Here is a 115,343-nt window from a genome sequence, read left to right as displayed (position 1 = left end):
AGAACGATTTCCGAGATCGACGGCGGTCTGCTCGACATTCTTCGACTCGGCGCCTACCAACTGTTGCGCACGCGTGTCGCGCCGCACGCCGCCGTCGCCACGTCCGTCGACCTGACGCGCGCCGAATTCGGCAGCGGCAAAGCAGGATTCGTGAATGCCGTACTGCGGCGGGTGTCGGAGAAGAGCGCCGAGGAGTGGGTCGCCGAGCTCGCTCCGGACGCGGAGAAGGATCCGGTGGGGCACCTCGCGTTCGAACATGCCCACCCGAGATGGATCGCGCAGGCATTCGCCGACGCACTCGGTGCCGACGCGGGCGAGCTGGCGGCGGTCCTCGAAGCCGACGATGCCCGTCCGGCGGTCCACCTCGTCGCGCGTCCCGGAGAGATCTCGGCCGAGGAACTGGCGTTGATCACCGGGGGAGAAGAGGGAAAGTACTCGCCCTACGCGGTCTACCTCGACGGCGGCGACCCCGGCAAGCTCGACGCGGTCCGCGACGGTCTCGCCGGGGTGCAGGACGAGGGCAGCCAGCTCGTCGCGCGGGCGCTGACGCTGGCACCGCTCGACGGTCCCGACGGCGGTCGTTGGCTCGACCTGTGTGCGGGGCCGGGCGGCAAGGCGGCGCTGCTCGGTGCACTCGCCGAGATCGACGCGGCGCAGGTCGACGCCGTCGAGCCTGCGGCGCACCGTGCCGAACTGGTGCGCAAGACGACCAAGGCGCTGCCCGTCACCGTGCATGCCGTCGACGGACGCGATCCGGGCCTGGATCCGGGGTACGACCGCGTCCTCGTCGACGCGCCCTGCACCGGTCTCGGAGCGTTGCGTCGTCGCCCGGAGGCACGGTGGCGACGCTCGCCGAAGGACGTCGCCGAGCTGGTGACGTTGCAGAAGCAGTTGTTGGCTTCCGCGATCGAACTGGTGCGTCCCGGCGGGGTCGTGCTCTATTCGACCTGCTCACCGCACCTGTCGGAGACCTCGGCCGTCGTCGCCGACGCGGTCCGCAGGCACGGCGTGGAGGAGCTCGACACCCACGCATTGGTGCCCGATGTGCCGGGTGTCGGCGACGGCACGTCGGTGCAGTTGTGGCCGCACCGCCACGGAACGGATGCCATGTTCCTGGCGGCGCTACGCAAGCCGTCGTGATCGATAGTCGCTCGGTGGGACGCCCACGAGTTCGGTGAACTCCCGGGTGAAGTGCGCCTGGTCGAACCAGCCGTAGCGCGCCGCCAGATCGGCGATGGAGCCGGAGAATCCGTCGTCGAGATCGGTGATGGCGTCATGAATGCGGTACCGGTTCAGCACCCATTTGGGGGTCGTGCCCACGTACCGTTCGAACAGTCGCTGCAGACGTCGCGTACCGATGTCACACGCACGCTCGACGTCGGACACGCGCAACAATGCCCGGTCGTTCAACATCGTCGCGACGATGGACAACACCGCGCCGTACGCGGGTTCGACGCGTGCGTCCTGGATCGACAATGCCTCGTCCGCGACGGCCGCGCATCGGTCCGGATCGTCGTCGGGACCGAGCGCTCCGAGTGCGGCGACCGCGTCCGGGGCGAACATCGACGGCGCAGCGACCGGAACATCGCGCAGCGCGCGGGCGGACGTTCCGGTCATGCTCGTGAAACCACCGGGCCTGAACTTGACGCCGAACACCCAGCCGGATTCGGCGATGGTGACGTCGAACCGCCTTGTCAGGACACCGGTCGCCACCACTGGTCCGACGTCGGCGACGCCGGTGCGCACTCGTCCGCGTTCGACGCTCAACGTGCACGACGGGTGAGGAAGCGTCGAGCTCCGGTACGACGCGCCTGCCGGCAGATCCCAGCGCAGCAGCCAGTAGTTCTCGACCCACGCGCTCACTGCGTCCCCACACGCCAGCCGCGTGAGGTTCACGTGTTGCGCCAACCGATCCGGGCTCAGGATGCCCGCGGTCGTCGACGTCCCGGCCGCGACGGCTGCTGTCGCATTTTTCCTATCGGCCACGGGCGAAGTCTAGGAGTCTGGGGCGACACGAGAAATCGAACGAGGGGACATCTCATGAGTGAGAAGCCGGTGGCCGCACTGAAGATGGTGACGTTGGACTGCGCGAATCCTGCCGAGAGCGCCGAGTTCTGGTCCGCGCTGCTGGGCTGGACAGTCGCGCACGCGGAACAGGAGTACGCGATGGTGACGGGAGGGGACACCGCGCTCGGCTTCGGTCGCGTCGAGGACTACGTCTCGCCCGCGTGGCCGAATCCCCACGGCAGCAAGCAGTTCCATTTCGATCTCGCCGTGGACGACCTCGACGACGCCGCGCGCCGGGCCGTCGACCTCGGGGCGGTGCTTCCCGATGATCAGCCCGGCGAGACGTGGCGGGTGCTGCTCGATCCGGCGGGCCATCCGTTCTGTCTGACGAAGGCGCAGAACTGGGGTTGACGGCAGCCGCCTGTGACGGCTGATACAGGGCCGCACTAGGCTGCGCATGTGGCTGCTCCGATGATCGCTCCGTCGATATTGTCCGCCGATTTCGCTCGTCTGGGGGAGGAGGCCGACGCTGTCACCGGTTCGGACTGGTTGCATGTCGACGTCATGGACGCGCACTTCGTTCCGAACCTGACGTTGGGCCTGCCCGTGGTGAAGAGCCTGTTGAAGGCGACGGACATCCCGCTGGACTGCCATCTGATGATCGACGACCCCGGCCGGTGGGCGCCGTCGTACGCCGAGGCAGGTGCGTTCAACGTGACGTTCCACGCCGAGGCAACGGACGATCCGATCGCAGTGGCGAAGGACATTCGGGCGGCAGGCGGGAAGGCGGGCCTGTCGGTCAAGCCGAACACCCCGATCGAGCCCTACCTGGAAATCTTGAAGGAATTCGACACGCTGCTGGTGATGAGCGTCGAGCCCGGCTTCGGCGGGCAGTCGTTCATTCCGGACGTGCTCGGCAAGGCTCGAACCGTGCGGAAACTCGTCGACTCCGGTGAGCTGACGCTCGTCGTCGAGATCGACGGTGGAATCAACGTCGACACCGTCGAGCAGGCGGCCGAGGCAGGCGTCGACTGCTTCGTCGCCGGCTCTGCCGTGTACGGCGCTGCCGATCCCGCCGCTGCGGTCCGTGGACTCCGCGAGCAGGCAGGGCGCGCGTCGGCACATCTGTCCCTCTGATGTCGGATCCCGCCGCGTCCGACTATGTGCCCGACTACGCGGCCGCGATGCGCACGGCGATCGACGCGTCGGAAGCGGCACGGGGACGTACGAGCCCCAATCCGCCCGTCGGCGCAGTGATCCTCGATGCCGCCGGCGCGGTCGTCGGTATCGGGTCCACGCAACCACCCGGTGGTCCTCATGCCGAGATCATGGCGTTGCGCGAGGCCGGTGACCGGGCTCGGGGCGGTACGGCCGTCGTCACGCTCGAGCCGTGCAACCACACCGGTCGGACCGGGCCGTGTGCAGTCGCGCTGATCGATGCCGGTATCGCCCACGTCATCCACGCCGTCGACGACCCCAATCCCGTGGCGATGGGCGGCGCGGACAGGCTGCGCGACGCGGGTGTCGTCGTGGAATCCGGTCTGGAGGCCGACGCCGTCTCGCACGGTCCGTTGCGCGCCTGGCTGCACAAGCAACGAACGGGCAGGCCGTTCGTGACGTTGAAGTACGCGGCAGGTCTCGACGGACGCAGTGCCGCGGCGGACGGAACGAGTCAGTGGATCACCGGTCCCGACGCGCGCGCTCACGTCCACGCCGAACGCGCGAAGCTCGACGCCGTCGTCGTCGGGACCGGAACAGTGCTGGCCGACGACCCGCTGCTGACCGCACGGCTGTCCGACGGGTCGAACGCCGCCCGGCAGCCGCTGCGCGTCGTCGTCGGGCGACGTGAGATACCGGCCGGTGCTCGTGTACGCGGAGACGACGCGCCGACGGCGTTCGTCCGCAGTCACGACCCACTCGACGTCCTCGCCGCTCTGGCCGACCACACCGATGTCCTGGTCGAAGGTGGTCCGACTCTGGCGGGCGCGTTTCTCGCAGCGGGCGTGGTCGACCGAATCGTGGCCTACATCGCGCCCGTCGTGCTGGGGTCGGGCAGAGCCGCGGTGGAGAATGCGGGGGTCGGAACAATTGCCGACGCCCTGCGGTTCTCGATCGAGAGTGTGCAGACGCTGGGGACCGACCTGGTCGTCGTCGCCGTACCGAAAGAAACAGGAGTGACGTAGACAGTGTTCACCGGGATAGTCGAAGAGCTCGGCGAGATCGTCGGCAAGGAAGACCTGGCCGACGCGGCGCGGTTCACCGTCAAGGGGCCTGTCGTGACGTCGGACGCAGGTCACGGAGATTCGATCGCGGTCAACGGTGTGTGCCTGACCGTGGTGGACGTCCTCGACGGGATCTCGTTCACCGCCGACGTCATGCAGGAGACACTGAACCGGTCGAGCCTGCAGCGGCTGGAGGTGGGCAGCCGCGTGAATCTCGAACGCGCTGCGTCGCTCGGCAGCAGGCTCGGCGGACACCTCGTTCAGGGGCATGTGGACGGCACCGGAACGGTCGTCAGCCGCTCGCCCTCCGAGAACTGGACGGTGGTGCGCATCGCGCTGCCGACCTCGGTCGCTCGATACGTCGTCGAGAAGGGATCGATCACCGTCGACGGTGTCTCGTTGACGGTGTCCGGCCTGGGCGAGGATGCGGACGGTCACTGGTTCGAGATCTCGCTGATCCCGACGACACTCGAGCTCACCACCCTCGGCCGGTCGCCGGTCGGTACGCCGGTGAACCTCGAAGTCGACGTCATCGCGAAGTACGTCGAGCGCCTGCAGACCCTCGCCGCAGACTGACCGAACCGGAAAGTACTGTTGAAGGGGTATCTGCGCCGACGTCTGAAGTCGGTGCGGAACGAGACACTTTGGAGCGTACGACGTGACTAGGTTCGACAGTATCGAGCGTGCTGTCGCCGACATCGCCGCAGGCAAAGCCGTGGTGGTGGTCGACGACGAGGATCGCGAGAACGAAGGCGATCTGATCTTCGCAGCCGAGAAGGCCACCCCCGAGCTCGTGGCGTTCATGGTGCGATACACGTCCGGATACCTCTGTGTTCCGCTGTCCGGCGACGACTGCGACCGGCTCGGTCTGCCTCCGATGTACGCGACCAACCAGGACAAACACGGCACCGCGTACACGGTCACCGTCGACGCGCGCGAAGGCATCGGAACCGGTATCTCCGCATCCGATCGTGCCGCGACCATGCGTCTTCTGGCCGACCCGAACAGCGGCGCGGGCGACTTCACTCGTCCGGGCCACGTCGTGCCGCTGCGCGCCAAGGACGGCGGCGTGCTGCGACGCCCCGGCCACACCGAGGCCGCCGTCGACCTGGCACGCATGGCGGATCTTCGTCCCGCCGGTGTGATCTGCGAGATCGTCAGTCAGAAGGACGAGGGCGAGATGGCTCGCACCGACGAGCTGCGTGTCTTCGCCGACGACCACGATCTCGCGCTCATCTCCATCGCCGATCTCATCGCATGGCGTCGCAAGCACGAGAAGCACGTCGTACGCGTCGCCGACGCACGGATCCCGACGTCGCACGGCGTTTTTCGCGCCGTCGGCTACCAGAGCGTGTACGACGACGTCGAGCACGTAGCCCTCGTGCGCGGCGACATCGCAGGCCCCGACGGCGACGGCAGCGACGTGCTCGTGCGCGTCCACTCCGAATGCCTCACCGGCGACGTCTTCGGGTCTTTGCGCTGCGATTGCGGTCCTCAGCTCGACGCCGCACTCGAGATGATCGCGCAGGAAGGCCGTGGTGTCGTGCTGTACATGCGTGGCCACGAAGGCCGCGGCATCGGTCTGCTGCACAAACTGCAGGCCTACCAGCTGCAGGACGCGGGATCGGACACCGTCGACGCGAACCTCCAACTCGGATTGCCCGCCGATTCGCGCGACTACGGCATCGGTGCGCAGATCCTGGTCGACCTCGGCATCTCGTCGATGCGTCTGCTGACCAACAACCCTGCCAAGCGCGTCGGACTCGACGGCTACGGTCTGCACGTCACCGAGCGGGTGCCGATGCCGCTGCGCGCGAACGCCGAGAACCTGACGTATCTCCGGACCAAACGCGACCGCATGGGCCACGACCTCGTCGGCCTGGACGAGTACGAGTTGGGTCACAAGGCCGGCTCCACCCCGGACATCGAGTTGGGAACGAATCCATGAGCGGCGAGGGCGAACCCGTACTCCAGTTGTCCGGCGCTGCCGATCTGAAATTGGCGATCGTGGCGGGCCAGTGGCACAAGACGGTGTCCGAGGCGCTGCTCGACGGTGCCACGCGCAAGGCCGCCGAGGCAGGTGTCACCGACGTGACCGTCGTACGTGTCGCGGGTGCCATCGAGCTTCCCGTCGTCGCGCAGCAGTTGGCGCGCACGCACGACGCAGTGGTCGCGTTGGGCGTCGTCATCCGAGGCGGCACGCCGCACTTCGAGTACGTCTGCGACGCCGTCACGGCCGGTCTGACTCGGGTGTCGCTCGACGAGGGCACTCCTGTCACCAACGGTGTTCTGACGACCAACGACGAGCAGCAGGCGCTCGATCGTGCCGGGCTTCCCGGGTCGAGCGAGGACAAGGGCGCCCAAGCGGTGGCCGCGGCCATCGACACGGCGTTGACGCTGCAGCGACTACGGCAGCCCGGTGTCGACGGGGCTGCGCGATGACCGAGCCCGGTCGCTGGGAACTCGAAGTCAGGTCTCGGAAGTCCGCCCGTTACGCCGTCATCGCGGCGGTCGTACTGGTCACCGCGCACGTGACCGTCGCCGTTCTGCTGCGAGTGTCGCCGACCGGTGTGTACTTCCGTACCGCCGACCAGCTGGCGCTCGCCGGCATCGGCTTTTTGCTCGCCGGCATCGCGTTGCTGCTGACGCGCCCGCGTGTGCGGGTCGGCGCCGAAGGGGTCGCGGTCCGCAACATCCTGTCCGAGCGACTCATCGAATGGGACCTCGTCCGGGGTCTGTCGTTCCCCGACGGCGCCATGTGGGCACGCGTCGACATTCCCGACGACGAGTTCATTCCGGTCATGGCCATCCAGTCGAACGATCGCGACCGAGCCGTCGCAGCCGTACGTACGTTCCGCGCCCTCGAAGCCAAATACGCAGGCGCCGACACGTGATGTTCCGCGTCGGACCCTGCGGCTAGCCTGGATTACGTGTCCGATCCCTCTACGTATCGCCCGGCCACCGGGACCATTCCGGTCGAACCCGGCGTGTACAAATTTCGTGATCCGCACGGACGCGTGATCTACGTCGGCAAGGCCAAAAGCCTGCGCAGCCGACTCAATTCGTACTTCGCGGACGTCGCGTCGTTGCATCCGCGTACCCGCCAGATGGTCACCACCGCAGCGTCCGTCGAATGGACGGTCGTCACCACCGAGGTGGAGGCGCTGCAGCTCGAGTACAACTGGATCAAGGAGTTCGATCCGCGGTTCAACGTTCGGTATCGAGACGACAAGAGCTACCCGATGCTCGCCGTCACGATGAACGAGGAGTATCCGCGGCTGTTCGTCTACCGCGGTCCGAGACGCAAAGGTGTGCGGTACTTCGGGCCCTACGCGCACGCGTGGGCCATCCGGGAGACCCTCGATCTACTGCTGCGAGTGTTCCCGGCGCGTACCTGCTCGGCGGGAGTGTTCAAACGGCACAGCCAGATCGGCAGGCCCTGCCTGCTGGGGTACATCGACAAGTGTTCGGCGCCCTGCGTGGACCGCGTCAGCGCCGAGGAGCACCGCAAGATCGTCGAGGATTTCTGCGATTTTCTTTCCGGCAAGACCGACAAGCTCGTGCGGCAACTCGAGAAGCGCATGCAGGAGGCGTCCGAGGAACTCGATTTCGAGACCGCGGCTCGGCTGCGCGACGACGTCGGCGCACTCCGACGCGCGTTGGAGAAGCAGGCTGTCGTTCTCGGTGACGGCACGGACGCCGACCTCGTCGCCTTCGCCGCCGACGACCTCGAAGCCGCCGTGCAGGTCTTCCACGTGCGCGGCGGGCGGGTGCGCGGCCAGCGGGGCTGGGTTGTGGAGAAGGCAGGAGAAGTGGTCGAGCAGCAAGCCGAGAACCGTGACGATCTGCCTGCTCTCGTCGAGCAGTTCCTGACGCAGTTCTACGGTGAGCAGGCTGCCATGTCGATTCAGTCGCCCGGTGTCGACGACGCAGGCGCCAATGCGGTTCCGCGTGAGGTCCTCGTTCCGGTCATGCCTGCCAACTCCGATCAGGTACAGCAATGGCTCAGCCGTCTGCGCGGGTCCAACGTGCAGCTTCGGGTTCCGCAGCGCGGTGACAAGAAGGCGCTGGCCGAGACCGTCGAACGCAACGCCAAGGAGGCGCTGCAGCAACACAAGCTCAAGCGTGCAGGTGACTTCACGTCCAGATCGGCTGCGCTGCAGGGTATTCAGGAGGCGCTCGATCTCGACTCCGCGCCTCTGCGGATCGAGTGCATCGACATCTCGCACGTGCAGGGCACCGATGTCGTCGCCTCGCTCGTCGTGTTCGAGGACGGTCTCCCGCGCAAGAGCGACTATCGCCATTACTCGATCAAGGAAGCGGCGGGCGACGGACATTCCGACGACGTCGCCAGCATCGCCGAGGTGACGCGTCGCCGATTCCTCCGGCACAGTTCCGACGCCGGTGGCGGTGGTGACCTGTCGCCCGAGGCCGCGTTGGATCCGCAGACCGGACGCCCGAAGCGCTTCGCGTACCCACCGAACTTGTTCGTCGTCGACGGCGGCGCTCCCCAGGTCGCAGCCGCCTCCGAGGTCCTGGACGAGCTGGGCGTGACCGATGTCGCGATCGTCGGTCTGGCCAAGCGTCTCGAAGAGGTGTGGGTGCCGGGCGAGTCGGATCCGGTCATCCTGCCGAGGACCAGTGAGTCCCTGTACCTGCTGCAACGGGTGCGCGACGAGGCACACCGATTCGCCATCAGTTTCCACCGCAGCAAGCGTTCGCGTCGCATGACGGCGTCGGCGCTGGACTCGGTACGCGGGCTCGGCGAGACGCGTCGTAACGCACTCGTGGCGCATTTCGGATCCGTCGCCAAGCTGAAGCAGGCGTCGGTCGAAGAAATCGTCCAGGTACCGGGAATCGGCGAGATGACGGCGAAGTCGGTGCTCGAGGCGCTGGGCGCGGAGTCCGGCCCGGTCATACCGGACACCGTCGGGTCGGACACTTCGGACATCGTCGGTCAAGATGGAGTCACGGGCAGCGACGCTGCCGATCGGGGTCGGGAAGATGCAACTTCGACAGGGTGAGGCGTGACGTGAGCAAACCGGATGTACAGCCGGCGCCGGACGCGACGGCGGCGGACAGCGCGAGCGACAACAACGACGAGGTCGTCCCACCGCACCCAGGCGGTATCGAGGTCGCCCTCGTCACCGGCTTGTCGGGCGCGGGGCTTCGTACTGCCGCCAAGGCGCTCGAGGACATGGGGTGGTACGTCGCGGACAACCTGCCACCCGAGCTGATCTCGAAGATGGTCGATCTGGGCCTGGAGTCGGACCCGCGCATCGAACGGCTCGCCCTCGTGATGGACGTGCGCAGCCGTCTGTTCACGGGCGACCTCGGCTGGGTCGTTCGGGAACTCGATTCCAAGGGCGTCCGCAATCGTGTCCTGTTCCTCGACGCCACCGACGCGGCGCTGATTCGACGGTTCGAGTCCAACCGACGTAGCCACCCACTGCAGAACGACGGGCAGGACGGCACGCTGACCGAGGGCATCGCAGCCGAGCGGCTCCGCCTCGCGCAGGTCAAGGCGGCAGCCGACGTGACGATCGAGACCTCCTCGCTGTCGGTGCACCAGCTACGTCGCAAGATCGAGGCCGCGTTCGGAGGCGCGGATGCCGCGATGATCGGCGTCACCGTGCAGTCCTTCGGCTTCAAGTACGGTCTTCCGATCGACGCGGATCTGGTGTGCGACGTCAGATTTCTGCCCAACCCGCACTGGGTTCCGGAGCTCCGCGAGCACACTGGTCGGGACGAGGCGGTCCGCGACTACGTCCTGGAGCAGGACGGGGCCCAGGACTACTTGAACACCTACCACCATCTGTTGCAGCTGACGGTGGACGGATATCGGCGGGAAGGCAAGCGATACATGACGGTTGCAGTCGGGTGCACCGGTGGAAAACATCGAAGCGTGGCCATGTCGGAAGCACTGGCCGCGATGCTGGAACAACACGACGACCTGTCGGTGCGGGTGCTGCATCGAGACATGGGTCGCGAATGACCGACCTGCAGCCGGACGACACGTCGTCGAAGAAGATCGTCGCGCTGGGTGGAGGTCACGGCCTGTATGCCACGCTGAGCGCGGCGCGCAGACTCGCCTCGGACGTGACGGCCGTCGTGACCGTCGCGGACGACGGGGGATCGTCGGGTCGCCTTCGCGCCGAGCTCGGTGTCCTTCCGCCCGGTGACCTGCGGATGGCATTGGCCGCGCTGGCCGCCGAGAACCCGCGCACCCGCATGTGGGCCGACGTGCTTCAACATCGCTTCCGCGGTACCGGGGCGTTGGCGGGACACTCGGTGGGCAATCTCATACTGGCCGGGCTCACCGAGGTGCTCGGTGACACGGTTCTGGCGCTCGACGAGGTGTCCGATCTGCTGGGAATTCGGGGCAGGGTGCTCCCGATGGCACCCGTTCCGCTCGACATCGAGGCGGACGTCTCGGGGCTGGAGGACGACCCTCGGGTCAGCCGCGTCATACGGGGTCAGGTGGCCGTCGCGACGACACCCGGCAAGGTGCGGCGTGTCCGTCTGATGCCTCCCGACCCGCCGGCGACGCCGGAAGCGGTGGAGGCCATCGGCGCGGCCGACCTCGTCGTGCTGGGTCCCGGCTCGTGGTTCTCCAGTGTCATTCCCCACGTTCTCGTCCCGGACCTACTGGCTGCTCTCGACCGATCGACGGCGCCGAAGGTCCTGGTGTTGAATCTCGCGCCGGAGTTGGGGGAGACCACCGGATTCTCCGCCGAGCGGCATCTGCACGTACTCTCCCAACACGCACCTGACTTCGGAGTCGACTACGTCCTCGTCGACTCGCTCTCCGTGCCTGCCGGGGGAGAGCGAGACCACCTCGCCCGTGCGGCTGCCAGGCTGGGAGCCGAGGTCGTCTACGACGATGTCGCCGAATCAGGTACTCACGCGCATCATTTCGGAAAGTTGGCGGCAGCGCTCGGTAGCATCGTCTCGTCGCGAGACGGGACTGCGCCGACGACGTCGCGCAGAGAGGGGATCACTTCGTGGCCATGACAGCGGAGGTGAAAGACGAGCTCTCGAGGCTCGCGATCACCCAGGTGAGCTGCAGGAGAGCCGAGGTGTCGGCTCTCCTGCGGTTTGCAGGTGGGCTTCACATCGTTGCGGGGCGTGTCGTCGTCGAGGCGGAGGTCGATCTGGGGTCGATAGCGCGGCGCCTGCGGCGGGAGATCTTCGACCTCTACGGCTACTCGTCGGACGTGCACGTTCTCAGTGCAGGCGGTCTGCGCAAGAGCTCTCGCTACGTCGTGCGCGTCGCGAAGGACGGCGAAGCGCTGGCTCGCCAGACGGGACTGCTCGACATGCGCGGTCGGCCCGTGCGTGGTCTCCCGGCACAGGTCGTCGGCGGGACGGTCGGCGATGCCGAAGCGGCATGGCGCGGTGCCTTTCTCGCTCATGGGTCGCTGACCGAGCCGGGTCGCTCGTCGGCGCTCGAGATCAGCTGCCCCGGTCCGGAAGCCGCGCTGGCGCTCGTCGGTGCAGCCAGACGACTGGGTGTGGCAGCCAAAGCGCGCGAAGTACGCGGCACCGATCGCGTCGTCGTCCGCGACGGCGAGGCCATCGGCGCTCTGCTGACCCGCATGGGAGCTCAGGACACTCGCCTCGTCTGGGAGGAACGCCGCATGCGACGCGAGGTGCGTGCGACCGCCAACCGGCTCGCGAACTTCGACGACGCCAACCTACGACGCTCCGCACGTGCTGCAGTCGCGGCGGCGGCACGCGTCGAACGGGCGTTGGAGATCCTCGGCGACGACGTTCCCGACCATCTCGCCGCGGCGGGTTCGTTGCGAGTCCAGCATCGACAGGCGTCCCTGGAGGAGCTCGGCCAGCTGGCCGATCCGCCGATGACGAAGGATGCCGTCGCGGGAAGGATCCGCCGTCTGCTGTCGATGGCGGACCGAAAAGCGAAGGACACCGGCATTCCGGACACCGAGTCGGCCGTCACCGCGGAACTGCTCGACGAGGCGTGAATGCCCTGGTAGCAGACGACCCGCGCGCGAGTCGTGACTGCGCACTAGGGTGGGATCTGCTGCGTGCGGATGTCCACATGCACGAAATCCGACAAACGGTTCAACAACTTAGGAGCGAACAGTGACGATCCGGGTAGGCGTGAACGGCTTCGGCCGCATCGGACGTAACTTCTTCAGGGCAGTCGATGCGCAGAAAGCTCTGGGCACCACCGACATCGAGATCGTGGCTGTCAACGACCTCACGGACAACGCAACCCTGGCGCACCTGCTCAAGTACGACTCCATCCTCGGCCGTCTGCCGCACGACGTGAGCCTCGAGGGCGACGACACCATCGTCGTCGGCGACCAGAAGATCAAGGCGTTGTCGCTGCGCGAGGGCCCGTCCGCACTTCCGTGGGGCGACCTGGGTGTCGACGTCGTCGTGGAGTCCACCGGCATCTTCACCGACGCGGCCAAGGCCAAGGGTCACCTCGACGCAGGCGCCAAGAAGGTCATCATCTCCGCGCCCGCCAAGGGCGAGGACATCACCATCGTGATGGGCGTCAACGACGACAAGTACGACGGCAGCCAGAACATCATCTCGAACGCGTCGTGCACCACCAACTGCCTCGGACCGATCGCCAAGGTTCTCGATGACGAGTTCGGCATCGTCAAGGGCCTCATGACGACCGTCCACGCGTACACGCAGGACCAGAACCTGCAGGACGGCCCGCACAGCGACCTGCGCCGTGCGCGCGCTGCCGCTCTGAACGTGGTTCCGACCGGAACGGGCGCGGCGAAGGCGATCGGCCTGGTTCTCCCGCAGCTTCTCGGCAAGCTCGACGGCTACGCACTGCGTGTGCCGATCCCGACCGGTTCGGTCACCGACCTCACGGCCAACCTGAAGAAGTCGGCCAGCGCCGCGGACATCAACGCTGCGATGAAGTCGGCCTCCGAGGGCGCGTTGAAGGGCATCCTGAAGTACACCGAGGATCCGATCGTCTCGTCGGACATCGTCACCGACCCGCACTCGTCGATCTTCGACGCGGGCCTGACCAAGGTCATCGACGACCAGGTCAAGATCGTCTCCTGGTACGACAACGAGTGGGGCTACTCCAACCGCCTCGCGGACCTCATCGGCCTCGTCGGAAAGTCTCTCTGATCACATGGCAGTCAAAACACTGCAGGATCTGATCGCCGCCGGGGTGTCCGGCCGCGCTGTGTTGGTCCGATCGGACTTCAACGTTCCGATCGAGAACGGTGTCATCACCGATCCGGGCCGGATCGTCGCGTCGCTTCCGACGCTGAACGCTCTGCTCGACGCGGGCGCCAAGCTCATCGTGACGGCCCATCTCGGACGACCGGATGGCAAGCCCGAGTCGAAGTACTCGTTGGCGCCTGTCGCGTCGAAGCTCGGCGAGCTGCTGGGCAGGCACGTGCAGCTGGCCGGCGACGTCGTCGGGCAGGATGCCCAGGCGCGTGCCGAGGGACTGACCGACGGTGACGTCCTCCTGCTCGAGAACATTCGCTTCGATCCACGCGAGACCAGCAAGGACGAGGCGGAGCGTGCTGCGCTCGCCGCCGAGTTGGTGGCGCTGACCGACGGCGAGGGTGCGTTCGTGTCCGACGGCTTCGGTGTGGTCCACCGCAAGCAGGCGTCGGTCTACGACGTCGCGAAGTTGCTCCCGTCGTACGCGGGCAACCTGGTCGGCACCGAGGTCGACGTCCTGAAGACGCTGACCGAGACCCCGCAGCGCCCGTACGCGGTCGTGCTGGGTGGCTCGAAGGTGTCCGACAAGCTCGCGGTCATCGAAGCATTGGCACCGAAGGTCGACACACTCGTCATCGGCGGCGGAATGTGCTTCACGTTCCTCGCGGCTCAGGGACAGTCCGTCGGTTCGTCGCTGCTGCAGGACGACATGATCGACACGTGCAAGGACCTGCTCGAGCGTTTCGGTGACGTCATCCACCTGCCGAAGGACGTCGTCGTCGCCGATTCGTTCTCCGCGGATGCGGAAGCGAAGACGGTGCCGTCGTACGAGATTCCCGACGGCTGGATGGGCCTGGACATCGGCCCGGAGTCCGTCGAGCGTTTCGGTGCGGTTCTGCGCGCGGCCAAGACGGTGTTCTGGAACGGCCCCATGGGTGTGTTCGAGTTCGAGAAGTTCGCGGCAGGCACCAAAGGTCTCGCCGAGGCGATCGTCGCGGCGACCTCGAACGGCGCTTTCAGCGTCGTCGGTGGCGGCGACTCCGCTGCCGCGGTCCGGGCCCTGGGACTTCCGGACGACGGTTTCTCGCACATCTCCACCGGAGGAGGGGCGTCGCTCGAGTACCTCGAGGGCAAGCAGCTCCCCGGTCTCGCAGCCCTGGAGGACTGAACAGATGGCACGTAAGCCGCTCATCGCCGGCAACTGGAAGATGAATCTCAACCACCTCGAGGCCATCTCGTTGGTGCAGAAGATCGCGTTCTCGTTGCCCGCGAAGTACTTCGACAAGGTCGACGTGACGGTCATCCCGCCGTTCACCGACATCCGCAGCGTGCAGACGCTGATCGAGGGCGACAAGCTGCTGCTCACCTTCGGTGCGCAGGACGTGTCGGCTCACGACTCGGGTGCGTACACCGGTGAGATCAGCGGTGGCATGCTCGCCAAGCTGGGATGCACGTTCGTCGTCGTCGGACATTCCGAGCGCCGCACGCTGCACAGCGAGGACGACGCGACGGTCCTGGCCAAGACCAAGGCTGCGCTGAAGCACGGGCTGACGCCGATCGTCTGCATCGGCGAAGGCCTGAACATTCGAGAGGCCGGTGAGCACGTGTCGTACAACGTCGCTCAGCTGCGTGCGTCGCTCGAGGGGCTGTCCGCCGAGGACATCTCCAAGATCGTCATTGCGTACGAGCCCGTGTGGGCCATCGGTACCGGCAAGGTGGCCAGCGCTGCGGATGCGCAGGAAGTGTGCTCGGCCATTCGCGAGGAACTGCAGACGCTGGCGTCCGCCGATGTCGCGGCCGGCGTTCGAATCCTCTACGGCGGATCGGTCAACGCCAAGAACGTCGGCGAGATCGTCGCGCAGAACGACGTCGACGGCGCACTGGTCGGTGGTGCGTCGTTGAAGGCGGACGAGTTCGCCACCCTCTCGGCCATCGCCGCAGGTGGACCCCTGCCCTGATTTTCTGGGCGACACCCGACCGGAGCTGCCGTGCCACTGTCTCGCGAGAGGCGGTGGCACGGCAGTGGGCGTTCGGCAGGTAGGCTGTCAGCGGTCGTGAGCTGAATCGATGTGAGGCGGACATGGAACTGTTTCTGGATATCTTGCTGGTCGTCACCAGCTTGGCGCTGATTCTTCTGGTGCTGTTGCACCGGGGTAAGGGCGGCGGTCTGTCCAGTCTGTTCGGTGGCGGCGTGCAATCGTCTCTGTCGAGTTCGACGGTCGTCGAGAAGAACCTCGACCGCTTGACCATCTTCACCGGCATCGTCTGGCTCATCGCGATTCTCGGCATCGGCCTCGAGATCAAGTTCTCCTGACTGTCGCGGCCTCACCGAGGTCATTTGTAAAGACATGCCGACACGACGTGGTGTGAACTGCGGATGCGGGGGCGTTCGGCGATACTGTACGAATGAGTGAAACCCCTGTGGAGTCGGCTGGATCTCCTGCGTTCGTCACACCGACGACCCAGGGTCGCGAGCTGACCGAGCCGCTGCGCGAGGACATCCGTTATCTCGGTGGGATTCTCGGCGACATCATTCGTGAACACGAGGGTGAGGAGACGTTCGACCTCGTCGAGCGGGCGCGTGTCGAATCGTTCGCCGTCCGCCGTTCGGAGGTCGATCGCGGCACCTCAGTCGGCATGTACGCCGATACCGCTGTAGCCCAAGCGATTCCGCTCATCCGCGCATTCAGTCATTTCTCGCTCCTGGCCAACCTCGCCGAGGATCTGCACCGCGAGCGTCGACGCGCGATTCACCTCGACCGTGAGGATCCGCCGCAGGACAGCAGCCTCGAGGCGACCTGGCTCAAGCTCGACGCCGCGAACCTCACGCGCGACCGGATCGCGTCCGCATTGACCGATGCCCTTGTCTCGCCGGTCATCACGGCGCATCCGACGGAGACGCGTCGGCGCACGGTGTTCGACGTACAGTCCAAGATCACCGAGCTGATGCGTCGTCGAGAGGTCGCGATGGCTGCGGCGCCGAACAAGGCGTCGGCCGCGAAAGAGCTTGCGTCCGTGGATGCCTCGATCAGGCGTCAGGTGCTGACGCTGTGGGAGACGGCGTTGATCCGCTTGTCTCGCTTGCGGATCCAGGACGAGATCGAGGTCGGGCTCCGGTACTTCGAGACATCGCTCTTCGACGTCATCCCGGCGCTGAACGCGGATGTCCGTGCCGCACTGCGCACACGGTACCCCGAGGACGGTCTGCTGCCGCGTCCGATTCTGCGCCCCGGTTCGTGGATCGGCGGCGACCGCGACGGCAACCCGAACGTCACCGGCGACGTCGTGCACACCGCGACACACCAGGCGGGATACGTCGCCTTCGCGCACTACCTGGACCAGTTGGTCGCGCTGGAGAAGGAACTGTCGATGTCCGCGCGGTTGGTCGACATCGCCGACGAATTGACCGCCCTCGCTGCGGAGTCGGGAGATCCCGACGACCGACGGGACGACGAGCCGTATCGCGTCGCAGTCCGTGGAATTCGTGCCCGGCTCACCGCCACCGCGGTTGCAGTGCTCGACTCGCTGCCTGTCTCTGCGCTCGATCTGGGCGCGACGCCGTATGCCGCCCCGCAGGACGTGTTGAACGATCTCGACGTCATCGACCGAGCACTGCGTGCCGACGGCGACGCACTGATCGCCGACGACCGTCTGCTCGCGCTCCGACAAGCCGTCGAGACGTTCGGGTTTCATCTGCAGGCCCTGGACATGCGTCAGAACTCGGAGACGCACGAAGAGGTCGTTGCCGAACTGTTGGCATGGGCCGGTGTGCATCCGGACTACGCGTCGCTGGGGGAGGACGAGCGGGTCGCACTGCTGTCGCGGGAGCTGACGACGCGTCGTCCGCTCGTGGCAGCCGACGCCCAATTGAGCGACCTCGCGACCAAGGAACTCGGCATCGTCCGTGCCGCGAAGACGGCGATCGATCATCTCGGCCCCGACACGATCCAGAACTACATCATCAGCATGTGTCAGTCGGTCAGCGACATGCTCGAAGCGGCCCTTCTGCTCAAGGAAGCAGGCATCTTCGATCCGGGTGCGGACGGGTCGGCCCCGACGTCGACCGTCGGCGTCGTGCCGCTGTTCGAAACCATCGAAGACCTGCAGCAGGGCGCCGAGACGCTCGTCGCGACGCTGAACGTCCCGGTCTACCGAGCTCTCGTCGAGGGCCGCGGCATGAACCAGGAAGTCATGCTCGGGTACTCGGACTCCAACAAGGACGGCGGGTACCTCGCAGCCAACTGGGCGCTGTACCGCGCCGAACTGGATCTGCTGGAGGCGTCGCGCACCACGGGAATTCGACTGCGGCTGTTCCACGGTCGCGGCGGCACCGTGGGACGCGGCGGCGGGCCCAGCTACGACGCGATCCTCGCCCAGCCGCCCGGCGTCGTCCAGGGCTCGCTTCGACTCACCGAGCAGGGCGAGATCATCGCGGCGAAGTACGCCGAACCGTCGATGGCACGGCGCAACCTCGAATCGCTCGTCGCGGGCACGCTGGAATCGACGTTGCTCGACGTCGAGGGTCTGGGCGACGGGGCAGAACCGGCCTACGCCGTGCTCGACGACCTGGCGGCCAGAGCCCGTGCCGCCTACGGCCGTCTGGTGCACGAGGAGCCCGGGTTCGTCGAGTACTTCCGGACGTCGACGCCCGTCGCCGAGGTCGGGGAGTTGAACATCGGTAGCAGGCCGGCATCGCGCAAGCCCACCAACTCGGTCTACGACCTCCGGGCGATCCCGTGGGTCATGTCCTGGAGTCAGTGCCGCGTCATGCTTCCGGGGTGGTACGGAACCGGTTCGGCGTTCGAGGAATGGGTCGACGGCGACGACGAGAAGCTGGCCGTGCTGACCGACCTGTACCGGAAGTGGCCGTTCTTCCAGACGGTGCTGTCCAATCTCGCTCAGGTCATGGCGAAGTCGGATCTCGGCATTGCCGCTCGATACGCCGAGCTGGTGCCGGACACGGCTTTGCGTGATCGCATCTTCGGCATGATCGAGACCGAACACGCGAAGACCATCGAGATGTACCTGAAGATCACCGGTCATTCCCGATTGCTCGAGGACAACCCGGCGCTGGAACGGTCGGTGCACAACCGGTTCCCGTATCTAGAGCCGCTGAACCAGATGCAGGTCGAGATGCTGCGGCGCTTCCGTGCAGGCGACGACGACGAGCGCGTCAAGCGCGGAATTCTGTTGACGATGAACGGTCTCGCGACTGCGTTGCGTAACAGCGGGTAATAGTTGTCGATGGGCCGTCGAGGACCGAAGCCGTCCTCGACGGCCCATACCGTGCGTGGCATGACTTCGTTCACCGCATCACCGTTCCGTGTCGACATTCCTCAGGCCGAACTCGACGACCTTCGACGGCGTCTGACCCGCACCCGCTGGCCGGAGGACCTTCCCGGTGTCGGACGGGAGTACGGCGTCCCTGTCACGTATCTGCGCGAACTCGCCGAGTACTGGGCCACGGCGTTCGACTGGCGTGCCCAGGAGAAGAGACTGAATCGGTACCCGCAGTTCGTCGCGGACATCGACGGCCGAACGCTGCACTACGTCCACGTCGCGTCGCCGGATCCCGACGCGGTTCCGTTGGTTCTCGTTCACGGATGGCCGTTCGAGGATTTCGGCGACGTGATCGGGCCGCTCACGGATCCGCGTGGCCACGGCGACGACACGGCGCAGGCGTTCCACGTCGTGGTGCCCACACTGCCCGGATTCGGCTTCTCGGGCCCGACGACCGGGCGCGGTGACGCGGACACGGTGCGTTCGGCCGAGCTGATCGCGCGGCTCATGGCCGAACTCGGCTACGAGCGCTACGGGGCACAAGGAGGAGACGCCGGTTCGTTCATCGCCCCGCAGCTCGGGCGGATTGCGCCGGACAAGGTCATCGGAGTGCACATGAACGGACCGATCACCATCCCGTCGTGGGACGACGACGGTAGCGGATACAGTGCCGAGGATCGGAAAAAAGTTGCGGCGCTGGCAGATTGGAGTAATTCCGAGGCAGCGTCGTATGCGTCTGTTCATTCGACGCGGCCCGCAACGCTCGCACCGGCACTGACCGATTCGCCGGTCGGGTTGCTGTCCTGGGTGATCGACGTCGTGAACACCTACATCGACCCGGCGAAGACCCTATCCGACGCGATCGACCGCGACGTGCTGCTCACGAATGTCAGCATTCTGTGGTTCACCGAGACCATCGGGTCGTCGATGCGCCTGTACAAGGAGTCGACGCAGTGGGGAGCAGAGCTGACCTCGTCGGGTGTGCCTACCGCTGCCGCAGTGTTCGCGCGTGACAACAGTATTCGTGGAATCGCCGAGAAGCAGAACCACATCGTGCGGTGGACCGAGTTCGACCACGGCGGACATTTCGCAGCGATGGAAACGCCGGGCGAGTTGATCGACGATCTCCGGACCTTCTTCTCGTCGCTGTCGCGGTGAGTCCGCCGGTGGAACCGTTTCCTCGGCGGCCGCGTCAGAAGGGATAGGAAGCCGGGTCGAGGCAAAGGGGGACAAGGCCGTGGCACAGTGCTCGAGCGACGCCCGATCGTGGCGTGACGGGACCGCGTATCGCGCGCACGGACGTCGGTCTCTCGGTGGTCGCGCGCAGATGTCGGCCGGCACGGACGCCACGGATTCGAGCGTTGCGACGCCGCCTGCCGGGGACCTGTCGAGAGACGGCGACGGCGTCGAACCTGCTTGATGGACAAGAAGATTCGACGCCGTCGTGGTTCTCGCCGCTCGTACTACGTGTCCAGCTTCGACGCGGCCGCCGTGTCGACGAACCACACGGTCGACTCTGATCCGACGGCTCCGGCCGATGGCACGTCGTCCGGGGAGGCGCCGCCGACCGCTGCAGCCACGGCCTCGGCCTTCGCTTCGCCGGACACCAGTAGCCAGACATGCTTCGCACGTCGAATCGCGGGCAGTGTCAATGTGATTCGCACGGGTGGCGGCTTGGGGGAGTCCTCGACCGCGACGACGTACTGCGTCGTCTCGCGCACCGCATCGGTATGGGGGAACAGGGAATTGATGTGTCCCTCGCCTCCCATGCCGAGCAGGTGCACGTCGAACTCCGGCGCCCGCTCACCCTCGTCGGCGTGGGCTGCGAGCACCCGGGCGTACGACGCGGCGGCCACCTCGGGGTCGCTCTCGTGCGGACCGTCCGACGCGGCCATGCGGAACACTCGATCTGGGTGCACGTCGACGTGATTCAGCAGGGCGTCCCACGCTTGAACTTCGTTGCGTTCGGGATCGCCCGCCGGCAGGAACCGCTCGTCGCCGAAATAGACGTCGACGCGGCTCCAGTCGATGTTCCCCGAGTCCTTGCGCAGAGCTTCGAGCAGTGCGATGCCGGTTCCACCACCGGTCAGTACGACCGAGGCAGATCCACGCTCGGCCTGCGCCGAGGTGACGACGTCGACGAACCTCGAACGTGCCGCGTCGACGAGCGCGTCCGCGTCGAGGAAATGCAGAACCGATGTCTCACTCATAGGTCACCTTCGACAGTCCGTTCAGGGCCAGTTCGTAGATCTCGTCCGTGTCGAGGCGACGCAGCTCCTCGGCGAGGCATTCACGCGTATCCCGACGCGCCAGCGCGACCTCGGCGTCGGGCTGTCCCGTGCGTCGAAGCGTGGCCGTCTTGCCGGTCTGGGGCCGGGTGATCGAGATGCTGCTGTTCTCGCGATGCAGCTCGACTCTCAGCTCTCCCGTCGTCCGGTGGACCGGCACGTCGAGCTTCGCGGCCAGCCAGCCGGCAAGGATGTCCAACGCGGGTTCCTCGGCCAAACCGGAGACCGACACGGACACGACCTTCTCGTGCGGCGGCTGGTCGAGTGCCGTCGCGAGCAGCCCACGCCAGTACGTGATGCGACTCCACGACAGGTCGGTGTCGCCCTGCCGGTAACTGGTGACGCGGCTCTTGATCGCCGCGGTCGTGTCCGGAGCGTTCGTCGCGTCGGTGATGCGACGAATAGCCAAGCGGCCCAACGGATTCTTCGCAGGAACCGCGGGAGCCTCGTCCGGCCACCACGCCACTATCGGCGTGTCCGGCAGCAGGAACGGGATGACGACGCTGTGTTCGTGATCCGCCAGTTCGCCGTTGAGCCTGAGCACGACGACCTCCGACGCGCCCGCATCGCCCCCGACGCGAATCTGGGCGTCCAGACTCGACTCGGCGGCGCGGTCACCGTGGGTCAGCACGATGACACGACACGGGTGCTCACGACTGGCGTCGTTCGCGGCCTCGATGGCACGTTCTGCCTTCTCGGCGTCCGGGCTGGCCACGATGAGGGTGAGTACGCGCCCGATGGTGACGGCACCACCGGACTCGCGCAGCTCGACCAGCTGTTTGCCGACCTCGGCCGTGGTGGTGCGGGGGATGTCGACGATCACGGCCTTCTCCATTCGCGTCCGGTGCGGTGCATCATCTCGTCACCGGAAGTCGGTCCCCACGTGCCGGCCTCGTACGGCTCGGCGGTGCCGCCGGATGCCCAGTACTCGAGAATCGGGTCGAGGATCTTCCAGGACAGTTCGACCTCGGCGTTGACGGGAAACAGCGACGGCTCGCCGAGCAGAACGTCGAGGATCAGACGTTCGTAGGCCTCGGGGGACGACTCGGTGAACGCCTGCCCGTAGCTGAAGTCCATGCTGACGTCGCGCACCTGCATACTCGAGCCCGGCACCTTCGATCCGAAGCGCATGGTGACGCCCTCGTCGGGCTGGACGCGGATGACGAGCGCGTTCTGGCCGAGTTCCTCGGTCATGGTGGCGTCGAACGGCAGGTGCGGTGCACGCTTGAACACCATGGCGATCTCGGTGACCCTGCGCCCCAACGCTTTTCCGGTGCGCAGGTAGAACGGGACGCCGCCCCATCGCCTGGTGTCGACCTGCAGGGTGATCGCCGCGTAGGTCTCGGTGTTGGACTCGGAGTCGAATCCCTCTTCTTCCTTGAGGCCCTTGACCTTCTGGCTGCCCTGCCACCCCGCGGTGTACTGGCCGCGGGCGGTGGTTTCGCCGAGAGGGAGTGCAGGCTTGGTCGCCGACAGCACCTTGATCTTCTCGGACTGCAGTTCCGACGGGCTGAAACTGACCGGTTCCTCCATCGCGGTGATCGCGAGCAGCTGCAGCAGGTGGTTCTGGATCACGTCACGGGCCGCGCCGATGCCGTCGTAATAGCCTGCGCGGCCGCCCAATCCGATGTCCTCGGCCATCGTGATCTGAACGTGGTCGACATAGTGTGCATTCCAGATCGGATCGAACAGCTGGTTCGCGAAGCGCAGCGCCAGGATGTTCTGAACCGTCTCCTTGCCGAGGTAGTGATCGATCCGAAAGACGGTGTCCTCCGGGAACACTCGGTTCACGACGGCGTTGAGCTCCTGGGCGCTCTGCAGATCGTGGCCGAACGGCTTCTCGATGACGACGCGTCGCCACTGGTCGTCCTTGCCCTGGGACAGCCCGGAGCGAGAGAGCTGTTCGAGGACGACGGGAAACGCGCCGGGTGGGATCGACAGGTAGAACGCATGGTTGCCGCCGGTCCCGCGGGTCTCGTCCAGCTCGGTGAGCGTGCGGGACAGTTCGTCGAATGCAGCGTCGTCGTCGAAGGACCCCTGCACGAACCGGAACCCTTCGGCCAGGGTGTTCCAGACTTCTTCGCTGAAGGGCGTACGCGCGTGATCCCGGACGGCGTCGTGCACGATCGTGGCGAAATCTTCCTTGCCCCACTCACGTCGAGCGAAGCCGACCAGGGCGAAACCGGGGGGCAGAAGCCCCCGGTTCGCCAGGTCGTACACCGCAGGCATGAGCTTCTTACGAGCGAGATCGCCTGTGACGCCGAAGATCACGAGACTGCACGGTCCGGCGATTCGCGGAAGACGCTTGTCACTTCGATCGCGGAGCGGGTTGGTCCACTCCGAGGAACTGTTCTGCGCAGGATCCTTGTGTTCGGTGTCTGCGGTGGTCACGTCTCTAGCTCTTCTGGCCCGCTTGGCGGAGCTGTTCGCCGGTGGCGTCGAGCAACTCGGTCCACGACGCCTCGAACTTGGCGACACCCTCGTTCTCGAGCGTCAGGAACACGTCGGTGACGTCGATGCCGATGGCGGAGAGCTTGTCGAAGACTTCCTGCGACTCCCGACCCTTGCCCGAGATCGTGTCACCGGTGATCTCACCGTGGTCGGCGACAGCATCGAGAGTCTTCTCGGGCATCGTGTTGACGGTGTTCGGCGACACCAGGTCGGTGACGTAGAGCGTGTCCGGGTACGCGGGGTTCTTGACACCGGTCGACGCCCACAGCGGGCGCTGCGGACGTCCGCCGGATCCGGCGAGCTCGTGGAAACGCGGTCCGACCTCGAACGCCTGCTGGTACGCGACGTAGGCCAGGCGAGCGTTCGCCAGAGCGGCCTTGCCCTTGAGTTCCTCGGCCTCGGGGGTGCCGATCTTGTCCAGGCGTGCATCGATCTCGGTGTCGACGCGCGAGACGAAGAACGAGGCGACCGAGTGGATTCTGGACAGATCGTGGCCTGCGGCGCGCGCAGCCTCCAGTCCCTCGAGGTAGGCGCCGATGACCGCCTCGTACCGCTCGACGGAGAAGATCAGCGTGACGTTGACGCTGATGCCTTCTCCGATGACCTTGGCGATCGCGGGAATGCCGGCTTCGGTCGCGGGAATTTTGATGAGCACGTTCGGGCGGTCGACGATCTTCCACAGCTCGACGGCCTGCGCGACGGTCTTCTCGGTGTCGTGTGCCAGGCGGGGATCGACCTCGATGGAGACGCGGCCGTCGACTCCTGCCGTCGACTCGAAGACGGGAGCGAAGATGTCGCACGCGTTGCGCACGTCGTCGGTGGTGACCGTGCGGATGGTGGCGTCGACGTCGGCGCCTCGCTCGGCCAGCTCACGGACCTGCGCGTCGTAGGCGTCGCCCTTGCTCAGCGCGGCCTGGAAGATCGACGGGTTGGTCGTCACGCCGACGACGCTCTTGCTCTCGATCAGCTCCTGCAGGTTGCCGGAGTCGATGCGGTCGCGGGACAGGTCGTCGAGCCAGACGGATACGCCTGCTGCGGACAGATCTGCGAGGTTCTTGTTCTGGGTCATGGGTTATCCCTTCACATTGGTGATCGAGCGCTGTGCGGCAGCGACCACGGCCTCGGCCGTGAATCCGTACTCGCGGAACAGCGTCTTGGCGTCCGCCGACTCGCCGTAGTGCTCGAGCGAGATGATCTCGCCGAAGCCGCCGACGATCCGGTACCACGGCATCGCGATGCCCGCCTCGATGGAGACGCGCGCCTTGACGGTGGGCGGAATGACCTGGTCGCGGTAGTTCTGGTCCTGGCTGAAGAACCACTCGACACACGGCATGGACACGACGCGTGCCGCGATGCCCTGCTCCTCGAGCGTCTTCTGCGCCTCGACGGCGTACTGCAGTTCCGAGCCGGTGCCGATGAGGACGACGTCCGGAGCCGCCTTCGAGGACTCGGAGAGGATGTAGGCGCCCTTCGACACACCCTCGTAGCTCGTGCCCTCGAGAATCGGGATGCCCTGACGCGTCAGCGCCAAACCGACGGGGCCGCTGCTGCTGGAGCGCGCCAGCACGGCCTGCCAGGCGAACGCGGTTTCGTTGGCGTCGCCCGGGCGGACGACGGACAGGTTCGGAATGGCACGCAACGCGGCGAGGTGCTCGACGGGCTGGTGCGTCGGGCCGTCCTCACCGAGGCCGATGGAATCGTGGGTCCACACGTAGATCGGATCGATGTCCATCAACGACGCCAGACGCACTGCCGGACGCATGTAGTCACTGAACTGCATGAACGTACCGCCGTAGGCGCGGGTCGGTCCGTGCATGACGATGCCCGACAGGATCGACCCCATCGCGTGCTCACGGATGCCGAAGTGCAGCGTGCGTCCGTAGGGCTCGGCGTCCCAGTCGTCGGTGGAGATCGACGTGGGGCCGAAGGACTTGGCGCCTTTGATGGTCGTGTTGTTGCTGCCCGCGAGGTCGGCCGATCCACCCCAGAGCTCGGGAAGGACCGGTCCGACGGCGCTCAGCACCTCGCCGGACGCGGCGCGCGTCGCGATGGCCTTGCTTCCGGGCTCCCAGGACGGGAGGACGTCGGTCCAGTTCTCGGGCAGGGTGCCCGCGGTCAGCCGGTCGAGCAGCTGCTTGCGCTCGGGCTCACGTGCGGCCCATGCGTCGAACTGGGTGTTCCACTCGGCGTGGGCCTTGCGTCCGCGTTCCTGCAGCGACCGGGTGTGCGCGATGACCTCGTCGGAGACCTCGAACTTCTTCTCGGGGTCGAAGTCGAGCGCCTGCTTGACCTTCGCGACCTCTTCGTCGCCGAGAGCGGCACCGTGCACGGCACCGGTGTTCATCATCGTCGGAGCAGGGAAGCCGATGATCGTGCGCAGCACGATGATCGACGGCTTGTCGGTGACGGCCTTGGCCTTCTCGATGGCCTCTTCGATCGCCACGACGTTCTCGCCGCCCTCGACGACCTGGACGTGCCAGCCGTATGCCTCGTACCGTGCGGCCGTGTCCTCCGACAGCGCGATGTCGGTGGCGTGCTCGATCGAGATCTTGTTGTCGTCGTAGAACAGGATCAGGTTGCCGAGCTGCTGCGTTCCTGCGAGCGACGACGCCTCGGACGTCACACCTTCTTCGATGTCGCCGTCGGAGGCGATGACGTAGATGAAGTGATCGAAGGGGCTGTCACCGAGCGCGGGCTCGGGGTCGAACAGGCCGCGTTCGCGTCGCGACGCCATGGCCATACCGACAGCGGACGCGAGGCCCTGGCCGAGGGGACCCGTCGTGATCTCGACGCCGTCGGTGTGGCGGAACTCCGGGTGGCCGGGGGTCTTGGACTTGAAGGTACGCAGCGACTCGATGTCGATGAGTTCGAGACCGAACCCGCCCAAGTACAGCTGCAGGTAGAGCGTCAGGCTCGAGTGTCCGCACGAGAGGACGAAACGGTCGCGTCCGATCCAGTGGGTGTCGTTGGGGTCGTGGCGCATCGTGCGCTGGAAGAGCGTGTAGGCGAGCGGGGCCAGGCTCATGGCCGTGCCGGGGTGCCCGTTGCCGACCTTCTGTACCGCATCCGCAGCGAGGACTCTGACGGTATCGACCGCCCTGGTGTCCAGGTCCGTCCAGTCGCTGGGGTGGTGCGCCGTGGTGAGGACGTCAATATCGTCTGTGATCGACACGAGCAGAGATCTCCTGACATTGGTACGAGTAAGGCCAGTTGCGCGCACCGATTTCAGCGCATCGGAAACACGTCGCCCACCAGCCTAGTTCCGCGGCGGTCCGATGTCGTGCCTTCCCCCTCCCGGTCGCGTCGGCGTAACCGGGGAGCGACGCATTGCTCACTTTGGGTGCCCTGAGAATTGGAGTCGGGATGGTCGACGTCTACCATCGCTTGTAGTAGTACGCATCCGCACCGAAGTTCTCGGTGTCGACGTGTGCGTGCAGTAGTTCGAGTGTTCATGTGTTTCGAGCCCGTGCAAGGAGACGTAGTGCGAATGGGGCAGCGGCCGGGCGGCCACGGATTCGCAGGCGGCCCTAGCCACCCCGAGGACGACGCACACGGTGCGGACGCCCCGTCTCAGACCACCGGAGATAAGTCCGCGACCAAGCGGGCGATCGATCTGGTGTTGGCGTACGTCGCGCTGACCAAGCCGCGGGTCATCGAGCTTCTTCTCGTCACGACGATCCCGGCCATGCTGCTCGCCGACCGTGGACACGTGCAGCCGTGGCTGATCCTGACGACGTTGTTCGGTGGAATGATGGCAGCCGCCAGCGCCAACTGCCTCAACATGGTGGCCGACGCGGACATCGACAAGGTCATGGCCAGAACGGCGAAGCGTCCGCTCGCACGCGGCGCGATGCCGGTGTCGCACGCGTTCGTCTTCGGCGTGACACTGGGCATCGTCTCGTTCTTCTGGCTGTGGGCGACGACCAACCTGCTCAGCGGCATCCTCGCCGTCGTCACCATCTGCTTCTACATCTTCGTCTACACGCTCGTCCTCAAGCGGCGGACGTCGCAGAACGTCGTCTGGGGCGGTGCCGCCGGCTGCATGCCCGTGATGATCGGCTGGTCGGCCGTCACCGGGACGATCGGCTGGCAGGCGATCGTCATGTTCCTGGTCATCTTCCTGTGGACGCCGCCGCACACATGGGCGCTGATGCTGCGCTACAAGGAGGACTACCAGGCCGCCAACGTGCCGATGTTGCCTGCGGTCGCGTCGGAGACCAAGGTCACCAAGCACATCGTGATCTACGCCTGGGCCACGGTTCTGGCGACGTTCGCGTTGGCCCCCGGATCCGGCGTCATCTATGCGGTGGTCGCACTGGCGGCGGGCGTGTGGTTCCTCGTCGTCGCGCACCGGTTGTACGCGGGCGTTCGCGGCGGCACACCGGTCAAGCCGCTCAAGCTCTTCATTCTGTCGAACGAGTACCTGGCGCTGGTGTTCTGCGGACTCGCGGTCGACTCGGTCATCGGCTGGGACACGCTCGCACAGCTGTTCTCCTGACGCGCATGTGAGCAGAAATGCGTACCCCGGTACGCATTTCTGCTCACGGGGCGCGCAGCGCCCTCCACGCGTGCACGAGGTTACGAGCGGTATTGTCGTGCAATGGCTACCGATTCTGAGAAGACGCTCGAAGACATTTCGGATCAGGCTGAGGACGCGCCCCAGACGGAGGTGCCCGCGGGCGCACTGAAGGCGGTGCTTGAGTTCGTCGGCGAGCACGGGGGATCCGGACACGTCGTCGTTCAGCCGATCGGCCGCGCAGGCACCCGGGTGACCCTCGTAGGCGCCGACGGCGTGTTGGGGGATCAGGTCGTCGCGAACGACGAGATCGCCCGGGCGCTCGTCGATCAGGTGGACAGTCTCAGCGAGTCGGAATGGGACCGTGACCTCGTCAGTTCGGTCAATCCGGCCCCGGGGCACTACCGCCGGATGGCGGGATGGGTTGCGCGCCAGACCCGCTTCCCGAAGGCGCGTAACGCAGCGCTCGAGAAGTAATCCGAACCCGCGAAATTTTCCCCGAAACCGGGGAACCGAATGTTTCCGGATCGCGTCGAATATGAGTGGAGAGGTAGTCGGTCGTCTGAGGGGGAGACCGGCTGCCTCTCCCCTCGTGAGGTCTGACTTCCAGCTCTAGATCGCTGCGCTGTCCACCAGCTCGTCGGCGGGAGTACGAGCCCGGCATGCCGCCCACACGGCCGCGGTTGCTGCGGTGCAGGCGCCCGCTCCGGCCACGTGCACGGCCACCAGTGCGGCGGGCACGTCCGTGAAGTACTGGACGACACCGACGAGGGCTTGGGCGACGACGGTCGCGATGAGCACCCAGAGGCGCTTCTTGACCGTGTCGGAGGCTCGCACGGCGTACAGCGCGAATCCGAGTCCGACCAGAAGGGCGAGGTAGGCAACGAGCAGCTGCGCATGCAGGTGCACCAGCGTGACGATCTCGATCTCGAGACGCGGAACCGGCTCGTCGATGCTCTTGTCGCCGGCGTGCGGGCCTGCGCCGGTCACCATCGTGCCCGCGACGAGCACGGCTGCGAGCACGATGCCGGACAATCCGGCGAGCATGCGCAGAGGCTCGGGCACGGTTCGCGTGGACACGACGTTCTCGTCGGGTTCGGCGACCTTGAAGTACAACAACGTGGCCAGCCACACCATCGCCATCGAGACCACCAGGTGGATGGCGACGGTCCACCACAGCAGACCGGTGAGAACGGTGAATCCGCCGATGATCGCCTGCACGACGGTTCCGAGCGGCATCAGCCACGCGAAGAGAAGTACGTTGCGACGACGACGCGCCCGCGTCACGGCGAGGACGATCGCTGCAGCGGCGAGCACGACGACGAACGTCAGAAGCCGATTGCCGAACTCGACTGCCTGGTGCAGCACCGGCACTTCCGACACACCGACCGGCGTGAAACTGCCGGGGAAGCATTGCGGCCACGTCGGGCATCCGAGTCCGGACGCCGTGACGCGCACGATCGCGCCGGTCACGGCGATGCCGCCCTGGGTCAAGATGACGATGAACGCCAGGATCTTCTGCACTCGAAGCGAGGGCAGCGGAAGGCGGTCGACGACGCTCAGAAACGCTCGATACAGCACGTGGTGATCGTAGTGGTCGATCAACTACAGGCTGTCGTTGACCCCGGTCAGACGAACTTGAACAGCCGAACGGCCAGCCAGGAACAGACGACCGTCCAGCCGGCGAGCACGGCGACGCCGAACCAGTCCCACGAACCGGACACCGCGTTGCCGAGTGCTTCCGCGAGGGCTCCGGACGGGACGAACCGCGCGATGGTGTGCAGCGCGACCGGCAGGTCGTCGCTCAGCACGACGAGCGAGCCGATTCCGAGCATCACGAACCAGAGGATGTTGGCGAGCGCGAGCACGATCTCCGCGCGCAGAGTTCCGCCGAGCAGCAGACCCATCGTCGCGAACGTGACGGTCCCGAGGGCGATGATCACCGCGCCGAGTACCAGTCCGCCTGCGCCGGGGCGCCACCCCAGCAACGCCCCGATGGCGCCGAGCAGTACCGACTGCAGGACGACGACGAGTACGACGGCTACGGCCTTGCCGCCGATGATGCCCCACTTGGGCAGCGGCGTCGCACCCAGACGTTTCAATGCGCCGTAACGGCGATCGAATCCGACTGCGATGGCCTGTCCGGTGAACGCCGTCGACATGATCGCGACCATCATCACCGCGGGCACGACCTGGTCGACGGGTTCCTTGCCCATCGCACCGAGGGGCAGAAGAGTGAGACCCACGAGCAACGTGATGGGGATGAACATCGTCAGCAGAAGCTGTTCGCCGTTGCGCAGCAACAACTTCAGCTCCAGCATGGACTGCGACGTCAGCATCGTGAGCGGCGAGTTCGGCGACGGGTCGGGTGTGAAGAGTCCCGCGTCGAAACGGTTGTCGCTGCGTGCGTCCTTGCGCACCGTCATCGTCTGAGCTCCCTGCCGGTCAATTCGAGAAACACGTCTTCCAGGCGACGCTGATCCACCTGAAGTTCCGTCGCGAGAACGTTCTGCTGCGCGCACCACGACGTCACCGTCACGAGGATGTCCGGTTCGATGACGCCCTCGATCACGTACGAGCCGGGCGACTCCTCGGACGGTCGATAGCCGACAGGGAGGGCGGCGTCGAGAAGCGAGAGCTCGAGGCCAGGGGGAGCGGTGAAGCGGAGGCGTCCCTCGGCGCCCTGCTTCGTCAGTTCCGATGCCGTGCCCGACGCCACGATACGGCCGTGGTCGACGATGACGAGCTGGTCGGCGAGCTGTTCGGCCTCGTCCATGAGGTGGGTCGTCAGCAGCACGCCGACGCCGTCCCGCCGCAGCGCCTCGACGAGTTCCCAGACCAGCAGACGCGCCTGCGCGTCGAGACCGGCCGTCGGTTCGTCGAGAAAGACCAGTTCGGGCCTACCGACGATGGCGCATGCGAGAGCGAGCCGCTGCTGTTGACCGCCGGACAGCCGTCGATACGGCGTCTTGACCGTGCGGTCCAGGCCGAGACACGTGAGCAGCCAGTCGGGGTCGAGCGGATTCGCGGAGTACGACGCGACCAGGTGCAACATCTCGCCGGCCTTGGCGCCCGGGTAGGCGCCGCCTCCCTGCAACATGACACCGATGCGGGGGCGTAGCTGCGCCGATTGCGTGATCGGGTCGAGGCCGAGTACTCGGACGGTTCCCGAATCAGGGGTGACGAATCCTTCGCACATCTCGACGGTGGTCGTCTTGCCTGCTCCGTTGGGTCCGAGCAGAGCGAGCACCTGACCACGTTCGACGGTGATGTCGAGTCCGTCGACGGCCAGAAGTCCGTTGTACGACTTCCGCACATCGGTCAGTTGTACGGCAGGTTGCGTCGAGGAGTTCGACGAGCGCACGATCACGAGGAACCAGCGTATTCCCCTGCCGATGTCCGGCGTGTCTGCGGTCCGACCTCGGACCGCCACGGCAGCGTCGAGCGGGTCAGGAGATACAGGACGCCGATGGTCAGGATGGTCATGACGGCTGCCTGGACGATCTGGAACGGCAGATACTCGCTGCCGTTCGGCATGAGGATGACGCTGACGATCGTCGAGAAGACGATCGCAGGAACACGGAACGCAGGCCGTGTCGCCCACGCCGCGAGCGGAATGACCGCCCACAGCAGGTACCACGGCTGGACCACCGGGAACAGCAGTACGAGCGCGCCGAGCGAGACGCCGAGCGCGCCGACCGGGTGCAACCGTCCCTTCAGGACCGCGACAAGCATCCTGATCGCGACGAAGCCTGCGACGACCGACGCGATCGGCCGTGTGAGACTCAGCACAGCCGTCGTGTGGTCGCCGAGGCCGAGGAGCACGCCGACGAACCCGGTGCCGACGCCCAGAATGGTCGGGATCGACATCCAGCTGCGCACGACGCTCGCGGTCCCGAGGGTGTGCACCCACCCGAAGCCGAGGCCGCTCGCGAGACTGACCCCGACGTGCACGATCACCGCCACGACACCGAGCAGCGCTGCCGCCGAGACGACGGCTTTGACCGTTCCGCCCCATCGTCGGGCGAGTGCCATTCCGACGAACCCGAGCGCGAGCAGCGACGGGATCTTCACCGTCGACGACAGGGCGATCAGCGCCGCGCCGGACAGCAGAAGAGCCAACGACGTGTTCCTGATGGGCGACGCGGATTCGATGGCGCGCAACGCGAGCTCGGTACCGGCGAGCATCAGTCCGATCATCAGGGCTTCGTTGTGAATGCCTGCCACCAGGTGGAAGAGCAGCAGGGGGTTGGCGGCACCGAGCCACAACGCGCTGACCGCGGCGACACCGCAGCGCCGAGCGAGGCGAGGTAGCGCCCAGACGATCAACGCGACACCGACGAGGGCCAGCAACCGATGGAGGAAGATGCCCGCGACGATGTTCTCGCCCGTCAGCCACGTGATGCCGCGGCCGATCCAGAGGAAGAACGGGCCGTACGGCGCAGGCGTGTCTCGCCAGATGTTGGGAACGGTCCGCGTCAGGACGTTGTCGACGCCGAGCGCCCCTGCAGGCCCGATCTCGTAGGGATCGAGGCCGCGCGCGGTGATCTCGCTCTGGGCGAGGTAGGAGTAGACGTCGCGGGAGAACATCGGCGGTGCGACGCACAGCGGAAGGATCCACAGCAGCAGGGTGCGATCGAGTTGGGAACGCGTCATTCGTCGGGGGACCGATCCGTCGCGCAGACGCCCGACGGCGAAGCGGCCGAGCAACAGCCATGCCAACACGACGATGACGGTTCCGGTCATGGTGATCGTCAGAGCCGAGCTCGCCATGCGCGACGGCAGGCTCAGCACCCGGACGCCGGCGACCGGATTCTGCAGGACCGGTTGCGCTCCTGCGCCGAGCGCGCCGACGGCCATGAGAATCGCGCCTGCCGCGCCGAACCGTCGTATCGCCCGTAGCTGCGACGTTTCCGACGCGTTCAGACCGGGCGCCTCGGGCTCGTCACCGTGCAGCGCAGCCACACTCGCCGACGACGGGTGGCGTGTGTCGAGGCCGACGAGTCGCCGCGCCGAGTGGACTACCGTGCGCGGGAGTTGCCCGAGGCGTCGTCCGGGATGATCGGTCGGGGTGACCGAGGAGTCCGCGAAGTTCTCGTCGTCGGCGGTCTGTGGCACGTGTGAAGCGTAACCGTGCGGGCCACACGCGCGGTCGGTCCGGTCCGAGGGCGCCCGAACAACGGGTGGACGACGGATATTCCCTGGTGCCGACGGTCGGTGAAGAAGGGCACCCTTGGTGGACCGGTGCGGGTAATTCCGTCACACTGGTGTTGTGAAAACATCCGTCAGTCGCACGCGCGCCGCCGAGAACAGCCGTTCTCGTGCCGACGTGTCCGCGTCCGAGCAGGCTGTCGTCACGTCGAGTTCGCCGTCGTCGGTAGCCGCGCCCGTCGGTCACGAGGGGCAGACGCGGAACGCCGTCGTCACATTACTGCTCGAAGAAGGACCGATCACGGCGTCGGACATCGGGTCGCGGCTCGGTCTGAGCGCGGCAGGGGTCAGGCGCCACCTCGACGCACTCATCGAGACCGGTGAAGCGCGCGTCGCATCCTCGGCAGCCGTTCGGCATCGGGGCCGCGGTCGCCCGGCGAAGCACTTCCAGCTGACGGCCGTCGGACGGAACAGGCTGGGCCACACGTACGACGACCTGGCCGGTGCCGCGATGCGTCAGCTGCGCAAGATCGGTGGCGACGCCGCGATCGAGACGTTCGCCCGGCAACGCGTCGACGCCATCGTCGCCGACGTCGAGCCCGCGGCAGGTGAACGTGCAGTCGACGTCACCGAGGCAGCGGACCGGATCGCCGACGCGTTCACCGCCGCCGGTTTCGCCGCGTCCACCCGAAAGGTGGGCAACGGGGTGCAGATCTGCCAGCACCACTGCCCGGTCTCGCACGTGGCATCGGAGTTTCCGGAGCTGTGCGACGCCGAACGTCGTGCATTCTCCGAACTGCTCGGCACGCACGTCCAACGACTCGCGACCATCGCCAACGGCGATTGCGCATGCACCACCCACGTTCCACTGAACACCCCGCACGTTCGTTCCACCCCCTCCAGAACATCCGGCGCACAGCCCAGCGCCGGAGAACGTACAAGCCTCCGGAAGGAGCTCGCATGACCGTCTCACCAGACCAGGTGACCCCAGCTGCGCCCGCAGCCCCGCTGACGCAGGACGAGACCATTGCGTCACTCGGTAACTACGGATACGGATGGGCGGATTCGGACGTCGCCGGGGCAAGCGCTCAGCGCGGACTGTCCGAAGCGGTGGTTCGCGACATCTCGGCCAAGAAGAACGAGCCCGAGTGGATGCTCGAGGCCCGGCTGAAGGCCCTCAAGACCTTCGATCGCAAGCCGATGCCCTCGTGGGGTTCCGACCTCGACGGAATCGACTTCGACAACATCAAGTACTTCGTCCGCTCCAGCGAGAAGCAGGCGGCGACGTGGGACGATCTGCCGTCGGACATCAAGAACACCTACGACAAGCTCGGCATCCCCGAGGCCGAAAAGCAGCGCCTCGTGTCGGGCGTCGCGGCACAGTACGAGTCCGAGGTCGTCTACCACTCCATCCGTGAGGATCTCGAAGCTCAGGGTGTGCTGTTCCTCGACACCGACACCGCTCTGAAGGAGCAGCCGGAGCTGTTCCGCGAGTACTTCGGAACCGTCATTCCCGCCGGTGACAACAAGTTCTCGGCGCTCAACACGGCCGTGTGGTCGGGTGGCTCGTTCATCTACGTGCCGCCGGGCGTCCACGTCGACATCCCGCTGCAGGCGTACTTCCGCATCAACACCGAGAACATGGGTCAGTTCGAGCGCACGCTGATCATCGTCGACGAGGGTGCGTACGTGCACTACGTCGAGGGATGCACCGCGCCGATCTACAAGTCGGACTCGCTGCACTCCGCCGTCGTCGAGATCATCGTCAAGAAGGGTGGTCGCTGCCGCTACACGACCATCCAGAACTGGTCGAACAACGTCTACAACCTCGTCACCAAGCGCGCCAAGGCAGAAGCAGGCGCGACGATGGAGTGGATCGACGGCAACATCGGTTCCAAGGTCACGATGAAGTACCCGGCCGTCTGGATGACGGGCGAGCACGCCAAGGGTGAGGTTCTGTCGGTGGCATTCGCCGGTCCGGACCAGCACCAGGACACCGGGTCGAAGATGCTGCACCTCGCGCCGCACACGTCGTCGAACATCGTCAGCAAGTCCGTCGCACGCGGTGGTGGACGCACGTCCTACCGCGGTCTGATCCAGATCAACAAGGGCGCACACGGCTCGCGTTCGACGGTCAAGTGCGACGCACTGCTCGTCGACACGATCTCCCGCTCGGACACCTACCCGTACGTCGACATCCGTGAGGACGACGTCTCGATGGGACACGAGGCGACGGTCTCGAAGGTCAGCGACGATCAGCTCTTCTACCTGATGAGCCGCGGCCTCACCGAGGACGAGGCGATGGCGATGGTCGTTCGCGGATTCGTCGAGCCGATCGCTCGCGAGCTCCCCATGGAATACGCGCTCGAGCTCAACCGGCTCATCGAGCTTCAGATGGAAGGATCGGTCGGTTAAGTGACCAACCCCGCAACAGGCGCGCAGGGTCCCCTCACGGGAGTACAGGGCGCAGTGGCGTCCGAGAACCCCGGCGCGAAGGAAGACAAGTCGAAGCTGGTCGCCAACAAGGGCGCTCAGTTCACCTCCTACGACGTGAACGCGTTCGAGGTGCCGTCGGGACGTGACGAGCTGTGGCGGTTCACGCCTCTGCGTCGACTCCGTGGCCTGCACGACGGTTCCGCCGTCGCCACCGCCGGCTCCGACATCGCGGTCACCGCGGTGGACGGCGTCACCGTCGAGAAGGTCGGTCGCGACGACGACCGTCTCGGCGTTGCCGGCGTTCCCGCCGATCGTATTGCGGCGCAAGCGTTTTCGTCGTTCGCTGATGCGACTGTCGTGACCGTGGCGCGCGAGCAGGAGATCGCCGAGCCGATCGACGTCACCGTCACCGGCCCCGGTGCCGACGCGATCGCATTCGGTCACCTGCAGATTCGGCTCGAACCGTTCGCGAAGGCAACCGTCGTCGTCGACCAGGTCGGCAGCGGCACGTATGCCGAGAACATCGAGTTCGTCGTCGGCGACAGCGCGCAGCTCACCGTGGTGCTGCTGCAGAGTTGGCAGCAGGACGCCGTCCACGTCGCGGCACATCACGCTCGGCTCGGGCGCGATGCGGTGTTGCGGCACTTCAACGTCAGCCTGGGTGGCGATCTGGTTCGCGTCAGCCCGACGGTGCACTACGACGCACCCGGTGGCGACGCCGAACTGCTCGGCCTCTACTTCGCCGACGCCGGCCAGCACCTCGAGCAGCGACTGCTGGTCGACCACACGGCGCCGAAGTGCAAGTCCAACGTTCTCTACAAGGGTGCGCTGCAGGGCGAGACCGGTCCGGGCAAGCAGGACGCGCACACTGTCTGGATCGGCGACGTGCTCATTCGCGCCGAGGCCGAGGACACCAGCACCTTCGAGTTCAACCGGAACCTCGTTCTGACGGACGGTGCGCGCGCCGATTCGGTGCCGAACCTCGAGATCGAGACCGGCGAGATCCTCGGTGCAGGACACGCCAGTGCAACGGGACGATTCGACGACGAGCAGCTGTTCTATCTGCGCGCTCGCGGTATCTCCGAGGACGCAGCCCGACGTCTGATCGTCCGCGGCTTCTTCCACGAGATCATCGAACGCATTCCGGTGCCCGCCGTGCGCGAGCGTCTCGACGCCGCCATCGAGATCGAACTCGCCGTCACCGGCGCCTGAGCCCACCTCTCACACTTCGAAGGAACTACAGATGTCCACGCTCGAAATCCGCGACCTGCACGTCAGCGTCGCACAGTCGGACCCGACCGCCCCGTCCATCGACATCCTCAAGGGCGTCGATCTGACCGTGAAGTCCGGCGAGACCCACGCGATCATGGGTCCGAACGGATCCGGCAAGTCGACGCTGTCGTACGCGATCGCCGGCCACCCCAAGTACACCGTGACGTCGGGCAGCATCACCCTCGACGGTGAAGACGTGCTCGAGATGTCCGTCGACGAGCGGGCCCGCGCAGGACTCTTCCTGGCGATGCAGTACCCGGTCGAGGTGCCCGGCGTCTCGATGTCGAACTTCCTGCGCACCGCAGCAACCGCGGTCCGCGGCGAGGCGCCGAAGCTGCGTCACTGGGTCAAGGAAGTCAAGGCCGCCATGGGCGAACTCGAGATCAAGGAAGAGTTCGCCGAGCGAAGCGTCAACGAAGGCTTCTCCGGTGGCGAGAAGAAGCGCCACGAGATCCTGCAGCTCGGTCTGCTCAAGCCGAAGATCGCGATCCTCGACGAGACCGACTCCGGCCTGGACGTCGACGCGCTGCGCGTCGTGTCCGAGGGCGTCAACACCTACCGGGAGCGCGAGGACGGCGGCGTTCTGCTGATCACGCACTACACGCGAATCCTGCGCTACATCAAGCCCGATTTCGTGCATGTGTTCGTGGGCGGCAAGGTCGTCCAGTCGGGCGGCGCCGAGCTGGCCGACGAGCTCGAGACGAACGGATACGCAGGATTCACGCAGACCGCGACATTGTGAGGACGGAGGCACCGGTGGCTTCGAAGGACGATGCGTTCGACGTCGACACGATTCGCGCCGACTTTCCGATCCTCGGGCGAACCGTCCGCGACGACAAGCCGTTGGTGTACCTCGATTCCGGCGCGACATCGCAGCGTCCGGTACAGGTGCTCGACGCCGAACGTGACTTCCTGGTGACGTGCAACGCCGCGGTTCACCGCGGCGCGCATCAGCTGGCCGAAGAGGCGACCGACGCGTACGAAGGTGCCCGCGCGGCCATCGCGTCGTTCGTCGGCGCCGACGTGAACGAGTTGGTGTTCACCAAGAACGCCACCGAGTCGTTGAATCTCGTCACGCATGTGTTCGGAGACGATCGGTTCGAGCACCGGGTCGGTCCCGGTGACGAGATCGTGATCACCGAACTCGAGCACCACGCCAACCTCGTTCCGTGGCAGGAACTCGCACGTCGAACGGGTGCCACATTGCGCTGGTACGGCGTTACCGACGACGGACGCATCGATCTCGATTCGCTCGAGCTGACCGACGCCGTCAAGGTCGTCGCGTTCACTCACCAGTCGAACGTGACCGGTGCCGTCGCACCGGTGGCCGAACTGGTTCGCCGTGCTCGAGCCGTCGGCGCGCTCGTCGTGCTCGACGCGTGCCAGTCGGTTCCGCACATGACCGTCGACTTCCATGCACTCGACGTCGACTACGCGGCGTTCTCCGGGCACAAGATGCTCGGCCCGTCCGGCGTCGGCGTCCTGTACGGCAAGGCAGCCCTGCTCGACGCGATGCCGCCGTTCATCACCGGCGGGTCGATGATCGAGACCGTGACGATGGAGAAGACCACGTACGCGCCGCCGCCGCAGCGTTTCGAGGCCGGCGTGCCGATGACGTCGCAGGTCGTCGGTCTCGGTGCCGCGGTCGACTACCTCGGCAAGATCGGTATGTCACGCATCGCCGGTCACGAGCACAGCCTGGTCGGCGCGACCTTGGAGCGGTTCGCCGCACTCGACGGGGTACGGGTCGTCGGCCCGACGGACAACGTCGATCGGGGTTCGGCCATCTCGTTCGTCGTCGACGGAATCCACGCGCACGACCTCGGTCAGATTCTCGACGACGAGGGCGTCGCCATCCGCGTCGGACATCACTGCGCGTGGCCACTGCATCGTCGATACGGGGTCGCGGCCACCGCCAGGGCGTCGTTCGCGCTGTACAACACGCTCGACGAAGTCGATGCCCTGGTCGCCGCCATCGAGCGAGCGCAGAGGTTCTTCGGAACCGGTGAGGTGGCCTGAGATGCGAATGGAACAGATGTACCAGGACGTGATCCTGGACCACTACAAACACCCGCACGGCCGCGGCCTACGTGAGCCGTTCGGTGCCGAGGTGCATCACGTCAACCCGACGTGCGGTGACGAGGTCACTCTCCGCGTGCACATCGACGACGCGGGCACCGTCGCGGACGTGTCCTACGACGGTCAGGGCTGTTCCATCAGCCAGGCAGCGACGTCCGTCCTCACCGATCAGGTCGTCGGATTGGCGGTCCCCGAGGCTCTGCGCATCGTCGACGCGTTCGGCGAGATGGTCGGAAGCCGGGGTAGCGTCGAGGGTGACGAGGACGTCCTGGGCGACGGAATCGCCTTCGCCGGAGTGTCGAAGTACCCCGCACGCGTCAAGTGCGCGCTGCTCGGGTGGATGGCTTTCAAGGACGCGGTTGTTCGAATAGTAGAAGAAGCTCCCGCTCGATCCGGAGGACAGGCATGACCGAACCACAAGCACCCGAGACAGCAGCAGAGGACACGACCGCCGCTGCTCCGCTCACCCCCGAAGAGATCAAGGTTCTCGAGGACCTCGAAGAAGCCATGCGCGACGTCGTCGACCCCGAGCTCGGTATCAACGTCGTCGACCTGGGCCTCGTCTACGACATCAAGGTCGACGACGAAGAGATCGTCACGATCGACATGACGCTGACGTCGGCTGCGTGCCCGCTGACGGACGTCATCGAGGACCAGGCCCGCGGTGCTCTCGTGCGCAGCGGCCTGTGCGCGGATCTGAAGATCAACTGGGTCTGGATGCCGCCGTGGGGCCCGGACAAGATCACCGAGGACGGACGCGAGCAGCTCCGCGCACTCGGCTTCACCGTTTAGCGATCGAAACGCTTCACCTCAGCACGAGAAACGCTCCGCGTCGGAAACATGACGCGGAGCGTTCTTCGTTCTGCCACTACGTTCTGCTCAGGCGCCCTTGCGCGTCTCGCTCGTGCCACCGGACGACTTCTTGGCGGCAGTTTTCTTCGCTGCCGTCTTCTTGGCGGGGGCCTTCTTCGCGGGTGTCTTCTTCGCCGCTGCCTTCTTGGCGGGTGGCTTCTTCGCGGCGGACTTCCCGGACGATTCCGTGGACGAACTCTTGGCGTTCCGGCCCGCGGCCTCGACACTGCGCTGCAGTGCCGCGACCAGGTCGACCACCTCGGCGTCCTCGCCGTCGTCGGACGTCTCTTCCTCGGTGTGGATGACCTTTTCACCACCGTTCGCGATGGTGTCGTCGAGCAGCTTGCGCAGTTCGATCTGGTAATCGTCGGTGAACTCGGTCGGATCGAAGTCCGACGACATGCTCTCCACCAGCGACGTCGCCATCTTCACTTCCTGCGGACGTGCCTCCGGTGCGTCGTCGAGCGACGGGAACTCCGCTGCACGCACCTCGTCGGGCCACAGAAGAGTTTGAATGACCAGCGTCTCGTCGCGGACGCGCAGCGCGGCGAGCCTGGTCTTCTGGCGCAGCGTGAAGTGCACGAGCGCGGTCCGTTCGGTTTCGAGAAGGGTCTGCCTCAGCAGCACGTAGGCCTTCGGCGACGTCGAATCGGGCTCGAGAAAGTAGCTCTTGTCGTAGAGAATCGGATCGATCTGATCGGTCGGAACGAATTCGAGCACCGGTATCTCGTGCTTCTCCGCTGCCGGCAGTTTGTCGAAGTCCTCGTCGGTCAGGACGACCCGATCACCGTCGGGGGAGTCGTACGCCTTGTCGATGTCGGCGAACTGCACCGACTTTCCGCATTCGGAGCACACCCGGTCGTACTTGATGCGGCCGCCGTCCTTCGCGTGCACCTGGTGGAACCTGATGTCGTGGGTCTCCGTCGCCGAATAGACCTTCACCGGCACGTTGACGAGTCCGAAGGCGATCGATCCTTTCCAGATGCTACGCATGGGGTTCATGATTCCCGAGAAACGACAGCCGTGTCGAGCGAAGGGGCCGATTCATCTGCCGGCGACCGTTCTCGCGATCGCCAATCGCGCACTCGGGGGCAGCGTCGGAAACATGCGCATCATGGCGCCCAGCGTGCCGCGCAGGTCGTTTCCGCCCGACAGATAGGCCGTCTGAAGGGGTACCGACAACTCGAAGAAACTCGCGAAGAAATCCGGAATCTGACGAGCCTCCAGATTCAGCGCCGTCCGCAGGCCCAGGTTGCGCAGACGTTGAACGGCCCAGATGGACGGCGAATGTTTAGAGCGGCCGCTCGTCACCGTGGCGAGGAATGCATCCGTCGTCGCGAGCGATGCGGCGACGCTGTATCCGGTGGCCGGGTGCATCGACGACGAGCGTGCTCCGAACCGCCGCACCCCGCGATCCGCCCGGTCGCGTGGAGGGGGCTGGACCGCGAATTTCACGCGTTCGACGGCTTCGTCGCCGGTCAGGTCGAGTCCGCGTGTGCTCAGGCGCTGGACAAGCCTGTCGCGCAACACATCCGACGTGAGCGCAGGCGCTCCGACGAGGCACGTCTCCTCGAGCAGGATTCGGTGTTCGTCGAGCGCGACGGCGTAGAGGAAGCTCGGTGTGTCGGCGGGGTCGGATCCGTTGTCGGACCGCCAGTCCATGAACCAGGCGCCCTCACCTTCGAGCAGTTTCTCGCCCACATGCCGCTCGACGACGACGCCGTATGCCGTTTGTTCCGCGAGGCCGGCCATTCCGACCGAACCCCGCGCGTCGACGACGGTTCGCCCGTGGATGACTCGTCCGTCTGCGAGCGTCACCTGATGGCAGCGCACGTCGGTCGCGGTGGCTGCGACGACCCTGGCGGGATCCACGACGAGAGCACGCTGCAGCGCCGGCGTGTCCAGGACGCAGTAGGTGCGCTCGATCGCCTGCCTGCGCGTCGTCCATGCCGCCGGCCGCGTGGTGGACGACGCCGCAACGGACAGAGGAAGCCAACTCGGTAGCTCGTCCGCCCACGCGGAATAGGTGGGAGTCCACGTTCGATTCGGATGCGCGTCGATGCCCAGGACGTCGATGCCGGACGCCTCGGCGCGGTGCATCAGAGACCGGCCTGCCGGCCCCATGCCGACGACGACGAGGTCGGCCGATCGCCGGTGCGGTGCGGGCTCGTTCACAGCCCGCCGGTTGCCAGCAGGCCGCCGTCGACGCGAATCGTCTCGCCGGTGATCCACGACGACGCGTCGGACACGAGGAACCCGACCAGCGACGCGACATCCTCGGGAGTCCCGAGCCTCTTCATCGGATACATCGCCGCGGCCTTCTCCTCGCCCGCCGCGACCAGCGCCTCCGCGAACTTGGTCTTCACGACGCCGGGTGCGACGGCGTTGACGCGAATCGACGGGCCGAGCTGCCAGGCGAGTTCTTCGGTCAACCGGATCAGCGCAGCTTTCGACGCACCGTAGGCGGCGATCACACCGGTGGACCGAAGACCTGCCACGCTGGCCAGATTGACGACCGCGCCGCCGTGCTCACCCATCCACTGGCGATAGGCCTCCTGCACGAATCCGAGGGTGGCGACGACGTTGGTGTCGAAGATCTTCTTGACGCCGTCGAGGTCGGCGTCCATCAGCGAGCCGTACACGGGGTTGATGCCGGTGTTGTTGACGAGAATGTCGATCGAGCCGAACTGCTCGATCGTCTGCGTCACCGCGTCACGTCGTGAATCCGCGTCGCCCGCGTTCCCCGGTACGGCGTGCACCCTCGCGGCGTCGCCGGCCTCGGCGCCGAGGTCGCGGGCCGCGTCGGCCAGCGGTTCCGGCTTTCGCGCGGTGATCGTGACCGAGGCGCCGCGGGCGAGCAACTCGGCCGCTATCGCCTTTCCGATGCCTCGACTCGCCCCTGTGACCAGAGCAACTCGTCCGGCAAGGTCCTTCTCGTCTGCTGTGTTCGCGGTGGTCATGCGCCAGACGTTACCGGGGTCACGGACCACAGTGGCGGGAGCACACTCCGGGAGCGGCTAAAATGAGTGGTTGCTCGGGTCACCGTCCGGGCACCATTCGTAGCAAAGCCGATCGCGTCGACGTTCGGACCTGCCCGCTATCGCTAGGAGCTCATGCGTGATCACCGCCACCGACTTGGAAGTTCGTGCCGGTGTCCGCACGTTGCTCTCTGCCCCGGGACCTGCACTGCGCGTCCAGGCAGGGGACAGGATCGGTCTCGTCGGCCGTAACGGTGCAGGCAAGACCACCACGCTCCGGATTCTGGCGGGCGAGGGCGAACCGTACGCAGGCCAGGTCGTGCGTACGGGCGAGCTGGGTTACCTGCCGCAGGATCCGAAAGAGGGAGATCTCGACGTCCTGGCCAAGGACCGGGTGCTCTCCGCTCGCGGCCTGGACATGCTGCTACGCCAGATGGAGAAGCAGCAAGCTCTGATGGCCGAGCTCGTCGACGACAACCGCCTCGACAAGGCCGTGCGCAAGTACAGCTCCCTCGAAGAGCGGTTCGCGTCGCTGGGCGGGTACGAGGCGGAGAGCGAGGCCGCACGCATCTCGAACAGTCTCGGTCTGCCCGACCGCATCCTGGCTCAGCCGTTGCGCACATTGTCGGGTGGTCAGCGTCGTCGCGTGGAATTGGCGCGCATCCTGTTCGCGGCGTCCGACGGTAGCGGCGGTCGATCCACCACCACGTTGCTGCTCGACGAGCCGACGAACCACCTCGACGCCGACTCGATCAACTGGCTTCGTAGCTTCCTGCAGAACCACGAGGGCGGTCTGATCGTGATCAGCCACGACGTCGAACTGCTGGGGGACGTCGTCAACCGCGTTTGGTTCCTCGACGCCGTCCGCGGCGAGGCCGACATCTACAACATGAACTGGAAGAAGTACATCGACGCCCGGGCGACCGACGAGCAGCGTCGACGCCGCGAGCGCGCCAACGCCGAGAAGAAGGCGGGCGCGCTGCGCGCCCAGGCGGCCAAGATGGGCGCCAAGGCGACGAAAGCCGTTGCAGCACAGAACATGGCGAAGCGGGCCGACAAGTTGCTGGCCAACCTCGATGCCGAGCGCGTCTCGGACAAGGTCGCCCACATCCGCTTCCCCGAACCGGCACCGTGCGGCAAGACCCCGCTGATGGCCTCGAACCTGACGAAGATGTACGGATCGCTCGAGATCTTCGCCGGTGTCGACCTCGCCATCGACCGCGGCAGCCGCGTCGTCGTGCTCGGACTGAACGGTGCGGGCAAGACGACGCTCCTGCGCATCCTGGCCGGGTCGGAGAAATCCGATTCCGGTCAGCTCGAACCCGGCCACGGTCTACGCGTCGGGTACTTCGCGCAGGAGCACGACACCCTCGACGACAACGCGTCGGTGTGGGAGAACATCCGACACGCGGCGCCGGACACGGGGGAGCAGGAGCTCAGGTCGCTGATGGGTGCGTTCATGTTCACCGGCCCGCAGTTGGAGCAGCCCGCAGGCACGCTGTCCGGTGGTGAGAAGACTCGCCTCGCCCTGGCGGGTCTGGTGTCGTCGGCCGCCAACGTGCTGCTGCTCGACGAGCCCACCAACAACCTCGATCCGATCTCGCGAGAGCAGGTTCTCGACGCGCTGCGCAGCTACAAGGGTGCCGTCGTCCTCGTCACGCACGACCCGGGTGCAGCCGAGGCGCTTTCGCCCGAGCGTGTGATTCTGCTGCCCGACGGTACCGAGGATCACTGGTCTCAGGACTACCTGGAGCTCATTCAGCTGGCCTGACCGGTCGCCGCGGACGATTCGGCTGTTCTCCGATGGCGTCCGGTGACCTCCTCTACCCTGAAGTCACGGGGGGTTTTCGGTGAGTGAGGTTCGCTGACTGGAGGACGCCATGGGCCGCGCACAACCACGAGGGACCATCCCGAACGGTGATCCACGTGCGGGAGCTGTGTCCGCGGTCGGTGCCGAGTACGCGAAAGGCACTCGTATCACCGGAGATTCGCGTGATCGGCTGCGGGCGATGCTCGTGGACCGGTACGCGTCGGGTGCGAGCATACGATCACTCGCCGAGCAGACCGGTCGCTCCTACGGATTCGTGCACAAGGTGTTGGCCGAGTCGGACACACCGCTGCGTACGCGCGGTGGTCCGAACCGACGCAAGTCCGCGCGGCCAAACTAATTGTTCGTGTCCGACTTCCGCACGGACTCCTCGACGAGATCGAGAACTGCGGACAGGTTGCTGCCGTTCTGTCCCGACGCGATGCGCGCGACGAGGCCGTCCAGCACCAGATCCAGATATTCGAGCACCACATCCTTCGGGACGTCGTCGCGTAGACGGCCCGCGGTCTTCTGCCGCTCGAGGCGGGCGAGAGTCGCATCGGTGAGTTCGGCCGACTGTTCCGACCAGCTCTCCCGGAACTCGCGGTCGGTCCTCAGTCGGCGCGCGATCTCCAACCTGGTTCCGAGCCACTCGAACCGATCGGGCTCGGCGAGCATGTCTCTCATGACCTGGACGAGACCCTGGTTCGCCGCGACCTCGGCCATGCGTCGGGCATCCTCCTGCGCAAGCGCGAGGAACAGGCCGTCCTTGTCCTTGAAATGGTGGAAGATCGCCCCTCGCGACAGCCCGGTGGCCTCTTCCAAGCGCCGTACCGTCGCGCCTTCGTAGCCGAACTCGCCGAAGCATCGTCGGGCGCCGTCGAGTATCTCGCTTCGTCTGGCGGCCAACTGATCTTCACTGACCTTGGGCACTTTGTCGTTCCTACTCTCGATGAAATCTCCGCCGAACGGCGATGGACCCGGAAGAAGCCACTTCCGGGTCCATCGCCGTGACGGAGCAGATCACTACTGCGGTCGAGGAACCGATCAGCCGCGAATCATGTTGCGCAGCACGTACTGCAGGATGCCACCGTTGCGGTAGTAGTCCGCCTCACCGGGGGTATCGATGCGCACGACGGCGTCGAACTCGATCTTGGTGCCGTCTTCCTTCGTGGCGGTCACGGCCATCGTCTTCGGCGTGACGCCCTCGTTCAGCTTCTCGATGCCGACGATGTCGAACGTCTCGGTGCCGTCGAGCTTCAGCGACGCGGCGCTCTCACCGGCCGGGAACTGAAGCGGGACGACGCCCATGCCGATGAGGTTCGAGCGGTGGATGCGCTCGAACGACTCGGTGATGACGGCCTTGACGCCGAGCAGACGGGTGCCCTTGGCGGCCCAGTCACGCGACGATCCCGAGCCGTACTCCTTGCCACCCAGCACGACGAGCGGGATGCCCGCTGCCTGGTAGTTCTGCGACGCGTCGTAGATGAACGCCTGCGGGCCGCCGTCCTGCGTGAAGTCGCGGGTGTAACCGCCCGAGACGTCGTCGAGGAGCTGGTTGCGCAGACGGATGTTCGCGAACGTTCCGCGAATCATCACCTCGTGGTTACCGCGACGCGAGCCGAGGGAGTTGTAGTCCTTGCGCTCGACGCCGTGCGCGTCGAGGTACTGCGCGGCCGGGGTACCGGACTTGATCGGGCCTGCCGGGCTGATGTGGTCGGTGGTGACCGAGTCGCCGAGCAGTGCCAGAACGCGTGCACCCTTGATGTCCTCGACGGGGGCCGGGTCCATCGTCATGCCGTCGAAGTACGGAGCCTTGCGGACGTACGTCGAGTTCTCGTCCCACGCGAAGGTGTCGCCCTCGGGCGTCTCGAGGTTCTGCCAACGGCTGTCGCCGGCGAAGATCGTCTCGTAGGACTTGCTGAACATGTCCCGACTGATCGCGGACTGGATGGTCTCCTCGATCTCCTGCGAGGACGGCCAGATGTCCTTCAGGTAGACGGGGTTGCCGTCCTGATCCGTTCCGAGCGAGTCGCTCTCGAAGTCGAAGTCCATGGTTCCGGCGAGACCGTACGCGATGACCAACGGCGGCGAAGCCAGGTAGTTCATCTTGACGTCGGGGGAGATGCGACCCTCGAAGTTACGGTTTCCGGAGAGAACCGCGGTGACGGACAGGTCGTTGTCGTTGATCGCCTTGGAGATCGGCTCGAGCAGCGGTCCGGTGTTGCCGATGCACGTGGTGCATCCGTAGCCGCCGAGGTAGTAGCCGAGCTTCTCGAGGTACGGCCACAGGCCGGCCTTCTCGTAGTAGTCGGTGACGACCTGCGAACCCGGAGCCATGTTGGTCTTGACCCACGGCTTGGTCGACAGACCCTTCTCGACGGCGTTGCGTGCGAGCAGCGCAGCTCCGAGCATGACCGACGGGTTGGAGGTGTTGGTGCACGAGGTGATACCCGCGACGACCACGGCGCCGTGATCGAGAACGAACTCTCCGGCCTCGTCGGTGACGACCTTGACCGGCTTGGTCGGGCGACCCTCGGAGCCGTTGGCGGCCGACTGAACGTCGACGGCGCCGTCGTCGGCGAAGGACAACACTGCCGGATCGCTCGCCGGGAACGACTCTTCGACTGCCTCGTCGAGCTGGGTGTGCTCGGCCGGGTAGTTCTCCTCCACGTAGTTGTGGATGTCCTTGCGGAACGCGACCTTGGAGTCCGACAGCAGGATTCGGTCCTGCGGACGCTTCGGGCCTGCGATCGAGGGGACGACAGTGCTGAGGTCGAGCTCGATGTACTCGGAGTACTCGGCTTCGTTGTCCGGGTCGTGCCAGAGGCCCTGCTCCTTGGCGTACGCCTCGACGAGAGCGATCTGCTCGTCGCTGCGGCCGGTGAGGCGCAGGTAGTTGATGGTCTCGTCGTCGATCGGGAAGATCGCTGCGGTGGATCCGAATTCGGGGCTCATGTTGCCCAGCGTCGCGCGGTTGGCCAGAGGAACCTCGGCCACGCCCTTGCCGTAGAACTCGACGAACTTGCCGACCACGCCGTGCTTGCGCAGCATGTCGGTAGCGGTCAGCACGACGTCGGTCGCGGTGACGCCCGGCTGGATCTCACCGGAGAGCTTGAACCCGACGACGCGGGGGATGAGCATCGAGACGGGCTGGCCCAGCATGGCTGCCTCGGCCTCGATACCGCCGACGCCCCAGCCCAGCACGCCGAGGCCGTTGACCATCGTGGTGTGCGAGTCGGTGCCGACGCAGGTGTCGGGGTAGGCCTGGCCCTTGCGGGTCATGACCGTCGGTGCCAGGTACTCGATGTTGACCTGGTGGACGATGCCCATGCCGGGGGGGACGACCTTGAAGTCGTCGAACGCGCCCTGGCCCCAACGCAGGAACTGGTAACGCTCGCCGTTGCGCTCGTACTCGAGATCGACGTTGCGCTCGAGGGCATCGGCCTTGCCGAAGACGTCGAGGATGACCGAGTGGTCGATGACCATGTCGGCGGGCGACAGCGGGTTGACCTTGTTCGGGTCGCCGCCGAGAGTCGTCACAGCTTCGCGCATGGTGGCGAGGTCGACGACACAGGGAACGCCGGTGAAGTCCTGCATGATGACACGTGCAGGGGTGAACTGGATTTCGATGCTGGGGTCCGCGGACGGGTCCCACGACGCGATCGAACGAATGTGGTCGGCGGTGATGTTGGCACCGTCCTCGGTGCGAAGGAGGTTCTCCGCGAGGACCTTCAGCGCGTAGGGCAACTTCTCGGCGCCGGGCAGGGCCGACAGACGGAAGATCTCGTACGAGTTCTCTCCGACTTCGAGGGTGCCCTTTGCACCGAATGAATCATTACTGGCGGTCACTTCAGCTCCACTCGTCTATGAGGCACACCGCCGACGGGGCTGTGTCGACGGTTGAAGCGAGGCGTACGTCGCGGGCCGGTTGGCGCGGGTGAACGTCTCGTTCTCGAGTCTAACAGTACGCTTGTCCGGTTGAAACGAAGGGCAGCCTACATGTTCGTACGGTTGCCGTTCGGGGTCGATTTTCGTGTAGTTGCTGTGGGTTCGCAATGCAGGGCAGCCTCAGTCTCTCCGGCGTGGACCGGCGGGCCGACGACTCGAGGACGCCCCGTGACGCTATGGTCTGTGCGGTGCGGTCGCTTCCGCCCCCGACATTCCTTTCCTAGATCCGACTGGACGAGAGATGCCTGAACCGATCCACGCCATTGCTCCGCTCGCGGCCTTCGTTCCCCTTGCCGCGGACATCCCGCCGGGTGTCGACGTGGATTCGATCGTGGCTGCGGTCGAGGCAACCGGAGTGAGCGCACCTGCTTCCGTCGAAGACGGTTTGCTCGATGCGGTCCAGCGCGCGGAGGACAACGGCATCGATCTGAGCATCGTCGTCGTCGAACAGAACGCGTCGCACGATTCGCAACTCCGAGATCTGGCGACGGCCGTGGGCGCGCAGGACGGCGGCACGGTCCTCGTGCTGAGTCCGGGGCAGGTCGGATCGTTCAGCGATTCCGTCTCGCGCGTCGTGCTGGAAGCCGGACAGGACCGCACGTACACCGGTGACCCCGTCGTGGCGGCGGACAACTTCGTCGACACCCTGACCGGGGACCAGACTCCGTGGGCGCTCATGACCGGCGCCATCGTGGTCGTCGTCGCCGGTGCAGCCGCGGCCACCGCGGTCGCCAAGGTTCGTCGGCACACGTCGGTCGAGCATCGGCCGACCGCCGACCGGTAGCAGCCGTTCACAACAGCGCCCCGACCACGCGGTCGGGGCGTTCGTCGTATCGGGGTCACGATCCGCGGAAAAAGACCGAAGAACTGTTTTCGGCATAACCCGAGTTCAGCGCGTTTTCGCTGGTCGAATTACAAATGTGTTCTTTGTGACTGGAGTTTCATTAGTGGGCGAAGTGTCGTACGGTGCCATTGGCACTGCTGGGGAAGGAGTGTCGCAGAGGGCAGAGGTCTATCCGTGGGGAAACGGTCGACCGATGCTTCGGGTGTGACCGACGTGGTCTGCACCTGTCGTGTTGCTGCGTGCTTTCTTCCTGCTCGGCGAGTGAGCAGACGCATCCGACGTGGATGCGACGGGCCGCTCGACCAACGACGACGTTCATCGAACGCCGCGAGTGCCGGGACCGAGGGAGACATTTGTGAGGCGACGGGCATTCCGCAGTACTCGCCGTAGGACGTTCTCGGGTTCTGCTCGACTACTGGTCGGGGCCGGCCTGGTCGTCGCGCTGATGAGCGCAGTGTCCGGTACCGCGGCCGCAGTTCCACCGCCACCTCCCAACCCGTCCGATTCGGACCTCGCCGCAGCCGGCTCGCGCGTCGACTCGTCGCTCGGCGCGGTCGGCGACCTGATCAACCAGGTTGCGGCTGCGAACCAGCAGTTGGCGCAGCTCGACAACGACGTCGCCATCAAGCGCGAGGACGTCAACAGAGCGCTCGTCGACCTCCAGAACGCCCGCGACGCGGCGGATCTGGCGGCGCAGGTCGTGGCGACGGCGCAACAGGCTCTCGCCGACGCCGGTGGCCAGATTCAAGCCGCGCAGCAGAAGTTCGACGAATTCGCTCGGTCCAGCTACACGCAGGGCTCGGGAGTCGCGTCGGTCGCGTCGTTCCTCGGTTCGACGGGCCCGGACGACATCCTCGACCGCGCGCAGGTGTTGCGGGTGTTGTCGAACAGCCAGAATGCGGTGCTCGACGGTCTGCAGCGTGCTCGTGCCGAGGAGGCCAACAAGGAGTCGACGGCACGCGAATCCAAGCAGCAGGCCGACGCCGCGTCCGCCGAGGCCGAGAACAAGAAGGCCGAAGCGGAAGAAGCGATCGCCGTCGCCCGAGCCGCGTTGCAGGCCCAGGCCGATCAGAAGGCCGCGATCGAGAGCCAGCGTGACGCTGCCCAGGTGCAGCTCGACGCGGCTCGGTCCGACGTCGCCGGTCTGCAAGGTCAGCGTGCGGCGTACTCGGCGTGGGAGCAGCAGAAGGCCGCAGAAGACGCCGCCATCGCCGCCGCGGCCGCCGCAGCGAAAGAAGCTGCTGTTCAGGCCGCCGCCAGGGTCGCAGCGAACCAGGCGGCGGCAGCAGCTGCCGCGGCTGCCGCCGCCGGCCAGCGAGCCCACACCGACATCGACGACGAATCCAGCAGCATCGGTGACAGCGACAGCGACAGCAGTTCGGGAACCGCCGCGACGCCGACGCCGAAGAAGCCGCGCAGTTCGGGCCAGTCGAACCCGTCACTCACCGGAAGCGCCGCCATCGAGCTCGCGATCGACCGCGGTATGTCGCAGCTCGGCGTTCCGTACTCGTGGGGCGGCGGCGACGAGAACGGCCCGACCAAGGGCATCCGCGACGGTGGCGTCGCCGACAGCTACGGCGACTACAACAAGGTCGGATTCGACTGCTCCGGCCTCATGATCTACGCGTTCGCAGGTCTCGGGATCTCGCTCCCGCATTACACCGGCTACCAGTACACGGCAGGCCAGCAGGTGCCGTCCTCGGACATGAAGAGGGGCGACATGCTCTTCTACGGTCCCAATGCGAGCCAGCACGTCGCGCTGTATCTCGGCGACGGCAAGATGCTCGAGGCGCCCCAATCGGGCGACGTCGTCAAGGTTTCACCCGTCCGATACGACGGCATGACGCCGTACGCCGTGCGTATGGTGTCCTGAGCGGGTGTAGTTCGCCGGTGGCCTCGGCCTTCCGGCACGCGAGAGAATCACCTGGAATAGTTGGCGGGGGACACCGACGTGCCCGAGAGACGATGCGAATGAAAGCGGTGAATTCTTGGTGACATCACGTGACGGCAGCGAACCGAACGGCAGTGTGCCGAGCGGGGGCGGTTCGAGCCGGACGGACACCTCGGCTCTCGCCCAGGATGTTCAGACGCTCGAGAAGGCCGTGTACGAGGTCAAGCGTGTGATCGTCGGCCAGGATCGGCTGGTCGAGCGCATTCTGGTCGGCCTGTTGGCCCGTGGCCACGTTCTCCTCGAAGGCGTTCCCGGCGTGGCGAAGACGCTCGCGGTCGAGACCTTCGCCAAGGTGGTCGGCGGGTCGTTCTCTCGTGTTCAGTTCACGCCCGACCTCGTACCGACCGACCTGATCGGTACGCGCATCTACCGGCAGGGCCGCGAGGAGTTCGACACCGAACTCGGCCCCGTGGTCGCGAACTTCGTTCTCGCCGACGAGATCAACCGCGCACCCGCGAAGGTGCAGTCGGCGCTGCTCGAAGTCATGGCCGAGCGGCACGTGTCCATCGGCGGCAAGACGTTCCCGATGCCCGATCCGTTCCTCGTGATGGCGACGCAGAACCCGATCGAGAACGAGGGCGTGTACCCGCTTCCCGAGGCGCAGCGCGACCGCTTCCTGTTCAAGATCGTCGTCGACTACCCGTCGGTCGAGGAAGAGCGTGAGATCGTCTACCGCATGGGAACGGCAGTGCCGACACCCAAGCAGATCCTCGACCCCGTCGAGCTGGTCCGGCTGCAGAATGTCGCGAGCCAGGTGTTCGTGCATCATGCGCTCGTCGACTACGTCGTCCGAGTCATCGCCGCCACCAGGACCCCGGAACAGCTGGGCCTCGACGACGTCGCCAGTTGGATCGCGTACGGCGCGTCACCACGTGCCACGCTGGGCATCATCTCGGCGTCCCGCGCGCTCGCGCTGCTCCGTGGACGCGACTACGTCGTCCCGCAGGACGTCCTCGAAGTGATCCCCGACGTGCTGCGTCACCGTCTCGTGCTGTCGTACGACGCGCTCGCCGACGAGGTCACACCCGAGGACGTCATCACGCGCGTGCTGCAGACGGTGGGTCTGCCTCAGGTGTCACCGCAGGCCGTTCCCGTTCCGCAGCAACAGGTTTCGCAGCAAGCGGCTACGCAGCAGCAGGGGCCGCATCAGGCGCCTGGCCACCCGCACGCCCCGCAGCAGCCGCACGCACAGCAGCCCGGACCGCACCAGCAGGGACCGCAACAGCAGCACGGACTGCAACAGCCGGGCCAGGCGCCGTTCCCCGGTAACGGGCAGCAGGGTGCACCGGCGCCGAACCTGGACAAGTCCGCAGGCAATTCTCCGGCCGTGGGTAGCCAGAAGCAGTGAGTGGGGCAGCAGCCGGCGCTGCCGCTCGGTCGTCCGACGCGCGTCCGCCCTCGTTTCGCAGCGGTGAGCTTCGGGACCCGACGCTGACGGCGGCGCTCCGCACTCTCGAGCTGACGGTGCGTCGTCGACTCGACGGTGTGCTGCACGGAGACCACCTCGGGTTGATTCCCGGGCCGGGCTCCGAGCCCGGTGACGCACGCGAGTACCAGCCGGGCGACGACGTACGCCAGATGGACTGGTCCGTCACCGCTCGCACGACGCATCCACACGTCCGGCAGTCGGTCGCGGACCGGGAGCTCGAGACATGGATGGTCGTCGACCTGTCGGCGAGCCTGGACTTCGGCACCACGGGATGCGAGAAGCGCGATCTCGCGGTGGCCGCGGCGGCGGCGATCACGCATCTGACGAGCGGTGGAGGTAACCGGATCGGCGCGGTGGTCGCGACGGGAGAGAACACGACGCGTATTCCGGCGCGCGGTGGCCGAGTGCACCTTCAGTCGATGCTTCGAACCATCGCGACGACGCCGAGCGCGGCGGACGGTGTTCGCGGAGATCTGCGGGGTGCGATCGAGTCGTTGCGTCGGCCGCAGCGGCGGCGCGGTATGGCTGTCGTCATCAGTGACTTCCTCGGTGAGATCGACTGGGAGCGTTCGCTCCGTGCCATCGCGGCTCGGCACGATGTGCTCGCCATCGAAGTTCTGGACCCGCGGGATCTCGAACTACCCGATATCGGAGATGTGGTGTTGCACGATCCCGAATCCGGTCGCACGCGCGAGTTCAGCGTGACTCCGCGTCTCCGTGAGGACTTCGCGGAGGCTGCAGCGAATCATCGGTCCGAGGTCGAACGAGCGTTGCGTCGCTGCGGAGCACCGCGGATGACGCTCCGCACCGACGGCGACTGGATCGCCGACGTCGTCCGCTTCGTCTCGTCGCGGCGTCACACGCTCGGTGCGGGTGCCGTCACCAACGCTCGGGTGGGTCGCCGGTGAGTCTGTCGGATTTCACGTCACCGTGGTGGCTGCTGTTCCTGCTCGTGGTGATCGGCCTCGTCGTCGGTTACGTTCTCGTGCAACGCACGCGGCACAGGCACACGTTGCGCTTCTCCAACATGGACCTGCTGGAGAAGGTCGCGCCGACGCGTCCGGGCTATTGGCGGCATGTGCCGACTGCGCTCGTCCTCGTCGGCTTGCTGCTGTTGACGGTTGCGCTCGCCGGTCCCACGTCGGATCAGAAGGTTCCGCGGAACCGGGCGACCGTCATGCTCGTCATCGACGTGTCGCTGTCGATGGAGGCCACCGACGTCGAACCGTCGCGCCTGGCCGCCGCTCAGGAGGCAGGCAAGTCGTTCGCCGACGGGTTGACGCCCGGCATCAACCTCGGTCTCGTGGCGTTCGCGGGCACCGCGTCGGTGCTGGTCTCGCCGACGGCGAATCGCGAAGCGACCAAGACCGCCATCGACAAGCTGCAGCTGAGCGAACGTACCGCGACGGGTGAGGCGATCTTCACGTCGCTGCAGTCCATCGACACACTCGGTGCCGTCCTGGGCGGCGGTGACGCGGCACCGCCCGCACGCATCGTGCTGTTGTCCGACGGCAAACAGACCGTTCCCGAGAGTCCGGACGATCCCCGCGGCGGCTACACGGCCGCACGTGCGGCCAAGGACAAGAACGTTCCGATCTCGACCATCTCGTTCGGTACGAGCTACGGCACCGTCGACATCGAGGACGATTCCGGTGTCGAACGTGTCCCTGTTCCCGTGGACGACCCGTCGCTCCGAGAGATCGCGAACCTGTCGGGCGGGAGTTTTTTCACGGCGTCGTCGCTGGAGGAACTGCGTGCGGTGTACGACACTCTCGAAGAGCAGATCGGGTTCGAGATCACGCGGGGCGACGCGAGTCGCCCGTGGCTGATTCTCGGAGTCCTTTTCACCGCAACAGGATTGGGCACGGCTTTGGTCCTGCGGCAAAGATTGCCGTGATTCCCTGTTACTACTCACCAGTAGCTCTGCTTTGCCATTTCCGCACGAACAGATAGGTTGCAGACATGTCAACACCCGACTTCACCGCTCGATCGGTACTCGTCACCGGAGGTAACCGGGGCATCGGCCTCGCCATCGCACAACGGCTCGCCGCCGACGGTCACAAGGTCGCCGTCACGCACCGCGGATCCGGAGCGCCCGAGGGTCTACTCGGCGTGAAGTGCGACGTCACCGATTCCGAGTCGGTCGACGCTGCGTTCAAGGAGGTCGAGGAGAAGCAGGGCCCCGTCGAGGTGCTCGTCGCCAACGCCGGAATCACCGACGACACGCTGCTGATGCGTATGACCGAGGAGCAGTTCGAGCGGGTGCTCGACGCGAACCTGACGGGTGCGTTCCGAGTTGCCAAGCGTGCCAACCGCGCAATGCTGCGTGCGCGCTGGGGCCGCATGGTGTTCCTGAGTTCCGTCGTCGCGCTCGGCGGTGGCCCGGGCCAGATCAACTACGCGGCGTCCAAGGCCGGTGTCATCGGTATGGCTCGTTCCATCACACGTGAACTCGGTTCGCGATCGATCACGGCGAACGTCGTCTCGCCGGGATTCATCGAGACCGACATGACCGCCGATCTGCCCGACGACTTGCGCGGCAGGGCAAAGGAATTCATCCCGCTGCAGCGTCTCGGCCAGCCCGAGGACGTGGCGGCCGTCGTCAGCTTCCTCGCGGGCCCCGACTCGGCGTACGTGTCCGGTGCGGTCATCCCCGTCGACGGCGGCATGGGCATGGGCCACTGAGCCCTCGTCGGTCATCCGGCTTTTCATTTCTCGATTCGTTTCCGATTTCGACAAGGAAGACACATGGGCGGACTGCTCGAAGGTAAGACAATTCTCGTCACCGGCATCATCACCGATGCCTCGATCGCGTTCCACGCTGCCGCCATGGCGCAGAACCAGGGCGCCAAGGTCATCATCACCGGGTTCGATCGGCTGCGTCTGATCGACCGCATCGCGCAGCGACTGCCGCAGCCCGTTCCGCCGGCCATCGAGCTCGATGCGACCAACGAGGAACACCTTGCGGCGCTGGCCGATCGCGTCCGTGAGGTCGCACCCGAGGGCCTCGACGGCGTTCTGCACTCCATCGCGTTCGCTCCGCGCACGCTGATGGGTCCGGACGCCAAGCCGTTCCTCGACGGCCCAGGCCCCGACGCCGCCAAGGCATTCGAGATCTCGGCGTGGAGCTACGCGTCGCTGGCTCGCGCAGCACTGCCCGTCATGAACGAGGGCGGTTCGATCGTCGGCATGAACTTCGATCCGCGCACCGCGATGCCGTACTACAACTGGATGGGCGTCGCGAAGGCCGCTCTCGAGTCGGTCAACCGCTATGTCGCTCGCGAGGTCGGCGAGGCGAAGAAGATTCGTTCGAATCTCGTTGCGGCAGGCCCTATTCGCACGCTCGCCGCGAAGGCCATCGCAGGCACCGCAACCGGTGACGCGAAGAAGATGAACCAGCTCAACGAGTACTGGGATGCCGCCTCGCCCATCGGCTGGAACTACGACGACCCGACGGTCGTCGCCAAGTCGGTCGTCGCGTTGCTGTCCGATTGGCTCCCCGGTACGACCGGTTCCATCGTCTACGTCGACGGCGGTGCCAGCCACAACACCTACCTGCCGGAAGGCATGTAGCACTCGTCGACTACCGGAAATGCGCGCTGCGGCGCGCATTTCCCGTATTCGGGGTCGGTGCGTGTTCGGTCACACGAGGGCCAGGCGCACAATGGAGCCCATGACGACGACGTCCCCCGGTTACGACGCTCTTCTCGTTCTCTCGTTCGGCGGCCCCGAAGAGCCAGCCCATGTCCGACCGTTTCTGGAGAACGTCACGCGCGGGCGCGGAGTGCCCCCCGAGCGCCTCGACGCGGTCGTCGAGCACTACATGCATTTCGGGGGAGTGTCTCCCATCAATGCTCTGAATCGCGACATCATCGCGGCGATCGAGACCGAGTTGGCCGCGGCCGGAATCGAATTGCCGATCTACTTCGGGAATCGGAACTGGCATCCGATGGTGGAGGACACCGTCGCGCAGATGGCATCCGACGGCGTCGAGCGTGCTCTCGTCTTCCCGACGTCGGCGTGGGGCGGTTACTCGGGCTGCAGGCAGTATCACGAGGACGTCGCGCGCGCCCGTGACGCCGCCGGTGACGGCGCCCCGGACCTGGTGAAGATTCGGCAGTACTACGACCATCCGGCGATGATCGCAGCGTTCGCCGATGCCATCTCAGCGGCACGGGAATCCCTTCCCGAAGAGCATCGGCAGACCGCCCGGGTCGTGTTCACCGCGCACTCCATTCCGAGCGCCGCCGACGCGAACGCAGGTCCGCCGGAAGACGGTGGCCATCTGTACAGCAGGCAGGTCGCCGAGGCGTCGCGACTCGTGGCGGCCGCGTCGAGCATCGACGACTTCGATCTCGTGTGGCAGTCCCGTTCGGGTCCACCGCAGGTGCCGTGGCTCGAACCGGATATCTGCGATCATCTGGAATCGTTGTCGCGTGACAGCGTCGACGCCGTCGTCGTCTGCCCGATCGGGTTCGTCTCCGACCACCTCGAAGTGGTGTGGGATCTCGACACCGAGGCGAAGGACAAAGCGCGCGAGCTGAACATGGCGTTCGCGCGGGCGGCGACGCCGGGTACCGATGCACGGTTCGCGCAGATGGTCGTCGAGCTGGTTCGTGAGCACATCGCAGGTGCCGACGAACGTGGCCGGGGCACGGTTCCGCGCTACGGATCGACGCTCAACGGGTCGCGCTGCGCGTTCCGGTGCTGCGAACAACCGGCACGTCCCACTCGTGCCGGGGCCGCGACCTGAGGGCAGCGGCGGCACCGCCCGCAGGCGTCAGCGTCGGGGAACGCTCGACGCGATACTCGCGGAGATCGCGCCGAGTCGTGCGGAGCGAACCGCGTTCCACAACGGTCTGATCAGGTCCTCGCGCGCAGCCGCCGAGTGCGCGGTGGGTTCCTCGGTGGGCGACGAATGGCGAGCCACCGACAGGATCGCTGCGACACGGTCGGCGGACTCGAGAACGCGGAGCGCGCGTTCGGGCGTCTCGTCGGGGTAGCGGTGCCGAGAGAGTTCGGCGAGCTCGGCCGCGATGCGGGCACGCGGGTCACCGAGCTCGGATCGCGTGGGCAGTGACTGCATCGTTCCGAGCGCATCGGCTGCGCCGCGAACGGCCTCACGCATGGCGTACTCGGCTTCACCCAACGTGAAATCGGTGCCTGCGTGCAGTGGGACATCGATGACGAACACCGTCCAACGCAGGACGTCGGGGCCCTCGACCGTGGGGACGATGCCGAGACCGCGGGCTCCGGGATCACCGACGACGACCGCCTGCTCCGCTCCGATGGCGCTGCGCGCGAACGGCGTTCCCGGCGGCAGATGAGTGGTCGTGGCACCGGGCCCCGGCAGCAACAGCTCGATGCCGGGTTCGGTGCGCTCGGCGGGCAGGTGGCGTCGAATCACGGTGAGCAGTCCCGCGATGCCGTCGGCGCGCGGACTGGGCCACGACAAGCCGGTGGAGTCGGCGGACGGGCCGTCGCCTGCGACGAGTAGATGCATCGGCGCCCATTCGGTCAGGGCGTCGATCACGTCGTCGGGCGCGCCGATTCCGGCCAGCCACGAACTGGCCCACACGGCGAGGCTTGCACTGGGAGAACTCACGACTCACGAGCATAGGACGGCGTGGCGACAGGCGCACAGAGGTGGCCTTCGATACCGTGATCCGCCGTGGACATGTACGGCGGAGACATTCTTGCGGGGCACAGCCGGATGCGAAAGGTGCCCGCACCTCGCGTGCCGGCCGAGCGCGGACTGGTCGTGGAGGACGCAGCCAGCGGGTTCTGCGGCGCGGTCGTCGGGTTCGAGCGCACCTACGACGGCGATTTCGTCCGACTGGAAGATGCAGCACGCACGACGCGGTTGTTCGCGCTCCGTGAGGCGGCGTTCATGATCGACGGCAAACGCGTCACGCTCGAGCGCGCGGTGGCACCGAAGAAGCAGGAATCGACGCGATCGGCGTCCGGTTCGACGAAGGTGGAGAATCTGCGGGCTCGTACCGCGCGAGCCAGCCGAATCTGGGTCGAGGGAGTGCACGACGCGGCCCTCGTGGAACGTGTGTGGGGCCACGATCTTCGGGTCGAGGGTGTGGTCGTCGAACATCTGGAGGGACTCGACAATCTGGGGGAGCGGCTCGCCGAATTCCAGCCGGGGCCGGGTCGTCGTGTCGGTGTGCTGGTCGACCACCTCGTCGAGGGCTCGAAGGAGTCTCGGCTGACGACCTCGCTCGGGGAGCACGTTCTCGTCACCGGCCATCCGTACATCGACGTGTGGGAAGCGGTGCGCCCGAAGGCGGTCGGGATCGCCGCGTGGCCGAAGATCCCTCGCGGTGAGGACTGGAAGACCGGTATCTGCCGCGAACTCGGATGGGGGACACCCAAGGACGGTTGGCGACACGTGTACGGGTCGGTGTCGACGTTCCGCGATCTCGAGGCGCCGCTGATCGGCGCGGTGGAGCGTCTCGTCGATTTCGTCACCGAGGTGTGATCGGCGTTCGTTTCCGAACACCGCCGTACGCAGCGACGCTGCCGCCGGATGTCCGGTTTGTGGTTGTATGGTCGGTGTGGCGGCGATCATCTGGCTCATCGCAGGAGTGGTACTCGCGGCTGCCGAAGCACTGACGGGCGATTTCTTCCTGCTCATGCTCGCCGGTGGCGCACTGGCCACCGCCGGGGTCTCGGCCGTGACGGACTTTCCGGTGTGGGCCGACGCGCTCGTGTTCGGCGTCGTGTCGCTGGCCCTCGTTCTCGGCGTCAGGCCGATTCTGCTCCGCAAGTTCGCGAAGCCGCCGCTTCTCCCGACCAACGCTGCCGCGTTGACCGGCAAGAGTGCCCTTGTGCTGGAACAGGTTTCGGCGCACGAAGGACAGATCAAGCTCGCCGGCGAAGTGTGGACGGCTCGTCCGCTCGACGAGACCGAGGTGTATGCGCCGGGCACCACCGTGACCGTGATGGAAATAGACGGCTCTACCGCCGTCGTGTGGAGGGGACCGTAGCTACATGGCAGCACTGATAGTTCTCGGCGTGATCGTTCTGCTCGTCGTCGTTCTGGTCGCGAAATCCGTTGCGCTCGTTCCGCAAGCGGACGCCGCGGTCATCGAGCGGCTCGGGCGCTATTCGAAGACGGTGTCCGGTCAGTTGACGTTCCTCGTGCCGTTCGTCGATCGCATCAGGGCCAAGGTCGATCTGCGTGAGCGCGTCGTGTCGTTCCCTCCGCAGCCGGTCATCACGAAGGACAACCTGACGGTGTCGATCGACACCGTCGTGTACTTCCAGGTCACCAATCCCCAGGCTGCGGTCTACGAGATCAACAACTACATCGTGGGTGTCGAGCAGCTCACGACGACCACGTTGCGCAACGTCGTCGGTGGTATGACGCTGGAAGAGACGCTGACGTCGCGCGATTCGATCAACGGCCAGCTGCGCGGCGTGCTCGACGAAGCGACGGGTCGGTGGGGCCTGCGGGTCGCCCGCGTCGAACTGAAGAGCATCGATCCACCGCCGTCGATCCAGGAGTCGATGGAGAAGCAGATGAAGGCCGACCGCGAGAAGCGGGCGACCATTCTGACGGCCGAAGGCCACCGAGAGTCGGCCATCAAGACCGCCGAGGGCGACAAGCAGAGCCGCATCCTCGCAGCCGAGGGTGCCAAGCAGGCCGCCATTCTGACGGCCGAGGGCGAACGCCAGTCGCGCATCCTTCGCGCTCAGGGTGACCGTGCCGCGAAATACCTTCAGGCGCAGGGCCAGGCGAAGGCCATCGAGAAGGTTTTCGCCGCGATCAAGGCAGGCAAGCCGACTCCCGAGCTGCTCGCGTACCAGTACATGCAGACGCTTCCCCAGATGGCGCAGGGCGATGCGAACAAGGTCTGGATGATCCCCAGCGATTTCGGGGATGCGTTGAAGGGGTTCGCGAAGAACCTCGGCGCGCAGGGCGAGGACGGAGTCTTCCGTTTCGAGCCCAGCGCCGACGGCGGTGTGGCGCCCAAGCCGGAGGACGATTCGGCGGAGGTCGCCGACTGGTTCGAGGCCAAGACCGACCCGGCCGTGGCGGAAGCCGTCAAGGCAGCCGAGGCCGTCGCCCGGACACCGGTCGACACGTCTCTCGCGCCCGATCCGAGTCTGACGAAGGGTCTCGATCTGGGCGAACTGTCCGCGCGTCAGCCGGAGACCGGACCGCTCACGCCGTCGATGGATCCCGAACAGCAGCAGTGACGCCGACGTCGGGCCGCTGGTGTCACGTCACCAGCGCCTGACCGACGCCGCACACCGCTACGGCCCACATGACGCTCGTGAACGTGCCGATGATGAACTGCTCCGAGGCTGCCGACGCCTGAGCCCCGCGTAGCTCGGGATAGCGTGCAAGACCCTTGACCGCCAGCACGATGGCGATGCCCTCGGGCCATCCGGCCAGGATCGACGCCGCGACCGCGCTGCGTTCCAGGATTCCGATCGTGCGGCCACCGTGCAGAGGCTGATCCGCGGCGTCGGGAGCCGGACCGTTCGTCCGACGTGCCAGTCGGAAGACCGCCGTGACGACGGGGGAGCCACCGGTCAGCGCTGCCACGACGGTGAGCACGTACGTGGCGGCCAGTGCGAATCCTGTCGCCGGGTGTGTGTTCGCGCCGGTGACGGCCGCTGCTGCGAGCAGGATCGTCGCTGCGGCCGCCGAAAACCAGTGCGGGACGGGCCGACGCGGCGGTACGACGGCTGCAGCAGCCGCGGCTCCGAGCAGAACCAACGTCACGACCGTCATGCATCCCCCTGTGTTGTGTGACCCTGTGCCGTGTCCAGTTCGGCGAGCAGACGTTCGGCCATGACCCGTCCGCCCGCCTCGATGTTCCACCGAGCCACCGACAGTCGTTGCGACATGGCCTGCTTGCTGATCCCCAGTACTTCGGCGGCGCTTTTCTGGGTATGACCGTCGGCCATCAGATCGACCGCGGCGTGACCCTGGTCGGTGCGGTCGGTGACGAGCAGGGCCACCAGCGTGAGGGCCGTTTCGGCGTCTCGGCTGCGGCCTTCCGACGCGGCGTCGGCTGCGGTGATCGCGATCGACGCGGGCGCGTTCTTGGCCCGGGTCACGGCGTCGCGCGCCGCCTCGAACGCCGGGCCCCGACCTGCGCGCGTACTCTCCGGCAGCGGCTGTTCGACGGAACCGACGCCGATGCCCACGCTCCACCACCCCTGCCTGACCAACGACAGCGCGATGTCGACCACCGTGCGGGCGTCGGCTGCGACCGCTTGTACCTCGTCGCCCGCTGTTCGTTCGAACGGCCGGACCAGCCGGGAGTCCTGCATGCTGTCGAGCAGCCGGCCGACGCGGTCGACGTCCCGGCGGCTACCGCGTTGGTCGACCGTCAATACGTACATTGCGACAAGGCTAGAGACTGGATTTCGCCAAGTCAATGCATTTAGCTTGACTGATGAGAATCAAGCATCCAAGCTTGACGGTGACGTAACGGCCGAACGCCTGTCCGACTTCACCGACAACCTCCAGTCGACGACGAGGCCCACCACGCCCACCGCGATGCACACGCCCGACAGCGCCAACAGCAGTGGATCGGTGTGGCCGCCCAACGCGTCCCCGAGTACGACGATGCCGATCGTGCCGGGTACGACGCCGACCGCCGTCGCGAGCGCGAACGGAAGCACTCGAATCGACGACACCCCACAGCAGTAGTTGACGACGGAGAACGGGACAGGGGCGATCAACCTGAGGGAGCCCACGGCCAACCAGCCGCGACGAATCAGGCTGTCGTCGATCGCCTTCACCGCCGGGTGGGTCAAACGCGTCGCGAACCATTCGCGGCCGACCGCGCGCACCAACAGCAGTGCCAGGACCGCGCTGACGGTGGTGGCGCCGACGGTGACGGTCAGTCCGATCGCCGGGCCGAACAGCACACCGGCGGACAGCGTGAACAGAGTTCGCGGAACCGGTGCGATGGTGACGATGGTGTGGACCGCGAAGAACACGACAGGGAACAGGGGGCCGATCGACTGCGCCCATGCGCGGACCTGCGCGATGGACGGGTGCGGCACGATCAGGGCCGCGGCGGTCAGAACGACGACGAGAACGACGAGTCCGATGAACCTCGGATCACGCAGTCGCTTCGCCACGTTCACCGAGACTACCGGCGCGAACGATGCTGTCGATCGCTGGAAAGGGCTACCGACGCGAACGTGAGGTGTTCCTCACGATAATGTCGGATCGATCGCGGTTAACATCACACAAAATGCCTACTGTCGATCGGCTCTCGCCGATCAATCGAGGAGCAGATCGTGCCCAGTGCTACACAGGAGGACGCTGCGCGCAGCGCGTACGAGGCGTGGCAGAAGGCCGTCGCGACGGTGCTGGCCAAGTCGCGGCGCGTCGACGTCGCCGACCTGCCTCCCGAGCCCGAGCGTCTGTTGGAGACCCACACCTACGACGGTGTGACGGTGTCGCCGTTGTACGGGTCGCAGGACGAACTCGTGGACCGTCCGTTGCCGGGTGTGTTCCCGTTCGTTCGCGGTCGTGACTCCGGTCGTGACGTCAACGCAGGCTGGAAGGTCAGCGCGCGGTACGGCATCGGACAGACCGATGCAGGGGCGGTGAACGAGTCGATCCTCGACGGTTTGAACAACGGCGTCAGTGCGCTGTGGCTGCGGCTCGGGGGAGCCGATCTGGCCGTCGAGGCGTTGCCGGTGGCCCTGAACGGCGTGCTGTGGGATCTGGCCCCGGTCGTCCTGGACGCGAAGGCGGCAACGAGCGACGCCGCCGACGTCGTCTTCGGGATCCTCGACGGAGTCACCGTCCAGGATCGAGGCGCCATCGACGTACGCCTGGGCGCGGCGTCGTTGACGTCCCGCTTCGCCGGGACCGAGTCCGTGGATCTGGACGAGACGGTACGACTGGCTTCTCGTGCGGCGCAGCGGGCGGAGACCGTGCGCGCGATCACGATCGACGGCACTGTCTTTCACAACGCCGGAGCGAGTGACGCCCAAGAGGTCGGGGCTGCGGTCGCGGCGGGTCTCGACTACCTTCGCGCGCTGACCGATGGGGGCATGTCGGTCGGAGATGCGTTGCGGCAGATCGAGTTTCGCTTTGCAGCGACCGACGATCAGTTCCAGACGATCGCGAAGTTCCGTGCGGCGCGGTCGGTCTGGGCGCGCGTCGCGCAGGTGTGCGGCGCACCGGCCGACGGTGGCGCGCCGCAGCACGCGGTGACGTCGGAAGCGATGATGGCACAACGTGATCCGTGGGTGAACATGCTGCGTACGACGTTGGCCGCGTTCGGCGCGGGTGTCGGCGGTGCCGATGCGGTGACGGTCCTGCCCTTCGACGCCGCGATCGACGGTGGCGCCGCGGGTGTGTCGAAAACGTTCGCGGCCAGGATCGCCCGCAACACCCAGCTGTTGCTGCTCGAGGAATCGCACCTGGGCCGTGTCCTGGATCCAGGTGCCGGCTCGTGGTACATCGAGCAGCTGACCGACGACGTCGCAGCCAAGGCGTGGGAATTCACCCAGGCGATCGAATCGAACGGTGGCTACGTGAGTGCGCTGGATTCGGGCTTCGTCTCGGGCGAGATCGACCGGGTCCGAGCGCTGCGCGATTCCGACATCGCGCACCGACGTACCCCGGTCACGGGCGTCAACGAGTTCCCGAACCTCGCCGAGGAGCCGTTGCCGCCGCAGTCGACCGACACGGGTGTCGCTCGGTACGGCGCGGCATTCGAGGCGCTGCGGGACCGATCCGATGCATACCTGAAGGCGCACGGTTCGCGGCCCGAGATACTGCTCGCTCCGTTGGGGCCGATCGCCGAGCACAACGTGCGTACGACGTTCGCGGCGAATCTTCTTGCTTCGGGCGGCATTCATACCGAGAACCCGGGTCCGCTGACGGCCGACGCCGTCGCGGCCGCTGTCGCTGCGTCGGGAGCGACGACCGCGGTGTTGTGCGGTACCGACAAGCGTTACGCGGACGAAGCACGCGGCGCGGTGCGGGCGCTGCGGAAGGCGGGCATCGAGCGGGTCCTGCTCGCCGGCCCGGACAAGATCTTCGCCGATGTCACCGGGGACGAGCGTCCCGACGGCTTCCTGACCATGAAGGTCGACGCCGTCGCTGTCCTGTCCGACCTCCTCGACACGCTGGGAGCGTAGAGCCATGACCAGTCAGGATGAGCGCATCTCGCACACGATCGGCAGTTTCGCCGATGTGCCGCTGAAGGATCCGTCCGAGCCGGCACCGGCCGCGCCGACGCCGGACGAGGCATCGGCGCACATCGCCGCAGGCGCGCAAGTGAACAACTACACGGCCGAGCAGGTGGTCTGGTCGACTCCCGAGGGAATCGACGTCAAGCCCGTCTACACGAAGGCCGATCGCGACGAAGCCAAAGCGCAGGGGTATCCGGTCGACAGCTACCCGGGTGCACCGCCGTTCGTTCGCGGCCCGTACCCGACGATGTACGTCAATCAGCCGTGGACGATTCGTCAGTACGCAGGCTTCTCGACGGCGGCGGAGTCGAATGCGTTCTACCGCCGCAACCTCGCCGCCGGACAGAAGGGTCTGTCGGTCGCGTTCGATCTCGCGACGCACCGCGGCTACGACTCCGATCACCCGCGCGTGCAGGGTGACGTCGGAATGGCCGGTGTCGCAATCGATTCCATCTACGACATGCGTCAGTTGTTCGACGGCATCGACCTGGGCAGCGTCTCGGTGTCGATGACCATGAACGGCGCTGTGCTGCCGATTCTCGCGCTGTACGTGGCGGCCGCCGAGGAGCAGGGTGTGCCGCCGGAGAAGCTGGCCGGGACCATCCAGAACGACATCCTCAAGGAGTTCATGGTCCGCAACACCTACATCTACCCGCCGAAGCCGTCGATGCGGATCATCTCCGACATCTTCGCCTACACCAGCGAGAAGATGCCGAAGTACAACTCGATCTCGATCTCCGGCTATCACATCCAAGAGGCCGGTGCGACTGCCGATCTGGAGCTCGCATACACGCTCGCCGACGGTGTGGAGTACATCCGCGCGGGACTGGATGCGGGCATGGACATCGACACGTTCGCGCCGCGTCTGTCGTTCTTCTGGGCGATCGGCATGAACTTCTTCATGGAGGTCGCCAAGCTGCGGGCCGGGCGTCTGTTGTGGTCGGAGCTGGTACAGAAGTTCGAGCCGAAGAGCGCGAAATCACGGTCGCTGCGGACACATTCGCAGACGTCCGGATGGTCGCTGACGGCGCAGGACGTGTTCAACAACGTCGCTCGTACGTGTGTCGAGGCGATGGCCGCGACGCAGGGACACACTCAGTCGCTGCACACCAACGCCCTCGACGAGGCTCTGGCGTTGCCGACGGACTTCTCCGCACGTATCGCGCGCAACACGCAGTTGTTGATCCAGCAGGAGTCGAACACCGTTCGGCCGATCGACCCGTGGGGCGGCTCGCACTACGTCGAGTGGCTGACCCACCAGCTCGCGAACCGGGCGCGTGCACACATCGCCGAGGTCGAGGCTGCAGGCGGTATGGCGCAAGCCATCAACGAGGGCATTCCGAAGCTGCGCATCGAGGAAGCCGCGGCCCGCACCCAGGCTCGCATCGACTCCGGTCGTCAGCCCCTGGTCGGCGTGAACAAGTACGTCCCGGACGAGCCGGACACCATCGAAGTGCTCAAGGTCGAGAACTCGAAGGTACGACGCGAGCAGATCGAGAAGCTCGAGCGTCTGCGCGGCGAGCGTGACACCGCCGCCGTCGAGGAAGCGCTGGCGAACCTGACCCGAGCTGCCGCGTCGAACGAATCGGGGTTGGAGAACAACCTGCTGCACCTCGCGATCGACGCGGCACGCAAGATGGCCACCGTCGGCGAGATCTCCGACGCGCTCGAGAAGGTCTACGGGCGTCATCAGGCGGAAATCCGGACAATCAGTGGTGTGTACCGCGACGAAGCAGGCAAATCCCAGAACATCGCCACGGCGACCGAACTGGCCAGGAAGTTCGCCGAGGACGAGGGCCGTCGTCCCCGCGTGCTGGTCTGCAAGATGGGCCAGGACGGGCACGACCGAGGTCAGAAGGTCATCGCGACGGCCTTCGCGGACATCGGCTTCGACGTCGATGTCGGCCCGTTGTTCCAGACACCCGAGGAGGTCGCACGTCAGGCGGCCGACAACGACGTTCACGTCGTCGGAGTGTCCTCGTTGGCCGCAGGCCATCTGACGCTGGTTCCCGCACTGCGGGACGCACTCGCGGCGGTGGATCGTCCCGACATCATGATCGTCGTCGGTGGCGTCATCCCGCCCGGGGATTTCGACGAGCTCTACGCCGCGGGCGCGTCGGCGATCTTCCCACCCGGAACGGTCATCGCCGACGCGGCGATCGGGCTGGTGCAGAAGCTCTCGGAGCAACTCGGACACGGCCCTGCCGCCGAATCCGGTGAGGCGTCCGCCTGAGAATGACGTCTGCGAACAAGCCTGGCAGGCAGATCGACATCGACGCGGTTGCCGAGTCGGTTCTGAGGGGCGAACGGTCGGGTCTTGCCCGGGCGATCACGTTGGTCGAATCGACGCGCACCGATCACCGCGAGTTGGCGCAGCAGCTGCTTCTGCAGCTGCTGCCCAAGGCGGGTGGGTCGCATCGGGTGGGCATCACCGGTGTTCCCGGCGTCGGAAAGTCGACGTTCATCGATGCGCTCGGGATGTATCTGATCGGGAAGGGACACCGGGTTGCGGTGTTGGCGGTGGATCCGTCGTCGACGCGTACCGGCGGCTCGATTCTCGGTGACAAGACGCGCATGGCTCGGCTGACAGTCGAGGACAACGCCTACATCCGGCCGTCTCCGACGTCGGGCACTCTCGGTGGCGTCGCCCGTGCGACGCGCGAGACCATCGTGCTGCTCGAGGCTGCCGGGTTCGACGTCATTCTCGTGGAGACCGTCGGCGTCGGGCAGTCCGAGGTCACCGTCGCGAACATGGTCGACTGCTTCGCGTTCCTGACGTTGGCACGCACCGGTGACCAACTGCAGGGCATCAAGAAGGGCGTGCTCGAGCTCGCCGATCTGGTGGCCGTCAACAAGGCCGACGGCAAGCATGCGATCGAGGCGAAGAGTGCCGCGCGCGAACTGCAGGGTGCGCTGCGGATGATCTACCCGCACGACGCGATCTGGAAGCCGCCTGTGCTGACGATGAGCGCGCTCGAAGGAGTCGGGCTCGACGACTTCTGGGACACCGTACTGCGGCATCGTGAAGTCCTCACCGACGCAGGCGAATTCGCCGAGAAACGACGTACGCAACAGGTGGACTGGACGTGGACGATGGTCGACGATCAGCTGCTCCGGCGGCTGGCGCAGAACCCGGCCGTCAAGAAAATCCGCGCGGACGTCGAACAAAGCGTCCGCGACGGATCTCTCACGGCGGCGTTGGCCGCCCAGAAACTCCTCGATGCATTCGATTCGGGGGAGAGTTAGGGGTACAGGCGCGCAGCCAGCCCGCCCACTCGTTCGATCAGATCGTCGAAGAAGGCGCTGGGGTCGGTTGCATACGCGATGGATGCGTTGTGCTCGCGTCCCCACATTCCCCGGTAGTCCGCGACCGTCGTTCCGCGCGTGAGCTTTCCGTCGAGTTCGACGTCGACGGTCGCGGTGCGCTGCACGGCGATGCTCGGCTCCAACGCCACGGCAGCCGCGAAGGGATCGTGCATGTGCGCGAGAAACCCCTGATCGTGGTCGCGGTGGAATTCGAAGTAGAACCGAACGGCGTCGGAGAAGTGTCTGACGACGGGGTTCGACGCCGAGGACCGTGTCGTCGACGCGTCGTTCTCCGACAGAACCTCTCGCGGTGTGCTTCCGGCGCGTTCCGCGAGCCGCGCGATGTGCTCGGGGAACATCTCCACCGTCTCGGTGACGTCCAGCGGGCACAGGATCGGTAGTCGGTTTTCGGGCAGACCGGCGAACGCCGCGAAGACCTCGGCCGCTGCCTCGGGGTCCACCGCGATGTTCCATTCGCTTGTCGGGGTCGTGTTGCCGGGATGGTGGAACGTCCCGCCCATGACGACCAATCGTTTCAACAGCCGCGGCAGTTCCGGCTCGACGCGAATGGCCGTCGCGAGGTTGGTCAGAGGGCCTGTCACGAGACCGGTGACCTCGCCGGGACGTTCACGGACGATCTCGACCCAGGCGGTCGCGGCGTCGCGATCCGACAGCGGACGCGTCGAGAGTGGTAGTTCGGCGTGTCCGATTCCCTGCGGGCCGTGTGTCTCCTCGGTCGTCATGAGCGGCGCGACGAGTGGCTTCTGCGCGCCGAGTGTGACTTCGATGTCGGTGGCGCCGCAGAGGTCGAGCCAGGCCAAGTTGTTCGCCGCGACCTGGTTCACCGGGACGTTGCCCGCGGTGGACGCGATCGAAAGAATCTCGGCCTCGGGACTCGACAACAGGTAGAGCAGAGCGAGAGAGTCGTCGATTCCGGTGTCGACGTCGACGATCAGGGGGACGGTCACGCGATCACCCGCTGTCGGGCTGTGGGATTCGGGGAGCATGGAAGTGCGCACCGAATCATCGTGCCCGGTTCGAGGTGTTCGCGGTGTTTCGGGGTGTGCACCGACGACCAGGCCGCGTCCGAATTGACCGAAATGGCCCAATTGTGCAGTGCGCGAACAAAATTGAGGTCTAGGTTAGATGACCTGCGGGGATGCAGAGGAATCCGACTCATCGACCGCTGAACGGTTTGAAACCTGATAATTATGCTGGCTAACGTTAAGAAAATGACGGTTGCGAAGGATTCCGAGTCATCCCAGACGCCACCGGAGGACACCCGGTGGGGACACGAACATGTCCGGCATCTGCGGCGGGGCGTGTTCGCCCGCCTGATGCACCGTAAACCAAAGCTGACCGAAGACGGCATCACGGTCGTCGACCAGCCGATGCTCAAGCGCGCAGTCTCGGCCGCCGCGCTCGGCAACACGATGGAGTGGTTCGACTTCGGCGTGTACGGCTATCTGGCCGCGACACTCGGCAAGGTCTTCTATCCCGACGCCTCGCCCGGCGTTCAGCTTCTCAGTACGTTCGCGACGTTCGCTGCGGCCTTCCTCGTCCGACCGCTGGGTGGTCTGTTCTTCGGTCCGCTCGGTGACCGCATCGGCAGGCAGAAGGTTCTCGCCGCGACGATGATCCTGATGTCCATCGGAACCCTCGCAGTCGGTTTGATCCCGAGCTACGCCACCATCGGGATCTGGGCTCCGATTCTGCTTCTGGTCGCGCGTCTCGTTCAGGGTTTCTCGACGGGCGGCGAATACGGCGGTGCCACGACGTTCATCGCCGAGTATTCGCCCGACAAACGACGTGGCTTCTTCGGAAGTTGGCTCGACTTCGGCACTTTCGTCGGTTACGCGATGGGCTCGGGTCTCGTGACGATCCTCAACGCGGCGCTCGGCGACGCCACGATGGTCGAATGGGGTTGGCGCATACCGTTCTTCATCGCAGGCCCGATGGGAATCATCGGCCTTTACCTGCGCCTCAAGCTCGAGGACACTCCCGCATTCCGGAAGCAGCTCGACGATCACGACTCCAAGGTCAAGGAGCAGGAAAGCGGAGCGAAGGAGATCGGCAAGATCTTCACGCAGCACTGGCGCGCGCTGCTCATCTGCATGGGAATCGTGTTGCTGTACAACGTGTCCAACTACATGGTCACGAGCTACCTTCCGACTTACTTCACCGAGGTGCTCGGTCGTTCGCAGCTCAGCGCCGACCTGCTGGTGCTGTCCGCGATGGTCATCGTGGTCTCGATCATCGTGGGCGTCGGACGCCTCACCGACTGGATCGGGCGCAAGCCCGTCTTCGTCTTCGGAGCCGTCGCGCAGATCGTCCTCGCGATACCGTGCTTCCTGTTGATCCAACAGACAGGCTTCGTCGGACCGTTGATCGGATGTCTGGTTCTCGGTGTCATCCTGGCGTGCTTCGCGGCGCCGAGCGCATCGACGCTGCCCGCGCTGTTCCCCACCCGGGTCCGCTACGCAGCCCTGTCGATCGGCTTCAACCTGTCGGTTTCGCTGTTCGGCGGCACGACCCCGCTCGTCACGTCGGCGCTGGTCTCGGCGACGGGCAGTGCCATGGTCCCCGCGTTCTACCTGATTCTCAGTGGCGTCATCGGCCTCGTCGCCGTCGGATTCCTTCGCGAATCCGCGACACAGCCGCTCGAGGGATCCCCGCCGCAGGTCGATTCGCCGAAGGAAGCGAAGACGCTTTACCAGGAGGCGTCCAAGCTGCCTGCTCCCGCGTCCTGAGTCGGGTTCTCAGGTCACCGGAAAGCCGGTTCGTCGGATCCGAATCGACGAGCCGGCGACGGATAGTCGCAGTACTCGATCAACGCGGGGCGTGCGGCCCGGATCGAACCGTGCTGGACTGTCGTTTCGTCGCCGGGCAGTGTCGACGCCACCGGATGCGTGACGCGTCCCCGTCGGCCCCGTAGCCACGCACCGGTCCGTGCCAACGAGACCGACACATCGAGCGCGTCGTTGCCCGAGCGTTGCGCTGTCAGCGCGTCGACGACCGCGGCGGCGAGCAGGTAACCACTCGCGTGGTCGAGCGCTTGCGCCGGCAGGGCTCCGGGTTTCTCGGACGTGCCTTCGACGAGCGAAATCCCGGTGGCCGCCTGGACGATGCTGTCGAACCCGCGTCGATCCGCCCATGGCCCGTGTCCCCACGCCGACACGCGACCGTGTACGACGCCCGCAGGCAGGACGTCGAGCCCGAACGCCTCCAGCGCACCTGGCCGGTATCCGGTGACGACGACGTCGGCAGTCGCGACGAGATCGCGAAGTACCTCGGCGTCGTCGGACGCACGGATGTCGAGAAGTGCGGACCGCTTACCCTGTCCGTTCTCGAGATGCTGCCACTCGATCTCCGGCATCTGCGGAGGGTCGACGCGGAGAACGTCCGCACCCAGCAGCGCGAGGGCCCGCGTCGAGACGGGCCCCGCGATCACACGCGTCATGTCGAGCACACGGATGCCGCGCAGCGGCGCGTCGGCCGTCGCGTCGGACCGAACGCCCGAACGCCGTCGCCCTGATGATCGAGACCCGGCCGCGGTTCGTATCAGTGGGCCGGAATCGGCGACCGACGCAGCGTCGCGGGTCCACTCGGCCTCCGTGCGCACCCGGACGGCGACGGCCGAGGCGGCGGCACACCGATCCTCGATGTCCTGTCCCGTCAGCTTGCCGATGCGCGACGCCGCCGCCCCGCGGTCGGCATCGTCCGGCAGGCCGAGAGCGGCGAGCAGAGCATGCCGGTGATGCGGATAGTTCGCGTGCGTGCGGACCCAGCCGTCGGCGCTGCGGAAGAACCCGGACAACTCTGCGAATCCCTGAACTGGAGCGTCGTCGATCCGCAACATCCGATCGCCGGAGAACGATGCGGTGATCCGTCCCGGGTCGAGGTGCCACGCACTCGTCGGAAGTCCGTGGGCCACCCGGTAGCGGTCGACCGCCGCAGCGAACGACGCGACTGCTCCACTCGCCAGTTCTGCTACGGGGAGCGTCGCGGACAGCATCGAACCGAAGTCGCCGACGGTGAAACAGCTTGCGCCGGAATCGGTCCCGAGGCCAGCGTCGTACGACCGTATGAGGTCGTCGACGGTCACGCCTTCTCGGCTCGAATCTCGAACCCGGCGTCACGCAGGCGGGTCACCAGGGCGTCGCCGATCGCAGTCGCGGGCGTCAGCACCCCTGCCGCGTCGGGCAGACGATCCCGGTCGAACGCCAAGGCAAGAGCGGATTCGGAGAGCATGACCGAGGTCGCCTTGTATCCAGGATCGCCCTTCGCCTTCACGCGCGAACGGTAGCGGGCACCGGTTGTCGTGGTCGTGTAGATGTCGACCGTGAAGTGTCCGTTCTCCTGAGCTTTCGTGCTCGGGCCGCTGCCGGGCGCAACCAGAACACGATCGAGAAGCTTCTTCGGCGCGACCGTCATCGCGAACACCATCGCGCCCAACCCGGCGGACACGGCGCCGGCGACGAGCGGGGAAGCAACGGACGAGCCGACGCTCATGACCTCGCGATAGCGAAACTTCCTGCCGTAGGCCCAGTCTCGTAGTGCGTTGCTGCGTCGCACGACACGGGTGTTGGCCGACGCCATGACGAACGGCGCCTTCCATCCCTTCACGCCGGGAGCGATGTCCTTGCCGTCGACCAGTTGCACGTCGGACTGCCGGCCCAGGTCGGGTTCACGAGACCGGTCCGGGCTCAACGTGTACGGACTCGCGGCCAGACGTCGCAGTTTCTTGTCCTTCTTGACGACCTCGATCTGTGTGCGCAACGAGTCGATGGTTCCGCCGCTGACGCCGCCGCGCATCGAGGTGACCACGAGGGTGGTGTCGGTCAGCTCGCCCGCACCGTCGGCTGCGACGGCCGCGTGCAGGACATGGACACCGAGATCGGAAGGGATGGAATCGAATCCGCAGGCGTGCACGATCCGTGCGCCCGTGCGTCGGGCGATCTCCTCGTTGGTGTCGATGCTTTCTCGCGTGAACAGCACCTCACCGGTGAGGTCGACGTAGTCCGTCCCTGCCTCGGCGCACGCGGTGGTCAGCGGCAGGCCGTACTTCGCATACGGGCCGACCGTCGTGATGACGACACGCGTGCTCTCGGCCATCGTGCGAAGTGCGTCGGTGTCGGCGGCATCGGCCTGGATCAACGGCCACTCGGCCGCCGAAGCGGGAAGCGAACGACGGACTTCCTCCAGCTTCGACAGCGACCGTCCGGCCAGGGCGATCGACGTGTTCGCGGGGGCATGGGACGCAAGGTAGGCGGCGGTGAGCTTGCCGACGAAACCGGTTGCACCGTAGACGACGATGTCGTGCTCGCGTGACGAAGTCATGTACTGGACAGTAACGCGGATCTCCACGGGAGTCGAAGACCCCCTCGGTCACTCCGCAGGCTCCACTCCCGCACCCCGGGTCATTCCGCAGGCTCCACTCCCGCACCCCGGTGGGAATGGACCCGCAGATGCGCGTATCCGATCCAGGAGACGAGCACCGCGAACGCAGCGGCCAGCCTCACGGCGCCCAGCGCGCTCTCGGGGTACACGACGCCGGTCAGGTAGTGGCTGATGAAGCCCGTCGACGGCAGTTCCGCGATGCCTGCATGGACCCGCGCCCAGTTCTCCACCGCCGTCAGCGGGCAGTCGACGCCGACGACGATCGACGTGAAACCCCATGCGACGGCGCAGACGTGGAGCCAGATCGTTCTCGGCAGACGCCACGCCACGAACCCGCCCGCGACGACGTAGGCGATGAATGCCAGATGCACCACCACCGTGACGTCGGCGACAGCTCGGTAGAGCATGTGTCGATCGTAGGCGCTAGAACGACCAGGTGTGTACGGGTCCGCCCTCGTTCATCTGCGTGACGTAGTCGGCCAACATGCCCGAGAGCGCGTCGTCACGAGACTGCCCGGCGCGTTCGCGGTCGACGACGGAGTTCCGTTGCCACACCGAACCGGAGACCTTCGCCAGGCACCGGCCCTCGATCACACCGAGATAGCGGTCCCGCACCTCCGCGTCGACGCCGTACGCCGCGAGACCGGCATCGGCCATCGGCAGCAGGCGTCGCAACACCAGTTCCTGCGGACTGACCCACCCGACCTCGGGCCAGTACAGACGCGCATCGAATCCGCTGCGGGCCGCGGAATGTAGATTCTCGGCGGCCGCGTCGTACGACATCTGCGACCACAGCGGACGATCGGCTTCTGCGAGAGTCCGTAGCGTTCCGTAATAGAACGCGGCATCGGCGAGGCTGTCGACGACCGTCGGCGCGGCGGGCAGTACTCGGTTCTCCAGCCTGATGTGGTGGCCGCCGTCGGAGCGATCGTAGATCGGGCGGTTCCAGCGGTACACCGTCCCGTTGTGCATCCGCAGCTCCGACAGCTCAGGTGTACCACCCTGCGCGAGAACCTCTTTCGGGTCCTCGTCGCTGCAGACCGGGAGCAGGGCGGGGAAGTAGCGCGAATTCTCCTCGAACAGATCGAAGATGGACGTGATCCAGCGTTCTCCGAACCACACGCGGGGGCGGACGCCCTGGTTCTTCAGCTCCAGCGGGCGGGTGTCGGTCGCCTGCTCGAACAACGGAATTCGAGTTTCGTGCCACAGCGCGCGGCCCGCGAGGAACGGTGAATTCGCCGCCAGCGCAACCTGAATGCCCGCGAGCGCCTGTGCACCGTTCCAGTACGAGGCGAAGTCGTCGGGAGAGACCTGCAGGTGCAGTTGCATCGACGTGCATGCAGCCTCGGGAAGAATGGTGTCGGTGATCGTGTTCAGATCTTCGGCGGCGGTCGATCCCGGCAGGCGAACGCCGGGAATCTGCAACTCGATGTCCTCACCTCGCGCGGCGAAGATCTGCTGATTGAGCAGATCGTATCGAGGATTCGACGAGAGCCACCGATGCTCGAAGTGCTTCTCGGTCAACGTCGGAAGCATTCCGATCATGACGAGACGGCTGCCCGACTCGCGCGCTCGCTCGTCGGCGGCGTTGAGCGACCGACGAAGGTCCGACTCCAACGCCCCGATGCTGTCGCCGCGCATCGGCCGCGGCTCGACGTTGATCTCGATGTTGAACTGACCGAGTTCGGTCTGATAATCCGGATCGGCAATGGCGTCGAGGACCGTCGCATTGGCCATCGCGGGAGCCATCTCGTCGTCGACGAGATTCAGCTCGACCTCCATGCCGATTCTCGGCTCGCCGACGTCGAACGTGTCGTGCGCGAGCATCGTCGCGAGTGCGTCCAGACAGTCCTGGACCTTCTGCCGGAACCGATGCCGGTCCTGACGGGTGAACTTGCGCCGGTCGACGTCGTCGCCCATGTTGTGACCACCCTGTTTTCGCCCCGTATGTTGCCGAGTGTCTCGTATAACCGTGACCGTCGCAGCACAAACGTAAGCGAAACGATCACCAGGGAGAGGGCGCGAAATCCTTCAGGAACTGGCCGTAGAGGTCCACGCCGAGTTCGCCCTGGACGATCGGGTCGTAGACCCGTGCTGCGCCGTCGACCAGGTCGAGCGGTGCGTGGAATCCCTCGTCGGCGAGCCGCATTTTGGTCGGATGCGGGCGCTCGTCGGTGATCCACCCGGTGTCGACGGCCGTCATGAGAATGCCCTTCTCGCGCATCTCCTTGGCGCTTGTGCGCGTCAGCATGTTCAGCGCCGCCTTCGCCATGTTGGTGTGCGGGTGACCGGGACCCTTGTATGCGCGGCCGAACTGGCCTTCCATCGCCGAGACGTTGACAACGTACTTGCGACGCGCGGGCGAGGATTCCATGGCGGCACGGAGACGACTGACGAGGATGAACGGCGCGACGGAATTGCACAGCTGCACTTCGAGGAGTTCGACGGGATCGACCTGCTCGACGGTGTGCACCCAGCTGTTCGTGTCGGCGAGATCGGGCACGAGACCACCGGCGTCGATGGCGATGCCCTGCTCGATACGTTCGGCTGTTGCCGAACCGGCCACGAGCGCAAGCGAACTCACGGCGTCCGCCGTCAACGTGCCTGCGACCGCGCCCACGGCAGTGCCGGGCAACGCGCTCGTCAGTGCGGCCGGATGCGCCTCGCTCGTCTTTCCGAAGGTGATCACATCGGGTCGCGGACCCGACGGCAGCGCTTCGGATTCCGCGTCGATCAACGCACTGTACGACCCGGCCGAGCGCTTCACCGTCTGCGCCGCGTTGTTGATGAGAATGTCCAGCGGACCCTCGGCTGCGACCGAATCGGCAAGAGCCACAACCTGAGCGGGGTCGCGGAGATCGATTCCGACGATGCGCAGACGATGCAGCCACTTGTCGCTGTCCTCCATGGCGCTGAACCGTCGGATCGCGTCGTTCGGGAAGCGAGTGGTGATCGTGGTGTGGGCACCGTCGCGCAGAAGCCGCAGGGCGATGTACATGCCGATCTTGGCGCGTCCACCGGTCAGCAGCGCGCGCCGTCCCGTGAGGTCGGTGCCTGCGTCGCGCTTGCTGCGGTTCGTCGCAGCGCAGTCCGGGCACAGCTGGTGGTAGAACGCGTCGACCTGGGTGTAGCGCTGCTTGCAGATGTAGCAGGGGCGAGGCCGGATGAGCGTACCCGCGAATTCCCCCGTCGCACGTGCTGTCAGTGACAGACCTGCCGTCTCGTCGTCGATGCGGTCGGGGGAGCCCGTTGCGGTGGCGGCGACGACGGCCCGGTCCGCTTCGGACTTCGCGTTGCGGGCAGCGATACGACGAGCCCGCTTGAGGTCCTTGAACATCTGCCCCGACGCCCGCTGCACGACAATGGAATCAGGGTGATTCTTGTCCAGATCGCCTGCGAGCTTCAGCACCCGTAAGCACGTCTCGAGATCGGCGGGATCGATACCGGTGGCGGCGTCGGTCATCTTCGTTTTTCCTCCCAGGCAGGCGCCTGTCACTCGACTGCATCCGGACAAGGACTGTAGCCGGACGACGACCGAATCGAGAACAACGACGTAGGCCCCGACTCCAAAGGAATCGGGGCCTACGTCGTCTGTCTCAACTCAGATCTTGTTCGATCTCACCGAGATGTCGGTGTCGATCTCTGGTGTCCGAGGGGGGACTTGAACCCCCACGTCCGTTAATAGGACACTAGCACCTCAAGCTAGCGCGTCTGCCATTCCGCCACTCGGACCAGTTTGCGTTGTTCTGTTGTTCGACGAGCACTCCGTCGCTCGCACACCCGGTCGCTGTGTGCTCGTTAAAGCTATACGAGAGACGCCCGATCTCCCAAATCCGCACGTCATCCGACCCGTCACGTCACCCGCGCATCCCGGACAGGTGGTAGGAAAGTGTGGTGTCTTCAGCCGATAACTCCGCACCAGCGACAGTCCCGACCACAGCACTGGACGAGGTCGTCGATCTCGTCAGTGCCCTGATCCGATTCGACACGTCCAACACGGGCGAACTCGAGACCACCAAGGGCGAGAAGGAATGCGCGGAGTGGGTGGCGCGGAAACTCGAGGAGGTCGGATACGAGACGGTATACGTCGAGTCCGGTGCTCCCGGCCGAGGCAATGTCTTCGCGACACTCGCAGGCGCCGATCCCGACCGCGGCACGTTGATGATCCACGGCCATCTCGACGTCGTTCCCGCCGAACCCGCCGACTGGAGTGTCCATCCGTTCTCGGGTGCGGTCGAGGACGGCTACGTCTGGGGACGTGGCGCCGTCGACATGAAGGACATGGTCGGCATGGCGCTCGCGCTGGCCAGACAGTTCAAGTCGCGCGGAACCGTTCCGCCTCGCAACATCATGTTCGCGTTCCTCGCCGACGAGGAGAACGGCGGCAAGTGGGGTTCGCACTGGCTCGTCGACAACCGTCCCGACCTGTTCGAGGGTGTGACCGAGGCAGTGGGAGAGGTCGGTGGCTTCTCGCTGACCGTCGCGCGTCCGGACGGCACCGAGAGGCGGCTGTACATGGTCGAGACGGCCGAGAAGGGTCTCGGCTGGATGAAGCTGACCGCGAAGGCGCGTGCCGGACACGGATCCTTCCTCCACGACGAGAACGCGGTGACCTACCTTGCCGAGGCAGTGGCCAAACTCGGCAATCACACGTTTCCGCTGGTGATTTCCGACTCGGTCGCGGAGTTTCTCGCCGCGGTCTCCGAAGAGACCGGTCTGGATTTCGATCCGACGTCCCCGGATCTCGACGGCACCCTGCAGAAGCTGGGAAGTATCGCTCGCATCGTCGGTGCCACGCTGCGCGACACGGCCAACCCGACGATGCTGAAGGCGGGATACAAGGCCAACGTGATTCCGCAGACGGCCGAGGCGATGGTCGATTGCCGCGTCGTCCCGGGTCGTCAGGCCGAGTTCGAGCGTGAGGTCGACGAACTGATCGGTCCGAACGTCGAACGCGAATGGATCACCAAGCTCGATTCGTACGAGACCACGTTCGACGGTCACCTCGTCGACGCGATGAACGACGCCGTCCTGGCTCACGACGCGAACGGGCGGACCGTTCCGTACATGCTCTCCGGCGGCACCGACGCCAAAGCGTTCGCGCGGTTGGGAATTCGCTGCTTCGGATTCGCTCCGCTCAGGCTCCCACCGGAACTCGACTTCGCCGCGTTGTTCCATGGAGTCGACGAGCGGGTACCCGTCGCTTCGCTCGAGTTCGGTACACAGGTACTGGAACACTTTCTGCTCCACAGCTGAGACCCCCAGCTGCACTCAGGATCGCTACGAAAGGACCGTCGATGACATTCGACCCGTACGCCGCGCTGCCCGACCTGCCGTCGTTTCAGCTCACCTCGCAAGATCTCCAGGAAGGGGCGACGCTCGATCTGCAGCAGGTCAGCGGAATCATGGGCGCGGGAGGACACGACAATTCACCGCAGCTGTCGTGGTCCGGCTTCCCCGAGGGCACCAAGAGCTTCGTGGTCACCGCGTACGATCCCGACGCACCGACCGCATCCGGGTTCTGGCATTGGGCCGTCGCGAACATCCCGGCGGACACGACGTCGCTCGTCGCGGGTGCAGGCGACGACGGCGGCACCGGAATCCCCAGCTCGGCAATCACATTGAAGAACGACGCAGGCCTTGCCCGCTACATCGGTGCCGCGCCGCCCGCCGGACACGGCCCGCATCGGTACATCTTCGCCGTGCACGCCGTGGACGTGGAGCGACTGGAGGTCGACGACACGGCCACGCCGGCGTACCTCGGGTTCAATCTCTTCTCGCACGCCATCGGACGTGCATTGCTGACCGGCGTCTACGAGGCGTGATGGTGTGGGGCGTGCGGTGTGTCGTCCGCGCGCCCCACACGATCGTCAGCGGCTCGCCGACCCCACCGCGTCCGACAGCGTCGAAAAGCCGCCTGCGCGAACACGTTCGGCGATGCCCTTGTTGATGCGCCGCATCCAGAACGGGCCACCGTAGATGAATCCGGTGTAGCCCTGCACGAGGGACGCGCCTGCCGTGATCCGCTCCCATGCCTGATCGGGCGTCTCGATGCCACCGACGGAGATCAGCGCGATCCGGCCCCCCACGCGGGCGTACAGCCGTCGGAGCACCTCCAGCGAGCGTTCGGCCACCGGCGCGCCCGACACTCCACCTGCGCCCGCGGCCTCGACGACGGCACGATCGGTGCGCAGGCCTGTCCGCGAGATCGTCGTGTTCGTCGCGACGATTCCGTCCAGTTCGAGCTCGACCGCCAGATCGGCGACGGCGTCGATATCGTCGTCCGACAGGTCGGGAGCGATCTTCACCAGAACCGGAATCGACACGACGCTCTGTACTGCGGAGAGGATCGGCCGCAGGGATTCCACTGCCTGCAGGTCACGCAGACCCGGTGTGTTCGGCGAACTGACGTTCACGACCAAAAAGTCGGCCAGCGGTCCGAGGAGGGTTGCGCTGGCGGTGTAGTCGGCGGCGGCTTCGGCGGCCGGTGTGACCTTCGTCTTGCCGATGTTCGCGCCGATCGGAATCATGCCCCGACGACCACGCAGGATTCCGGCCGCAGCGCCTGCGCCGTGATTGTTGAAGCCCATGCGATTGACGAGGGCTCGGTCGTCGGGAAGGCGGAACAGGCGGGGCTGCGGGTTGCCGGGCTGAGCCTGAGCGGTGACGGTTCCGATCTCGGCGAACCCGAACCCGAGAGGACCCCAGGCGTCGACACCGTCGGCGTTCTTGTCGAATCCGGCCGCCAGACCGAGAGGCGCGGGGAACTCGACGCCGAACACCGTGCTGCGCAACAACGGATCGTCGACGACGAGGATCTTCTGCACTAGCGCCCGTAGGGGTGCGAACGCGGTCACAGCGCGCATCGCGCCGAAGGCAATGTGGTGAATCTTCTCGGGCGGGAGAAGGAACATCAGCCGGAGCAAAGCGCGATACAACGTGTGACCCACAGATCTTCTCTCTACTTGGAGTCCCGGTCGAGGGACACTTACATGCCCGGTTCGGGAACGTGATAGGCCGTCTTCTTGCGTTTGAGCAGAACCCGTCGACTGCCGTCCGTGTACAGCCGGACCCGGGACAGCTCCCAGCCTCCGAACTCGGCCTGAATCGCGAGCCGCATCGATGCTGTCACGCGTGTGACGTCCGGAGGCAGGCGGAGGGGAATGTACTCCCAATCCTCGGAGGTGATGTCCCAGTCGGACGGAACGCGGGTGCGTGCGGTGGTCGTGTTCGGCGCAGTGAATTTCGGCACTGTGGATTTCGGCACTGTGGCATTGCCTTTCGCTGGTGTTCTATCGCCCCTCGGCAACCGAAATTCGCTGCAGTCCATTCCCGGTCGCCGACCCGACGAACAGGTCACCGGTGTCGGAATCCACCGCGATCGAATCCGGCTGCCGGACGGTCGGGAACCGTGCGACCTCGACCGGAATGCCCGTGTCCAGCGTGTATCCGACCACTTCGTTGTCTCCGGGCAAACTGATCCAGACGACGTCGGACTTGTCATCGTAGGCGACGGCCCACGGCTGCGCATCGACCGGAAAACGCTGACGGAGCAGCAGATCCTCGGAGGAGTAGACCAGCAGTTCGCGCCCGACGGTGTCGGTGACCAGAATCCGTCCGAACCTGTCGGTGTCGAGGTGCGCCGCTCCTTCGCCGGCTCGCAAGGCGAGGCCGAGGGAACCGTCGTCGACTTTCACCTCGGTGAGCGAGGTCTGGTGGCGGTCGAGAGCGGTCACGCCGTACTGGGTCGATGCCAGCGCGTCGACCGACGTCAGACCGCCGACCGTCTCGACCTGTGACCGATCGCCGTCCGGGTCGACGACGTGAATCGTGCCACCGTCGTCACCCGCGGCGAAGCGGCCGTCGTCGAGGCGCGCCGCGCTCGTCAGATTCGCGTCGATCGGAATGGAGTCGATGTCCGACGTGCGCAGATCGACTTCGACGAGCGATCGGTCCATCGGTAGCAGCAGGCGACCGTCACCGGCGTCGGCGATCCCGGCGGCCGCTCCCGGTAGTGAGATCTCACGAGGTGGTTGGTCGGCGATCTGGCCGTCGGGAGCGGTGAACACGACAAGCGACATCAGGTCGTCGGACAGCGCGACGACGGAGCGCGTGTCGGCGTCGAATGTGGTGGAATGCAGACCGGAAGGGGAGTCGGTGACGACGCCGATCGGGGGTACCGCAGTGTCGGGGGAGTCCACTCTCGTCACCGGTTCGAGGTTCACGGCATCGGGTTCGTCGCTGCTGTCGCTCGAGCACGCCGTCGCGAGAAGCACAGCCGAAGCGGCCGCCATGACCAGAGCGATCCGCCGCGGCGACTGTGTGTGTTCCATCGGTTTCGTCTGCTCCTGACAACGTTCGTGTTCTCGGTGACCGCTCCCAAGCCTGCCTGATCGCTCCGGCGAGCCCGTCGTCGGACCCGACTCGGACCGATCTGCGCGTGGCGGTACCGTGGTTCGCGGGGAGAAAACGAGGAGTCGAGTTGGAAACCGAAGATCGTTTCGACACCGCAGGCACTTCACTCCAGCACGCCCAATCCGACCGATTCGACGTCGAAGAGATCACCACGGGATCCCACGCCAACGGATTCGGCAGGACCGACGACGGTCGGCCGTTCGCGTTCCGTGTTCACCGAGGCACGTTGTATCTGGCGGTCTACCGCGCGACCATGTCGTCCGCCGTCCCGGACGAGTCCGACGTCTCGGCCGTCGCCGAGCAGTCGATGACCGAGGTCGACATCGCCGACGAACGCAGCGTCATCGCTGCGGTGCGCGACGCCGTCAACCATGCGACTCCGGTCGACTCGTCGACCAGCGAGTCGTCACCGATGAGGTCGCTTCTGGGGCGGATGAGCACACTGATCGACGTCGGCTGACTCCGGGCGCGACGAGCCGTCGCGCACCGGCAGCACGAGCAGAGCGCCGGTCACGGGGTGATCGAGTACCTCGACGGAATGACCGTAGACCCGGGACAGCAGGTCCGCCCGCAGCACCGTCCTCGGGCTACCTACGGCTTCGAGCGAGCCGTCGTGCAGTACCGCGATCCGGTCGGCGTACGCGGCTGCGAGACCCAGATCGTGCAGAACGACGACGACTGCACTCCCGGCGAGTGCGCGTCCACGTGCGACGGACATCACCGTTTCCTGGTGACCGAGGTCGAGCGCGGCCGTCGGCTCGTCCAGAAGCAGGGTCGTGGTGTCCTGGGCGAGAACTCTGGCGAGGGACGCGCGGGCTCGTTCGCCGCCGGACAGACTCGAGAACGGTCGGTGCGCGAACCGAGCGACGTCGCATTCGTCCATCGCGGTCGCGATCGATACGTCGTCCCTGTCTTGGTACGGCGTTCCGTTCCACGGCGATCGGCCCATCCGCACGACCTGTTCGACGGTGAACGAGAAACCGACGGTGTGCTGTTGGGGCAGAACAGCTCGCCGACGCGCGACTCGAACGTCCGACCACGACGACAACGGTCGCCCCTGTAGTTCGACCGTGCCCGCCTGGGGGTCGGTCTCTCCGGCGAGCACTCCGAGGGCCGTCGACTTGCCTGCCCCGTTCGGTCCGACGAGTGCGAGAACCTCGCCTGCGACGATGTCCAGGTCGAGCGACCGCAGAACGGTACGACCGGACCGAACTGCGTCGACGCCTCGGGCGCGCAGTGTGACGTCGCCCGGCGTGACGGGGGTGAGTTCGTCGTGTCGGCGGGAGAACAGCCTCATGCCCATCCGCCCTGTTTCGCTCTTGTGCGGCGCAACATCCAGAAGAAGAACGGCGCGCCGATCAGCGACGTGATCATGCCGAGCGGCATGTCGACGTTCGCGACGAGCGAACGGGCCAGCAGATCGGAGCCGATCAACACCACGGCACCGCCCAATGCGCTTGCGGGAATCAGCGTGCGGTGCGCCGGTCCGAGAAGCATGCGCATCAGATGCGGGACGACGAGCCCGACGAACAGGATGATGCCGGTGAACGCGACCCCGGACGCCACCAACAGCGCGACGACGACGATGGCGAACTGTCGCAGCCGTTCGACGTCGACGCCGAGGTGTCGTGCGACGTTCTCGCCGAGCGCAAGGAGATCGAGCCGGTGCGCGATGGCCATCGACGCCGCGATCCCGACCACCGCCAGCGGAGCGACGACGGCGACAGCCTGCCAGGTGGCCCCGGACAGCGATCCGAGCTGCCAGAAGACGATCTGATCGCGAGCCGCGGGCGACGCCACGAACGTGAAGAACGCGATCAAGCCGCCCGCGAAGGCGTTGATCGCGACGCCGGTGAGGATGAGCGTCACCACCTCGGTCCGGCCGCCCCCGCGCGCGAGGAGATAGACCAGCACGGTCGTGATCAGCCCGCCGAGGAACGCGGCGGTGGCGACCGACCAGACGCCCGCGAATGCGCTTCCGAGCACGAACACGGACGACGCACCGACCGCTGCGCCCGACGACACACCGATGACGCCCGGCTCGGCGAGCGGGTTGGCGAAAACGCCCTGCAGCAATGCGCCCGCGCAGCCCAGGCTTGCGCCCACGACGGCTCCGAGCGCGATGCGCGGGAAGCGAACTTGCCAGAGTGTGACGTCGCCGCTCGGATGCGACGGCATGGGGCCGACGTCGAGACCGATGCGGTGGAAGATGCTTCCGACGACTTCCAACGGGGTCGTCTGCACCTGGCCCGTACAGGCGGAGACCAGAGCCAGCACGACGACGAGTGCCGCGAGCACACCGAACACCGCCCAGGTGCGCAGGTGTCGGTGCCGTTCCGGCGTCGACCCGACCTGTGTCTCTGCGTGGGACGTCATGAAGCCGGTTCGTAGACGGCCTTCGCGAGGGCGTCGAGTACTTTTCCGGTGTTCGGACCGAAGCTGAGGATCACGCCGTCGGCCATGTCCACGATGCGCTCGGACTGCCCGGCCGGCGTCTGGGCGATCCCGGGCACCTGTTCGAGGCCCTCGATGCCGCCGATGGACTCGAGGCCGTCGGTCATCATCAGGATGACGTCGGGTGCGGCTGCGATCAGCGCTTCGCTGGTGACCGGCACGAACTGCTGGGTCAGGCCGGATGTGGTCCCCGCGTCGTCGGCGCCCAGCGCTGCGACGAGCGAATCCGCTCCCGAGCCGGGTCCGGCGAGCATCTTGATCGCGGGACCGCGCATGTACAGGAACGCGATCTTCAGCGGGTCACCGTCTGTCGGCGCCGCGCGTGTCGCGGCGTCGATCTCGGAGGCTGTGCGCTCGGCGAGTCGTGCGCCCCGGTCGGGAACGCCGAGAGCCGACGCGACGGCCTCGATCTGCGGTCCGACGCCGTCGAGAGTGCGCGTCGGGTCGAAGTAGACGACCGGGATGCCCGCAGCCCGCAACTGGTCCTGGACCGCGCGTGGCCCGATGCTCGTGTCGGTCAGCACGACGGTGGGGTTCAGCGCGAGGATTCCTTCTGCGCTGAGCGAATGGCCGCCAGGAGTCACGTCGGTGACGTCGGCGACCGCCGGGAAATCGGCGGACGTGTCGCGGCCGACGAGGTTGTCACCGAGTCCGAGGGCATACACCGTCGTGGCGAGAGTGCCGTACTGGTCGGCTGCCACGATCCGGCTGGTGTCGGACACCGTGACGTCGACTCCGTCCAGACTCCGCGTCGTGACGGGCAGCGCGGGTGCAGGCGCGTCGGTGATGGGTTCCGGATCCGGATTCTCGACGACGGCCGTGCGCGGTCCGATCGAGCCCGCGGACTCACCGCCGTTCCCGGCATCCGTCCCCGCGCACGAGACGAGGACGACGGACGACACCGCGGCGACGATTCCGAAGGCCAGCCGTGTCCGCTTCGCGCGCAATCCGTTCACGCGAACAAGGTTAGCCTGTCCATGATCAGCTGCTGACGTCGTTCAACGCCGACGTGATGGCGCGCGGGAGTTCGAGATCCTCGGCGACCAGTACGCCCGTCAGCTGCGCCAGATCGCGGGCGCCGACGATGGCGGCACTGACGCCGGGTCGATCACGCGCCCAGGCCAGCGACACCGCGAGAGGCGACGTGCCGAGTCCACTGGCCGCGGTGACGGTGGCGTCGACGACGTTGTCGGAAGTGTCGGTGAGATATGCGGCGATGGAGTGTGCGTGCAGGTCGTCGGCGCCGCGCGAGTCCGCAGGCGTGCCCTTGCGGTACTTGCCGGTCAGAACACCGCCCGCGAGCGGAACGGCCGCAAGGATGCCGACGCCGTGATGCACCGCCGCTGGAATCAGCTCGTCCTCGATGCCGCGTGCGAGCAGGGAGTACTCGGCCTGTGTCGCGACGATGCGGCCCGCTCCTGCCGCTCCCGCCGCCGTCGCGAGTTGCCACCCGAGGTGACCGCGCGCCCCGACGTAGCGCACCTTGCCGCTCGTCACCGCGTAGTCCAGTGTGGCCGCGATCTCGTCGACCGGTGTATTCGGATCCCAGGCCGCGACCTGCCACAGATCCAGGTAATCGGTGCCCAGTTCGCGCAGGGTTTCCTCCAACTGGCCCAACAGAGCGCGTCGCGAGCAGTCCACGCGGTGGGTGTCGCGCTGCGTCGACACGCCGGCAGCACCGCTGACGATCAGATCGCGGCGCGGGACGACGTCGTCGAGGACCTCGGCGAGAACTCGCTGTGCGCGGCCGTCACCGTAGGCCGGCGACGTGTCGACGAGAGTTCCACCGGCGTCCGCGAACGCGGACAGCTGAGCAGCGGCGTCGTCGCCGTCGGTGCCGCTGCCCCATCCGAGGGTGCCGAGTCCGAGTCTCGACACACGCAGCCCGCTGGAGCCGACAGATCTCTGCTTCATGACGTTCGACAGTTCCTCACTCGAGTGATTGCGGCACGGGGGCGCGCCGAGTCAGCAGAGTAGTGCGCGACGCGGGGCGGTGCGAGTGTCGCCCAGTGCGCATGTCGGTTGTTAGGTACGGTCAGCATCGTGAACATGCTCGCCGAATCCACAGCTCGGAGCCGTCCGAACGGACGCCGCATCACCGGACGGGGGCAGGTCCGATGATCGGTGAGTCCATGACCTGGTTGCAGGCGATCGTCCTCGGAGCGGTGCAGGGGCTCACCGAGTTCCTGCCGATCTCGTCGTCCGGTCACCTGCGCATCGTGTCCAGCGTCTTCTTCGGCGACGACGCGGGCGCGTCGTTCACCGCGGTGTCGCAGCTCGGCACCGAAGCCGCGGTGCTGCTGTTCTTCTGGCGCGACATCGTGCGCATCGTGAAAGCGTGGTTCGTCGGCCTCCGGGACAAGACTCAGCGCACCCTGGACTACCGCCTCGGCTGGTACGTGATCATCGCCACCATTCCGATCGGTGTGCTCGGGTTCTTGTTCAAGGACCAGATCCGTACCGGGGCTCGCAATCTCTGGCTGATCGCGACGATGCTGATCGTCTTCGCGATCGTCATCGCCGTCGCCGAATACGTCGGCACCAAGCGCAGGCCGATCGAGCAGATCACGACGCGCGACGGCCTGGTCATGGGACTGTCGCAGTGCCTCGCGTTGATTCCTGGTGTCTCTCGCTCGGGTGCCACGACGAGTGCGGGCCTCTTCATGGGCCTCGAACGCGAAGCGGCGGTGCGGTTCTCGTTCCTGCTCGCGATCCCCGCGGTCACCGCGTCCGGCCTGTTCTCGCTTCCCGACGCCTTCGCGCCGGCGGGCGAGGGTCTGAACGCGTCGGGACCGCAGTTGATCGTGGCGACGCTGGTGGCCTTCGGTCTCGGCTACGCGTCGATCGCATGGCTGCTGAAGTTCGTCGCGAACCACTCGCTGTACTGGTTCGTCGGCTACCGCATCGTGCTGGGTGTGGGAGTCATGGCGCTGCTGGCGACGGGCGTCGTCTCGGCGACCTGATGTGGGCCGGGAGTGGAGCCTGCAGAAACGACCTGATGTGGGCCGGGAGTGGAGCCTGCAGAAACGACCTGATGTGGGCCGGGAGTGGAGCCTGCAGAAAACGACCTGATTCAGTCTGCCTATTAGGCTGGCGTTCATGACGGTGATCTTGTTGCGCCACGGTAGGTCCACGTCGAACACGGCCGGAACGCTGGCGGGCCGGTCGGTGGGCGTCGGCCTGGACGACCGCGGGGTGGAGCAGGCTGCGTTCGTCGCCGAGCGGCTCGGTTCGCTCCCGGTGGAGGAGATCGTGCGTTCGCCGCTGCAGCGGTGCGAGCAGACCGTCGAACCGCTGGCTGCGAAGCGCGGGCTGACCCCGGTGGTCGAGGAGCGGCTGCTCGAGGTCGACTACGGGTCGTGGACCGGGCGGGCGATCAAGGAGTTGGTGAACGAGCCGCTCTGGAAGGTCGTGCAGCAACACCCGTCCGCCGCGATCTTCCCGGACGGCGAGGGTCTCGCGCACGTTCAGGCGAGAGCGGTCGCAGCGGTCCGTGAGCACGATGCACGACTCGCCGAGGAGTACGGGCGAGACGTGTTGTGGGTTGCCTGCACGCACGGCGACGTCATCAAGTCGGTGCTGGCGGACGCCCTCGGCTGCCACCTCGATTCCTTTCAGCGCATCGTCGCCGATCCGGCATCGGTGAGCGTCGTGAGGTACACCTCGACCAGGCCGTTCGTGCTGCGAACCAACGACACGGGGCTGGATCTGTCGGGGGTGGTTCCTGCCGTCGAGAAGGCGTCGTCCACGTCGTCCGGATCGGCGTCGGAATCGCAGACCGGGTCGGATTCCGACGCGGTGCCGGGCGGAGGTTCCGGAGCGTAGTCCGCTCGATAGCGGATAATGAAACAGTGCGGGGTCCGATAGGGCGGATCCCTTCGGTACGTTCTTTCGAGCTCGTACGCCATGAACCCAGGAGGTGCAATGCCACGCGCAATACATGTTTTCCGCACCCCTGATCGATTCGTCGCAGGAACCGTGGGTGAGCCCGGCGACCGATCGTTCTTCCTGCAAGCCGTACACGAGACGCGAGTCGTGTCGGTCGCTCTCGAGAAGCAGCAGGTTCAGGTACTCGCCGACCGTATGGGTCTGTTACTCGACGAGGTGCATCGTCGGTTCGGCGCGGACGTACCACCGGAGGAGACGACGGTGGGGGACACGAGTCCGCTGCTGACGCCGATCGATACCGAGTTCCGCGTCGGGACGATGGGTCTCGGCTGGGACGCGGACGCGAACGCCGTCGTCGTCGAGTTGTTGGCCATCAGCGAGACCGAGGTCGACGAGTCGGTCGTGCTCGACGATACCGACGAGGGTCCCGACGCCGTTCGGGTGTTCCTGACACCGATCCAGGCGCGTGAGTTCGCGCTGCGCTCGGAGAAGGTGATCGCCGCCGGACGGGCCCCGTGCCCGCTGTGCGGTCAGCCGCTGGCGCAGGACGGTCACACGTGTGTGCGATCCAACGGATACCGGCGTGACGCGACCTTCGGCTCCGCGACCGAACTGGGCGACGAACTTTGATCGAAGACAGGCCACCGTTCGCCGGGCGTGCCGTCATGGAAACCGGCGAACTGACCGTCGTCGGTCGGGTCGTGTCCGCGAGCAACGCGACGTTGGTGTGCGAGGCAACCCTCGACGGTGACGCTTCCGGCACGTCGACCGAATCCTCCGAGCCGGTGCGCTGCGTCTACAAGCCCATTCGCGGCGAGGTGCCGCTGTGGGATTTCCCGGACGGCACTCTCGCAGGCCGTGAGATCGCGTCGTACGAGATTTCCGACGCGCTCGGCTGGGGCGTCATCCCGACGACGATTCTGCGCGACGGGCCGTTCGGGCCCGGCATGGTGCAGCGCTGGATCGACACTCCCGAGCCGCACGGGGAGGACGGTACGCGCATCGACCTCGTCGACCTCTGTCCACCCGAACTCGTGCCGGAGGGGTGGATTCCGGTTCTGCAGGCGTACGACGGCGAGGGGCAGGAAGTCGCCCTCATCCACGCCGACGATCCACGTCTGCAGCGCATGGCCGTCCTCGACGTACTGCTCAACAACGCCGACCGTAAGGGCGGCCACGCGCTAGAGGGACTCGACGGCTACGTCTACGGCGTAGATCACGGCATCTGCCTGCACTCCGAGGACAAGCTGCGCACCGTGCTGTGGGGTTGGTCCGGCAGGGCGATCGACGACGCGTCGATGAGCGACATCGTCGAGTTCGTCGACACGTTCGCCGACGCCGTCGAACCGCGACTGCGCGGCCACATCACCGAACACGAGATCGATGCACTGCTCGCGCGAGCACGCGGACTGATCGCACGACCCGTCATGCCCGAGCCTCGGTCGAGTAGGCCGATACCGTGGCCCGCCTTCTGAGACGACTCCGATAGGCTCGTCTGCATGCAGTCTTGGTCCGACACAGCCGTTCCGTCGATCCCCGGTCAGGGGCCACCACTTCGGTTGTACGACACCGCGGACCGGCAAGTGCGACCGGTCACTCCGGGTCAGCAGGCGAAGATGTACGTCTGCGGAATCACCCCGTACGACGCGACGCATCTCGGTCATGCCGCAACGTATCTGACGTTCGACGTGGTGAACCGTCTGTGGCGCGACGCCGGACACGACGTGCATTACGTCCAGAACGTCACCGACGTCGACGATCCGCTCTTCGAGCGTGCGGACCGCGACGGTGAGGACTGGCGTGATCTGGGTGCCCGGGAGATCGCGCTGTTCCGCGAGGACATGGAGGCGCTGCGTGTACTGCCTCCCCGTGACTACATCGGTGCGGTCGAGTCGGTCGACGAGGTCGTCGAACTGGTCGAGAAGCTGCTCGCTTCGGGTGCGGCGTACGTCGTCGACGACGAGCAGTACCCGGACGTCTACTTCCGTGCCGACGCGACGCCGGAGTTCGGATACGAGTCCGGTTACGACCGCGCGACCATGGACAAGTTCTTCGCCGAGCGCGGGGGAGATCCCGATCGCGTCGGCAAGCGGGATTCGTTGGATGCGCTGCTGTGGCGTGCCGAGCGCCCCGGTGAGCCGTCGTGGCCGTCCCCGTTCGGTCCCGGTCGCCCCGGCTGGCACATCGAGTGTGCGGCAATCGCACTGAATCGCATCGGATCCGGTATCGACGTCCAGGGCGGCGGTAGCGACCTGATCTTCCCGCACCACGAGTTCTCGGCCGCGCACGCCGAGGCAACATCCGGCGACGGCCGTTTCGCGCGCCACTACGTGCACACCGGCATGATCGGTCTCGACGGCGAGAAGATGTCGAAAAGTCGCGGCAACCTCGTCTTCGTGTCGAAGCTGCGCGCGCAGGACGTGGATCCGGCGGCCATTCGTCTCGGTCTGCTGTCCGGGCACTACCGCCAGGATCGAGCGTGGACCGACGAGGTGTTGGAGCGTGCGCAGGAGCGTCTGGCGCTGTGGCGTCGTGCCGCGGCATTGGAATCTGCCGTCGGCGCCGACGACGTCGTCGCCCGACTGCGTCAGCACCTCGCCGACGACCTGGACACCCCCAAGGCGCTCGACGCGCTCGACGCATGGGCGAGTTTTGCTGTCGCACAGGGCGGTTCGGACACGTCGGCACCCGGTCTCTTCGCGGACGCCGTCGATGCGTTGCTCGGTGTGAATCTGCGCTGACCGACAAAGCACCTCGAACCCCGTGCGCTGGGTCGGCGCACGGGGTTCTCGGGCGTCAGCGAGCGAACTCGAGCCCGCCCTCGGCGCGTGTCGGGACCCGACGCGTCAGCGGGGAACCCAGTGCCGCAGCAAGATCGGTGCCGTCGTGCTCGGCGAAGAGTTCTCCGTTGTCCCACACCAGAAGTGCGGCGCTGACGGTGTTCTCGACAGACGAGTGTGCGAGATCGTAGTGCGCGCAGCCGGGCACATGGGAGTACGTGATCCACAGGTCGTACCCGGTCATGAACAGGTCGAGATCGAATTGCACACTGAGACCGAGCAATTCGCTTCGACCGTTGTCGTCGACGCCGGCGAACGCCTCGTCGAGCGCGAGCAGTCGCGGCGAATGCGGGTCGGCCGACGACAGCATGACGTGGGCAGCGGCGAACAACGGCAGGTGCAGCGACACCGACTGCTCACCGCCGGACAGTGCACTGTGACGGGCCACCGTCAGACGGTCTTCCGTCCCGTCGCCGCGGATCAACGAGAACGAGAACACGCGCCAACGTCGATAGTCGAGCGTCGTAGCGAGAATCTCCGGATAGGATCGTTCGGGGTGCGCGGCACGTGCGATCCGGATCTCCGACGCGAAATGGGCACGCATCGTCGCGAGATCGTCCGCATTCAGTGCCGACGCGTCGCGGTCGAGCAGCTTCGAGATCGCCCGGGCGCCGTCGTCGAGATTGTCGGCCAGTACCCAGTGCACGCCGATCGTGTTGCCCGACGACATCTTTCGCTGCTTCATCTCGGTCGACATCTGCGCGATCAGCTCGCGGGCGTCGACGGTCCGTTCGTGGATCTGCTGCGCCAATCCGGTGAGAAGAGCATCCTCGAGGATTCGTCGCTCGTGCTCGGTGAGCAGCAGCTCCTGGTTCGACCGTGCATCGGCGATGCGTTCGGCGAATTCGCCGACCGACGAGTACCCCTGCTCGTCCTGGACGCGGACGACGGTCAAGCCGTCCGGCGCGTCCCACTGCAGTCGGTAGTCCTGGCCGGATCCGGCGAGTTGCGAATCGAACTCCTGTAAAGCCCCGGTCAGCGCGGTCCGCGTGCTCTTGCGGTACGAATCGCTCGCCTTCACCGACGAGGTCGCTGCGTCGAGAGCCCGATGCATCTCGTGCAGGACCGGTGGCAGAACCTGGATCTCCTCGTCCGGGCCGGAGGCGTGCTGGATGCGGTACAGAATCTGATCGACGGTGAGCCACGCCGAGTCGCTGGCCGGCCACGCATAGACCTCGTCCACGCCGAGGATCGTGAGCAGATCTTTGCGTGCGTAGGGTGCGAGACGGTTTGCGTCGCCGAGAGTTTCGGTCAGTGCTGCCCGCAAGCTCTCCTGGGCGGTGTTGCACGCGCCCTCGGCCTTGCCGATCGCCTCACCTGCCTCCTTGTCGGCCTTGCGGGCAGCGCGCTGTTCCACTTTGCACTTCTCGATACGCTCGCGCGCCTGCTCGAGATCGGCGTCGATCTGGTCGGCGGTGGCACCGAGATTCTCACGCAGAAGCTCGAGACGCTGTACCTGCTGGTGATGGTTCTCCTCGGCGATCGCCGCTTCCTCGGCGAGTTCCTCGGCGAGACCCGTTGCTTCTTCCAGACGGTTCTGCGCTTCCTGCTGGCGTTCGGCTTCGCGCACGTTGTCGCCGCGTCGGCGTAGGACGAGCGCACCTTGGTTCTCGAAATGCCGAATCGCCGCGGCGAGCGAGTCCACGTCCCGAGCGGTGTGCGGGGTGCGGTGCGCGACGGCGGTGGTTCGCAGATGCTTCTCGCGGGCGGACAGTTCGGCGATCGCCTGGTCGAGTTCGCGGTCGGCCGCCGTCGACGCCGCCTGTGACGTGCGCAGCGCACCGGCAGCTTCGGTGACGGACTTCTGCGCCTTGGCGATGGCGGCCACTCTCGGCAGTTTCTTGGCGGCCGTGGCCAAGTCTCGGAGGAGTTCACCGGCCGCGCGCTCGGTGTCCTGGGCTGCGGTCAGCGCGGCCTCGGTGGACACGATCGACCCGTCGAGCTCGGCGATACGAGCGGCGCGACGCCGTGCGCGTGCTGTGGCTCCGATGTACTCCGCGTCGCTCTTGACGTGACGGCCCTGCTGTACGCCCTGCCAGAACCGGCCGTCGACGCCGACGGACACCGCCGAGTTCTCGGACGCGCCGTCGCGGCGGAGGGCGACCGACTCCAGAATCGCGCGGACCACCCCTTCGGGAACATTTGTATTCGGCTCCACCTCGAGAACGTCCGCCAGCGTCGAACCACGCGGGCGGTCGGTCTCGGGTATCGCGACCAGGAACTGGTCGGATTCGAGCGACGTCGGCGCGTCCGACGCCGAGACCCACCCGTCGAGCAGGTTCGCCGCCTGCAGCGCCGCTTCCACGCCCGCCGCATCGGCTGGGTCGACCCCGTCGGCGAACCGGACGAGTTGCCACAGCGGTGCGCCGACGAGACCGTCGCGTGAGCTGATGCGGGCCGCGAACGGCGGGGGAGCGTCGTCGTGCTCCGCGCTGATCGTGTCTCGCTCGGATCGCATGGACACCAGTTCCTCCGACAGCGCTGTCGCTGTCATCGATGCCTGCGCCCGTCGTGCACGCACCGACTCCAGACCGTCCACCGACGCGTCGGAGAGCACGGCGTCGAGGCTCGGTGCGTCGTCTTCACCGATGTGTGGCACAGCGGCGTCGAGCTGTTCGAACGCCGTGACACCGATGTCGGCCGACGCGTACAGCGTCGAGTGCTCCGACCACCACGAGCGAAGTCCCGACGCGAACTGGGCCCGTGCCAGTTCGACGGCGGCTTCGGCCTCGGTGACGGCAGCGCGGGCCGCGTCGAGAAGTTCGCGAGCCCGGGAACTGCTCTTGTCGGCCCGTGCCCGTTCGGTCGCCGCCTTCTCGACGGTACTCAGCGCCTCGCGCACAGCGCGGACGTCGCCGTCACGTTCCTCGGCGTGGCCACGAAGTGCGGTGGTGAACTGGTCGCTACGCGAACCCGACGGCAACGGCGTCCACACGATGCCCGCGTCTTCGGCTGCCGCCTGAAGGTCGTCCTCCGCCCGACCGAGTGCTGCGACGGAGTCGCGCAGCGCTGCCTCTGCTCGGGTCGCGTCCGCGGACCGTTTCTCGAGTTCGGCTTGCGCGCCTCGTGCACGATCGGTCTGGGTCTTCGCGGACACCGCGAGCTTCTCGGCGGACTCGGCGAGATCGTCCAACTGCTGCTTGCCTTCGTAGGCGCTCGAGCGCTGCAACGTCTCGCGGTCGGCGACAGCTTGGTCCAGTGCACGCTCGGCGTCGTCGAACCGCTTCTCGGCCGCCTCGCGCTCGCCGAGGCGTCGTTCCTTCAGCGCTGCGGCAGCGAAGTGTGCCGTCGTCGCGTGCGTAACGGCTTCGAGGCGGCGCGTCACCGTCTCGATGTCCGAACGTGCTTGCACACGAAGGTATTTGGAGTAGACGGAGACGAAGCTCTTCGCGGCTCGATCGGCTTGGGCGAGCCCTTCGAGGGCGCGGCCGACCTCTTCCATGTCACTGAACGATCGTGCGGCTTCGAGAACGAGTTGTTCGTCGAGCGGACGCAGACCGTCGGTCAGCGCTTGCGACAGGCCCTTCGGGTCGAGGTTCTTCGCGAGCTGGGGCCGACGTAGCGTGAGGATCAGGTTGATCAGCTGGTCGTAGCGTTGCGCGCCCAGTCCGAACATGCGGGCGTCGATCGCAGCGCGGTAGTCCACCGGGCGATCGGTCAGCGCATCGGTGCCCAGCTGTTCGGCGAGCTGCTTCTTGGTCAGCGGGCGATCGTCGGAACCGATCAGCGAGAAGTCGACGCCCACACGGCCGTCCGCGACGAAGTACCACCGCGTGACCTTGTCGTTCGACTTGGTGGCGCGCATGCCGATGCCGACGGTCACCGACTCGGGATCGTCCGTCGAACCGCGCCCGAACTCCATCCAGACGTACGAGTGCGCACTCTCCTGTCCGCGGTACAGGAGGTTGGACTTCATCGTGCGTTCCTCACCGGCGAACGGATTCAGCCTGCGCGGTTCGATACGTCCGTCGAGCACGAACGGGAAGAGCACCTCGAGTGCCTTGGTCTTCCCCGAACCGTTCGGTCCGCGCAACACCAGTCGCCCGTCGGCGAAGGAGAACTCTTGGTCGCGGTAGTCCCACAGGTTGATGATGCCCGCGCGGGTGGGGCGGAAGCGCTGTGTGTGTGCTGTCATCTAGTGCGCCTCGGTTTCTGCTGAGTTCGAGTTGTCGAAGAGGGAGTCCTGGGGCGTGCGCTCGCGCACGTTGACCATGACGTCGCGGTAGCGGGCGATCGCGGGGAGCACGAGCACTCCGCCGGACACGCTGCGCACCAAGCGAAGTCGGTCGAGCATCGCGATCGCGCGTTCACGCAGTCCATCGGGGTCCGCCTGCCATTGCGCGGCGAACGTCTTCCCGAAGCGTTCGATCAGATCGGCGACAACGCTTGCGAGCCAGCTGTTCTCGAGGAACGGGTAGGTCGAGGCCTCCGTGTCGTCCTTCGAAGCCAGTGTCGCGGAACCGAATTCGGCAAGATCGTCGAAGATGCCGCCACCGGGGATCGCGGCGTCGAGGCGGTCGATCAGATCCGAGTCGTCCGGCATCGTGTGCGTGGCCAACTCGTCGGCGTCCGGATCGACGACCCGATCCGACATCTCGCCCGCAAGCAGCAACGCGACCTGGGCGATGGTGCCGGTACTCGGAAACCGTATGTCCGACAACCGTCCTGACGTGTCGATCAATGCGACGCCCTCGGCGCGCCGTTCAGACACCAACCCGGTGAGCAATTCGACGTCGGCGACGGTCCGGTCGGCTGCGAGCGCCGAACGCTCGTCACGATCCAGGTCGTCGAAATAGACGACGGGCCGTTCCACCAGCAACCGTCGCACCTGTCGAATGGTCTCCTTCGGATCGGAGCGGACCGGGGTGTCGTCGTCCTCCATCGTGACGACGTCCGACCCCGCCAGCAGGCCGGTTACCGATCGGAGGTGCTGAATCGCACGCGGGGGCCGGAACATGGCGACGACGACGGACCGCTCGATGTCGTAGAGCGCCTCACCGGATGCAGGGTTGTTCGCCCAACCGCCTGCATCGCCGTCGGCGAGCGAGATCGCGCCGCGAGTACCGAGCCAGCCCACGGCGTCGACGAACGCGTCGCGGTCCGAGGCGCGGTCGGTTGCCAGTTCGACGCCGTCGACCTGAGCTGCTTCTCCGGCAACGTGATCGGCCAATTCGGACAACGTGATCTGGTTTCCCGCTCGACCGAGAGCTGCCAGCGCCAGTGCCAGGTACGCGTACCGTCGCCGATCGAACACGCGGTCCGACGCCGTGCGCGCCGGCTGAGTCGGGTCGAGCGCGTCGAGCACGGGAAACAGCCGGGCGGTGGTTTCGGTGACCTCGAGTCGATACCCGAAGAGTTCGAGCAGGTCCTCGCGCAGTTCGGTCGCCCAGCGTCGGAGTAGAGGGAGGGCGATCCGGTCGGGAAAGGTCGTCGTCACGAGGTGGTTGGCGAGCGCGACCCGCGCTGCACGCTGATAGGAATCGAGTGCGAGAGTGGGGATGTCGCGTGCTCTCATCGACGCGTCACCTCTGCGACGTCGAGCGTGAGTCGGTCGAGATGCAGTCTGCCCCTTGCTGTTCGGACGACAGTGGACGTCGGGCTGTCGCTCAGCGTCAGCTTGACGCCGCTGTCGGACCCCGTGGATCCCGACGTTCGACCGCTGACCTTCACGCGTGCGGTCAGGGCGGCATTGAGCAAGCTCAACAAGACCTCGGTTTCCTCCTCGTCGAGAGTGCGTTCGAAGACACCTGCCGTCGCCAGCGACTGCGCCGCGACGCTGCGTGAGCGCTGGGCTTCCAGTTGGCGCTCGCGGAGGCGTCGAATACTGCCGTCGTTGCGTTGCAACCGGCCGGGGACGCCGGGCGACGGCGTCCTGCCGGTTTCGGCTAGCGTCCGGGAGATCTCGACGGGGGGAGCATCCCACCAGCTTCGCGACGTCGGGATGATGTCCGCATCGGGATGCACCATCGACAGGTGTCGGGGGCGTCCGAGCCCGAACACCGCATGGAACAGCGCGTGCGCACTGTCCTCGGTCGGGCTGTTGGCGAACCACCCGGCAAGGTGACGTAGCTGGCTCTCGCGGCTGACGCCGCCCTTCCGTGTCTCGGTGACGCGGCGCAGAAGCGACAGAACTGCCGCGATGGCGCTCATCGTGCCCTCACGCAGTCGTTCGGATTCGCTGAGCTGGGATTCCGCCGCGACGAACCAGTGCGACAGGCCGGACCACCGGGCACGCCAGTCGGCGCGGCGTTCGTCGACCGTCAGGAACACTCGCTCGTCGCTGACCGCAGCACGGTCGATCAACGCGTCGATGCCGGTGGCCTCGACGACGCCGATCGCCTCGGCCAACTTGGGTGCGTAGCGCGTCAGGTCGGAGCTGAACTCACGCATGTGGGTCAGCAGCGCATCCTTGTGCACCAGGAAGGACTCGGGGGTGATTTCGGTGGTGCGCACCAGGTCACCGAGCACGAGGTAGAAGTGGGCGGCACGCGTCGCCATCTCCGACAGAGTCGAGTCGAGCCGTGACAGCTTGCGGTAGATCAGATCGCCGTCGGCCTGACGGTTCGCGTCGGCGAGTTCGTGCATGTCGGCCAGGAGTTCGGGGAGCACGAGCCGCGAGAGCGACGCGTCGTCCAGGCGGGCGCCCAGCACGTCCTCGACGGCACGGAACGCCTTGTAGCCGGCCTGACTGAACTGATAGACGAAGTGGCGGTTGCGGTACTCGGCGAGCGTTGCGGCGCGTGAGCCGTCGTAGCTGCGTTCGAGGAGGTCCCAGGAATGCAGCTGTTCGAGCAACGGCCCGATTTCCGACGCGCTCAGCTGCGCATCGTCCGGCGCATTCCTGGCCAGGGTGTCGGCGATGTCGGCGGCGTGCAGGAGAACGACGTAGTTGGCACGGGCGATGTCGAACGCGCGCAGCACCCAGAGGTACTCGTGCCGCTTCTCTGCCACGGTGAACGCGAACAGTTTGAGGCGATCTTCCTGCAGAAACGTCGCCGCGCCCATCGCACGTGCGTTGTCGTCACCCGAATCGCTCACTGGAACAGGGTAGGGGGTGCGCGTGTGGGAGCGAAAACACGTGACGTTCGTTCTCGTGCAATCAGCTGCCGAGGCGACTCCCACCCGTCGACGGATTCGCGGGAATTTCGCAGCGCACCGTCATGTCCGCGCACGTTGCAGCAGATGCGTAGGTTGCAACGTGCGCGCTGGCTGGAACCTGCGCGGACGAGCGAGACGTCCCACTACACCGCGCCCCCGCTACACCTCGACCGTGATCTTCCCGTCGACGACGGCGGCCGGATAGGTCCGGACGGAGTCGATACCGCTCGGGCAGGTTCCGTCGTCGAGGGAGAAGGCGTACTGATGCAGCGGGCACACGACGACCGTCCCGTCGATCTGCCCGTCGGCAAGCGGACCGCCCCGGTGCGGGCAGACCGCGTCCATCGCACGCACCGTCCCGTCACCGAGTAGGAACACCGCGATCTGCCTCCCGTCGACGACATACGCACGCCCTTCGCCGGGGGTCAAATCCTCGAGCGAGCCGACCGGGACAGTCATCGAACCGGCACCTGGGGCAGCGGCAGCAACGGCAGGGACGGCGTGAACTGCGCGTTCGACTTCGGCGCACTCCGCTCCTGCCACGGGTCGCGATAGCCGTCCACCGACACCTGCAAGCGCTCTTCCAGTCCCGCGACGATGCCGTCGACATCGTCGATCAGCCTGCGCTGCAGCACGTCGAGCCCGACCCTCGGGACCCAGGCATACGTGCGCTCCAGCCATTGCGCGGACTCGCGATAGTGCTGAACGAACACCCCCGCCACACGGACGACCTCGTCGGATCCGACGACGGTCGCGAGCAGATCACCCTTGCGGATGTGTGCGCCCGCGGCACCACCGACGTAGATCTCCCACTTGTCGTCGCCTACCGACACGACACCGAGGTCCTTGCACAGCGCCTCGGAGCAGTTGCGCGGGCAGCCGGCGACCGCCAGCTTCAGCTTCGCGGGCGTTTCGAGACCTTGGAAGCGATCTTCGAGAGCGATACCCAGAGCAGTCGAGTCGCCCAGTCCGAACCGGCAGAAATCGCTACCGACACAGGTTTTCACCGTCCGCATGCTCTTGCCGTAGGCGAACCCGGACGGCATGTCGAGGTCACCCCATACCTTCGGTAGGTCCTCCTTCTTGATGCCGAGCAGATCGATTCGCTGACCGCCGGTCACCTTCACGAGTGGAACCTGGTACTTGTCGGCGACGTCCGCGATCCTGCGCAGCTGATCCGGCGTGGTGACGCCGCCCTTCATCTGGGGCACGACGGAGAACGTGCCGTCACGCTGAATGTTCGCGTGCACGCGATCGTTGATGAACAGAGCGCCTGGTTCGTCGACCCAGTCCGGACCCCAGACGACCCGAAGCAACGACGCGAGGGGCATCTTCGACGACGCGTCCTCGCGTCCGCCTGTCGCGAGCTCGGCGAACACCTGCGACACCGAACGAAGATCGCGTTCCCGGATGGCGTCGATCAGCGCTGGCTTCGCCAGCGGAATGCACGGCACGTACCAGTCCGCGGACGGATCGGATTCGACCGCACCGCCGGCTGCGCACGCCACGATGTCGGCGACGAGGCCCTTGCACGATCCGCAGCCCTTACCGGCTCTCGTCGCGGCCGTGACGTCGCCCATCGTCTTCGCGCCCGCGTGGACACACGCGACGATCGCGCCCTTCGTGACACCGTTGCAGTTGCAGACCTGCACGTCGTCGGCGAGTTCGGCGGCGCCCGTGGCGGCGGTCGGGGTGCCCATGTCGAACAGCATGCCGATCCGCTCGTCCGGCAGCGGTACTTTCTCGTCGAACGCCTGCGTCAGGAAGTTGGCTTTGCTGATGTCACCGAGAAGTGTTGCGCCGATGAGCTTTCCGTCGCGCACGACGACGGACTTGTACGTGCCGCTCCGCGGCTCGTAGAACTGGACGAATTCGTCGTCCTCGCGTTCGGGGCCCTTCACACCCATGGCCGCGACGTCGACGCCTGCCACTTTCAGCTTGGTCGTCGAACGCGAACCGTGGTACGCAGCAGCCGAATTCGACCCGGTGAGATGTTCTGCCAGCACGACGGCCTGTTCCCACAGGGGCGCGACGAGCCCGTACACCTCGCCGCGGTGTTGGCAGCATTCGCCGACGGCGTAGATCGAACCCTCGTCCTCGCAACGCAATTGGTCGTCGACGACGATTCCCCGTTCGACGACGAGCCCGCCACCTCGACCGAACTCGACGTTGGGCCGAATGCCTGCGGTCACGACGATCATGTCGGCGGGCAGCGACGTTCCGTCGGCGAACGCGACCCCCGAGACCCGACCCGCATCGGTACGTAGCACCGCTGTGGTCCGCTTCGAGGTGTGCACGCCCACGCCCAGCGATTCGATCTTGTTGCGCAGCAAGCGTCCTCCGCGCTCGTCGAGCTGCTGGTTCATCAGATGGCCGGGGGAGTGAACGACGTCCACTTCCAAGCCCTGGGTGCGCAAGCCGTACGCTGCTTCGAGCCCGAGCAATCCACCACCGATGACGACGGCTCGCAGATCGTCACCGGACGCCGCCATCTGCAGCATTCCGTTGGTGTCCTCGATCGTTCGGAATCCGAACACACCTCGTGCGAGACGACCGTCGGCCTCGCGCAGGCCGTCCATGTTCGGGAAGAACGTGTTGCTGCCCGTGGCGATCACGAGAACGTCGTACGGCACGTCGCGTCCGCTCTCGCAGCGCACCGACTTCGCGAACCGGTCGAGCGAGACCGCGCGATCTCCCGCGTACAGCGTCACGCCGTTCTCGCGGTACCAGCTCATCGGGTTGAGCAGCAGGTCCGCGTCGTCGACGGCTGTTTCACCGGCGAGTACGTGCGACAACATGATTCGGTTGTAGTTGCCGTACGGTTCGTCGCCGATCATCGTCACGTCGAACCGGTCGGCGCCACGCTTCAGGATCTCTTCGACGGTGCGTGCGCCCGCCATGCCGTTTCCGACAACCAGCAGTCGTGTCTTCTGCGTCGGATCAACACCGGGCATCAGATCAAGACCAGACCGAAATCGACGACGACGTCACCCGTCGTTCCAGCCGGTGCGGCAACGACCAGTTCCAACACCGAGTCCGGATCCACGTCCTCGACGACGCGGAGCGGAATGTTGACTCCACTCTTGGCGCCCATCGGGAACATCCGCATCGGCTGCCCGTCACGGAGCAAGGTCACGACGACGAGTTCGTCGCTCGAATTGCCGCCGCGGAAGTACAACGGCTGCGCGATCGATCCGGACGGAACAACAAACGAGGTCGAGCTGTCCACCGACTCGGGTTTGTCGAGTCCGTGCCCGACGAACGGAAATACGCCCTGGAGAAAACGCGGTGTGCTGGCCATGATCCCAGCGTGCGGCGGTCGGGTGACGTCGCCGCTGCGTCCCGGTTACGGCCGGATCAGGAAGAACTCACAGCCGGCGTCGACCCCCTGTCAGGGGGCGCGGCCCGCGGCATCGCGATCGGCGCCACCACCGCGAGAAGAAGTGCGGGGACCAGGAATCCGGCTGCAGGGCGTACGAGGTAGAGCGGCGTCAGTGCGAGTGGCGCGAGGGCGGCGCCCGAGAAGCGAAAGGCCTGAACCACCGATACCGCGCCGCCCCGATTCGCCCCACCGCCGAGTACTGCGGCGTTCACGCCGACGAGCACGAATTGCGATGCCACGCCCGCCAGAGCCCACGCCACTCCGACGGCCCACAGCGCCGGAGCGGTTCCGGCTACGGCGACGAGAGCAGCACCCGCGACAGCGCCGACGACGACGGTTCGGCCCGAGCCGAGACGGTCGATCAACCGACCGACTGCCCGCGCCGTCAGGATGCCGGTCAGCCCGAAGACGGTGAGCAGCACACCGCGCTGGGGCGCATTCAAGCCGAACACGTCCTCGGCGCGATACGCGAGCATGAAGTTCAGCCCACCCAGCGCGCCCCACCCGAGCAGCGCGACCAACCCGATACGCACCACATGCGGGCGCAGTGCGTCGCGGAGCCGTTCGCGCGGCGCTGCCGACGTCGCGTCATCCGTGCGCGGCAGGCCGACGAGACCGAGAACCGCCGACACCACCGCCAGCACGACGAACGCGTAGCGCCAGTCGAACTGCGCAGCCACCCCACCGACGAGCGGCGCACTCGTCTGCCCTGCCGCCTGCAGCGCGCCGAACGTCCCGAGAACTCGGCCGAGACGTTCACGAGGGGTCGCCGCCGCGAGGGTTGCGAGCAGCAGAGGCGTCGTGAACGCGTTTCCGCATCCCTGCACCACGCGCGCCGCGAGCAGAATCTGGAGCGTCGGCGCCAGCGCGCACACGATGGACGCGAGTGTGTACACGCCGTACGCGATCCGGACCGTGCGCAGGCGTCCCCACCTGGCGCCGAGCGTGCCCGACACGAGCATCGTCAACGCGAACGGCAGCAGATACGCCGTCAACGACGACGACGCGGACCCGGTGGAGATACCGAGCGAGTCACCCATCTCGGGAAGCATCGACGCGACCAGTGCGCCGCCGAACGGGCCGAGAAAGCCTCCCGAATACAGCGCGGCGACGCGAAGACGTTCGGATCGAGTTCTGACCTCGCGTCGAGTACCCGTCACAGACCGAAGCTGCCGGGACCCCGCCGACGGAGATAGCGTTCGAACTCGGCGGCAATGGCGTCACCGTCGATCTTGGAGATGGCGTCGGTGATGTCGACCTCGGCGTCGCCGCGCTCCTCGAGGCTGCGGACGTACTCGCTGATCTCCTCGTCCTCCTTCGTCATCTCGGTGACGGCTTCCTCCCAATCCTCCGCCTGGGTGGGGAGCTCGCCGAGCGGCACCTCGATGTCGAGTACCTCCTCGACACGCTGGAGCAACGCAACCGTTGCCTTCGGGTTGGGCGGCTGCGAGACGTAGTGGGGAACCGCGGCCCAGAACGACACGGCGGGTACGCCTGCCTTGACGCACTCGTCCTGCAGAACCCCGGTGATGCCGGTCGGACCTTCGTAGCGGGTCTGTTCGAGATTGAACCGTTCGGCCGCCTCCACGCTGTGCGCGCTTCCGGTGACGGGGACAGGGCGGGTGTGCGGCGTGTCGGCCAGGAGCGCGCCGAGGATGACGACGGTGTCGACGCCGAGCTGTTCGATGAACTCCAACAGGTCGTCGCAGAAGCTACGCCACCGCATGTTCGGCTCGATACCGCGCAGCAGAACGATGTCGCGGGCGCTTCCGGGAGGAGAACACACCGACAGACGCGTCGATGGCCACTGGATCTCGCGGGTGACGCCGTCGACCTGCCTGATGGTCGGTCGGTTGACCTGATAGTCGTAGTAATCCTCGGAGTCGAGCTCCGCGAGCGGACTCGCGTCCCAGATCAGTTCCAGGTGTTCGACGGCACCGCTCGCGGCGTCGCCCGCGTCGTTCCAGCCTTCGAACGCAGCCACCAGAATCGGGTCGCGCAGCGTCGGCAGCGGCATCTCGTCGTCGTCGACGAGCTCGGAAACCGGCGAAAACGGTGTTGCGTTCGACACAGCGGTGGAGACCGCATCCAGTAGCGTTTCGGCTGCGCTGTCCGATTTGTCGCGCTCTGCGTCGATGTTGTCGTCGTTGTCGGCGGGAAAGTTGCCGTCGCGGTTTCGGGGACTCACCACGACAGACTACGACCAGGCAGCGCTGTCGTGGCCGCGGCGCCTTGCCCTCTACTCTGTAGGGATGCCTGCGCTACATAGAACCGGCCTGCTGGATGCGATTCGTTCTCGCGTTGTGATCGGCGACGGCGCTATGGGAACGATGTTGCAGGACGCGAATCTGACGCTCGACGATTTCCTGGGTCTCGAAGGCTGCAACGAGATCCTGAACGAGACCCGCCCGGACGTGTTGCGCGAAATCCACCGGGCGTACTTCGCGGCAGGTGCCGACGCGGTGGAGACCAACACGTTCGGCTGCAATCTGCCGAACCTCGCCGACTACGACATCGCCGACCGCATCCGCGACCTCGCCGAGAAGGGCACCCGTCTCGCCCGTGAGACCGCCGACGAGATGGGCAAGGGACGCGACGGCATGGACCGGTTCGTCCTCGGATCCATGGGTCCGGGCACGAAGCTGCCCACCCTGGGTCACGCGCCGTTCGCCTCGCTCCGCGACGCGTACACCGAGGCAGCGCTCGGCATGATCGACGGAGGCGCCGACGCGATCCTGGTGGAGACCTGCCAGGATCTGCTCCAGGTCAAGGCGGCCATCATCGGCAGCCAGAACGCGATGGACAAGCTCGGCGTCCGTATCCCGATCATCACCCACGTCACGGTCGAGACCACCGGAGCGATGCTGGTCGGCAGCGAGATCGGCGCAGCGTTGACCGCGTTGGAGCCGCTCGGCATCGACATGATCGGTCTCAACTGTGCGACGGGTCCCGCCGAGATGAGCGAGCACCTGCGTCACCTGTCGAAGCACTCGACGCTTCCCGTGTCGGTCATGCCGAACGCCGGCCTGCCGACGCTGGGCGCGAACGGCGCCGAGTACCCGCTGACGGCACCTGAGCTGGCGACGGCTCTCGGTTCGTTCGTCAGCGAGTACGGCCTGTCGCTCGTCGGCGGCTGCTGCGGTACGACGCCCGAGCACATTCGTCAGGTCGCAGACCTCGTGCACGGTGTGACCAAGGCCGACCGCGTGCCCGCCCCGGAGCCCGGTGTGTCGTCGCTGTACACGGCCGTTCCGTTCGAACAGGACGCCAGCATCCTGATGATCGGCGAGCGCACCAACTCCAACGGATCCAAGGCCTTCCGTGAGGCGATGATCGCCGAGGACTACGAGAAGTGCCTCGACATCGCCAAGGATCAGACCCGCGACGGCGCCCACATGCTCGACCTCAACGTCGACTACGTCGGCCGCGACGGCGCCGCCGACATGGCCGCGCTCGCGTCACGTCTCGCGACGGCGTCCACGCTGCCGATCATGCTCGACTCGACCGAGCCCGCGGTACTGCAGGCAGGCTTGGAGCATCTGGGTGGGCGCAGCGCGGTCAACTCGGTGAACTACGAGGACGGTGACGGTCCCGACTCGCGCTTCCACAAGATCATGACGCTGGTGAAAGAACACGGTGCCGCGGTCGTCGCGCTGACCATCGACGAGGAGGGTCAGGCTCGTACCGCCGAGTGGAAGGTGCGCGTCGCCGACCGACTGATCGAGGACATCACGACCAACTGGGGTCTGAGCCACGAGGACATCATCGTCGACACGCTGACGTTCCCCATCTCGACCGGCCAGGAAGAAGTCCGACGCGACGGCATCGAGACCATCGAAGCCATTCGGCAGCTCAAGGCGAAGTATCCGAACGTGCACACGACGCTGGGTCTGTCGAACATCTCGTTCGGCCTGAATCCTGCTGCGCGGCAGGTGCTCAACTCGGTCTTCCTGCACGAGTGCACCGAAGCGGGCCTCGACACGGCCATCGTGCACGCGTCGAAGATTCTGCCCATGAACAAGATTCCGGACGAGCAACGCGAGACGGCTCTCGATCTCGTGTACGACCGGCGCACCGACGACTACGACCCGCTGCAGAAGCTCATGCAGCTGTTCGAGGGGGTGTCGGCCGCGTCCGCCCGCGAGTCTCGCGCCGAGGAACTGGCACGCCTGCCGTTGTTCGAGCGACTCGAACGTCGCATCGTGGACGGCGAACGCGCCGGACTCGACGCGGATCTCGATGCTGCGATGACCGAGAAGCCGCCGCTCGAGATCATCAACGAGACGTTGCTGTCCGGCATGAAGACCGTCGGCGAACTGTTCGGCTCCGGTCAGATGCAGCTGCCGTTCGTGCTCGCCTCGGCCGAGGTCATGAAAGCTGCCGTGGCGTACCTCGAACCGCACATGGAGGCGACGGACGACGACGGCAAGGGTCGCATCGTGCTCGGCACCGTCAAGGGCGACGTGCACGACATCGGGAAGAACCTCGTCGACATCATCTTGAGCAACAACGGTTACGAGGTCGTCAATCTCGGTATCAAGCAACCGATTTCGACCATCCTCGAAGCTGCGCTCGACAAGCGTGCCGACGTCATCGGCATGTCCGGTCTGCTCGTGAAGTCGACGGTCGTCATGAAGGACAACCTGATCGAACTCAACAACAAGGGAGTCGCCGAGCAGTTCCCGGTGCTGCTGGGCGGCGCGGCATTGACGCGGTCCTACGTGGAGAACGATCTTCAGGACGTGTACGAGGGCGAGGTCCACTACGCACGCGATGCGTTCGAGGGTCTGCGCCTGATGGACACCATCATGACCACGAAGCGCGGTGGGGGCCCTGCGCCCGACAGTCCGGAAGCGTTGGAGGCCAAGGCGAAAGCCGAGGAGCGCAAGGCGCGCCACGAGCGGTCGCGTCGAATCGCCGAGCAGCGTAAGGCGGCCGAGACTCCCGTCGTCGTGCCGGATCGTTCCGACGTCGCGGCCGACATCGAGGTGCCGGTGCCGCCGTTCTGGGGCACGCGCATCGTCAAGGGTGTCTCGCTGACCGAGTACGCCGGTCTGCTCGACGAGCGGGCACTGTTCCTCGGCCAGTGGGGTCTGCGGGGCGCACGCAAGGGTGAGGGCCCGACGTACGAGGATCTCGTCGAGTCGGAAGGTAAACCGCGCCTGCGCTACTGGCTCGACCGCCTCAGCACCGACGGCATCTTGGCGCACGCGGCGCTCGTGTACGGGTACTTCCCAGCGGTCTCCGAGGGCGACGACGTCGTCGTGCTCACCGAACCCGAGCCCGATGCACCGGAGCGATTCCGCTTCTCGTTCCCCCGCCAGCAGCGTGACCGGTTCCTCTGTGTCGCCGATTTCGTCCGGTCACGCGAATCGGCGCGCGAGCGAGGTCAGGTCGACGTGCTTCCGATGAACCTCGTGACGATGGGCCAGCCGATCGCGGACTTCGCGAATCAGCTGTTCGCATCGGATTCGTACCGGGACTACCTCGAAGTGCACGGCATCGGAGTGCAACTCACGGAAGCGCTCGCCGAATACTGGCACCGCCGCGTCCGCGAGGAGCTGAAGTTGGCAGGCGGGACCAGTGTCGCGGCCGACGACCCGACGAACCCGGAAGGGTTCTTCAAGCTCGAATACCGTGGTGCGCGTTACTCGTTCGGCTACGGCGCGTGCCCCGACCTGGAGGACCGCATCAAGCTGGCGGCCCTGCTCGAACCGGAGCGAATCGGCGTCAAGCTGTCCGAAGAGCTGCAGCTGCATCCCGAACAATCGACCGACGCATTCGTGCTTCACCACCCGGAGGCCAAGTACTTCAATGTCTGAGAACACTCTGCTCGCTGTTCTGTGGGACATGGACGGCACACTGCTCGACTCGGAGAAGATCTGGGACGTCGCGGTGGCCGAGCTGTCGCTCGAGCTGGGCCGTGAGCTGACGGCCGAGGTCCGTGAGAGCACCCTCGGCAACTCGATGCGCGGCGCGCTGACGAAGGTGTTCGCGCATACCGGCACCGAGGTCACCGACGAATCGTTGAAACGCGGACGCGACTGGCTGACCGACCGCGTCGGAACTCTGTTCGCAGAGGGCATCCCGTGGCGACCGGGTGCCAAGGATGCGCTGCAGCTGGCCCGCGACATGGACCTGAAGACCGCGCTCGTCACCAACACCGAACGCGGCCTCGTCGAGAACGCGTTGGAGACGATCGGTCGCGAGTACTTCGACTTCACCGTGAGCGGAGACGAAGTCGAGGAAGGTAAGCCGCACCCTGCGCCGTACCTTCGTGGGGCCTCGCTGCTGGGTCTCGAACCGTCGTCGTGTCTGGCAGTGGAGGATTCGCCGACGGGATCGCTCTCGGCGCACCGGGCAGGCTGTTCGGTGCTGCTCGTGCCGTCCGAGGTGTCGGTGGACGCGCGGCCGGGTTACGTCGTCCGCGAGTCGTTGGTGGGACTCACCGATGCAGGATTTCGGTCGGCCTGGCGCGACGCACGACCGGCGTGAACAGTGATGAGAGGCGTCGGCCGCGTCACGAATCCAGCGTCATGAAAGAATCATCCACCGTGAAGACCTTCGACTCACTGTTCGCCGAGCTCACCGACCGTGCCGCCACCCGTCCCGAGGGTTCCGGCACCGTGGCCGCGTTGGATGCAGGTGTGCACGCTCAAGGGAAGAAGATCATCGAGGAAGCGGGCGAGGTCTGGATCGCCGCCGAACACGAGGGCGACGACGCGCTGGCCGAGGAGATCTCCCAGCTGCTGTACTGGGTTCAGGTGTTGATGGTGGGTCGCGGGCTGAAGCTGGAGGATGTCTACCGACATCTGTGAGCAGGTTTTCCTCCATCGGACTTCTCTCACATAAGGACATCGTCATGTTGCGCGTAGCAGTTCCCAACAAGGGTGCTCTCTCCGAATCCGCCGCAGAGATTCTCAAGGAAGCCGGCTACCGGCGTCGAAGCGACTCCAAGGACCTCACCGTCCTCGACCCCGCCAACGGCGTCGAATTCTTCTTTCTCCGCCCCAAGGACATCGCGATCTACGTCGGTTCCGGTCAGCTCGACCTGGGCATCACCGGCCGCGATCTCGCGCTCGACTCCGGAGCTGAAGTCGAAGAACTTCTGTCTCTCGGATTCGGGCGTTCGACCTTCCGTTACGCCGGACCACAGGGCAAGGACTGGTCCACCGACGACCTCGCCGGCCTCCGTATCGCGACGTCGTACCCCAATCTGGTGAAGGCCGACCTCGCAGCGCGTGGAATGGAGGCGACGGTCATCCGGCTCGACGGTGCCGTCGAGATATCCATCCAGCTGGGTGTCGCCGACGCAATTGCCGACGTCGTCGAATCCGGTCGCTCGCTGCGGCAGAACAATCTCGTCGCATTCGGTGAGTCGTTGTGCGATTCGGAGGGTGTGCTGATCGAACGAGCAGGCGGCGACGGGAGGGACGGTAGCGACAGCAGCGACCGAACTCGGAAGCAGCTGATCGCCCGCATTCAAGGTGTCGTGTTCGCGCAGCAGTACCTGATGTTGGATTACGACTGCCCGAAGGCCATTCTCGACGAGGCTGTGAAGATCACGCCGGGAATCGAATCGCCGACGTTGTCGCCGATGGCCGACGAGAACTGGATCGCGGTGCGCGCCATGGTCTCTCGGAAGGCCCACAATTCCGTCATGGACGATCTCGCCGAGCTCGGCGCGAAAGCGATTCTGGCGTCGGACATCAGGTCCTGTCGGGCGTTCTGATCACCGGAATGTCGACACCTCACCGAGGTCGTACGAGCACCGTCTGAGCGATCCGTCCGACGGGTCCGTGTTCGTCGTGGAGTACTCCTGCGGACATCGCGAATCCGTCGGGGCCGGTGGATGTTTCGGCGGACACCCCCACCCAGTCGCCGACCGGTTCGCGAAACACGTGCACGGTGAGATCGGTGTTGAGGAACGTCCATCGGTCGATGTCGATCTTGGCGCCGATTCCGTTGGCGATGTCCGCGATCGAGAACAAGCGCTCCATCGGAGTCATCGATTCGCCCTCCACGAGAGCGGGTTTCGGACGCGCCCACACCTGACCGGGCCCGTCGACGCCGAACTCGGTGAGCGCGCGCATCTCGACGTTGTCGAGGTATCCGGATTTCCAGGTGCCGCCCCAGGTGTGAACAACGGCGTCGGACAACGGTTTCAGCGGCGTGTCTGCGGCGGACGAGACGGCGGATGTGTCCGCGGTGGCCATGCGCCACGCCGTTCCTCTGGCGACGGCTCGGTCGACACCGGAACTCGTACGCGCCCACAGCTCGGCGACGACGAGTTCGATGGACGACCCGGGGCGTTCCATCCACGCGCGAACTTCGATGTCTGCGATGGGAACCGGGCCGAGCAACTCGACGACGACCCTCGTGAGCTGCATGTCGGGACGCGGGGCCACGCGCCCCAGCGCTCGGACCAGAAGAGCAGACGGGGGCGCGCCGTGCTGCATCGTGGGTGCCCACAGGCTGACGGTTCGTTCGGTGGTGCGGAACACCTCGTGGCCGCGCTCGTTCGGGCCGAGCGGAACGTAGAACGCGTCGGCGGTCGCTGGACTCGGTGTCATCGGTCGCCTCCGGTAGGCCAACCGGGGTACGCAGGCGGAGTTCCGCCGAACTCCGGGCACAGCGGCTGGTGATCGCACCACTTGCACAGCGTTCCGCGACGGGGTTGGAAGTCGCCGGTCTCGCCCGCCGTCACGATCGCCTTCCAGATCGCGGACAGCATGCGCTCGAAGCGCAGCAACTCGCCCTCGTCGGGGGTGTACGTCAACGACTTCTTGTCCGCGAGATACATCAGCTTGAGCTGCGCGGGAACGATGCCGCGCATCCGCATGATCACGAGCGCGTAGAACTTCATCTGGAACAGCGCCTTGGCCTCGGTGAAACCGCTGGGCGCACGGCCCGTCTTGTAGTCGACGACGCGAACCATGCCGTTGGGCGCGACGTCGATCCGGTCGATGAAACCGCGCAGGGGAGTGCCGTCGGCGAGCTCGATCTCGACGCGCTGTTCGCACGACTCGGGTTCGAACCGAGTGGGATCTTCCATCTCGTAGTAGCCGCTGACGAGTGCTCGTGCTTGGTCGAGCAACGTGGCACGTTCGGCAGGAGTGAGCAGATCCGCAATGTCCGGAGACTCGGCGACGACGCGTTCCCACGCTGGGTCGACGAGCTCGACTGCCGTCGCCGAATCTCGTGTCGCACTGGGCATTCCGTACAGCGCTTCCAGTGCTGCGTGAACGACGGTTCCCTTGACCTGTGCGGTGGTCGACTTCTCCGGGATGCGATCGACCGCACGGAAGCGGTACAGCAGCGGGCACTGTTTGAAGTCGTTGGCGCGGGAGGGGGACAGTGCGGGCCTGCTACGTCGAGAAGGGTCCGACGCGTCCGGGGCAGTCGATCCGACGGAGAGCTCCATCGGCAGCGAATCGGTAATACTCACACCACGCAGACTAAGCCCGTCGTCCGACACGATCGTGGAGGCACGTAATCTGGTCGGTCGAGTCGTCGTCCACTTCCGAGGCGACACGACCTCCGCGAGCACCGACGAAAGAGAGAACTGCTGTGTCTTCGGACGAGAGCATGTCTTCGGACGAGACCCAGTCCCACCTCGAGACCCAGTCCCACCTCGAGACCCAGTCCCACCTCGAGACCCAGTCACACGACGAGAGTCTCGCGCACCACACCGGTCCGGCCCGCAGCGGCCCGTTCCGTGTCGGTGACCGCGTTCAGCTCACGGACGGCAAGGGACGTCACTACACCGTCGTTCTCGACGCGGGCAAGGAATTCCACACCCACCGCGGCGGCATCACACACGACGCGCTGATCGGCGCCGACGAGGGCAGCGTCGTCACGTCGGTGAACGGCACACCGTACCTCGCTCTTCGTCCGCTGCTGACCGACTACGTTCTCTCGATGCCGCGCGGCGCGCAGGTGATCTACCCGAAGGACGCGGCGCAGATCGTGCACGAAGGGGATGTGTTCCCCGGGGCTCGCGTGCTGGAAGCCGGTGCAGGGTCGGGAGCGCTCACGTGCTCCCTGCTTCGCGCCGTCGGACCGAGCGGCACCGTCATCTCCTACGAGATCCGTCAGGACCACGCCGACTACGCGGTCAAGAACGTCGAGACGTTCTTCGGCGAGCGGCCCGACAACTGGGAACTCACCGTCGCGGACATCAGCCGGTTCGCCGACGACCGGCCGGGGGAGACCGTCGACCGTGTCGTTCTCGACATGCTGGCTCCGTGGGACGCGCTGCCCACCGTCGCCGACGTGTTGGTCCCGGGCGGCGTGCTCATCGTCTACGTCGCGACCGTCACGCAGCTGTCCCGCGTCGTGGAAGCCCTGCGCGAGCAGGAATGCTGGACCGAGCCGCGCTCGTGGGAATCGATCGTGCGCGGATGGCACGTCGTAGGCCTCGCCGTGCGCCCCGAACATCGGATGCAGGGGCACACGGCCTTCCTCGTCAGCGCGCGAAAGCTCGCGGCGGGGACGGTGACGCCCAAGCCGCAGCGTCGCTCCGGCAAGGGCTGAGAGAAGCAAGGGTCGATCACGCGCACCGGCAGATGGACTCCGGGTTCTAGACGCAGGGCGCCTGTCCCATGGCGAGGATCTGGCATGCGCTCGCGTCGGACACCTTCCACTTGCCGTCGATCAGTACCCACGTGTTCGGCGTCGGAGCGGTCGTGCCTCGTGCGGTCGCGATCGTGACCGGCGCGGTCGCCGTCTCGCCCTCGACCGTCGGCTCGTCGACCTGGAAGGTGATGTCCCCGTAGTTCGCGAGGGCGGCCGTCATCTGCTCGAGGTTCGCCAGCCGAGCCTGACCGTTTTCCACGGTCGCGGCCTTGGTCGTCGCGTCGACCTGCGGGTCGACGAGCAGGTTCAGCGACGCGGTCAATTCGTCGACGGTCGGAGCTGCGACGTTCTCGGCCGAGGACTGATCGGTTTCGGAGGTGACCGCGGCAGTCGTCGTGTGATCCGCATGATCGGTGTCGTCGCCGGAGCTGCACCCGGCGATCAGGAGTGCCCCCGAGACGGACACGACCGCTGCTGTGACCTTGAACATTTTCACTGGTGAAGTCTCTCCCTCGAGATGCAGAAATCGCAGGTGGTCAGGCGAGGCTAACATGACGCGACTCAGGGTTCGGATGGCTCGAACCGGGGCATACGAGACCACTGGATCGTGTCCACACGCACTTTTGCCGCCGTGCCGGTAGCGTTGACTGATCGGACTGGGAGGAGTCGCTCATGAGCTCGACAGACAATCCGGATTCGGCCGCGGCCAGAGCGGAACTCGACAACGTGCGCGCCGAAGCTGCGTCGCTGCGTCGACAGCTGGGCCAACTCGGCGAATCGCCTGAACACGTACGCGAACTCGAGGCGCGCGTCGACTCGCTTTCTCTGCGCAATTCGAAGTTGATGGACACCCTCAAGGAGGCACGCCAGCAACTCATCGCGCTGCGCGAAGAGGTCGACCGCCTGGGACAACCGCCGAGCGGCTACGGGATTCTGTTGACCGTCCACGAGGACGACACCGTCGACGTGTTCACGTCGGGGCGCAAGATGCGGTTGACGTGTTCGCCGAACATCGAGACCGACACGCTCGCATCGGGGCAGACCGTACGGCTGAACGAAGCGCTGACCATCGTCGAGGCAGGTTCGTTCGAGCAGGTCGGTGAAATCAGTACGCTTCGCGAGCTCTTGGGTGACGGCTCGCGGGCGTTGGTGGTCGGCCACGCGGACGAAGAGCGTGTGGTGTGGTTGGCCAAGCCGTTGTTCGACATGGTCAACGACGAGGGCCCCGACGATCCCGGCGAGCCGTCGCGCAAGCTTCGGCCCGGCGATTCACTGCTCGTGGACACGAAGGCCGGCTACGCATTCGAACGCGTTCCCAAGGCGGAGGTCGAGGACCTCGTGCTCGAGGAGGTGCCCGATGTCGGCTACGAGGACATCGGTGGCCTCGGAAGGCAGATCGAGCAGATTCGTGACGCGGTGGAATTGCCGTTCCTGCACAAGGATCTGTTCCACGAGTACTCGCTCCGGCCTCCGAAGGGTGTGCTGCTGTACGGCCCGCCGGGATGCGGTAAGACGCTGATCGCCAAGGCCGTCGCCAACTCGCTTGCGAAGAAGATCGCCGAGGCGCGCGGCCAGGATGCCAAGGAAGCCAAGTCGTACTTCCTGAACATCAAGGGCCCCGAGCTGCTCAACAAGTTCGTCGGTGAAACCGAGCGTCACATCAGGATGATCTTCCAGCGTGCGCGCGAGAAGGCGTCCGAGGGAACGCCCGTCATCGTGTTCTTCGACGAGATGGATTCCATCTTCCGCACGCGCGGATCGGGTGTGTCCTCCGACGTCGAAACCACGGTCGTACCACAGCTTCTCGCCGAGATCGACGGTGTGGAAGGTCTCGAGAACGTCATCGTCATCGGCGCGTCCAACCGCGAGGACATGATCGATCCGGCCATTCTTCGCCCCGGCCGTCTCGACGTGAAGATCAAGATCGAGCGTCCCGACGCGGAGTCGGCACAGGACATCTTCTCGAAGTACCTGACCGACTCGCTGCCGGTCAACGCCGACGACCTCGCCGAGTTCGGCGGAGATCGGCCGTCGTGCGTACGCGCGATGATCGAGCGGGTCGTCGACCGTATGTACGCCGAGAGCGACGACAACCGGTTCCTCGAAGTCACGTACGCCAACGGGGATAAGGAAGTTCTGTACTTCAAGGACTTCAATTCGGGCGCGATGATCCAGAACATCGTCGACAGGTCGAAGAAGTACGCGATCAAGTCGGTTCTCGAATCGGGCAATCCGGGTCTGCGGGTCCAGCACCTGTTCGACTCGATCGTCGACGAGTTCGCCGAGAACGAGGACCTGCCGAACACCACCAACCCGGACGACTGGGCGCGCATCTCCGGCAAGAAGGGCGAACGCATCGTCTACATCCGCACGTTGGTCACCGGCAAGAACGCGAGTGCGTCGCGCGCGATCGACACCGAGTCCAACACGGGGCAGTACCTGTAAGGGCCGTGTGAGGCAACCGAGGTCTTCGTCGGGGCCGTTCGTACCATGTGCGAACGGCCCCGACGCTTTCGGCTGTTCGACGGTCCTGGGTTCGATGCCAGTCGCGTTCATCACCTAGGCTCGTAGATTATGCAGCGCATCATCGGTATCGAGGTCGAGTACGGAATTTCGTCACCGAGCGAACCGACGGCGAATCCGATCCTGACATCCACCCAGGCCGTGCTGGCGTACGCCGCGGCGGCCGGAGTGCCGCGTGCGAAGCGAACCAGGTGGGATTACGAGGTCGAGTCACCCTTACGCGACGCACGCGGATTCGATCTGGGTCGCTTCAGCGGGCCGGCGCCGGTCATCGACGCCGACGAGGTGGGCGCCGCCAACATGATCCTGACCAACGGCGCACGGTTGTACGTCGACCACGCCCACCCCGAGTATTCGGCACCGGAGGTGAGCGACCCGCTCGACGCTGTCATCTGGGACAAGGCGGGCGAACGCGTCATGGAGGCGGCCGCTCGCCACGCGTCGAGTGTTCCCGGAGCGCCGCGTCTGCAGCTGTACAAGAACAACGTCGACGGCAAGGGCGCGTCGTACGGCACGCACGAGAACTACCTGATGTCGCGGGAGACGCCGTTCTCCGCGGTGATCGCCGGGCTGTCA

At 66.2% G+C, this 115,343-nt stretch carries 103 protein-coding genes and 1 tRNA gene (2 of these 104 cut by a window edge); 60 read left to right on the top strand and 44 right to left on the bottom strand.

What is annotated here, in order from left to right; all coding sequences use genetic code 11:
• Positions 1-1,140: the 3' portion of a transcription antitermination factor NusB gene (locus DK926_RS05895; protein ID WP_114329565.1), read on the top strand. 369 nt of this gene lie to the left of the window's left edge; 1,140 of the gene's 1,509 nt are visible here — the last part of the coding sequence; the start codon falls outside the window, past its left edge; its stop codon occupies positions 1,138-1,140.
• Here the strand turns inward: DK926_RS05895 and DK926_RS05890 are convergent.
• A complete protein-coding gene (locus tag DK926_RS05890; protein WP_243636669.1) occupies positions 1,123-1,986 on the bottom strand; it encodes a helix-turn-helix transcriptional regulator in 864 nt (287 codons plus the stop codon). The genes DK926_RS05895 and DK926_RS05890 overlap by 18 nt on opposite strands.
• 54 nt (positions 1,987-2,040) lie before the next feature.
• On the opposite strand from DK926_RS05890, the gene DK926_RS05885 reads away from it, so the two are divergent.
• The 18 genes from DK926_RS05885 (at position 2,041) to DK926_RS05800 (ending at position 20,106) form a co-directional block, all read left to right on the top strand.
• The gene (locus DK926_RS05885; RefSeq protein ID WP_114329563.1) at positions 2,041-2,418 is read left to right on the top strand and encodes a VOC family protein; all 378 of its coding nucleotides are present in this window, start codon (positions 2,041-2,043) and stop codon (positions 2,416-2,418) included.
• A 48-nt stretch (positions 2,419-2,466) separates the two neighbouring features.
• The gene (rpe, locus tag DK926_RS05880) at positions 2,467-3,144 is read left to right on the top strand and encodes a ribulose-phosphate 3-epimerase (protein WP_114329561.1); all 678 of its coding nucleotides are present in this window, start codon (positions 2,467-2,469) and stop codon (positions 3,142-3,144) included.
• Complete coding sequence (gene ribD / locus DK926_RS05875) at positions 3,144-4,190, top strand: bifunctional diaminohydroxyphosphoribosylaminopyrimidine deaminase/5-amino-6-(5-phosphoribosylamino)uracil reductase RibD (protein WP_114329559.1); 1,047 nt, start codon at positions 3,144-3,146, stop codon at positions 4,188-4,190. Before rpe ends, ribD begins: the two co-directional genes overlap by 1 nt.
• A 3-nt stretch (positions 4,191-4,193) precedes the next feature.
• Positions 4,194-4,805, top strand: a complete 612-nt coding sequence (locus tag DK926_RS05870; RefSeq protein WP_068424285.1) for a riboflavin synthase — start codon at positions 4,194-4,196, stop codon at positions 4,803-4,805.
• A gap of 82 nt (positions 4,806-4,887) precedes the next feature.
• On the top strand, positions 4,888-6,177 hold the full coding sequence (locus DK926_RS05865) for a bifunctional 3,4-dihydroxy-2-butanone-4-phosphate synthase/GTP cyclohydrolase II (protein WP_068424283.1): 1,290 nt from the start codon (positions 4,888-4,890) through the stop codon (positions 6,175-6,177).
• Entirely contained in the window at positions 6,174-6,671 is a 498-nt protein-coding gene (gene ribH, locus DK926_RS05860; protein ID WP_114329557.1) for a 6,7-dimethyl-8-ribityllumazine synthase, read from the top strand. Before DK926_RS05865 ends, ribH begins: the two co-directional genes overlap by 4 nt.
• Positions 6,668-7,123 carry a PH domain-containing protein gene (locus DK926_RS05855; RefSeq protein ID WP_114329556.1) on the top strand — a complete coding sequence of 152 codons (456 nt, stop codon included), beginning with the start codon at positions 6,668-6,670 and terminating at the stop codon, positions 7,121-7,123. Before ribH ends, DK926_RS05855 begins: the two co-directional genes overlap by 4 nt.
• 36 nt (positions 7,124-7,159) lie before the next feature.
• Positions 7,160-9,253: an excinuclease ABC subunit UvrC gene (gene uvrC, locus DK926_RS05850; protein WP_165839514.1), complete on the top strand. Its 2,094-nt coding sequence runs from the start codon at positions 7,160-7,162 to the stop codon at positions 9,251-9,253.
• A 104-nt stretch (positions 9,254-9,357) separates the two neighbouring features.
• On the top strand, positions 9,358-10,224 hold the full coding sequence (rapZ, locus tag DK926_RS05845; RefSeq protein WP_068425934.1) for an RNase adapter RapZ: 867 nt from the start codon (positions 9,358-9,360) through the stop codon (positions 10,222-10,224).
• Positions 10,221-11,243, top strand: a complete 1,023-nt coding sequence (gene yvcK / locus DK926_RS05840) for a uridine diphosphate-N-acetylglucosamine-binding protein YvcK (RefSeq protein ID WP_068424272.1) — start codon at positions 10,221-10,223, stop codon at positions 11,241-11,243. Before rapZ ends, yvcK begins: the two co-directional genes overlap by 4 nt.
• Positions 11,234-12,217 carry a DNA-binding protein WhiA gene (gene whiA / locus DK926_RS05835; RefSeq protein ID WP_068424269.1) on the top strand — a complete coding sequence of 328 codons (984 nt, stop codon included), beginning with the start codon at positions 11,234-11,236 and terminating at the stop codon, positions 12,215-12,217. Before yvcK ends, whiA begins: the two co-directional genes overlap by 10 nt.
• A gap of 121 nt (positions 12,218-12,338) precedes the next feature.
• Complete coding sequence (gap, locus tag DK926_RS05830; protein ID WP_114329552.1) at positions 12,339-13,358, top strand: type I glyceraldehyde-3-phosphate dehydrogenase; 1,020 nt, start codon at positions 12,339-12,341, stop codon at positions 13,356-13,358.
• Positions 13,359-13,362: 4 nt separating this feature from the next.
• Positions 13,363-14,574: a phosphoglycerate kinase gene (locus tag DK926_RS05825; RefSeq protein WP_114329550.1), complete on the top strand. Its 1,212-nt coding sequence runs from the start codon at positions 13,363-13,365 to the stop codon at positions 14,572-14,574.
• Positions 14,575-14,578: 4 nt separating this feature from the next.
• A complete protein-coding gene (tpiA, locus tag DK926_RS05820) occupies positions 14,579-15,364 on the top strand; it encodes a triose-phosphate isomerase (protein ID WP_114329548.1) in 786 nt (261 codons plus the stop codon).
• 122 nt (positions 15,365-15,486) lie between these two features.
• Entirely contained in the window at positions 15,487-15,720 is a 234-nt protein-coding gene (gene secG, locus DK926_RS05815; protein WP_068424261.1) for a preprotein translocase subunit SecG, read from the top strand.
• Between the two features lie 92 nt (positions 15,721-15,812).
• A complete protein-coding gene (gene ppc / locus DK926_RS05810) occupies positions 15,813-18,641 on the top strand; it encodes a phosphoenolpyruvate carboxylase (protein ID WP_114329547.1) in 2,829 nt (942 codons plus the stop codon).
• A 60-nt stretch (positions 18,642-18,701) separates the two neighbouring features.
• Complete coding sequence (locus tag DK926_RS05805; protein ID WP_114329545.1) at positions 18,702-19,844, top strand: epoxide hydrolase family protein; 1,143 nt, start codon at positions 18,702-18,704, stop codon at positions 19,842-19,844.
• Between the two features lie 79 nt (positions 19,845-19,923).
• Positions 19,924-20,106 (top strand): hypothetical protein, encoded by a 183-nt coding sequence (locus DK926_RS05800; RefSeq protein WP_114329543.1) that lies wholly within the window; start codon positions 19,924-19,926, stop codon positions 20,104-20,106.
• Positions 20,107-20,149: 43 nt separating this feature from the next.
• Here the strand turns inward: DK926_RS05800 and pgl are convergent, their stop codons facing one another.
• The 5 genes from pgl to tkt are packed head-to-tail and all read right to left on the bottom strand — an operon-like array spanning position 20,150 to position 26,597.
• Positions 20,150-20,896, bottom strand: a complete 747-nt coding sequence (gene pgl / locus DK926_RS05795; protein ID WP_114329541.1) for a 6-phosphogluconolactonase — start codon at positions 20,894-20,896, stop codon at positions 20,150-20,152.
• A complete protein-coding gene (opcA, locus tag DK926_RS05790; RefSeq protein ID WP_346764391.1) occupies positions 20,889-21,797 on the bottom strand; it encodes a glucose-6-phosphate dehydrogenase assembly protein OpcA in 909 nt (302 codons plus the stop codon). Before opcA ends, pgl begins: the two co-directional genes overlap by 8 nt.
• Complete coding sequence (gene zwf / locus DK926_RS05785) at positions 21,794-23,365, bottom strand: glucose-6-phosphate dehydrogenase (RefSeq protein WP_068424248.1); 1,572 nt, start codon at positions 23,363-23,365, stop codon at positions 21,794-21,796. Before zwf ends, opcA begins: the two co-directional genes overlap by 4 nt.
• Positions 23,366-23,369: 4 nt before the next feature.
• Positions 23,370-24,494 (bottom strand): transaldolase, encoded by a 1,125-nt coding sequence (tal, locus tag DK926_RS05780; RefSeq protein WP_114329539.1) that lies wholly within the window; start codon positions 24,492-24,494, stop codon positions 23,370-23,372.
• Positions 24,495-24,497: 3 nt separating this feature from the next.
• Positions 24,498-26,597: a transketolase gene (gene tkt / locus DK926_RS05775; protein ID WP_114329537.1), complete on the bottom strand. Its 2,100-nt coding sequence runs from the start codon at positions 26,595-26,597 to the stop codon at positions 24,498-24,500.
• Between the two features lie 309 nt (positions 26,598-26,906).
• On the opposite strand from tkt, the gene DK926_RS05770 reads away from it, so the two are divergent.
• Complete coding sequence (locus tag DK926_RS05770) at positions 26,907-27,923, top strand: heme o synthase (RefSeq protein ID WP_114329535.1); 1,017 nt, start codon at positions 26,907-26,909, stop codon at positions 27,921-27,923.
• A gap of 102 nt (positions 27,924-28,025) precedes the next feature.
• A complete protein-coding gene (locus DK926_RS05765; protein ID WP_114329533.1) occupies positions 28,026-28,418 on the top strand; it encodes a hypothetical protein in 393 nt (130 codons plus the stop codon).
• A gap of 135 nt (positions 28,419-28,553) precedes the next feature.
• Here the strand turns inward: DK926_RS05765 and DK926_RS05760 are convergent, their stop codons facing one another.
• From DK926_RS05760 to mptB, 4 genes are read right to left on the bottom strand one after another with little or no spacing between them, the layout of a single operon-like run.
• Complete coding sequence (locus DK926_RS05760; protein ID WP_068425931.1) at positions 28,554-29,522, bottom strand: heme A synthase; 969 nt, start codon at positions 29,520-29,522, stop codon at positions 28,554-28,556.
• Positions 29,523-29,569: 47 nt separating this feature from the next.
• The gene (locus DK926_RS05755; protein WP_068424240.1) at positions 29,570-30,367 is read right to left on the bottom strand and encodes an ABC transporter permease; all 798 of its coding nucleotides are present in this window, start codon (positions 30,365-30,367) and stop codon (positions 29,570-29,572) included.
• Positions 30,364-31,311, bottom strand: coding sequence for an ABC transporter ATP-binding protein (locus DK926_RS05750; RefSeq protein WP_114329721.1), 948 nt, complete (start codon positions 31,309-31,311; stop codon positions 30,364-30,366). Before DK926_RS05750 ends, DK926_RS05755 begins: the two co-directional genes overlap by 4 nt.
• Positions 31,308-32,906 (bottom strand): polyprenol phosphomannose-dependent alpha 1,6 mannosyltransferase MptB, encoded by a 1,599-nt coding sequence (gene mptB, locus DK926_RS05745; protein ID WP_114329722.1) that lies wholly within the window; start codon positions 32,904-32,906, stop codon positions 31,308-31,310. The genes DK926_RS05750 and mptB overlap by 4 nt, the downstream gene beginning before the upstream one ends.
• A 466-nt stretch (positions 32,907-33,372) precedes the next feature.
• Here mptB and DK926_RS05740 point away from each other — a divergent pair, with 466 nt between their 5' ends.
• From DK926_RS05740 to DK926_RS05710, 7 genes are read left to right on the top strand one after another with little or no spacing between them, the layout of a single operon-like run.
• Positions 33,373-34,056: a transcriptional regulator gene (locus DK926_RS05740; protein ID WP_279387062.1), complete on the top strand. Its 684-nt coding sequence runs from the start codon at positions 33,373-33,375 to the stop codon at positions 34,054-34,056.
• Positions 34,053-35,507, top strand: a complete 1,455-nt coding sequence (sufB, locus tag DK926_RS05735; RefSeq protein WP_068424238.1) for a Fe-S cluster assembly protein SufB — start codon at positions 34,053-34,055, stop codon at positions 35,505-35,507. Before DK926_RS05740 ends, sufB begins: the two co-directional genes overlap by 4 nt.
• The gene (gene sufD, locus DK926_RS05730; RefSeq protein WP_068424236.1) at positions 35,508-36,740 is read left to right on the top strand and encodes a Fe-S cluster assembly protein SufD; all 1,233 of its coding nucleotides are present in this window, start codon (positions 35,508-35,510) and stop codon (positions 36,738-36,740) included. It abuts the gene before it with no gap.
• Positions 36,741-36,771: 31 nt separating this feature from the next.
• Entirely contained in the window at positions 36,772-37,542 is a 771-nt protein-coding gene (sufC, locus tag DK926_RS05725; protein ID WP_114329529.1) for a Fe-S cluster assembly ATPase SufC, read from the top strand.
• Between the two features lie 14 nt (positions 37,543-37,556).
• Positions 37,557-38,819 (top strand): cysteine desulfurase, encoded by a 1,263-nt coding sequence (locus DK926_RS05720; RefSeq protein ID WP_114329720.1) that lies wholly within the window; start codon positions 37,557-37,559, stop codon positions 38,817-38,819.
• Position 38,820: 1 nt separating this feature from the next.
• Positions 38,821-39,288, top strand: coding sequence for a Fe-S cluster assembly sulfur transfer protein SufU (gene sufU, locus DK926_RS05715; protein WP_068424232.1), 468 nt, complete (start codon positions 38,821-38,823; stop codon positions 39,286-39,288).
• Complete coding sequence (locus DK926_RS05710) at positions 39,285-39,671, top strand: metal-sulfur cluster assembly factor (RefSeq protein WP_068424231.1); 387 nt, start codon at positions 39,285-39,287, stop codon at positions 39,669-39,671. Before sufU ends, DK926_RS05710 begins: the two co-directional genes overlap by 4 nt.
• Positions 39,672-39,758: 87 nt before the next feature.
• On the opposite strand, the gene DK926_RS05705 is transcribed toward DK926_RS05710, so the two are convergent.
• The 3 genes from DK926_RS05705 to DK926_RS05695 are packed head-to-tail and all read right to left on the bottom strand — an operon-like array spanning position 39,759 to position 42,691.
• Positions 39,759-40,724 carry a Ku protein gene (locus DK926_RS05705; RefSeq protein ID WP_114329527.1) on the bottom strand — a complete coding sequence of 322 codons (966 nt, stop codon included), beginning with the start codon at positions 40,722-40,724 and terminating at the stop codon, positions 39,759-39,761.
• A gap of 51 nt (positions 40,725-40,775) precedes the next feature.
• Complete coding sequence (locus DK926_RS05700) at positions 40,776-41,906, bottom strand: lycopene cyclase family protein (protein WP_243636668.1); 1,131 nt, start codon at positions 41,904-41,906, stop codon at positions 40,776-40,778.
• Positions 41,903-42,691: an SDR family oxidoreductase gene (locus DK926_RS05695; protein ID WP_114329525.1), complete on the bottom strand. Its 789-nt coding sequence runs from the start codon at positions 42,689-42,691 to the stop codon at positions 41,903-41,905. Before DK926_RS05695 ends, DK926_RS05700 begins: the two co-directional genes overlap by 4 nt.
• A gap of 157 nt (positions 42,692-42,848) precedes the next feature.
• Between DK926_RS05695 and DK926_RS05690 the strand changes: the two genes are divergently transcribed.
• Complete coding sequence (locus DK926_RS05690; RefSeq protein ID WP_114329523.1) at positions 42,849-44,480, top strand: ABC-F family ATP-binding cassette domain-containing protein; 1,632 nt, start codon at positions 42,849-42,851, stop codon at positions 44,478-44,480.
• A 166-nt stretch (positions 44,481-44,646) separates the two neighbouring features.
• Positions 44,647-44,877 (top strand): helix-turn-helix domain-containing protein, encoded by a 231-nt coding sequence (locus tag DK926_RS05685; protein ID WP_114329521.1) that lies wholly within the window; start codon positions 44,647-44,649, stop codon positions 44,875-44,877.
• Here DK926_RS05685 and DK926_RS05680 read toward each other — a convergent pair.
• The gene (locus DK926_RS05680) at positions 44,874-45,449 is read right to left on the bottom strand and encodes a TetR/AcrR family transcriptional regulator (protein ID WP_068424218.1); all 576 of its coding nucleotides are present in this window, start codon (positions 45,447-45,449) and stop codon (positions 44,874-44,876) included. The two genes, DK926_RS05685 and DK926_RS05680, sit on opposite strands and share 4 nt — an antisense overlap.
• A 114-nt stretch (positions 45,450-45,563) precedes the next feature.
• Positions 45,564-48,368, bottom strand: a complete 2,805-nt coding sequence (gene acnA, locus DK926_RS05675) for an aconitate hydratase AcnA (protein WP_068424217.1) — start codon at positions 48,366-48,368, stop codon at positions 45,564-45,566.
• A gap of 340 nt (positions 48,369-48,708) precedes the next feature.
• On the opposite strand from acnA, the gene DK926_RS05670 reads away from it, so the two are divergent.
• From DK926_RS05670 to DK926_RS05635, 8 genes are all read left to right on the top strand, one after another.
• Entirely contained in the window at positions 48,709-49,251 is a 543-nt protein-coding gene (locus tag DK926_RS05670; protein ID WP_068424215.1) for a DUF6676 family protein, read from the top strand.
• 415 nt (positions 49,252-49,666) lie between these two features.
• Entirely contained in the window at positions 49,667-51,184 is a 1,518-nt protein-coding gene (locus DK926_RS05665; protein WP_114329519.1) for an NlpC/P60 family protein, read from the top strand.
• A 154-nt stretch (positions 51,185-51,338) separates the two neighbouring features.
• Complete coding sequence (locus DK926_RS05660; protein ID WP_114329718.1) at positions 51,339-52,610, top strand: MoxR family ATPase; 1,272 nt, start codon at positions 51,339-51,341, stop codon at positions 52,608-52,610.
• Positions 52,607-53,599, top strand: coding sequence for a DUF58 domain-containing protein (locus DK926_RS05655; protein ID WP_114329517.1), 993 nt, complete (start codon positions 52,607-52,609; stop codon positions 53,597-53,599). Before DK926_RS05660 ends, DK926_RS05655 begins: the two co-directional genes overlap by 4 nt.
• A complete protein-coding gene (locus DK926_RS05650) occupies positions 53,596-54,588 on the top strand; it encodes a VWA domain-containing protein (RefSeq protein WP_068424207.1) in 993 nt (330 codons plus the stop codon). Before DK926_RS05655 ends, DK926_RS05650 begins: the two co-directional genes overlap by 4 nt.
• A 65-nt stretch (positions 54,589-54,653) precedes the next feature.
• On the top strand, positions 54,654-55,376 hold the full coding sequence (gene fabG1 / locus DK926_RS05645) for a 3-oxoacyl-ACP reductase FabG1 (RefSeq protein WP_114329515.1): 723 nt from the start codon (positions 54,654-54,656) through the stop codon (positions 55,374-55,376).
• 63 nt (positions 55,377-55,439) lie between these two features.
• The gene (inhA, locus tag DK926_RS05640) at positions 55,440-56,264 is read left to right on the top strand and encodes an NADH-dependent enoyl-ACP reductase InhA (RefSeq protein ID WP_068424203.1); all 825 of its coding nucleotides are present in this window, start codon (positions 55,440-55,442) and stop codon (positions 56,262-56,264) included.
• A gap of 100 nt (positions 56,265-56,364) precedes the next feature.
• Positions 56,365-57,444: a ferrochelatase gene (locus DK926_RS05635; protein ID WP_114329717.1), complete on the top strand. Its 1,080-nt coding sequence runs from the start codon at positions 56,365-56,367 to the stop codon at positions 57,442-57,444.
• A 27-nt stretch (positions 57,445-57,471) separates the two neighbouring features.
• On the opposite strand, the gene DK926_RS05630 is transcribed toward DK926_RS05635, so the two are convergent.
• A complete protein-coding gene (locus DK926_RS05630) occupies positions 57,472-58,296 on the bottom strand; it encodes a hypothetical protein (protein ID WP_207890751.1) in 825 nt (274 codons plus the stop codon).
• A gap of 72 nt (positions 58,297-58,368) precedes the next feature.
• Between DK926_RS05630 and DK926_RS05625 the strand changes: the two genes are divergently transcribed.
• The 3 genes from DK926_RS05625 (at position 58,369) to DK926_RS05615 (ending at position 60,902) form a co-directional block, all read left to right on the top strand.
• Complete coding sequence (locus DK926_RS05625; protein WP_114329715.1) at positions 58,369-59,178, top strand: DUF3097 domain-containing protein; 810 nt, start codon at positions 58,369-58,371, stop codon at positions 59,176-59,178.
• Positions 59,179-59,254: 76 nt separating this feature from the next.
• A complete protein-coding gene (locus DK926_RS05620; RefSeq protein ID WP_114329714.1) occupies positions 59,255-59,686 on the top strand; it encodes an NfeD family protein in 432 nt (143 codons plus the stop codon).
• A gap of 4 nt (positions 59,687-59,690) precedes the next feature.
• Positions 59,691-60,902, top strand: coding sequence for an SPFH domain-containing protein (locus DK926_RS05615; RefSeq protein WP_114329513.1), 1,212 nt, complete (start codon positions 59,691-59,693; stop codon positions 60,900-60,902).
• A gap of 22 nt (positions 60,903-60,924) precedes the next feature.
• Here the strand turns inward: DK926_RS05615 and DK926_RS05610 are convergent, their stop codons facing one another.
• Genes DK926_RS05610 through DK926_RS05600 form a run of 3 tightly spaced genes read right to left on the bottom strand, consistent with a single transcriptional unit; the run spans position 60,925 to position 62,807 of the window.
• Positions 60,925-61,443: a hypothetical protein gene (locus DK926_RS05610; protein ID WP_114329511.1), complete on the bottom strand. Its 519-nt coding sequence runs from the start codon at positions 61,441-61,443 to the stop codon at positions 60,925-60,927.
• Positions 61,440-62,060, bottom strand: a complete 621-nt coding sequence (locus DK926_RS05605; protein WP_114329509.1) for a hypothetical protein — start codon at positions 62,058-62,060, stop codon at positions 61,440-61,442. The genes DK926_RS05610 and DK926_RS05605 overlap by 4 nt, the downstream gene beginning before the upstream one ends.
• Positions 62,061-62,120: 60 nt before the next feature.
• Entirely contained in the window at positions 62,121-62,807 is a 687-nt protein-coding gene (locus tag DK926_RS05600; RefSeq protein WP_114329713.1) for a TVP38/TMEM64 family protein, read from the bottom strand.
• A 162-nt stretch (positions 62,808-62,969) separates the two neighbouring features.
• Between DK926_RS05600 and mutA the strand changes: the two genes are divergently transcribed.
• The 3 genes from mutA to meaB are packed head-to-tail and all read left to right on the top strand — an operon-like array spanning position 62,970 to position 68,129.
• Positions 62,970-64,829: a methylmalonyl-CoA mutase small subunit gene (gene mutA / locus DK926_RS05595; RefSeq protein ID WP_114329507.1), complete on the top strand. Its 1,860-nt coding sequence runs from the start codon at positions 62,970-62,972 to the stop codon at positions 64,827-64,829.
• A gap of 4 nt (positions 64,830-64,833) precedes the next feature.
• The gene (scpA, locus tag DK926_RS05590; protein WP_114329504.1) at positions 64,834-67,116 is read left to right on the top strand and encodes a methylmalonyl-CoA mutase; all 2,283 of its coding nucleotides are present in this window, start codon (positions 64,834-64,836) and stop codon (positions 67,114-67,116) included.
• A gap of 2 nt (positions 67,117-67,118) precedes the next feature.
• Complete coding sequence (meaB, locus tag DK926_RS05585) at positions 67,119-68,129, top strand: methylmalonyl Co-A mutase-associated GTPase MeaB (protein ID WP_114329502.1); 1,011 nt, start codon at positions 67,119-67,121, stop codon at positions 68,127-68,129.
• Here meaB and DK926_RS05580 read toward each other — a convergent pair.
• Entirely contained in the window at positions 68,126-69,157 is a 1,032-nt protein-coding gene (locus DK926_RS05580) for a nucleoside hydrolase (RefSeq protein ID WP_243636666.1), read from the bottom strand. The two genes, meaB and DK926_RS05580, sit on opposite strands and share 4 nt — an antisense overlap.
• A gap of 369 nt (positions 69,158-69,526) precedes the next feature.
• On the opposite strand from DK926_RS05580, the gene proP reads away from it, so the two are divergent.
• Entirely contained in the window at positions 69,527-70,939 is a 1,413-nt protein-coding gene (gene proP / locus DK926_RS05575) for a glycine betaine/L-proline transporter ProP (protein ID WP_346764393.1), read from the top strand.
• Positions 70,940-70,953: 14 nt separating this feature from the next.
• Here proP and DK926_RS05570 read toward each other — a convergent pair whose 3' ends face one another.
• The 6 genes from DK926_RS05570 to DK926_RS05545 all read right to left on the bottom strand — a co-directional run bounded on the left by DK926_RS05570 (position 70,954) and on the right by DK926_RS05545 (position 77,321).
• Positions 70,954-72,294: a CoA transferase gene (locus DK926_RS05570; protein WP_243636665.1), complete on the bottom strand. Its 1,341-nt coding sequence runs from the start codon at positions 72,292-72,294 to the stop codon at positions 70,954-70,956.
• Entirely contained in the window at positions 72,291-73,529 is a 1,239-nt protein-coding gene (locus DK926_RS05565) for a saccharopine dehydrogenase NADP-binding domain-containing protein (protein ID WP_114329496.1), read from the bottom strand. The genes DK926_RS05570 and DK926_RS05565 overlap by 4 nt, the downstream gene beginning before the upstream one ends.
• Positions 73,530-73,609: 80 nt before the next feature.
• Positions 73,610-73,996, bottom strand: coding sequence for a DUF2784 domain-containing protein (locus DK926_RS05560; protein WP_114329494.1), 387 nt, complete (start codon positions 73,994-73,996; stop codon positions 73,610-73,612).
• Between the two features lie 16 nt (positions 73,997-74,012).
• Entirely contained in the window at positions 74,013-75,509 is a 1,497-nt protein-coding gene (locus DK926_RS05555) for a glutamate-cysteine ligase family protein (RefSeq protein WP_068424183.1), read from the bottom strand.
• 85 nt (positions 75,510-75,594) lie between these two features.
• Positions 75,595-77,052, bottom strand: coding sequence for an SDR family NAD(P)-dependent oxidoreductase (locus DK926_RS05550; RefSeq protein ID WP_114329492.1), 1,458 nt, complete (start codon positions 77,050-77,052; stop codon positions 75,595-75,597).
• A 180-nt stretch (positions 77,053-77,232) separates the two neighbouring features.
• Positions 77,233-77,321: transfer RNA gene (locus tag DK926_RS05545), tRNA-Leu, on the bottom strand.
• A gap of 162 nt (positions 77,322-77,483) precedes the next feature.
• On the opposite strand from DK926_RS05545, the gene DK926_RS05540 reads away from it, so the two are divergent.
• A complete protein-coding gene (locus DK926_RS05540; protein ID WP_114329711.1) occupies positions 77,484-78,845 on the top strand; it encodes a M20/M25/M40 family metallo-hydrolase in 1,362 nt (453 codons plus the stop codon).
• Between the two features lie 41 nt (positions 78,846-78,886).
• Entirely contained in the window at positions 78,887-79,414 is a 528-nt protein-coding gene (locus DK926_RS05535) for a YbhB/YbcL family Raf kinase inhibitor-like protein (RefSeq protein ID WP_114329490.1), read from the top strand.
• A gap of 45 nt (positions 79,415-79,459) precedes the next feature.
• On the opposite strand, the gene DK926_RS05530 is transcribed toward DK926_RS05535, so the two are convergent.
• The 3 genes from DK926_RS05530 to DK926_RS05520 are packed head-to-tail and all read right to left on the bottom strand — an operon-like array spanning position 79,460 to position 81,922.
• Complete coding sequence (locus DK926_RS05530; protein ID WP_068425892.1) at positions 79,460-80,527, bottom strand: quinone-dependent dihydroorotate dehydrogenase; 1,068 nt, start codon at positions 80,525-80,527, stop codon at positions 79,460-79,462.
• Positions 80,528-80,577: 50 nt separating this feature from the next.
• Complete coding sequence (locus tag DK926_RS05525; protein ID WP_243636664.1) at positions 80,578-80,856, bottom strand: DUF5703 family protein; 279 nt, start codon at positions 80,854-80,856, stop codon at positions 80,578-80,580.
• A gap of 25 nt (positions 80,857-80,881) precedes the next feature.
• Complete coding sequence (locus DK926_RS05520; protein WP_068424175.1) at positions 80,882-81,922, bottom strand: hypothetical protein; 1,041 nt, start codon at positions 81,920-81,922, stop codon at positions 80,882-80,884.
• Between the two features lie 149 nt (positions 81,923-82,071).
• Here DK926_RS05520 and DK926_RS05515 point away from each other — a divergent pair, with 149 nt between their 5' ends.
• Entirely contained in the window at positions 82,072-82,464 is a 393-nt protein-coding gene (locus tag DK926_RS05515; protein ID WP_243636663.1) for a hypothetical protein, read from the top strand.
• Here DK926_RS05515 and DK926_RS05510 read toward each other — a convergent pair.
• The 4 genes from DK926_RS05510 to DK926_RS05495 are packed head-to-tail and all read right to left on the bottom strand — an operon-like array spanning position 82,411 to position 86,372.
• Positions 82,411-83,307 carry a heme ABC transporter ATP-binding protein gene (locus DK926_RS05510; protein WP_114329486.1) on the bottom strand — a complete coding sequence of 299 codons (897 nt, stop codon included), beginning with the start codon at positions 83,305-83,307 and terminating at the stop codon, positions 82,411-82,413. The genes DK926_RS05515 and DK926_RS05510 overlap by 54 nt on opposite strands.
• Positions 83,298-84,380 (bottom strand): iron ABC transporter permease, encoded by a 1,083-nt coding sequence (locus DK926_RS05505; protein WP_114329484.1) that lies wholly within the window; start codon positions 84,378-84,380, stop codon positions 83,298-83,300. The genes DK926_RS05510 and DK926_RS05505 overlap by 10 nt, the downstream gene beginning before the upstream one ends.
• Positions 84,377-85,414 carry an ABC transporter substrate-binding protein gene (locus tag DK926_RS05500; RefSeq protein ID WP_243636662.1) on the bottom strand — a complete coding sequence of 346 codons (1,038 nt, stop codon included), beginning with the start codon at positions 85,412-85,414 and terminating at the stop codon, positions 84,377-84,379. Before DK926_RS05500 ends, DK926_RS05505 begins: the two co-directional genes overlap by 4 nt.
• A gap of 25 nt (positions 85,415-85,439) precedes the next feature.
• On the bottom strand, positions 85,440-86,372 hold the full coding sequence (locus tag DK926_RS05495) for an aldo/keto reductase (RefSeq protein ID WP_114329482.1): 933 nt from the start codon (positions 86,370-86,372) through the stop codon (positions 85,440-85,442).
• 206 nt (positions 86,373-86,578) lie between these two features.
• Here DK926_RS05495 and DK926_RS05490 point away from each other — a divergent pair, with 206 nt between their 5' ends.
• The 5 genes from DK926_RS05490 to mshC all read left to right on the top strand — a co-directional run bounded on the left by DK926_RS05490 (position 86,579) and on the right by mshC (position 91,087).
• Positions 86,579-87,421 carry an undecaprenyl-diphosphate phosphatase gene (locus DK926_RS05490; RefSeq protein WP_174551413.1) on the top strand — a complete coding sequence of 281 codons (843 nt, stop codon included), beginning with the start codon at positions 86,579-86,581 and terminating at the stop codon, positions 87,419-87,421.
• Positions 87,422-87,557: 136 nt separating this feature from the next.
• On the top strand, positions 87,558-88,283 hold the full coding sequence (locus DK926_RS05485) for a histidine phosphatase family protein (RefSeq protein WP_114329480.1): 726 nt from the start codon (positions 87,558-87,560) through the stop codon (positions 88,281-88,283).
• A 99-nt stretch (positions 88,284-88,382) separates the two neighbouring features.
• On the top strand, positions 88,383-88,976 hold the full coding sequence (locus DK926_RS05480) for a DUF3090 domain-containing protein (protein ID WP_068424165.1): 594 nt from the start codon (positions 88,383-88,385) through the stop codon (positions 88,974-88,976).
• A 35-nt stretch (positions 88,977-89,011) separates the two neighbouring features.
• Positions 89,012-89,821, top strand: coding sequence for an SCO1664 family protein (locus DK926_RS05475; protein WP_068424163.1), 810 nt, complete (start codon positions 89,012-89,014; stop codon positions 89,819-89,821).
• 24 nt (positions 89,822-89,845) lie between these two features.
• Entirely contained in the window at positions 89,846-91,087 is a 1,242-nt protein-coding gene (gene mshC, locus DK926_RS05470; RefSeq protein ID WP_068424161.1) for a cysteine--1-D-myo-inosityl 2-amino-2-deoxy-alpha-D-glucopyranoside ligase, read from the top strand.
• A gap of 55 nt (positions 91,088-91,142) precedes the next feature.
• Here the strand turns inward: mshC and DK926_RS05465 are convergent, their stop codons facing one another.
• The 8 genes from DK926_RS05465 to DK926_RS05430 form a co-directional block, all read right to left on the bottom strand.
• Positions 91,143-95,321 (bottom strand): TIGR02680 family protein, encoded by a 4,179-nt coding sequence (locus DK926_RS05465; RefSeq protein WP_114329479.1) that lies wholly within the window; start codon positions 95,319-95,321, stop codon positions 91,143-91,145.
• A complete protein-coding gene (locus DK926_RS05460; protein ID WP_114329477.1) occupies positions 95,322-96,701 on the bottom strand; it encodes a TIGR02678 family protein in 1,380 nt (459 codons plus the stop codon).
• Complete coding sequence (locus DK926_RS05455; protein ID WP_114329707.1) at positions 96,698-98,191, bottom strand: TIGR02677 family protein; 1,494 nt, start codon at positions 98,189-98,191, stop codon at positions 96,698-96,700. Before DK926_RS05455 ends, DK926_RS05460 begins: the two co-directional genes overlap by 4 nt.
• Before the next feature lie 252 nt (positions 98,192-98,443).
• Complete coding sequence (locus DK926_RS05450) at positions 98,444-98,743, bottom strand: Rieske 2Fe-2S domain-containing protein (protein ID WP_114329476.1); 300 nt, start codon at positions 98,741-98,743, stop codon at positions 98,444-98,446.
• On the bottom strand, positions 98,740-101,238 hold the full coding sequence (nirB, locus tag DK926_RS05445) for a nitrite reductase large subunit NirB (protein WP_114329473.1): 2,499 nt from the start codon (positions 101,236-101,238) through the stop codon (positions 98,740-98,742). The genes DK926_RS05450 and nirB overlap by 4 nt, the downstream gene beginning before the upstream one ends.
• Entirely contained in the window at positions 101,238-101,585 is a 348-nt protein-coding gene (locus DK926_RS05440; protein WP_114329471.1) for a molybdopterin oxidoreductase, read from the bottom strand. Before DK926_RS05440 ends, nirB begins: the two co-directional genes overlap by 1 nt.
• Before the next feature lie 56 nt (positions 101,586-101,641).
• On the bottom strand, positions 101,642-102,826 hold the full coding sequence (locus DK926_RS05435; RefSeq protein WP_114329469.1) for an MFS transporter: 1,185 nt from the start codon (positions 102,824-102,826) through the stop codon (positions 101,642-101,644).
• Positions 102,823-103,683, bottom strand: coding sequence for a PAC2 family protein (locus DK926_RS05430; RefSeq protein ID WP_114329706.1), 861 nt, complete (start codon positions 103,681-103,683; stop codon positions 102,823-102,825). The genes DK926_RS05435 and DK926_RS05430 overlap by 4 nt, the downstream gene beginning before the upstream one ends.
• A gap of 235 nt (positions 103,684-103,918) precedes the next feature.
• Here DK926_RS05430 and metH point away from each other — a divergent pair, with 235 nt between their 5' ends.
• From metH to hisG, 4 genes are read left to right on the top strand one after another with little or no spacing between them, the layout of a single operon-like run.
• Positions 103,919-107,488, top strand: a complete 3,570-nt coding sequence (metH, locus tag DK926_RS05425) for a methionine synthase (RefSeq protein WP_114329467.1) — start codon at positions 103,919-103,921, stop codon at positions 107,486-107,488.
• Positions 107,481-108,161, top strand: a complete 681-nt coding sequence (locus DK926_RS05420) for an HAD family hydrolase (protein WP_114329465.1) — start codon at positions 107,481-107,483, stop codon at positions 108,159-108,161. Before metH ends, DK926_RS05420 begins: the two co-directional genes overlap by 8 nt.
• A 41-nt stretch (positions 108,162-108,202) precedes the next feature.
• On the top strand, positions 108,203-108,484 hold the full coding sequence (locus DK926_RS05415; RefSeq protein WP_174551393.1) for a phosphoribosyl-ATP diphosphatase: 282 nt from the start codon (positions 108,203-108,205) through the stop codon (positions 108,482-108,484).
• A gap of 44 nt (positions 108,485-108,528) precedes the next feature.
• Positions 108,529-109,398: an ATP phosphoribosyltransferase gene (gene hisG, locus DK926_RS05410; RefSeq protein WP_114329463.1), complete on the top strand. Its 870-nt coding sequence runs from the start codon at positions 108,529-108,531 to the stop codon at positions 109,396-109,398.
• Between the two features lie 19 nt (positions 109,399-109,417).
• Here hisG and DK926_RS05405 read toward each other — a convergent pair whose 3' ends face one another.
• Together DK926_RS05405 and DK926_RS05400 are read right to left on the bottom strand one after the other, a co-directional pair.
• Positions 109,418-110,239 carry a thioesterase family protein gene (locus DK926_RS05405; RefSeq protein ID WP_114329461.1) on the bottom strand — a complete coding sequence of 274 codons (822 nt, stop codon included), beginning with the start codon at positions 110,237-110,239 and terminating at the stop codon, positions 109,418-109,420.
• Positions 110,236-111,114, bottom strand: a complete 879-nt coding sequence (locus DK926_RS05400) for a RecB family exonuclease (RefSeq protein ID WP_207890750.1) — start codon at positions 111,112-111,114, stop codon at positions 110,236-110,238. Before DK926_RS05400 ends, DK926_RS05405 begins: the two co-directional genes overlap by 4 nt.
• Positions 111,115-111,254: 140 nt before the next feature.
• Between DK926_RS05400 and DK926_RS05395 the strand changes: the two genes are divergently transcribed.
• Complete coding sequence (locus DK926_RS05395) at positions 111,255-112,202, top strand: tRNA (adenine-N1)-methyltransferase (RefSeq protein ID WP_114329457.1); 948 nt, start codon at positions 111,255-111,257, stop codon at positions 112,200-112,202.
• Positions 112,203-112,248: 46 nt separating this feature from the next.
• On the opposite strand, the gene DK926_RS05390 is transcribed toward DK926_RS05395, so the two are convergent.
• Complete coding sequence (locus tag DK926_RS05390) at positions 112,249-112,734, bottom strand: hypothetical protein (RefSeq protein ID WP_114329455.1); 486 nt, start codon at positions 112,732-112,734, stop codon at positions 112,249-112,251.
• Between the two features lie 182 nt (positions 112,735-112,916).
• On the opposite strand from DK926_RS05390, the gene arc reads away from it, so the two are divergent.
• Positions 112,917-114,689 carry a proteasome ATPase gene (gene arc / locus DK926_RS05385; RefSeq protein ID WP_114329453.1) on the top strand — a complete coding sequence of 591 codons (1,773 nt, stop codon included), beginning with the start codon at positions 112,917-112,919 and terminating at the stop codon, positions 114,687-114,689.
• 129 nt (positions 114,690-114,818) lie between these two features.
• Positions 114,819-115,343, top strand: partial view of a depupylase/deamidase Dop gene (dop, locus tag DK926_RS05380; protein ID WP_068424139.1) — the beginning only. Its footprint extends 975 nt past the window's final position; the window shows 525 of its 1,500 coding nt (coding positions 1-525); the start codon lies at positions 114,819-114,821; its stop codon lies beyond the right edge, outside the window.

The organism is Rhodococcus sp. Eu-32 (assembly GCF_003336925.1).
GTDB lineage: Bacteria > Actinomycetota > Actinomycetes > Mycobacteriales > Mycobacteriaceae > Rhodococcoides > Rhodococcoides kyotonensis_B.
The sequence above is the reverse complement of the archived record's forward strand: the minus strand, read 5'-3'. Positions and strand labels throughout refer to the sequence as shown.

What these genes read in the sequence shown, in the direction of transcription:
- DK926_RS05885 (WP_114329563.1), top strand. Translation starts at nt 2,041, where the DNA reads ATGAGTGAGAAGCCGGTGGCCGCACTGAAGATGGTGACGTTGGACTGC.
- ribD (WP_114329559.1), top strand. Translation starts at nt 3,144, where the DNA reads ATGTCGGATCCCGCCGCGTCCGACTATGTGCCCGACTACGCGGCCGCG.
- ribH (WP_114329557.1), top strand. Translation starts at nt 6,174, where the DNA reads ATGAGCGGCGAGGGCGAACCCGTACTCCAGTTGTCCGGCGCTGCCGAT.
- DK926_RS05855 (WP_114329556.1), top strand. Translation starts at nt 6,668, where the DNA reads ATGACCGAGCCCGGTCGCTGGGAACTCGAAGTCAGGTCTCGGAAGTCC.
- yvcK (WP_068424272.1), top strand. Translation starts at nt 10,221, where the DNA reads ATGACCGACCTGCAGCCGGACGACACGTCGTCGAAGAAGATCGTCGCG.
- DK926_RS05825 (WP_114329550.1), top strand. Translation starts at nt 13,363, where the DNA reads ATGGCAGTCAAAACACTGCAGGATCTGATCGCCGCCGGGGTGTCCGGC.
- tpiA (WP_114329548.1), top strand. Translation starts at nt 14,579, where the DNA reads ATGGCACGTAAGCCGCTCATCGCCGGCAACTGGAAGATGAATCTCAAC.
- secG (WP_068424261.1), top strand. Translation starts at nt 15,487, where the DNA reads ATGGAACTGTTTCTGGATATCTTGCTGGTCGTCACCAGCTTGGCGCTG.
- ppc (WP_114329547.1), top strand. Translation starts at nt 15,813, where the DNA reads ATGAGTGAAACCCCTGTGGAGTCGGCTGGATCTCCTGCGTTCGTCACA.
- DK926_RS05805 (WP_114329545.1), top strand. Translation starts at nt 18,702, where the DNA reads ATGACTTCGTTCACCGCATCACCGTTCCGTGTCGACATTCCTCAGGCC.
- pgl (WP_114329541.1), bottom strand. Translation starts at nt 20,896, where the DNA reads ATGAGTGAGACATCGGTTCTGCATTTCCTCGACGCGGACGCGCTCGTC.
- tal (WP_114329539.1), bottom strand. Translation starts at nt 24,494, where the DNA reads ATGACCCAGAACAAGAACCTCGCAGATCTGTCCGCAGCAGGCGTATCC.
- DK926_RS05765 (WP_114329533.1), top strand. Translation starts at nt 28,026, where the DNA reads ATGGCTACCGATTCTGAGAAGACGCTCGAAGACATTTCGGATCAGGCT.
- DK926_RS05755 (WP_068424240.1), bottom strand. Translation starts at nt 30,367, where the DNA reads ATGACGGTGCGCAAGGACGCACGCAGCGACAACCGTTTCGACGCGGGA.
- sufB (WP_068424238.1), top strand. Translation starts at nt 34,053, where the DNA reads ATGACCGTCTCACCAGACCAGGTGACCCCAGCTGCGCCCGCAGCCCCG.
- sufC (WP_114329529.1), top strand. Translation starts at nt 36,772, where the DNA reads ATGTCCACGCTCGAAATCCGCGACCTGCACGTCAGCGTCGCACAGTCG.
- sufU (WP_068424232.1), top strand. Translation starts at nt 38,821, where the DNA reads ATGCGAATGGAACAGATGTACCAGGACGTGATCCTGGACCACTACAAA.
- DK926_RS05710 (WP_068424231.1), top strand. Translation starts at nt 39,285, where the DNA reads ATGACCGAACCACAAGCACCCGAGACAGCAGCAGAGGACACGACCGCC.
- DK926_RS05705 (WP_114329527.1), bottom strand. Translation starts at nt 40,724, where the DNA reads ATGCGTAGCATCTGGAAAGGATCGATCGCCTTCGGACTCGTCAACGTG.
- DK926_RS05695 (WP_114329525.1), bottom strand. Translation starts at nt 42,691, where the DNA reads ATGACCACCGCGAACACAGCAGACGAGAAGGACCTTGCCGGACGAGTT.
- DK926_RS05670 (WP_068424215.1), top strand. Translation starts at nt 48,709, where the DNA reads ATGCCTGAACCGATCCACGCCATTGCTCCGCTCGCGGCCTTCGTTCCC.
- fabG1 (WP_114329515.1), top strand. Translation starts at nt 54,654, where the DNA reads ATGTCAACACCCGACTTCACCGCTCGATCGGTACTCGTCACCGGAGGT.
- inhA (WP_068424203.1), top strand. Translation starts at nt 55,440, where the DNA reads ATGGGCGGACTGCTCGAAGGTAAGACAATTCTCGTCACCGGCATCATC.
- DK926_RS05635 (WP_114329717.1), top strand. Translation starts at nt 56,365, where the DNA reads ATGACGACGACGTCCCCCGGTTACGACGCTCTTCTCGTTCTCTCGTTC.
- DK926_RS05625 (WP_114329715.1), top strand. Translation starts at nt 58,369, where the DNA reads ATGTACGGCGGAGACATTCTTGCGGGGCACAGCCGGATGCGAAAGGTG.
- DK926_RS05615 (WP_114329513.1), top strand. Translation starts at nt 59,691, where the DNA reads ATGGCAGCACTGATAGTTCTCGGCGTGATCGTTCTGCTCGTCGTCGTT.
- DK926_RS05610 (WP_114329511.1), bottom strand. Translation starts at nt 61,443, where the DNA reads ATGACGGTCGTGACGTTGGTTCTGCTCGGAGCCGCGGCTGCTGCAGCC.
- DK926_RS05605 (WP_114329509.1), bottom strand. Translation starts at nt 62,060, where the DNA reads ATGTACGTATTGACGGTCGACCAACGCGGTAGCCGCCGGGACGTCGAC.
- scpA (WP_114329504.1), top strand. Translation starts at nt 64,834, where the DNA reads ATGACCAGTCAGGATGAGCGCATCTCGCACACGATCGGCAGTTTCGCC.
- meaB (WP_114329502.1), top strand. Translation starts at nt 67,119, where the DNA reads ATGACGTCTGCGAACAAGCCTGGCAGGCAGATCGACATCGACGCGGTT.
- proP (WP_346764393.1), top strand. Translation starts at nt 69,527, where the DNA reads ATGCACCGTAAACCAAAGCTGACCGAAGACGGCATCACGGTCGTCGAC.
- DK926_RS05565 (WP_114329496.1), bottom strand. Translation starts at nt 73,529, where the DNA reads ATGACTTCGTCACGCGAGCACGACATCGTCGTCTACGGTGCAACCGGT.
- DK926_RS05560 (WP_114329494.1), bottom strand. Translation starts at nt 73,996, where the DNA reads ATGCTCTACCGAGCTGTCGCCGACGTCACGGTGGTGGTGCATCTGGCA.
- DK926_RS05555 (WP_068424183.1), bottom strand. Translation starts at nt 75,509, where the DNA reads ATGGGCGACGACGTCGACCGGCGCAAGTTCACCCGTCAGGACCGGCAT.
- DK926_RS05550 (WP_114329492.1), bottom strand. Translation starts at nt 77,052, where the DNA reads ATGACCGACGCCGCCACCGGTATCGATCCCGCCGATCTCGAGACGTGC.
- DK926_RS05535 (WP_114329490.1), top strand. Translation starts at nt 78,887, where the DNA reads ATGACATTCGACCCGTACGCCGCGCTGCCCGACCTGCCGTCGTTTCAG.
- DK926_RS05520 (WP_068424175.1), bottom strand. Translation starts at nt 81,922, where the DNA reads ATGGAACACACACAGTCGCCGCGGCGGATCGCTCTGGTCATGGCGGCC.
- DK926_RS05510 (WP_114329486.1), bottom strand. Translation starts at nt 83,307, where the DNA reads ATGGGCATGAGGCTGTTCTCCCGCCGACACGACGAACTCACCCCCGTC.
- DK926_RS05505 (WP_114329484.1), bottom strand. Translation starts at nt 84,380, where the DNA reads ATGACGTCCCACGCAGAGACACAGGTCGGGTCGACGCCGGAACGGCAC.
- DK926_RS05495 (WP_114329482.1), bottom strand. Translation starts at nt 86,372, where the DNA reads ATGAAGCAGAGATCTGTCGGCTCCAGCGGGCTGCGTGTGTCGAGACTC.
- DK926_RS05485 (WP_114329480.1), top strand. Translation starts at nt 87,558, where the DNA reads ATGACGGTGATCTTGTTGCGCCACGGTAGGTCCACGTCGAACACGGCC.
- DK926_RS05480 (WP_068424165.1), top strand. Translation starts at nt 88,383, where the DNA reads ATGCCACGCGCAATACATGTTTTCCGCACCCCTGATCGATTCGTCGCA.
- DK926_RS05475 (WP_068424163.1), top strand. Translation starts at nt 89,012, where the DNA reads ATGGAAACCGGCGAACTGACCGTCGTCGGTCGGGTCGTGTCCGCGAGC.
- mshC (WP_068424161.1), top strand. Translation starts at nt 89,846, where the DNA reads ATGCAGTCTTGGTCCGACACAGCCGTTCCGTCGATCCCCGGTCAGGGG.
- DK926_RS05465 (WP_114329479.1), bottom strand. Translation starts at nt 95,321, where the DNA reads ATGACAGCACACACACAGCGCTTCCGCCCCACCCGCGCGGGCATCATC.
- DK926_RS05460 (WP_114329477.1), bottom strand. Translation starts at nt 96,701, where the DNA reads ATGAGAGCACGCGACATCCCCACTCTCGCACTCGATTCCTATCAGCGT.
- DK926_RS05455 (WP_114329707.1), bottom strand. Translation starts at nt 98,191, where the DNA reads ATGGGCGCGGCGACGTTTCTGCAGGAAGATCGCCTCAAACTGTTCGCG.
- DK926_RS05450 (WP_114329476.1), bottom strand. Translation starts at nt 98,743, where the DNA reads ATGACTGTCCCGGTCGGCTCGCTCGAGGATTTGACCCCCGGCGAAGGG.
- nirB (WP_114329473.1), bottom strand. Translation starts at nt 101,238, where the DNA reads ATGCCCGGTGTTGATCCGACGCAGAAGACACGACTGCTGGTTGTCGGA.
- DK926_RS05440 (WP_114329471.1), bottom strand. Translation starts at nt 101,585, where the DNA reads ATGGCCAGCACACCGCGTTTTCTCCAGGGCGTATTTCCGTTCGTCGGG.
- DK926_RS05430 (WP_114329706.1), bottom strand. Translation starts at nt 103,683, where the DNA reads ATGCCGCTGCCGACGCTGCGCGACCCGATTCTGGTGGCTGCGTTCGAA.
- metH (WP_114329467.1), top strand. Translation starts at nt 103,919, where the DNA reads ATGCCTGCGCTACATAGAACCGGCCTGCTGGATGCGATTCGTTCTCGC.
- DK926_RS05420 (WP_114329465.1), top strand. Translation starts at nt 107,481, where the DNA reads ATGTCTGAGAACACTCTGCTCGCTGTTCTGTGGGACATGGACGGCACA.
- DK926_RS05415 (WP_174551393.1), top strand. Translation starts at nt 108,203, where the DNA reads ATGAAAGAATCATCCACCGTGAAGACCTTCGACTCACTGTTCGCCGAG.
- hisG (WP_114329463.1), top strand. Translation starts at nt 108,529, where the DNA reads ATGTTGCGCGTAGCAGTTCCCAACAAGGGTGCTCTCTCCGAATCCGCC.
- DK926_RS05405 (WP_114329461.1), bottom strand. Translation starts at nt 110,239, where the DNA reads ATGACACCGAGTCCAGCGACCGCCGACGCGTTCTACGTTCCGCTCGGC.
- DK926_RS05395 (WP_114329457.1), top strand. Translation starts at nt 111,255, where the DNA reads ATGTCTTCGGACGAGACCCAGTCCCACCTCGAGACCCAGTCCCACCTC.
- DK926_RS05390 (WP_114329455.1), bottom strand. Translation starts at nt 112,734, where the DNA reads ATGTTCAAGGTCACAGCAGCGGTCGTGTCCGTCTCGGGGGCACTCCTG.
- arc (WP_114329453.1), top strand. Translation starts at nt 112,917, where the DNA reads ATGAGCTCGACAGACAATCCGGATTCGGCCGCGGCCAGAGCGGAACTC.